General features: G+C 73.9%; 70 protein-coding genes. 17 read left to right on the forward strand and 53 right to left on the reverse strand.

Annotation, left to right across the window (positions count from 1 at the left end; translation table 11 throughout):
• Positions 1–229: 229 nt before the first annotated feature.
• A complete protein-coding gene (locus ACFC1T_RS17330; protein ID WP_375889314.1) occupies positions 230–1,543 on the forward strand; it encodes an alpha/beta fold hydrolase in 1,314 nt (437 codons plus the stop codon).
• A 31-nt stretch (positions 1,544–1,574) separates the two neighbouring features.
• Here ACFC1T_RS17330 and ACFC1T_RS17335 read toward each other — a convergent pair whose 3' ends face one another.
• Positions 1,575–3,116 (reverse strand): DUF4192 domain-containing protein, encoded by a 1,542-nt coding sequence (locus ACFC1T_RS17335; protein WP_375889315.1) that lies wholly within the window; start codon positions 3,114–3,116, stop codon positions 1,575–1,577.
• Positions 3,117–3,345: 229 nt separating this feature from the next.
• Between ACFC1T_RS17335 and ACFC1T_RS17340 the strand changes: the two genes are divergently transcribed.
• Both ACFC1T_RS17340 and ACFC1T_RS17345 read left to right on the forward strand, forming a co-directional pair.
• Positions 3,346–5,541: a RecQ family ATP-dependent DNA helicase gene (locus tag ACFC1T_RS17340; RefSeq protein WP_375889318.1), complete on the forward strand. Its 2,196-nt coding sequence runs from the start codon at positions 3,346–3,348 to the stop codon at positions 5,539–5,541.
• Positions 5,542–5,908: 367 nt separating this feature from the next.
• Entirely contained in the window at positions 5,909–6,628 is a 720-nt protein-coding gene (locus tag ACFC1T_RS17345) for a hypothetical protein (protein ID WP_375889320.1), read from the forward strand.
• A 185-nt stretch (positions 6,629–6,813) separates the two neighbouring features.
• On the opposite strand, the gene ACFC1T_RS17350 is transcribed toward ACFC1T_RS17345, so the two are convergent.
• From ACFC1T_RS17350 to ACFC1T_RS17360, 3 genes are all read right to left on the reverse strand, one after another.
• Complete coding sequence (locus ACFC1T_RS17350) at positions 6,814–7,260, reverse strand: hypothetical protein (RefSeq protein WP_375889322.1); 447 nt, start codon at positions 7,258–7,260, stop codon at positions 6,814–6,816.
• 389 nt (positions 7,261–7,649) lie between these two features.
• Positions 7,650–8,348 (reverse strand): ribonuclease HII, encoded by a 699-nt coding sequence (locus ACFC1T_RS17355; RefSeq protein ID WP_375889325.1) that lies wholly within the window; start codon positions 8,346–8,348, stop codon positions 7,650–7,652.
• A gap of 81 nt (positions 8,349–8,429) precedes the next feature.
• Complete coding sequence (locus tag ACFC1T_RS17360; protein WP_375889328.1) at positions 8,430–9,095, reverse strand: TetR/AcrR family transcriptional regulator; 666 nt, start codon at positions 9,093–9,095, stop codon at positions 8,430–8,432.
• Between the two features lie 494 nt (positions 9,096–9,589).
• Here ACFC1T_RS17360 and ACFC1T_RS17365 point away from each other — a divergent pair, with 494 nt between their 5' ends.
• Entirely contained in the window at positions 9,590–11,041 is a 1,452-nt protein-coding gene (locus tag ACFC1T_RS17365; protein ID WP_375889459.1) for an MFS transporter, read from the forward strand.
• Positions 11,042–11,210: 169 nt separating this feature from the next.
• Here the strand turns inward: ACFC1T_RS17365 and ACFC1T_RS17370 are convergent, their stop codons facing one another.
• The 16 genes from ACFC1T_RS17370 to nrdR all read right to left on the reverse strand — a co-directional run bounded on the left by ACFC1T_RS17370 (position 11,211) and on the right by nrdR (position 29,593).
• Complete coding sequence (locus tag ACFC1T_RS17370; RefSeq protein ID WP_375889330.1) at positions 11,211–12,956, reverse strand: DUF4153 domain-containing protein; 1,746 nt, start codon at positions 12,954–12,956, stop codon at positions 11,211–11,213.
• A gap of 232 nt (positions 12,957–13,188) precedes the next feature.
• Entirely contained in the window at positions 13,189–14,079 is an 891-nt protein-coding gene (locus tag ACFC1T_RS17375) for a carbohydrate ABC transporter permease (RefSeq protein WP_375889333.1), read from the reverse strand.
• 50 nt (positions 14,080–14,129) lie between these two features.
• Positions 14,130–15,152, reverse strand: coding sequence for a carbohydrate ABC transporter permease (locus tag ACFC1T_RS17380; protein ID WP_375889334.1), 1,023 nt, complete (start codon positions 15,150–15,152; stop codon positions 14,130–14,132).
• 249 nt (positions 15,153–15,401) lie between these two features.
• Positions 15,402–16,787 (reverse strand): ABC transporter substrate-binding protein, encoded by a 1,386-nt coding sequence (locus tag ACFC1T_RS17385; RefSeq protein ID WP_375889335.1) that lies wholly within the window; start codon positions 16,785–16,787, stop codon positions 15,402–15,404.
• Between the two features lie 294 nt (positions 16,788–17,081).
• Positions 17,082–18,302, reverse strand: coding sequence for a cytochrome P450 (locus ACFC1T_RS17390; protein WP_375889336.1), 1,221 nt, complete (start codon positions 18,300–18,302; stop codon positions 17,082–17,084).
• A 161-nt stretch (positions 18,303–18,463) separates the two neighbouring features.
• Positions 18,464–19,702 (reverse strand): cytochrome P450, encoded by a 1,239-nt coding sequence (locus tag ACFC1T_RS17395; RefSeq protein ID WP_375889338.1) that lies wholly within the window; start codon positions 19,700–19,702, stop codon positions 18,464–18,466.
• Positions 19,699–20,373, reverse strand: coding sequence for an ATP/GTP-binding protein (locus tag ACFC1T_RS17400; protein WP_375889339.1), 675 nt, complete (start codon positions 20,371–20,373; stop codon positions 19,699–19,701). The genes ACFC1T_RS17395 and ACFC1T_RS17400 overlap by 4 nt, the downstream gene beginning before the upstream one ends.
• The gene (locus tag ACFC1T_RS17405) at positions 20,354–20,722 is read right to left on the reverse strand and encodes a DUF742 domain-containing protein (protein WP_375889341.1); all 369 of its coding nucleotides are present in this window, start codon (positions 20,720–20,722) and stop codon (positions 20,354–20,356) included. The genes ACFC1T_RS17400 and ACFC1T_RS17405 overlap by 20 nt, the downstream gene beginning before the upstream one ends.
• The gene (locus tag ACFC1T_RS17410; protein WP_375889342.1) at positions 20,719–21,165 is read right to left on the reverse strand and encodes a roadblock/LC7 domain-containing protein; all 447 of its coding nucleotides are present in this window, start codon (positions 21,163–21,165) and stop codon (positions 20,719–20,721) included. Before ACFC1T_RS17410 ends, ACFC1T_RS17405 begins: the two co-directional genes overlap by 4 nt.
• The gene (locus tag ACFC1T_RS17415; protein WP_375889343.1) at positions 21,165–22,985 is read right to left on the reverse strand and encodes a sensor histidine kinase; all 1,821 of its coding nucleotides are present in this window, start codon (positions 22,983–22,985) and stop codon (positions 21,165–21,167) included. The genes ACFC1T_RS17410 and ACFC1T_RS17415 overlap by 1 nt, the downstream gene beginning before the upstream one ends.
• A 262-nt stretch (positions 22,986–23,247) precedes the next feature.
• On the reverse strand, positions 23,248–23,811 hold the full coding sequence (locus ACFC1T_RS17420) for a Clp protease N-terminal domain-containing protein (RefSeq protein WP_375889344.1): 564 nt from the start codon (positions 23,809–23,811) through the stop codon (positions 23,248–23,250).
• Positions 23,812–23,814: 3 nt separating this feature from the next.
• A complete protein-coding gene (locus tag ACFC1T_RS17425) occupies positions 23,815–24,051 on the reverse strand; it encodes an RNA polymerase subunit sigma-70 (protein ID WP_350513675.1) in 237 nt (78 codons plus the stop codon).
• Positions 24,052–24,136: 85 nt separating this feature from the next.
• A complete protein-coding gene (locus tag ACFC1T_RS17430) occupies positions 24,137–24,898 on the reverse strand; it encodes an SDR family oxidoreductase (RefSeq protein WP_375889346.1) in 762 nt (253 codons plus the stop codon).
• A 50-nt stretch (positions 24,899–24,948) separates the two neighbouring features.
• Positions 24,949–25,788, reverse strand: a complete 840-nt coding sequence (locus tag ACFC1T_RS17435) for a hypothetical protein (protein WP_375889347.1) — start codon at positions 25,786–25,788, stop codon at positions 24,949–24,951.
• 171 nt (positions 25,789–25,959) lie between these two features.
• The gene (locus tag ACFC1T_RS17440) at positions 25,960–28,857 is read right to left on the reverse strand and encodes a vitamin B12-dependent ribonucleotide reductase (protein ID WP_375889350.1); all 2,898 of its coding nucleotides are present in this window, start codon (positions 28,855–28,857) and stop codon (positions 25,960–25,962) included.
• A 238-nt stretch (positions 28,858–29,095) separates the two neighbouring features.
• Entirely contained in the window at positions 29,096–29,593 is a 498-nt protein-coding gene (gene nrdR / locus ACFC1T_RS17445) for a transcriptional regulator NrdR (protein ID WP_360237507.1), read from the reverse strand.
• Between the two features lie 529 nt (positions 29,594–30,122).
• Here nrdR and lexA point away from each other — a divergent pair.
• Positions 30,123–30,818 (forward strand): transcriptional repressor LexA, encoded by a 696-nt coding sequence (gene lexA, locus ACFC1T_RS17450; RefSeq protein ID WP_350507843.1) that lies wholly within the window; start codon positions 30,123–30,125, stop codon positions 30,816–30,818.
• A gap of 108 nt (positions 30,819–30,926) precedes the next feature.
• On the opposite strand, the gene ACFC1T_RS17455 is transcribed toward lexA, so the two are convergent.
• From ACFC1T_RS17455 to ACFC1T_RS17475, 5 genes are read right to left on the reverse strand one after another with little or no spacing between them, the layout of a single operon-like run.
• Positions 30,927–33,056, reverse strand: a complete 2,130-nt coding sequence (locus ACFC1T_RS17455; RefSeq protein WP_375889353.1) for an ATP-dependent DNA helicase — start codon at positions 33,054–33,056, stop codon at positions 30,927–30,929.
• Between the two features lie 12 nt (positions 33,057–33,068).
• The gene (locus ACFC1T_RS17460; protein WP_375889355.1) at positions 33,069–34,904 is read right to left on the reverse strand and encodes an IucA/IucC family protein; all 1,836 of its coding nucleotides are present in this window, start codon (positions 34,902–34,904) and stop codon (positions 33,069–33,071) included.
• Positions 34,882–36,300, reverse strand: a complete 1,419-nt coding sequence (locus ACFC1T_RS17465; RefSeq protein ID WP_375889357.1) for a lysine N(6)-hydroxylase/L-ornithine N(5)-oxygenase family protein — start codon at positions 36,298–36,300, stop codon at positions 34,882–34,884. Before ACFC1T_RS17465 ends, ACFC1T_RS17460 begins: the two co-directional genes overlap by 23 nt.
• Before the next feature lie 9 nt (positions 36,301–36,309).
• Positions 36,310–36,984, reverse strand: coding sequence for a GNAT family N-acetyltransferase (locus ACFC1T_RS17470; RefSeq protein WP_375889462.1), 675 nt, complete (start codon positions 36,982–36,984; stop codon positions 36,310–36,312).
• A complete protein-coding gene (locus ACFC1T_RS17475; RefSeq protein ID WP_375889465.1) occupies positions 36,876–38,786 on the reverse strand; it encodes an IucA/IucC family protein in 1,911 nt (636 codons plus the stop codon). Before ACFC1T_RS17475 ends, ACFC1T_RS17470 begins: the two co-directional genes overlap by 109 nt.
• A gap of 255 nt (positions 38,787–39,041) precedes the next feature.
• Here ACFC1T_RS17475 and ACFC1T_RS17480 point away from each other — a divergent pair, with 255 nt between their 5' ends.
• Positions 39,042–40,220, forward strand: a complete 1,179-nt coding sequence (locus ACFC1T_RS17480) for a trypsin-like serine peptidase (RefSeq protein WP_375889359.1) — start codon at positions 39,042–39,044, stop codon at positions 40,218–40,220.
• A 28-nt stretch (positions 40,221–40,248) separates the two neighbouring features.
• On the forward strand, positions 40,249–41,433 hold the full coding sequence (locus ACFC1T_RS17485) for a trypsin-like serine peptidase (protein WP_375889362.1): 1,185 nt from the start codon (positions 40,249–40,251) through the stop codon (positions 41,431–41,433).
• Between the two features lie 72 nt (positions 41,434–41,505).
• Here the strand turns inward: ACFC1T_RS17485 and hflX are convergent, their stop codons facing one another.
• The 5 genes from hflX to miaA form a co-directional block, all read right to left on the reverse strand.
• Positions 41,506–43,008, reverse strand: coding sequence for a GTPase HflX (hflX, locus tag ACFC1T_RS17490; protein ID WP_375889364.1), 1,503 nt, complete (start codon positions 43,006–43,008; stop codon positions 41,506–41,508).
• Entirely contained in the window at positions 43,005–45,347 is a 2,343-nt protein-coding gene (locus ACFC1T_RS17495) for a RelA/SpoT family protein (RefSeq protein ID WP_375889366.1), read from the reverse strand. Before ACFC1T_RS17495 ends, hflX begins: the two co-directional genes overlap by 4 nt.
• Positions 45,348–45,514: 167 nt before the next feature.
• Entirely contained in the window at positions 45,515–46,429 is a 915-nt protein-coding gene (gene dapF / locus ACFC1T_RS17500; RefSeq protein WP_375889369.1) for a diaminopimelate epimerase, read from the reverse strand.
• A gap of 47 nt (positions 46,430–46,476) precedes the next feature.
• Complete coding sequence (locus tag ACFC1T_RS17505; protein WP_375889370.1) at positions 46,477–46,989, reverse strand: hypothetical protein; 513 nt, start codon at positions 46,987–46,989, stop codon at positions 46,477–46,479.
• 239 nt (positions 46,990–47,228) lie between these two features.
• A complete protein-coding gene (gene miaA, locus ACFC1T_RS17510) occupies positions 47,229–48,164 on the reverse strand; it encodes a tRNA (adenosine(37)-N6)-dimethylallyltransferase MiaA (protein ID WP_375889372.1) in 936 nt (311 codons plus the stop codon).
• 179 nt (positions 48,165–48,343) lie between these two features.
• On the opposite strand from miaA, the gene ACFC1T_RS17515 reads away from it, so the two are divergent.
• Complete coding sequence (locus ACFC1T_RS17515) at positions 48,344–48,589, forward strand: antitoxin (protein ID WP_375889374.1); 246 nt, start codon at positions 48,344–48,346, stop codon at positions 48,587–48,589.
• A 24-nt stretch (positions 48,590–48,613) separates the two neighbouring features.
• Here the strand turns inward: ACFC1T_RS17515 and ACFC1T_RS17520 are convergent, their stop codons facing one another.
• Together ACFC1T_RS17520 and miaB are read right to left on the reverse strand one after the other, a co-directional pair.
• Complete coding sequence (locus tag ACFC1T_RS17520; RefSeq protein ID WP_375889376.1) at positions 48,614–49,312, reverse strand: hypothetical protein; 699 nt, start codon at positions 49,310–49,312, stop codon at positions 48,614–48,616.
• Between the two features lie 117 nt (positions 49,313–49,429).
• Positions 49,430–50,932 (reverse strand): tRNA (N6-isopentenyl adenosine(37)-C2)-methylthiotransferase MiaB, encoded by a 1,503-nt coding sequence (gene miaB, locus ACFC1T_RS17525; RefSeq protein WP_375889379.1) that lies wholly within the window; start codon positions 50,930–50,932, stop codon positions 49,430–49,432.
• 119 nt (positions 50,933–51,051) lie between these two features.
• Here miaB and ACFC1T_RS17530 point away from each other — a divergent pair, with 119 nt between their 5' ends.
• Positions 51,052–52,071 (forward strand): TAXI family TRAP transporter solute-binding subunit, encoded by a 1,020-nt coding sequence (locus ACFC1T_RS17530; protein WP_375889380.1) that lies wholly within the window; start codon positions 51,052–51,054, stop codon positions 52,069–52,071.
• A gap of 64 nt (positions 52,072–52,135) precedes the next feature.
• Here the strand turns inward: ACFC1T_RS17530 and ACFC1T_RS17535 are convergent, their stop codons facing one another.
• Positions 52,136–53,566: a sensor histidine kinase gene (locus ACFC1T_RS17535; protein WP_375889383.1), complete on the reverse strand. Its 1,431-nt coding sequence runs from the start codon at positions 53,564–53,566 to the stop codon at positions 52,136–52,138.
• A gap of 6 nt (positions 53,567–53,572) precedes the next feature.
• A complete protein-coding gene (locus tag ACFC1T_RS17540; protein WP_375889384.1) occupies positions 53,573–54,331 on the reverse strand; it encodes a response regulator transcription factor in 759 nt (252 codons plus the stop codon).
• A gap of 392 nt (positions 54,332–54,723) precedes the next feature.
• On the opposite strand from ACFC1T_RS17540, the gene ACFC1T_RS17545 reads away from it, so the two are divergent.
• From ACFC1T_RS17545 to ACFC1T_RS17565, 5 genes are all read left to right on the forward strand, one after another.
• Positions 54,724–55,497 (forward strand): amino acid ABC transporter ATP-binding protein, encoded by a 774-nt coding sequence (locus ACFC1T_RS17545; protein WP_360237471.1) that lies wholly within the window; start codon positions 54,724–54,726, stop codon positions 55,495–55,497.
• Between the two features lie 161 nt (positions 55,498–55,658).
• On the forward strand, positions 55,659–56,567 hold the full coding sequence (locus tag ACFC1T_RS17550) for a glutamate ABC transporter substrate-binding protein (protein ID WP_375889387.1): 909 nt from the start codon (positions 55,659–55,661) through the stop codon (positions 56,565–56,567).
• A gap of 47 nt (positions 56,568–56,614) precedes the next feature.
• Complete coding sequence (locus ACFC1T_RS17555; RefSeq protein ID WP_375889390.1) at positions 56,615–57,265, forward strand: amino acid ABC transporter permease; 651 nt, start codon at positions 56,615–56,617, stop codon at positions 57,263–57,265.
• Complete coding sequence (locus ACFC1T_RS17560; protein WP_375889392.1) at positions 57,262–58,110, forward strand: amino acid ABC transporter permease; 849 nt, start codon at positions 57,262–57,264, stop codon at positions 58,108–58,110. The genes ACFC1T_RS17555 and ACFC1T_RS17560 overlap by 4 nt, the downstream gene beginning before the upstream one ends.
• Before the next feature lie 122 nt (positions 58,111–58,232).
• A complete protein-coding gene (locus tag ACFC1T_RS17565; RefSeq protein ID WP_375889395.1) occupies positions 58,233–59,978 on the forward strand; it encodes an FAD-dependent monooxygenase in 1,746 nt (581 codons plus the stop codon).
• A 3-nt stretch (positions 59,979–59,981) separates the two neighbouring features.
• On the opposite strand, the gene rny is transcribed toward ACFC1T_RS17565, so the two are convergent.
• The 6 genes from rny to ACFC1T_RS17595 form a co-directional block, all read right to left on the reverse strand.
• Entirely contained in the window at positions 59,982–61,418 is a 1,437-nt protein-coding gene (gene rny / locus ACFC1T_RS17570) for a ribonuclease Y (protein WP_375889398.1), read from the reverse strand.
• 77 nt (positions 61,419–61,495) lie between these two features.
• The gene (locus ACFC1T_RS17575) at positions 61,496–62,500 is read right to left on the reverse strand and encodes a regulatory protein RecX (protein WP_375889399.1); all 1,005 of its coding nucleotides are present in this window, start codon (positions 62,498–62,500) and stop codon (positions 61,496–61,498) included.
• Between the two features lie 7 nt (positions 62,501–62,507).
• On the reverse strand, positions 62,508–63,632 hold the full coding sequence (gene recA / locus ACFC1T_RS17580; RefSeq protein WP_375889400.1) for a recombinase RecA: 1,125 nt from the start codon (positions 63,630–63,632) through the stop codon (positions 62,508–62,510).
• A 242-nt stretch (positions 63,633–63,874) separates the two neighbouring features.
• Positions 63,875–65,083, reverse strand: a complete 1,209-nt coding sequence (locus tag ACFC1T_RS17585) for an AI-2E family transporter (RefSeq protein ID WP_375889403.1) — start codon at positions 65,081–65,083, stop codon at positions 63,875–63,877.
• 24 nt (positions 65,084–65,107) lie between these two features.
• Positions 65,108–65,302: a DUF3046 domain-containing protein gene (locus tag ACFC1T_RS17590; protein WP_375889406.1), complete on the reverse strand. Its 195-nt coding sequence runs from the start codon at positions 65,300–65,302 to the stop codon at positions 65,108–65,110.
• A 93-nt stretch (positions 65,303–65,395) separates the two neighbouring features.
• Positions 65,396–66,886: a S8 family serine peptidase gene (locus ACFC1T_RS17595; RefSeq protein ID WP_375889408.1), complete on the reverse strand. Its 1,491-nt coding sequence runs from the start codon at positions 66,884–66,886 to the stop codon at positions 65,396–65,398.
• Positions 66,887–67,183: 297 nt separating this feature from the next.
• Here ACFC1T_RS17595 and ACFC1T_RS17600 point away from each other — a divergent pair, with 297 nt between their 5' ends.
• The gene (locus tag ACFC1T_RS17600) at positions 67,184–71,938 is read left to right on the forward strand and encodes an ATP-dependent helicase (RefSeq protein ID WP_375889410.1); all 4,755 of its coding nucleotides are present in this window, start codon (positions 67,184–67,186) and stop codon (positions 71,936–71,938) included.
• Between the two features lie 64 nt (positions 71,939–72,002).
• Here the strand turns inward: ACFC1T_RS17600 and ACFC1T_RS17605 are convergent, their stop codons facing one another.
• The 13 genes from ACFC1T_RS17605 to ACFC1T_RS17665 all read right to left on the reverse strand — a co-directional run bounded on the left by ACFC1T_RS17605 (position 72,003) and on the right by ACFC1T_RS17665 (position 86,264).
• Entirely contained in the window at positions 72,003–72,269 is a 267-nt protein-coding gene (locus ACFC1T_RS17605; protein ID WP_375889412.1) for a hypothetical protein, read from the reverse strand.
• A gap of 102 nt (positions 72,270–72,371) precedes the next feature.
• A complete protein-coding gene (locus tag ACFC1T_RS17610) occupies positions 72,372–72,740 on the reverse strand; it encodes a helix-turn-helix domain-containing protein (RefSeq protein ID WP_030290911.1) in 369 nt (122 codons plus the stop codon).
• Positions 72,741–73,056: 316 nt separating this feature from the next.
• Positions 73,057–73,542 carry a CinA family protein gene (locus ACFC1T_RS17615; protein ID WP_375889416.1) on the reverse strand — a complete coding sequence of 162 codons (486 nt, stop codon included), beginning with the start codon at positions 73,540–73,542 and terminating at the stop codon, positions 73,057–73,059.
• Between the two features lie 18 nt (positions 73,543–73,560).
• Positions 73,561–74,199, reverse strand: coding sequence for a CDP-diacylglycerol--glycerol-3-phosphate 3-phosphatidyltransferase (pgsA, locus tag ACFC1T_RS17620; RefSeq protein ID WP_375889418.1), 639 nt, complete (start codon positions 74,197–74,199; stop codon positions 73,561–73,563).
• Positions 74,196–75,701 carry a 30S ribosomal protein S12 methylthiotransferase RimO gene (gene rimO / locus ACFC1T_RS17625; protein WP_375889420.1) on the reverse strand — a complete coding sequence of 502 codons (1,506 nt, stop codon included), beginning with the start codon at positions 75,699–75,701 and terminating at the stop codon, positions 74,196–74,198. The genes pgsA and rimO overlap by 4 nt, the downstream gene beginning before the upstream one ends.
• 97 nt (positions 75,702–75,798) lie before the next feature.
• The gene (locus ACFC1T_RS17630) at positions 75,799–76,659 is read right to left on the reverse strand and encodes a helix-turn-helix domain-containing protein (RefSeq protein WP_375889423.1); all 861 of its coding nucleotides are present in this window, start codon (positions 76,657–76,659) and stop codon (positions 75,799–75,801) included.
• 318 nt (positions 76,660–76,977) lie between these two features.
• Complete coding sequence (locus ACFC1T_RS17635) at positions 76,978–79,677, reverse strand: DNA translocase FtsK (protein WP_375889426.1); 2,700 nt, start codon at positions 79,675–79,677, stop codon at positions 76,978–76,980.
• Between the two features lie 148 nt (positions 79,678–79,825).
• Positions 79,826–80,461, reverse strand: a complete 636-nt coding sequence (locus ACFC1T_RS17640) for a response regulator (protein ID WP_375889428.1) — start codon at positions 80,459–80,461, stop codon at positions 79,826–79,828.
• A 204-nt stretch (positions 80,462–80,665) separates the two neighbouring features.
• The gene (locus tag ACFC1T_RS17645) at positions 80,666–81,835 is read right to left on the reverse strand and encodes a VanZ family protein (protein ID WP_375889430.1); all 1,170 of its coding nucleotides are present in this window, start codon (positions 81,833–81,835) and stop codon (positions 80,666–80,668) included.
• A 75-nt stretch (positions 81,836–81,910) separates the two neighbouring features.
• Positions 81,911–82,318: a hypothetical protein gene (locus tag ACFC1T_RS17650; RefSeq protein WP_375889433.1), complete on the reverse strand. Its 408-nt coding sequence runs from the start codon at positions 82,316–82,318 to the stop codon at positions 81,911–81,913.
• 253 nt (positions 82,319–82,571) lie between these two features.
• Complete coding sequence (locus tag ACFC1T_RS17655) at positions 82,572–82,961, reverse strand: hypothetical protein (RefSeq protein ID WP_375889434.1); 390 nt, start codon at positions 82,959–82,961, stop codon at positions 82,572–82,574.
• A gap of 183 nt (positions 82,962–83,144) precedes the next feature.
• Entirely contained in the window at positions 83,145–84,746 is a 1,602-nt protein-coding gene (locus ACFC1T_RS17660; RefSeq protein WP_375889437.1) for an ABC-F family ATP-binding cassette domain-containing protein, read from the reverse strand.
• 165 nt (positions 84,747–84,911) lie between these two features.
• Positions 84,912–86,264, reverse strand: coding sequence for an NAD(P)/FAD-dependent oxidoreductase (locus ACFC1T_RS17665; RefSeq protein ID WP_375889439.1), 1,353 nt, complete (start codon positions 86,262–86,264; stop codon positions 84,912–84,914).
• 455 nt (positions 86,265–86,719) lie between these two features.
• Between ACFC1T_RS17665 and ACFC1T_RS17670 the strand changes: the two genes are divergently transcribed.
• Positions 86,720–87,889, forward strand: a complete 1,170-nt coding sequence (locus tag ACFC1T_RS17670) for a magnesium and cobalt transport protein CorA (protein ID WP_375889442.1) — start codon at positions 86,720–86,722, stop codon at positions 87,887–87,889.
• Positions 87,890–88,124: 235 nt separating this feature from the next.
• The gene (locus ACFC1T_RS17675) at positions 88,125–89,696 is read left to right on the forward strand and encodes a hypothetical protein (RefSeq protein WP_375889444.1); all 1,572 of its coding nucleotides are present in this window, start codon (positions 88,125–88,127) and stop codon (positions 89,694–89,696) included.
• Positions 89,697–89,840 lie beyond the last annotated feature (144 nt).

An 89,840-nucleotide genomic window follows, 5' to 3' on the forward strand; every position in this document is an offset into this window, starting at 1 on the left:
CGCTCCTGCCGGGCCGTCACCGGAGGCCTGCCCGGAGGCTCGGAGCCGCCCCTGACCCGGGCCGCACTCCGGGGCCGGGGCGCTGCCGGCCGCCCGGTCCGCTGGGCGGAGGCGGTCGAACCGGTGCTCGACCGCGGTCAGGATACGGTGCGGGGGTCGCGGCGCCCGTACCCGGTGACCCCGTGAACCGCGACGCAACCGCTGTGACCAGCAGAGACCGAGGAGTTGCATGTCCACCGTCAGCCGGCTGCCCGGGATTGTCACGACCGACCACGTCTTCCAGGTCCCGCTCGACCACGCCTCCCCGGAGGGCGAGCAGATCGAGGTCTACGCCCGCGAGGTGGTGGCCTCCGGCCGCGAGCGCGGCGACCTGCCCTGGTTGCTGTTCCTCCAGGGCGGCCCCGGCGGCAAGGCCGCCCGCCCGCTCGGCCGGGACGCCTGGCTGGAGCGCGCCCTGGACGACTACCGGGTGCTGCTGCTCGACCAGCGCGGTACCGGCCGGTCCACCCCCGCGACCCGGCAGACCCTCGCCCGTCGCGGTGGCCCGCAGGAGCAGGCGGACTACCTCGCCCACTTCCGCGCGGACGCCATCGTCCGGGACGCCGAGCTGATCCGCCACCGGCTGCTCGGCGCCGACCGGCGCTGGAGCGTGCTCGGCCAGAGCTTCGGCGGCTTCTGCACCCTCACCTACCTCTCCTTCGCTCCCGAAGGCCTGACGGAGGCCTTCATCACCGGTGGCCTCTCCGGCCTCGGCAGTTCGGCGGACGACGTCTACCGCGCCGCCTACCCGCGCGTCGTCCGCAAGAACGAGGACCACTACGCCCGCTTCCCGCAGGACGTCGAGGCCGTCCGGCGGATCGCCGCCCACCTGGCCGACTCCCCCGCCACGCTGCCCGACGGCGGACTGCTCACCGTCGAGGCCTTCCAGGTGCTCGGGATGATGCTCGGCGGGGGCAGCGGCTCCGGCTCCCTGCACTACCTCCTGGAGGAGGCCTGGGTGGAGGGCCCGGCCGGGGCCGAGCTCTCCGACACCTTCCTGGCCGGCGTCCAGGCCCGGCTCTCCTTCGCCGAGGGCCCGCTGTACGCCGTGCTGCACGAGTCGATCTACGGTCAGCGCTCGGTGGACCAGGGCGGCACCGCCTGGTCGGCGGAGCGCGTCCGCAAGGAGTTCCCGCAGTTCGACGCCCGGGCCGCGCTGGAGGGCGACGCCCCGGTGCTGTTCACCGGGGAGATGATCTACCCCTGGATGTTCGACACCGACCCGGCACTGCGCCCGATCAAGGAGACGGCGGACCTGCTCGCCGCCCGCACCGACTGGCCCGACCTCTACGACCCGGCGCGGCTGGCCGCCAACACCGTGCCCGTCGTGGCGGCGGTGTACCACGACGACATGTACGTGGACACCGCCGACTCGCTGGAGACCGCCCGCGCGGTGCGCGGGCTGCGGACCTGGATCACCAACGAGTGGGAGCACGACGGCCTGCGGACGAGCGGCGGCAAGGTGCTGGACCGGCTGATCAAGATGGCGCACGGGGAGGCGTAGCACCCTGCCGACCGGTGGGGCGGCGGGCGGTTCAGTGCGCACGGTGGGCTCCTCCCGCCCCCTGTCGGGCACCGCGGCCCCGGTGCAGGCCGGCGCCGGACCGGACGGCGGCCGAGGCGCAGGCCGCCGCCCGGCCGAGGCGCACACCCCGGGTGGGCCGTGCCCCGGCCGCCGGCCCACAACCCGGGGCCGGGAGCAGGGCGACCGAGCCCCGGGGTCGACCAGCCGGCCCCGGCTCACCGGGGTGGTCGGGACCGCCCTGGCGCTGATCCTCCGGAGCCGGAGCCGGAGCCGGAGTCGGCGTCGCGGTCGGCGTCGGGGCCGCGGAACCGCCCTTCCGGCGCCCGCCCCGGTGCCGTCGGCGCGCCTTGCCCGGCGAGCCTGAGCGCGGCCCGGGTTCGCCGCCCGGGGCCCGCTCGGCACCCGGCGGCGCCCCCGGCCCGTCCTCGGCCGCGGGCTCGGAAGCGCGCCGCACCGCCGCCGCGCGCTCCTCGCGGCGCCGCCGCTGGGCCTCGACGGCGGACAGCAGCGCCCCGGGCGTCATGCCGTCGTTCATCGACTCGTACAACAGCTCCGCCAGCAGGTAGCCCGGCGAGAGCCGCAGGACGTGGCCGAGCACCACCCGGGCGGTGGCCGTGTCCCCCGCGACCCAGGACGCCCAGGCCAACAGGGTGAGCGGGGCCACCGCGCAGCCCTCGTACGGCGGGACGGCCCGCCGTACGAGGAAGCGCCAGAGCCGCTCGGCGGGCGCGAGCTCGGCCGGCCGGACGAACTCGACGCCGCGGTCCCGGGTGAGGCGGTCGCGCAGGGCGAACAGCAGCCGGGCCGTCCGCTCCTCGTCGAGCTCCCGGGCACCGGCCGCGAACTCGGCGAAGGCCTGCTCCAGCAGTTCGAGGCCCTGCTCCCGGGAGACCGACCCGGCGAGCGGCTCGGCACGGGCGAGCGCCTCGCGCTGCGCGGCGTCCGCCGGCGGGCCGACCGGGGCCAGCGCACCGACGATCGCCTTCCGGCTGCCGCGCGGCACGAGGCCGGCCACCGTCGCGGCGGCGGCCGCCGGGCCCGGATCGGGCCCGCGCCGCACCGGGTTGCCCGCCGGATCGCAGCAGCCCTCCCGGCGGCAGAGGAAGGACCACCAGCGGCCGTCCGAGACGCACAGCGACTCCTTGACCGCCACTCCCCTGCGCCCGAAGGCCGCGCGCAGCTGGTCGGCCAGCGGCCGCAGTTCGTCCACCGCGGGCGGGGCGTGCGCCGTGACCGGATCCTGGCAGAGGTAGAGGAGCACTTCGAGCGGCCGGCCGCCGTGCCGCTCGGAGAGGGCGACCAGCAGGGCGGCCGTCTCCTCCGCCGCCGCCGGCCAGTCCGCGGACGAGAGCGGGAGATCCGCCCGGATGACCCCGCCCTGGTGGAGGTCGGGGCCCTGGAGACCCACCGCGACGATGCTGTCGTCGGGGTAGAACCCCAGGAGATAGGGCAACAGCTCGGCCATATCGGCCGGACCGCGCATGACGACGGGCCGCTGCTCGGAAGCAGGACCCAGGGACAGGGTGACGTGTTCGTTGTTCATCGCGTTCATGGCCGCAAGCGTGGGCGCAATGCGCGAACGACTCCGGCACTTTCTTTTTTCCTGTGGATAACTCGGCCCCCGAATTTTCCTTCGCTCGATCGGAGCACAGAACGGCCACTCCGGAGAGTGAATTTTGGCGGCCGTTCAGCGGATCAGCGGATGAAATACACCCGGCCTTCCACTCCACCACCCCACCCGCATTCGCCCCTTGTCGGCGGCATGGGGTTACATCGACGCCATGCAGCAGCCCGACATCCACACCACCGCCACCGCCGACCGCGCCGAGGTCCGGGCGCGGGCCGAGGCCGTCCTGCGCGAGCTGGCCGGCCCCGCCGCCAGCCTGCGCGAGGACCAGTGGACGGCGATCGAGGCCCTCGTGGTCGACCACCGCCGCGCACTGGTCGTCCAGCGCACCGGCTGGGGGAAGTCCGCGGTCTACTTCATCTCCACCGCCCTGCTCCGGGCCCGCGGCGCCGGGCCGACGGTGATCGTCTCCCCGCTGCTCGCCCTGATGCGCAACCAGGTCGAGTCGGCGGCCCGGGCCGGGATCCACGCCCGCACCATCAACTCGGCCAACACCGACGAGTGGGACGAGGTCCAGGCCGAGGTCGCCGCCGGGAAGGTCGACGTCCTGCTGGTCAGCCCCGAGCGGCTGAACAACCCGGACTTCCGCGACCAGGTGCTGCCGAAGCTCGCCGCCTCCACCGGCCTGCTGGTGGTCGACGAGGCCCACTGCATCTCCGACTGGGGCCACGACTTCCGCCCGGACTACCGCCGGCTGCGCACCATGCTGGCCGACCTGCCGCCCGGCGTCCCGGTGCTGGCCACCACCGCCACCGCCAACGCCCGGGTCACCGCCGACGTCGCCGAGCAGCTCGGCACCGGCAGCACCGACGAGCACGCCCTGGTGCTGCGCGGACCGCTCGACCGGGAGAGCCTCACCCTGGGCGTGCTCGCGCTGCCCGACCCGGCGCACCGGCTCGCCTGGCTGGCCGACCACCTCGACCGGCTCCCCGGCTCGGGCATCGTCTACACCCTGACGGTGGCCGCCGCCGAGGAGGTGACGGCCTTCCTGCGCGAGCGCGGCTTCCCGGTGGCCTCCTACTCCGGCCGCACCGAGGACGCCGAACGCCGCACCGCCGAGGCCGACCTGCTGGCCAACCGGGTCAAGGCGCTGGTCGCCACCTCCGCGCTCGGCATGGGCTTCGACAAGCCCGACCTCGGCTTCGTCGTCCACCTGGGCTCACCCAGCTCCCCGATCGCCTACTACCAACAGGTCGGCCGGGCCGGCCGCGGGGTGGACCGGGCCGAGGTGCTGCTGCTGCCCGGGCGCGAGGACGAGGCGATCTGGCGCTACTTCGCCTCGCTCGCCTTCCCGCCGGAGGAGCAGGTGCGGCGCACCATCGACGCGCTCGCCGAGGCCGGCCGCCCGCTCTCCACCGCCGCCCTGGAGCCCCGGGTGGACCTGCGCCGCGCCCGGCTGGAGACCATGCTCAAGGTGCTGGACGTGGACGGCGCCGTCCGCCGGGTCAAGGGCGGCTGGACGGCCACCGGGCAGAGCTGGGCCTACGACGCCGCCCGCTACGCCAAGGTCGCCGCCTCCCGGGAGGCGGAACAGCGGGCGATGCGCGAGTATGCGGCGACCACCGGCTGCCGGATGGAGTTCCTGCGCCGCCAACTGGACGACGAGCAGGCCGTGCCGTGCGGGCGGTGCGACAACTGCGCGGGGCCGCTGCACACCCCGGAGGTCTCCGCGGAGGCACTGGCCGCCGCCCGGGCCGCACTCGGCCGCCCGGGCGTGAGCTTCGAACCGCGCCGGCTCTGGCCGACCGGGATGGACTCGCTCGGGGTGCCGCTGAAGGGCCGGATCCCGGCGGGCGAACAGGCGGAGACCGGCCGGGCGCTCGGCCGGCTGTCCGACATCGGCTGGGGCACCCGGCTGCGCACCCTGCTCGCCGACCAGGCGCCGGACGTGCCGGTGCCCGGCGAGGCGGTGGACGCCCTGGTGGCGGTGCTCGCCGACTGGGCCCGCGGCCCCGGCGGCTGGGCCGGACCCGCGACGGCGGAGGGCACCCGGCTGGAGCGGCCGGTCGGTGTGGTGACCATGGCCTCCTCGACCCGCCCGCAGCTGGTCGGCAGCCTCGGCGCGCGGATCGCCGAGGTCGGACGGCTGCCGCTGCTCGGCCGGATCGAGTACGCCGGCGGGCTGCCGCCGCACGGGGCCCGCAGCAACAGCGCCCAGCGGCTGCACTCACTGGCCGGATCGCTGGTGCTGCCGCCGGAGCTGGAGCAGGCGGTGGCGGCCGCCGGCGGACCGGTGCTGCTGGTGGACGACCTCGTGGACTCGGGGTGGACAGTCACCGTGGCCGCCCGGCTGCTGCGCCGCGCGGGGGCCGGCGCGGTGCTGCCGCTGGTCCTGGGGGTGCAGGGGTGAGCGGGCGGCGGGCGGCCGCCGCTCCCGAGGCCGTCATCACTCGAATGGCCTAACGGAAAGGAGTTGCCAGGGCGATTTCGATCACACCGGAGATCCGACCCGGGATAAGGAGGGCCCAGCGTGCCGACAACGGTTCGACATGCCCTTCGCGTGGTGTGGATCAAGGTCGGGCGTCACCCGAACCCCACTCGGGCCGACGTGGAACATATCCGGCAGAACATGGGCTATCGGGTGGCGTTCATCATTTCATCGTTGCCGCTCCGGCCCCGTTGCCCTGAGAATTGGGAGGTACCCGAAATCCGGTCCGCTGGGCCCGCCCTTCGGCGTACCCAGGCACCCGCCTGCCCACGGGCCAGGAAGGAGGATCGTGATCAACGGTATCGGCCGAGGTCAGCATCCCCTCTCCGGAGGTTCGGCGCCCAGACGGCTGCTGGACCTGGAGACCTGGACCGCCTCGGGGATCCCGTTGCTGCGCGATCCGCGCGAGTTCGTCCTGGAACTGCACCAGCGTCACCTGCCCCAGCCGGGCACGGTCGTGGTGGCGGTCCTGGACGCGCTCCACCACCTGGCCGCCTCGGCCTCGTTCACGCCCTGGCCGCACGACACCGACGGCTGGCAGCACCGGAACGCCCTGCTGACGCACCTGCGCCGGGTCACCCCGCACGACCTGCGCCAGCCCGAGCCGACCCGGACGGCCGTGCTGCTGCGCTGCCGCGACGGTGCGCCCGGCTGGACGGAACAGGACGGCGCCTGGATGTGGGCACTTCGGGACGCGGCCGGGCTGCACGGGCTGCGCTGCGGCTCGTACATCGGGCTCACCGCGACGGGCTGGCAGATCCTCGGCGACGGGCGGGGCGGGCGCAACCCCCACGCGGGTTCGTGGGCGGACGGACCGCTGCACATCGTGACGGAGCTGCCGCCGCGGTCGGTACTCGACGACGCCCCGCGCAGCCAGCGGGCCCGGCAGCAGGCCGCCGAGCAGGCCAAACGGGTCGACGCCCCGCAGCGCTCCGCCCAGGCCGAGCCGCCCTGGATCCCGGCGCGGGTCACGGCCGTGGAACCGGGCCGTCGCACCGGGACGCGCTGATCGGTCCTCAGCGCCCGGCCCTCAGCACCCGGCCCTCAGCGCTCGGCCCTCACCGCTCGCTCCTCGGCGCCTGACCCTCAGCACTCGGTCCGGGCCTCGGCCACGGGCCGCCGGCCGTGCGGACGGGCCCGGGCCCGGCACCGTAGGCACCGGACCCGGAGCGAGGACGACGGTCGGAGTTCCGGTCAGGCCTTGACCGGACGCGCGGGTGCGGTTGCGGACGCCGCCGTGGCGGCCGGACCGGCCTCCCCGCACACGAGCAGCAGGGCGTTGGCCCGGCCGAGCGCGTCGGCGTACGCCTCGGCGGCCCGGGCGGGCGGACCGCCGTTGACCACCAGGACGACCACGTCGCGGCGGACCGGCCTGGCCGGCGCCGCGTCCGCGTAGAACACGTCGCCGCCCTCGGCGAGTTGCGCCCAGTAGCGCTCCTCGCCGAAGGACAGCTCGTGCTGCTGCCAGGGGTGGGCGTCGCCGACGGTCAGCACCAGGATCTCGCCCGGGTTGCGGCCCGAGTCCAGGAGCAGGTCGACCGCGTCGTCGGCGCGTTCCAGCGCCTGCGCCGGGGTGGCGGCGATGCGCTGGACCTCGACCTGCGACGTGGTCGGGGCCGACGACGTGGCCTGGGCCGGCAACGTGGCCGACGACGCGACCGGGGCCGGGGCAGGGGCCGGGCGGCGCGGTGCCGGACCGGGCTTGGGGATCAGGCGCGACGGTCCCGGGCGGTCGGCACGCGGCGGTGCCGGACGGGGCGCCGGTCGCGGGCCGGGCACCGGGAGCGGCGCGGCGGTGGTGGGTGCGGTGGCGGGTGCGCCGCCGGTGGCAGGCGCGTGGAGGGCTTGTGCGTCCGACTCGCGGGGGAAGGGAACGCCGGGGCCCGGGAGGCTCTCGTGAATCTCCGGCTCCTCGGGGAAGACAGGCATACCCGGATATCTATCAAATGCCGGTCGAACGCGCACGGGCGCCCCACCCATTGGGCACGGGACTTCCGTCACCCCCACCCCGGGCAATTCCAGACGGACCGTCAGAAACCGAGCGTCAACTGTTCGTCGGCGGATCCCTGACCGGCGCCGAAGGCGTCCCGACCGCGCTTCAGATGGCGCCACTTGGGCAGTGCGTCCAAGTACGCCCAGGAGAGCCGGTGGTGGTCGGTGGGGCCGAACTCCTCCAGTGCGGAACGGTGCACCGGGGACGGATAGCCGGCGTTGTCCGCGAAGCCGTACTCCGGGCAGGTCTCGCCGAGTTCGGCCATCAGCCCGTCACGGTGGACCTTGGCGAGCACCGAGGCGGCGGAGACGCAGATGCAGGACTGGTCGCCCTTGATCACCGTGCGCACCCGCCAGGGGCCGCCGAGGTAGTCGTGCTTGCCGTCCAGGATCACCGCGTCGGGTTCGACCGGCAGCGCCTCCAGCGCGCGGACCGCGGCCAGCCGCAGCGCCGCCGTCATGCCGAGTTCGTCGCACTCCTGCGGCGAGGCGTGACCGAGCGCGTACGCGGTGACCCAGTCGGCGAGCACCGGCGCGAGGGCCTCGCGGCGCAGCTCGGTGAGCAGCTTGGAGTCGGTGAGCCCCTCCGGCGGCTTGCGCAGGCCGGTGACGGCGGCCCCGACGGTGACCGGTCCGGCCCAGGCGCCGCGCCCCACCTCGTCCAGCCCGACCACGACCTTGGCGCCGGCCCGGCGGAGCGAGCGTTCGACGGAGTGCGTCGGCGGGACGATGGGCATCACGGACTCCGTTCGGCAGTGCGGCCCCCCTGCGGTGGGGCGCTCTCCAGCCTAAGCCCGCCCGCACGGGCCCCGGACCGGCTACGTCCGCCGGACCATCGGGACCAGCACGTCGTCCACCAGCCGGACCGCGAAGTCGGGGGCCAGGTCGCGTTCGGCGACCTTCACCTGGAACATCAGCATCGCGGGGACGACGTCGGCGACCAGTGGGGTGACCGCGTCGGGGCGCACGTCGCCGCGCTCGACGCCGCGGCGCAGGATGTCCAGGATGCTGTCCTTGGTCGGCCCGATCACCCGCTGCACGATGAAGTCCTTGAACACCTCGGCCTGTTGCTGGGAGAGCTCGGCCATCAGCGCGTGCAGGGCGGCGCCCGCCCGGGAGCAGATCGCGTCCGTGAACAGCTCGATGAGCTGCAGCAACTCGGCCCGGGCGGACCCGAGGTCGGGGATGCCGTAGGGGCGTGGCAGAGTGGCGTCCAGGGCGTCGATGACGAGTTCGTCCTTGGACGCCCAGCGCCGGTAGAGCGCGGCCTTCCCGGTCCGCGCCGCGCCGGCGACGCCTTCCATCGTCAGCCGCGCGAATCCGCCGGAGGTGAGCTGGTCGAGCGCGGCCTCGAAGATCGCGTTCTCCAACTCCTTCCCCCGCCGCCGCACCGGCCGGGCCAACGCCTCCCGGACGGCCTGCACCGGGCAGCAGTGCTCGGCCCCCTCCCCCGGCACACCCGACACCGCCGATACCGCCGACACCGCCGACCCTCCCGACAACCCGGGCGTTGCCGGGAGTCCGCCGGACGGCAGCGGCACGGCGGTCCCCCCGGGCGCCCGGTCCGCCGCCGGTCGCCGTATCAACCGATCCATTGCCACCATCCTTAAGGAACGCTTGCGTTCACTATCGAGCCCAAGCTATCGTCCAGATTAGTGAACGGCATCGTTCCTTCCCAGCCTGCGCCGACGCGCAGCGGCGCGTTCGGGCCGGCGGATCCGCCGCGGCCCCGAACACGCGAAGCACCACCGATGCACCGCTGACGCACCACCGACACACCACTGACGCACCGCAGTTCCCGCGCACCGAGCGCACCACCACACCCACCACACCCATCGCACCCACCGCACCGCGCGCGTAGCCAGCAGGGGGCACATTCGTGGCTATCTCCGACACGCTCAGCAAGAACCCACCACCGAAGACCGGCCAGGGCCGGGGGAAGAACATCACCCTGGCCGTCATCGCGGCCACCCAGCTCATGGTGGTGCTCGACGCGACCATCGTGAACATCGCGCTGCCGCACATCAAGGACGCGCTGAACTTCTCGACCACCGACCTGTCCTGGGTCATCAACGCCTACACGCTGACCTTCGGCGGCCTGCTGCTGCTCGGTGGCCGGGCGGGCGACATCCTCGGCCGCCGCCGGGTGTTCATCTTCGGCACGCTGCTGTTCGGCCTGGCCTCGCTGCTGGGCGGCTTCGCCCAGGACAGCACGCTGCTGCTGGCCGCCCGCGCGCTCCAGGGCATCGGTGGCGCGATCTGCTCGCCCACCGCCTTCGCCCTGATCGCCACCAACTTCGAGGAGGGGCCGGAACGCAACAAGGCGTTCGGCGTCTTCTCCGCGGTGGCCGGCTCGGGAGCGGCGATCGGCCTGCTGGCCGGCGGCCTGCTGACCGAGTACCTGGACTGGCGCTGGGTGTTCTTCGTCAACGTGCCGATCGCCGCGCTGATCGCGATCGCCGCGCCGCGCTACATCGCCGAGTCCGAGCGCCACCCGGGCCGCTTCGACCTGCCCGGCGCCTTCACCTCGACCCTCGGCCTGGTCGGCCTCGTCTACGGCTTCATCCGGGCCGCCTCGGACGGCTGGTCGGACCCCCTGACGCTCGGCTCCTTCGCCGCCGGTGCTGTCCTGCTGGCCGCCTTCGTCGTGATCGAGCGGCGCACCGACCAGCCGATCACCCCGCTGCACCTGTTCGCCGACCGCAACCGCACCGGCGGCCTGGTGATGATGCTCTGCCTGGCCGCGGCCATGTTCGGCATCTTCTTCTACGTCGTCCTGTTCGTGCAGGGACCGCTCGGGTACAGCCCGCTCAAGGCCGGTGTCTCGTTCCTGCCGATCAGCGTGGCGATCATCATCGCCGCGCAGCTCGCCTCGACCTTCCAGGCCAAGTACGGCCCGAAGCCGTTCATGGCGGGCGGTGCGCTGCTGGTCACCGTCGGCCTCACCTGGCTGACCCAGATGGGCAAGGACAGCGGCTACCTCGACGGTGTCCTCGGCCCCACGGTGATCTTCGGCTTCGGCATGGGCCTGATCTTCGTCCCGGTGATGCTGCTCTCGGTCGCGGGCGTCCCGGGCGAGGAGACCGGCGCCGCCTCCGGTCTGCTCAACTCGATGCAGCAGATCGGCGGTTCGCTCGGCCTCTCGATCCTGACCACGGTCTTCGCGCACTACGCGACCGCCGAGGGCAAGCTCCAGATGCCGGCGTTCCTGCAGAACGGCAGTCCGGCGGAGCACAGTTACTTCGAACAGCACCACGAGTTCCTCCCGGGCTCCGACGCCGCCAACTCGGTGCTCGCCCAGGGGATCTCGCACGGCTTCATCGTCGGCGCGGTGCTCGCCGGGATCGCGCTGCTGATCGCGGTCTTCGTCGTCAAGGCGAAGGCGAGCGACCTGCCGAGCGGCGACAGCGCCGGCATCGCGATGCACTGATCCGCACCGGGCCCCGGCGAGGCACCGGAACCGCCGCAGGGGACCGGAACCGCCGAGGGGCATCGGAACCGCCGCAGGGCACGGAACCGCCGAGGGCCGGCCGGGAGCAGCACGCTCCCGGCCGGCCCTGCGGCATTCCCAGCCGCCCCCGGCCCGGCCCCGGCGGCCGCTACCAGCCCCGCTCGGGCGCCAGCCCGGCCCACTCGCAGGGCCCCCGCCCCGACCGCGGCCCCTCCACCAACGGCCGTTCGGCCAGCACCTGCCGCGCCCCGGTGACCGAGCCGCCGGCCGCGTACCAGGGCCGGGTGTCCCGGTCGAGGTCGCGTCGGATCAGTTGCAGCGCGCAGGACCGCTGCGGCTCGGGCAGCCGGTCCAGGGCGGGCACCGCGTCGGCCGAGAGGTCGCGGACGTTGCGCAGGTCGATCTGCTGCGACCGCTCGTACCGGGCCACGTTCTGCTCCGCGACGATCGCGTCCGGCCCCATCAGCCCGTAGGCGGCGACGGTGAGCATCCCGCTGAGGACGACGGCGCGCGGCAGCCAGCCCCCGCCCCGGCGGGTGAGCCCGGCGGCCAGCAGCAGCAGGAACACGGCGCCCAGCCAGATCTCGACCACCAGCACCCACAGCCGCAGCGTGGTCAGCCCGGAGGCGTCCACGTAGAACCACATCCGGCCGAGCGCCGAGGCGACCACGGCCAGCGCGAGCAGGCAGAGCAGTCCGAGCAGGATCCGGGCCAGCCGGCGGTCACTCGGGGTGGTGCGCGGCGCCCAGCGCTTGGCGACGGCCACCACGACCAGGGTCAGCACGGTGATCACGCTCAGCTGCCAGAAGCCCTGCCGGGCGTACGCGGAGCGGCTCATCCCGGTGTTGGCCAGCACGGCGTCCGCGCCGCCGAGCACCATGACCGCCTGGATCACCGCGAAGGCGCCGAACAGCAGGTCGAGCGCGACCAGCGGCAGCGCCCACTCCAGCCGCCGCCGTTCGCGGCCCGGGCGGACCTCCAGCCGGTCCCAGCGGCGCGGCCCGGCGGCGATGTGCGCGAAGCCGAGGGCGGTGAGCGTGCCGAGCCCGAACAGGGTGCCGCGCCCCGGCAGCTGGTGGACGTCGAAGCTGGGGACCAGGCCGGCCAGCAGGTCCGCCATGGCGGCGTCGGCGCCGGCGAACAGCAGGCCGAAGACGGTCAGCAGGACGGCGGCGACGGCGAGCGCCTTGAGCACCGGGACGAGCCGTCCGGCTCCCGGCAGCGGGCGGCCCTCCAGGCTGTCCCAGATCCAGCTCAGCCCCGGGATCAGCTGCCAGACCAGGGCGGGCAGGGCGAGCAGCACCCCCGGCCAGCGGCGCCCGCCGTGCAGGGCGAGCGAGGCCAGTCCCAGCGCACAGCCGGAGGCGAGCAGGGCGGGCCAGCCCGCGTCCCAGCGGGCCGGGACGGCGAGCAGGGCGAGGGCCAGCAGGCTCCAGGCGAGCGTCCAGGGCCGGATCCGGCGGCCGGCGGTTCGGGCGACCAGGCCGGCGACGCCGGCCGTGGCGGCGCCGCAGATCAGCAGGTTGGCGCCGATCCCGTCGTACAGCAGCCAGGCCGTCAGCAGTCCGGCGAGCACGGCGAGCAGGAGGACCCGGGGGGTGGCGGCCGCGTGCCGCTCGGGGTCGGTGGCGCGCAGCCGACCGGGCTGCGGGGGCACGGGGGCGTCCGGCGCGCGGTGCGGGGCGCCGGGCCGGTACATGTCGAACGGCAAGTCCGGGGCGGCTTGCGCGTCCGGCTCGGCCGACGGGCCGAACTCGGCCGACAGGCTGTGCTCGACCGACGGGCTGTGGCCGGCCGACAGGCTGCGGCCGGCCGACAGGCTGTGGCCGGCCGACGGGCCGTGCTCGGCTCCGGGCTGCGGATCGGTCGGGGCAGGCGTGGACGGGCCTGGCATGAGTCCCCCTCGGTGGTCGGCGGGCATGCGGAAGCCGTCCTCCGGGCGGTCCGCGGGGCGGGCGTACTCGACGCCTCCCGCAGCCGACTGTAGACGATTCTGAACAAGTTCAAAAGTTGGTTCTGAACGCGTTCAGAAGAGCCCGGAGGCCGCCACCCCGGCGCCCGCCACAGCCGGAGCCGAAGCCGGGTCCAAGCCGGACCCGAGCCGGACCCGAGCCGGGCCGTCCGCCCTACCCCTTGACCGAACCCGCCAGCAGTCCGCGGACGAAGTACCGCTGGAGGGCGAAGAAGACGATCAGCGGCACGATGATCGACAGGAACGCCCCCGCCGTGAGCAGCTCCCAACGCCCGCCCAGCGACCCGGACAGCTGTGCCAGCCGGACCGTCATCGGCGCCACCTCCGGTGTGCCGCCGGCGAAGGTGAGCGCGACCAGCAGGTCGTTCCAGACCCAGAGGAACTGGAAGATCGCGAACGAGGCCAGCGCCGGGGCGCACAGTGGCAGCACGATCGAACGGAAGATCTTGAAGTGCGAGGCGCCGTCCACCACCGCCGCCTCCATCAGGTCGCGCGGCAGCTGGGCGATGAAGTTGTGCAGCAGGAACACCGCCAGCGGCATCGCGAACATGGTGTGCGCCAGCCAGACCGGCGCGTAGCTGCCCTTGAGGTCCACCGCCGGTATCAGCGTCAGCGCCCCCAGGTGCGCACCGCCGGAGAACAGCCGCAGCAGCGGGATCAGCGCCATCTGGAGCGGCACCACCTGGAGCGCGAACACCGTGAAGAACACCGCGTCGCTCCCCCGGAACCGCACCCACGCCAGCGCGTACGCCGCCATCGCCGCGAGCACCAGCGGGAAGAAGGTGGCCGGGATGCTGATCGCCAGCGAGTTCACCAGGAAGGGCAGCAGGCCGGTGGAGCCGCCGGAGCCGCCCTCGAACAGCACCGTGTGGTAGTTGCCGAGGCCGAAGTCCGGGTGGAGCAGGGCGTTCCACCAGCCGTCCTTCGTCACGTCCTGCTTGGGGCGCAGCGAGGTCACCAGCAGGCCGAGGGTCGGGACCGTCCAGAGCACCGTCACGGCGATCACGAACAGCGAGGCCAGGGGGCTGCTGAAAGCCTTCCGCACGGGGCTCCCCCCGGCCGGACGGCGGCTGACGGCTTTCGCCTCAGGAATGCTCACCGCACCTCACGCTCCCTCCGCAGCTGGACGATGTTGTAGGCCACCAGCGGCAGCACCGCGAGGAACAGCAGGACCGCGAGGGCGCCGCCCCGCCCGTCGTCGAACTGCGCGAAGGACTGCGTGTACATCTCGTTGGCCAGCACCTGGGTGCCGAAGTTGCCGCCGGTCATGGTGCGGACGATGTCGAAGGCCTTCAAGGTGATGATCATGACCGTGGTCAGGACGACCATCACCGTGGTGCGGATCATCGGCACGGTGACGTGCCAGAACAGCCTCACCCCGGTCGCACCGTCGAGCCGGGCCGCCTCCACCACCTCGTCCGGGATCGCCTTGATCGCCGCCGAGAGCACCACCATCGCGAAGCCGGTCTGCACCCAGACCATCACCGCCATCAGCAGGAAGGTGTTCAGCGGCTGGCTGAGCAGCCAGTTCGGCGGGTCCGACCAGCCCACCGCGTGGGCGAGCTGGCTGAGCAGGCCGATCTGCGGCTGGTCCTTGCCGCGCGCCTCGTAGACGAACTTGAAGATGATCGAGGCGCCCACCAGTGAGATCGCCATCGGCATGAAGATCAGCGACTTGTAGACCGACTGGCCGCGCATCCGGTCCACCAGCAGGGCCAGCACCAGGCCCAGACCGGTCGCCACCAGCGGCGCGACCACCAGCCACAACAGGGTGTTGAGCAGCACCTTCCGCACCGATTCGGTGGTGAACGCCCAGCCGAAGTTCTCACCGCCGACGAAGGTGCTGCCGTCCGGGCCGTGCAGGCTCAGGTAGACCGTGCGGATCAGCGGCACCACCAGGCCGACCGCCAGCAGCAGCACCGCCGGGCCGAGGAGGACCAGGACGGCCAGCGGGCGGGCCAGCCGGCCCCGGGCGCGCCCGGCGACCAGGAAGACCACCAGCAGGACGCCGAGGAAGCCCGCGATCGCGCCGAAGCTGTTGCCGAACTTGATCGCCGCGTCGCCCCAGGCGCCGACGGCCAGGGAGCCGGCGGCCGGCGGGGAGCCGGTTACGGGCATGGCTGCACGTCCCTTCGGTTCGTCCAGCGGGAAGGGGAAGCGGGTCGGGAAGCAGGGTCGGGGAGCAGGTCAGGGGAGCAGGTGAGAGAGGAGGGGCGGGCGGTGCGGGTGGGTGGCCCCGCACCGCCCTCGGCGGGTGGTCCCGGACGCCGGCCGGGCGGGCTGCTCCGGCGGCCGCTCGGTCGGCTGCCCTGCCAGCTGCTCAGTCAGCTGTTCCGTCAGCTGCTCGGTCGGCGGCCGCGCGGGCGGCTACTTCGGCCAGGCGGCGTCGATGTCGGCGGCGACCTTCTGGATCGACTGCCCCTCGGCGAACCAGGCGGTCAGCGACGTCCACTCCTGCCCGGAGCCGATGGCCGCCGGCATCATGTCGGAGGCGTCGAAGCGGAAGGTGGCGCTCGGGTCGGTCAGCGCCTCCGCGGAGAGCTTGTCGATCGGGTCGGTGTAGAGGCTCTTGTCCACGCCCTGGTTGGCCGAGACCCAGCCGGTCGCGGTCCTCACCCGGCTGCTCGCCCAGTCCGCACTGGACAGGTAGTTCTGCACCGCCTGCGCCTCGGGCTTGCTGGAGAAGGCGGCCAGGAACTCGCCGCCGCCCTCGACCGGGTTGGCGATCGACGGGTTGACGGCGGGCAGGTGGAAGGCGAAGACGTCGCCGTCCGGGGCGACCTTGGTGCCCTTGGGCCACTGCGCCTCGTAGAAGGAGGCCTGCTGGAGCATCGCGCACTTGCCGGTGAGGATCGGCGCGCCCGCGTCCTGGAACGTGGTGGTGGCGATCGACTTGACGCCGCCGTAGCCGCCGTTGACCCAGGCCGGGTTCTGCATCCAGTCGGCGACCGTCCGCATCGCCGTGGCGATCTTCTCGTCGGAGAACTTCACCTGGTGGCCGACCCACTGGTCGTACACCTCACCGCCGTACGTGCCCAGCACCACCTCCTCCAGCCAGTCGGTGGCCGGCCAGCCGGTGGCCGTGCCGGAGGCGATGCCCCCGCACCAGGGCTTGGGACCGCCCGCCTTGGCGATCCGGTCGCTGAGCGCCATGAGGTCCGCCCAGGTCTTCGGCACCTCGTAGCCGGCCGCCTTGAAGGTCTTCGGCGAGTACCAGACCAGGGACTTCATGTTGGCGCTCATCGGCGCCGCGTAGAAGGTGCCGTCGACCGAGCCGTAGGTCTTCCAGACCGGGCTCCACTTGCCCTGGTTGGCGACGGTCTCAGCGGGCGGCTTGACCACCTTGCCGCTCTTCACCATCTGCGCCAGCAGGCCCGGCTGGGGGATGATCGCGAAGTCCGGGGCGTTGCCGCCGGCCACCCGGACCGGCAGCTGGGACTCGAAGTCGTTGGACCCCTCGTAGCTGATCTTGATCCCGGTGCACGAGCTGAACTCGGCCCAGGACTTCTCCAGGTTGTCCGACTCCGGGCTGAGGATCGAGGCGAACATCGTCACCGTGGTGCCCGAATGCCCGGCGTACGGCTGGTACTTGGCGCAGTCACCGGTCAGCGTCCGGGCCGCCCCGTCGCCGCCGCCCGAACCGCCGGAGCTGTTCGAGCAGGCCGCGGTCAGGGCCAGCGCCGCCAGCAGGGCGGATACGGCCAGCGGTCGACGGCGCGAACTCGCGGACGGCGCGGTCGGGTTGAAGGTCAATGCGGTCCTCCTCGCCAGGGCATGCTGCCTCGGGTGGGCTGAACGACATTGCGCTGTACCGGAGATGGGCGTGCAGGGATCGCTGGGCGAGCGGGCGGCCGAACCGATTCGACGACGTTAACGCAGCCTTCCGCCGCCGCCAAGGTCCATGGTCGACCTTCCCCACACCGGTGCCCCGATCATCACGTCCGAAACCGGCGAACGCCCGCGGCCCCGCCCGGAATCCGCACGGGGCCGCTCATCTGATGTACTGTCAACACGCTTCGGCCAGGCCGGTCGGGACGGTCGGGCCGGTCACCAGAGCCGGACGGGCAGCTCCCGCAGGCTGTTCACCACCAGCGACGGGCTCGGCCGCAGCTCGCCGTCCGGCACCGCCGGCGCCAGCCCGGGGAAGCGCTCGAAGAGCGCCGGCAGCGCGACCGCCGCCTCCAGCCGGGCCAGCGGCGAGCCGGGGCAGACGTGCGGACCGTGGCCGAAGGACAGGTGCCGGGTCGGGTCCCGGGTGATGTCGAACAGCTCCGCCGTCACCCCGTGCTGCAACGGGTCCCGGCCGATCGCGTTGTACGAGACCAGCACCGGGTCGCCCGCCGGGATCACCAGCTCGCCGACCTCGATCGGCTCGGCGGCGAAGCGGAACAGGAAGTTGCTGGTCGGCGGGGTCCAGCGGAGCGACTCCTCGACCACCGCGTCCCAGGAGACCTCGCCCGCGCGCACCAGCGCCAGCTGGTCCGGGTGCGCCAGCAGCGCCCGCACCGCGTTGCCGATCAGGTTGACGGTGGTCTCGTGGCCGGCCGCGATGATCACTCGCAGGGTGGCCGCCGCCTCCGCGTCGGTGAGCGCCCCGCCCTCGGTGTCCGCCGCCAGCAGCACGCTCGCCAGGTCCTCGCCCGGCGCCGAACGGCGCTGCGCCACCAGGCCGTTGACGAAGGCGTTCAGCCCGGCGACGGTCGCCTGGATGCCCTCCGGGTCGGGCTTGACCCCGAAGAACCGCTCGTACAGGTCGCGCAGCAGGCCGTGGTCCGACTCCGGGACGCCCAGCAGCGAGCAGATCACCGTCATCGGCAGCGGGAAGGCGAAGGCCGACTTGAGGTCGACCAGCGGCTCCCCGGCCGCCAGGGCGTCCAGCAGCGCGTGGGTGATCTCCTCCACCCGCGGGCGCATCAGCTCGACCCGGCGCGGGGTGAAGGCCTGGGCGACCAGCGCCCGCAGCCGGCGGTGCTCGGCACCGTCCGTGGTCACCATGCTCGGGCCCGGCACCGCCAGGCCGATCAGCGGCCAGGTCTTCGGCACCTCACCGCGCTGGTAGGCCGCCCAGTGCCGGGCGTCCTTGACCAACCGGGCGTCGGTCAGCAGGTCGCGCGCGGCCGCGTGCCGGGTCACCGCCCAGGCGGCGACCCCGCCGGGCAGCACGACCGGCACCGCCGGACCGGCGGCCCGCAGCAGGGCACCCTCGGCGGCGTTGTCGCGGGCCAACGGGTCGAGGGCGATCGGGGCCGGGGCCGGGGCAGCGGTCATCGGCGGCAACTCTCCTTGACGTAAAGGTTCTTCGAACGGTTGTGCACGTCCTGTGGATCCTGACCCGCCCGACCAAGATCCGCAAGGCCTCGCCGGGACCCGTCCTCGAACGCCCCGCGGGCGGGAGTCGGAAGACGGGCCCTCGGCATGTCGGACGGAACCTAGTACCCCGGGCTGAACGAGACCGGCAGCGCGACCAGTCCGCGCACCCAGGCCGAGGGCCGCCACACCAGGGCGTGCTCGGCCACCGCCAGCCGCAGGTCCGGCAGCCGGTCCAGCAGCACCTCGATCGCGGTGGTGGCGATCACCTCGGCCGCCTCCTGGGCCGGGAACGGGCAGCCGTGCTCGCCGTACGAGTAGCTCATGTGCGCCCGGTTCCCCTCGGCCGGACGGCCGTCGGGCCGGCGCACCGACGGATCCGCGTTGGCCCCGGCGAAACCCAGCAGCAGCATGTCGCCCTCGGCGATCCGCTGGCCGCCGAGCTGGGTGTCCCGCACCGCCCAGCGGCCGGCGAAGATCTGGGTCGGGGTGTCCTCCCAGAGCGCCTCGTTGAGGGCCTGGCTGATGCTGCGCCGGCCACCGGCCAGCGAGGCCGCGAAACGCTCGTCGGTGAGCATCAGCCGCAAGGTGTTGGAGATCCAGTACGAACTGGGCTGGTGACCGGCGATCAGCAGCACCCGCAGGTCGCGCATCACCTCGTCGTGGGTCAGCCCCGCCGGGTGCTCCAGCATCCGCGAGGCCACGTCGGCCCCCGGGTGCTCGGACTTCTCCTCCACCAGCGCGAGCATCAGCTCCAGCAGCCGCTGGGCGCCGGCCGGGGCGTCCGCACCGCCGTCCAGCATGGCCAGCAGCGCCGCGATCAGCTGCGGCGCCTGCTCCTCGTCCAGGCCGAGGACCCGGCACAGCACCAGCAGCGGCATCCGGTGCGCGTACTCGGCGACCAGGTCGGCCTCGCCGCGCCCGGCGAACTCGTCGATCAGCCCGTCGGCGATCTCCTCGGCGTGCTTGCGCAGCTCGTACGGGTCGATCCCGGCCAGCGCGTCGGTGACCGCCCGGGAGCGCCGGACGTGCTCCTCGCCCTCCGCGTACAGGATCGACGGCACCGGGGCCATCATCGGCTTCAACGGCCAGTCCGCGGGCAGCGTCCGCCACGCGTGCCAGCGGCTGGAGTCCCGGCCGAACAACTGCGGCTGGCCGGTGACCTGCTGGAGCTCCCGGTAGCCGATGACCAGCCACGCGGGCACGCCGCCGGCCAGCTCGACCGGGGCGACCGGGCCGTGCGCGGCGCGCAGCTCGCGGTAGAGCTGGGCCGGGTCGGTCTGGAAGCGCGGCCCGTACAGCGGCGTGGCGCCGGCGTGCGCCGGGCAGCCCGGGGGCGGGGTGACGGCGGGCTCGGTCACGGGGTGCTCTCCTCGTAGATCGCGTCGGGTGCTCCGGGTCCGGCCAGCGCGGCCGCGTCCGCCCCGGCGAGGGCGGCCAGGTGGTGGACCAGCTCGATCAGCACCTGCTTGCCGGACTCCCGGTCACGGGCGTCGCAGTCCACCAGCGGAACCTCCGGCGGCAGGTCCAGCGCCTCCCGGACCTGCTCCAGGGTGTGGCCGGGCTCGCCGAAGTTGTTGCGGGCCACGACGAACGGCGTGCCGTGGTGCTCCAGCCGGTCGATCGCGTACCAGGAGTCCTCCAGCCGCCGGGTGTCCACCAGCACGACCGCCCCCAGCGCACCGCTGAACAGCCGGTCCCAGAGGAACCAGAAGCGCTCCTGCCCGGGCGCGCCGAACAGGTACAGCACCTGGCGCTCCGACAGGGTGATCCGGCCGAAGTCGAAGGCGACGGTGGTGGAGCGCTTGCCCCAGCTGCCCGCCGGGTCGATGCCCTCCCCCGCCCGGGTCATCACCTCCTCGGTGTTCAGCGGGCGGATCTCGCTGACCGAGCCGACCAACGTGGTCTTGCCCACCCCGAACCCGCCGACCACGACGATCTTCAACGCGTTGTCGGCGGTCGCCCGCAGCGGAGTGCGCCCCACGGGCCGGACATCCTGGAGGTCCTGGAGGTCAGAGCCGTTGGAGGCCATGCAGCACCTGCTTCAACGTGTCGAGATCGGGCAGCCGGGCCTTGTTCGGCGCGAACCTGGGGTGCCGGGCGGTGACCGCCCCGGCCTCCAGCAGGTCGCCGAGCAGGATCTTCACCACCGAGACCGGCAGCTGCAGCTCCGCCGCCACCTCCACCACGGCGGTCGGGGCCTCGCACATCCGCAGGATCCGGACGTGCTCCGACTGCATCCCCGGCGCCGGCTGCCGCTCCGCGACGATCAGGGTGACCAGGTCGAAGGCGACCGAAGGGGCGCGGCTGCGGCCCCCGGTGATGGTGTAGAGGCGGTCCGGGTCGTCGTCCCGACCCGGCAGCACGGGCCCGGCGTTCATATCCCGGCGCTCTCGCCCGCGGCGTCCGCGCCGGGTTCCGCGTCCGCCTCCCGGGCGGGCGCGCTGAGGTGGACGCCGATCTGCTCGATCAGGCCGTGCATGTTGTGGCCGACCACGCCCACGTCCGCCTCGTCGTCCGTGACCACCGCGAGGTGCGCGCCCTCACCGGCCGCCACGATGCACAGGATGCCGCCGTGGAACTCGGTCATCGACTGCCGCACGCCGCCGCTGCCGTCCCCGAACTCGATCGAGGCGCCGTGCGCCAGGCTCTGCAGTCCGGAGGCGATCGCCGACAGCTGGTCGGCCTGGTCGGCGCTCAGCCCGGCGGTGTGGCAGAGCTTGAGGCCGTCGGCGGACAGCACCAGGGCGTGCCGGCTGCCGGGGGTGGCCGCCAGCAGGTTTTCCAACAGCCAGTCGAGGTCGCGGTCGGTGGCGCTGCTCATCAGGAGTCCTTCTCGGTGACGGGGGAAGCGTCGGGCGTGGTCTCGGTGTCGGTGTCCGCGGTCGGCGCCGCCCCAGGGGCGGGCAGCGCCGGCTGGGCGGCCCGGCGGAAGGCCCCGAACCGGGCGGCGGCGCGCACCGCGTCGGTCCGTACGGGCTTCGCGGCCGGGGCCGCCGCCGGGGTGGTGGTGGCCATCGTCTGGCCGCGGCGGCGCTGCGGCAGGCCGCTGTCGGTCATCCGGGTCGGCCCGGACGGGGTCTGGGCGGGGGCGGCAGCCGCCGGGACGGCGTGTGCTGCGACGGCGTGGGCCGGGACAGCAGGTGCCGGGACGACAGGTACCGGGACGGCCACGGCGGGCGGGGTCGAGGCAGTCGGGTTCGAGGCGGTCGGGGCCGAGGCGAGCGGCAGCGAGGCGGGCGCCGGGCGGGCGGGGGTGAGCGCCGGGCGCACGGACTCCACGACCGGCGCGGACGCCGTCACGGGCGCGGCCACCGGGGCGGGCGCCGGAACCAGGTGGGTGACCACCTGCTGCGGGATCAGCATCACCACCCCGGTACCGCCGCGGGCCGACGGCCGGAAGGAGATCTGCAGCCCGTGCTTGCGCGCCAGCACGCCGACCACCGCGAGGCCCAGCCGGGTACCGGCGGACAGCGTGGCGAGGTCCAGCGGCTCGGCGGAGACCGCCCGTTCGGCCCGGCGCAGCCAACTGTCGCTCAGGCCCAGCCCGCTGTCCTCGACGGTCACCGCCAGACCGGCCGGCACCTCCTCGACGTAGACGTGCACCTCGGCCGGCGGAGCGGAGAAGTTGGTGGCGTTGTCCAGCAGTTCGGCCAGCGCGTGCATCACGCCTTCGGCCGCGAAGCCGGCCACCGCGGCGGTGCTGGCGTTGTGCAGCCGCACCCGCTGGTAGGCACCGATCCGGCCGAGCGCACCGCGCAGTACCGACTCCACCGCGATCGGCTTGGCCCAGCGGCGGCCGGAGCGGGCGCCGGTGAGCACCGCGATGCTGTCCGCCATCCGGCCCGCCTGGGCGGTCGAGTGGTCCAGCCGCAGCAGGTCGCCGAGGACCTCCTCGTCGTGCCGGTGCTGCATCTCGCGCAGTTCGGCGTGCATGCTCGTGGCCAGCGCCTGGACCCGGCCGGCGGCGGTCGCGCAGACCGCGAGCGCGGCGGCCCGCAGCCGCTCGCCGCGGCCGACCTCCTCGCCGACCGCGCGCAGCAGCGCGTACTGGGGGTGCTTACGGTGGGCGGCCAGCGCACTGTCCACGGACGCGCCCCCGCGCAGCTTCTCCACCACCTCGGGCAGGACGCCCTCGGGGATCCGCTCCAGTTCGGCCCGCTCGTCGGCGGCCCGCTCCCGCTCCGCCCCGGCCGCGGCGCGCTCGGCCTCCAGCCGGGCCCCCAGCCGGGCCAGTTCGGCGTGCGCGGCGGTGAGGTCCGCCTCGACCCGGGCGTGCTCGGCGCGGGCGGCGTCCCGTTCGGCGAACGCGGCGGCGGCCCGGTCCTGGGCGGCCGTCTCGGCCTGCCGGGCGGTGCCGGCGGCGACCAGCGCGGCCCGGGTCTCCCCGTGCTGGACGGCCAGGTCGTCGGTCAGCCGGCGGGCGCGCTCGGCGCCGCTCGCGGCCAGGCCGACCACGATCAGCCAGAGCACCGCCACGGCGGCCACCGCGAGCGCGGTGAGCGGTTGGTGCGCGCCCAGGGCCCGGCTGACGCCGACCGGCGCGGCGACCAGCGCCAGCAGCACGGCGGCCGCGGTCAGGGCGACGGTGCGCGGCGCGGAGCGGCGGCGCGGCCGACCGTCGGGGCTGGTGGCTTCTCTCATCGGGGCGGTCCTCGGCAACGTCGGCGGGCGGCGGCGCGGGCGGCGGGTCGGCGACGGTTGCGGCCGCCGACAGCTGGTCGGGCACATACCAGACCGCCCGGTGGCGTCGCGAAACGCCTCCGGGCGGCTGATCGGTTCACGCTTTCGGCCGATCATATCGATTCAGACATTGGCCTCAACCCGCTAGTTGACGGTCAATCTCCTTCATTCACGCCGAGTACACCGCACGGCGACACCTTCCACCCCTTCCCGGCACCGCCGCTCAGGCCAGTTCCGCCTCCACCGCCTGCCGCACGGCGGCCGTGTCCAGCCCGTGGTCGGCGACCACCAGCACCCCGAGCCCCTCCCCCTCGCGGAGCACCCCGAGCAGCAGGTGGCCCACCCCGATCTCCTTCGACCCCAGGCGCAGCGACTCCCGCAGGGAGAGCTCCAGCGCCTTCTTCGCCGGGGTCGAGAACCGGATGTGCCCGGCCGTCGAGCCACCGGAGCGGAACCGGCCCCAGCGCTTGCGCCCCTCCTCCGGCGGGGCGTCCAGCGCCCCCTCCCCGAAGGCCGCCTCGACCGCCTCCCGCACCGCGTCCAGGTCGACCCCGATCGTGGCCAGGACCTGCCGGTCCCCCTTCCCCCGCAGGCGCCGCACCGCCCGCCGCGCGGCCTCCTGGTCCAGGCCGGCCCCGATCAGGACGGACGCCGCCGGATCCTGCGACTGCTCCAGGACCCCCAGCAGGAGGTGCTCCGTCCCGACCCGGTCGTCCCGCAGCTGCCTCGCCTCCTCCTGGGCGACGACCACGACCCTCCGGGCCTCCTGGGTGAACCGTTCGAACATCGCTCAGCCTCCGTCCTCGCCCTTGCCGGGCCCCCGTCGTGCGTGCTTCTTGTGGACCGCCTGCCTGGTCACCCCGAGGCAGACCGCGATGTCCTGCCAGGACCAGCCCTGCGACCGGGCGTTGCCCACCTGGAGGGCCTCCAGACGGTCCGCCAGATCACGCAGGGCGCGGACCGCCCGGAGCCCCACGGCGGGGTCACGACTGCTCGCGGCGGCCGCGAGCTCTCCGCTCTCGCTCATGACGTCAACTCTGGTTGACACCCTCGGGAATGTCAACCCTGGTTGACAACTGCGCGGCGGGCCGGCCGAGCGGCGGGCCGGCGGCTCAGCCGAACCGCCGCGCCAACGCCTCCTCGAAGGTCCCCCGCCCCACCGCCCGCTCCGGCGTCGTCAGCCCACCCGCCCGCAGGGCCCGCCCCACCGCCCCCGGCACCCGCAGCGGCAGCACCGGCCGCCGCCGACCCGCCGCCCGCAGGTACGCCTCCGCCAGCTCCCGGTACGACCGCACCCGCGGCCCGCCCACCTCCGGCGCGAACCCGGCCGGCTCCCGCCCCACCAGCTCCACCAGCCGCTCCGCCACCTCCCGGACGTCCACCGGCTGCACCTCGGCACCGCTCACCACCGGGAACACCGGCAGCCGCGCGCTCAGGTCGAAGGCCTTGAACAGCAGGTCGTGGAACTGCGTCGCCCGCAGCACCGTCCACCCCAGCCCCGACTCCCGCACCACCCGCTCGCAGTCGAGTTTCGCCCGGTAGTACCCGAGCGGCACCCGGTCGATCCCCACGATCGACACGTACACCAGGTGCCGCACCCCGGCCCGCCGGGCCTCCGCCACCAGCCGCCCGACCCCCGCCACGTCCTTCCGCCCCTGAGTGGTCGCGCAGTCCAGCACCGTCTCCACCCCGGCCACGGCCGCCGCGATCCCGGCCCCGCCCACCAGGTCCCCGACCACCCACTCGACCCCGTCACCCGCCGCCCGCGCCCGACGGCTCAACCCCCGCACCGCCACCCCGCGCGCCACCAGCAGCCGCACCACCTCCCGCCCCAACGTCCCCGTCGCCCCGGTCACCAGCACCGTCCCCGTCACCGCACCACTCCTCTCACCGAACGCCGAGCACCCGCGCACCCGTACACCCCCTACGACCGACCACCACCCCCATCCGTGACATCGGCGCCCCGGGCGGCGACCCGAGGCGTCCGAGCCCGCCTGTCCGCTGTTCGGATCCGATGGCAGTTCGCGCACACGACTTCGCACTTGGCGATCTCCGCGGCGACCTCGGACCACGGCCGTCGCTCAACGATCAGCTGGGCGACGTTCGCGGCCTTCACGCCGCGCACGTGATCCCAGTCGAGCCCCCGTGCCCACTCGCTCCAGCCGCAGTCCGCGCAGCCCCGCGCCAGTTTGAGCCGGTCGTTCCGCGCCTGGAACTCGACGACCCGCGCCCAGGACGGCGGCAGAGGGCCGCCCGCCCGCGGCCGTTGCCGCATCGTCCGCGCCCGGTGACAGCGGGCGCACCGGACCTCGCACTTGGCCAACTCGGACAGCAATCGCTCCTTGGCGATGCACAGTTGCACCAGCCTGGATATCGTTCCCGCCTTCTGCTCCGGGTCGATGTGGTCCGGATCGAGCGCGCGCACATCCGCATAGCCGCAGTCGACGCACCCGCCGGCCTTCCACTCGGTCACCACCGCCTGCAGCCTGGCCCTCGACCGCCCGAGGTCGTGCCCCGCTCCGAGCCGCTCCCGGCGGCCGCGCTGCCGCTCCAGCGCGGCCGCGCGCACCTCCGGCCGCTTCCACTTCTCGCGTCTGGCCCGGTTCACGGCCTCCCGGGCCCGCGGTGCCGCCGCCCTCTCCCGGACGGCACGCCGGCATTCGCCCTGCAGGCCGCTCGGCTTGCTCACGTTCTTCGGGAACTCGGCGGCCGGGTGGTGCGCACGGCACGCCGGACACCAGATCGGGGTCTCCGGGGTGATCATCGCCGCCGGTGGCCGCCGCGGCGACCGCCTCCTGCCCCCGGTCGTCTCTCCTGTCGTCATACGCGCAGCCAAGCAACGCCCACCGACAAAAAAGGCGGGGCGAGGACGTTGAAGTCCTCGCCCCGCCTCAGGTTTTCACCTCATCGGGTGAAACCGGGGTCAGCGCTGCGGTCAGCTGCAGCCGCTGGTGGAGCCGCAGCCCTCGCAGAGGTAGCAGCTGCCGGCGCGGCGCATCTTGGTGCCGCAGGAGAAGCAGAGCGGCGCGTCGGCGTTGAGGCCGAGCTGGATCTCCATCAGCTCCGTGGAGTTGTGGGCCTGCTTCGGGGCCGCCTTGGGCGCCTCGACGGCCGGGGCGGGGGCCGGGGCCGGCTTGGCCGCGGCGACCGGGGCGGACTGGGCGAGGGACTCGGTGTCGAGCTCCTCGGCCTCCAGCGGCTCGTAGGAGCCGGTCTCCAGGTGGCGGGTGCGCTCCTCGACGGAGTGGATCCCCAGCGCCGAGCGGGTCTCGAACGGCAGGAAGTCCAGCGCCAGGCGGCGGAAGATGTAGTCGACGATCGACTGGGCCATCCGCACGTCCGGGTCGTCGGTCAGGCCGGCCGGCTCGAAGCGCATGTTGGTGAACTTCGAGACGTAGGTCTCCAGCGGCACGCCGTACTGGAGGCCGACCGAGACGGCGATGGAGAAGGCGTCCATCATGCCCGCGAGGGTCGAACCCTGCTTGGACATCTTCAGGAAGACCTCGCCGAGGCCGTCGTCCGGGTAGGAGTTGGCGGTCATGTAGCCCTCGGCGCCACCGACCGTGAAGGAGGTGGTGATGCCCGGGCGGCCCTTGGGCAGGCGCTTGCGGACGGGGCGGTACTCGACGACCTTCTCGACCACGGCGGCGGGGGCGGGGGCCTCCTCCGCCTTGGCCTCGGTCTCGGAGTCCTTCTTCTTGGCCGAGAGCGGCTGGCCGACCTTCGAGTTTTCGCGGTAGATGGCGAGCGCCTTGACGCCCATCTTCCACGCCTCGAAGTAGATCTCCTCGACGTCCTCGACGGTCGCCGTGGCGGGCATGTTCACGGTCTTGGAGATGGCGCCGGAGATCCACGGCTGGATCGCCGACATCATCCGCACGTGGCCCATCGGGGAGATGGAGCGCTCGCCCATCGCGCAGTCGAACACCTCGTAGTGCTCGGTCTTGAGGCCCGGCGCGTCCACCACGTTGCCGTGCTCGGCGATGTGGGCGACGACCGCCTCGATCTGCTCGTCCTGGTAGCCGAGGCGCTTGAGGGCGCGCGGGACGGTGCCGTTGACGATCTGCATCGAGCCGCCGCCGACGAGCTTCTTGAACTTGACCAGGGCGAGGTCGGGCTCGACGCCGGTGGTGTCGCAGTCCATCATCAGGCCGATGGTGCCGGTCGGGGCGAGGACCGAGGCCTGGGCGTTGCGGAAGCCGTTCTGCGCGCCGATGCGCAGCACGTCCTGCCAGGACTTGTTGGCCCGGAGCCAGACCGGGGCGTCCAGGTCGTCGAAGGACACGGCGTCCAGGGAGGCGTCGGCGTGCTGCTTCATGACCCGCTGGTGGGCGGTGGCGTTGCGGGCGTAGCCGTCGTACGGGCCGACGACGCCGGCGAGTTCGGCGCCGCGGCGGTAGGCGGTGCCGGTCATCAGCGAGGTGATGGCGCCGGCCAGGGCGCGGCCGCCGTCGCTGTCGTAGGCGTGGCCGGTGGCCATCAGCAGGGCGCCGAGGTTGGCGTAGCCGATGCCGAGCTGGCGGTAGGCGCGGGTGGTCTCGCCGATCTTCTCGGTGGGGAAGTCGGCGAAGCAGATGGAGATGTCCATCGCGGTGATGACCAGCTCGACGACCTTGGCGAACCGCTCCGCGTCGAACGAGTCGTCGTCGCGCAGGAACTTCATCAGGTTCAGCGAGGCCAGGTTGCAGCTGGAGTTGTCCAGGTGCATGTACTCCGAGCACGGGTTGGAGGCGTTGATGCGTCCGGACTCGGGGCAGGTGTGCCACTGGTTGATGGTGGAGTCGTACTGGATGCCGGGGTCGGCGCAGGCCCAGGCGGCCTCGGCCATCTTGCGGAACAGCTTCTTGGCGTCGACGGTCTCGATGACCTCGCCGGTCATCCGGGCGCGCAGGCCGAATTCGGTGCCGTTCTCGACGGCGGTCATGAATTCGTCGTTGACGCGGACCGAGTTGTTGGCGTTCTGGTACTGGACGGACGTGATGTCGTCGCCGCCGAGGTCCATGTCGAAGCCCGCGTCGCGCAGGGCGCGGATCTTCTCCTCCTCCTTCACCTTGGTCTCGATGAAGGCCTCGACGTCCGGGTGGTCGACGTCCAGCACGACCATCTTGGCCGCGCGCCGGGTGGCGCCGCCGGACTTGATGGTGCCGGCGGAGGCGTCGGCGCCGCGCATGAAGGAGACCGGGCCGGAGGCGTTGCCGCCGGAGGAGAGCAGCTCCTTGGAGGAGCGGATCCGGGAGAGGTTGAGGCCGGCGCCGGAGCCGCCCTTGAAGATCATGCCCTCTTCCTTGTACCAGTCGAGGATCGACTCCATGGAGTCGTCGACGGACAGGATGAAGCAGGCGCTGACCTGCTGGGGCTGCTTGGTGCCGACGTTGAACCAGACCGGCGAGTTGAAGCTGAACACCTGGTGGAGGAGGGCGTGGGTCAGCTCGTGCTCGAAGGTCTCGGCGTCGTCCTTGGTGGCGAAGTAGCCGTGCTTCTCGCCGGCCGCGCGGTAGGTGAGCACCACGCGGTCGATGATCTGCTTGAGGCTCCACTCGCGCTGGGGGGTGCCGACGGCGCCGCGGAAGTACTTGGACGTGACGATGTTGACGGCGTTGACCGACCAGAAGTCGGGGAACTCGACGCCGCGCTGCTCGAAGTTGATAGAGCCGTCACGCCAGTTGGTCATGACGACGTCGCGCCGCTCCCAGCTGACCTCGTCGTACGGGTGCACGCCAGGGGTGGTGTGGATGCGCTCGATCCGGAGACCGCCCTTCGGGGCCTTGGCACCCTTGGTCACGGCCTTCTCGGACTTCGACCCGCGTGCGGAACCGCTCGTGGTGTCTGTCACTTCTCGCTCCTCCTCCTGGGCAAACGCCCGAAGTGCCCCGAAAAATCCGGGCACCGCTGGTTCGTTCTTCCGGTGTGCGGGCAGACGGGACCCCGTCCGCTCACGCACGGTTTGTAGTGTTCTGTGCCCCGTTTTCGGGCACGCGTGGGCCCACGCGGGGCCGGTGTGGTGCTACCGGCCCACGGGGGCCGCATGGTGGTGGCTCCTGGGCGGGCCCGCGTGGGGCCCGGCGCGCCTCCTAGGGCGCGGCGGCGGGAACGGGCACGCAGGTGCCGTCCGCCTCGGGGGCGGGCCGCTCGGCGCGGATCTCCGCGATGGCGGCCTCGAAGTCCTCGAGTCCGTCGTACGCCTGGTACACGCTGGCGAAGCGCAGGTAGGCGACCACGTCGAGGTCCCGCAGCGGGCCGAGTATGGCCAGCCCGACGTCGTGGGTGGTCAGCTCGGCGCTGCCGCTGGCCCGCACGCACTCCTCGACCCGCTGGCCGAGCTGGGCGAGGGCGTCCTCGGTGACCGGGCGGCCCTGGCAGGCCTTGCGGACTCCGGTGATGACCTTCTGCCGGGAGAACGGCTCGGTGACGCCACTGCGCTTGATGACCATCAGCGCGGCCGTCTCCACGGTGGTGAAACGGCGACCGCAGTCCGGGCACTGTCGACGACGGCGAATGCAGCTGCCGTCCTCGGTGGTCCGACTGTCGACGACGCGGCTGTCGGAGTGCCGGCAGAAGGGGCAGTGCACCTGGGGATCCCTCCCTGGCAGGACGTGCGGACCGGTTGAGTCTATGCGATGCGCCCCCGCCTTCGGCAAGCTGATCATGCGGCGCGACCACTAGTACTGGGCACGGAGAGGACTCTAGCCACTACATCTAGGTCTCGGGGGGAGGTGACACCCCTGGCGTGTCGGCGCCGATTAGACTTCCGGAGTCGACATCCGGTCGAACATTTACTCGATGTACAACAAAGCCTTGATCGAGTCAGTCAACTCCCGAATAATTCACTCGAACGTGTGTTTGGCGCAACCTTTCGATAGGAGGCGCGTTGGGTTGGAAAAGGGGAGAGGACAGCCGTCGAGAGGGGCCGCCGTGAACACCGTCGAAACCAACACCATCCCGGTGCAGGAACACTCCCAGTTCAAGGTGGGGCAGCGCACCACGAATCAGCAGAGCGTGGACATCAGCATGGACCGCAGCGAAGACCACCGCCTCTCCGGCCCGGCCGTTTCCACCACGGGCCGCGTCCCCGACCAGCCGATCGAGCACTCCCCCACCATGGACGACACCCATCCCTCCCCGGCCCGCTCGATGCCCGGCCGCCCCCCCGGCATCCGCACCGACGAGGCCGGGCTCACCGAGCGCCAGCGCCGGGTGATCGAGGTCATCCGCGACTCCGTCCAGCGCCGCGGCTACCCGCCGTCCATGCGCGAGATCGGCCAGGCCGTCGGCCTGTCCAGCACCTCCTCGGTCGCCCACCAGCTGATGGCCCTGGAGCGCAAGGGCTTCCTGCGCCGCGACCCGCACCGCCCGCGCGCCTACGAGGTCCGCGGCGTCGAGGTGGCCCGCCCCAACACCGCCGAGACGGCCGGGCGGCCCTCCACCTCCTACGTGCCGCTGGTCGGCCGGATCGCGGCCGGTGGTCCGATCCTGGCCGAGCAGACGGTCGAGGACGTCTTCCCGCTGCCCCGCCAGCTGGTCGGCGAGGGCGAGCTGTTCGCCCTCACCGTGCGCGGCGACTCGATGATCGAGGCGGCCATCTGCGACGGCGACTGGGTCACGGTGCGCCGCCAGCCGGTCGCCGAGAACGGCGACATCGTGGCCGCCATGATCGACGGCGAGGCCACCGTCAAGCGGCTCAAGCGCGAGGACGGCCGGATCTGGCTGATGCCGCACAACCCGGCCTACGAGCCGATCAACGGCGACAACGCCACCATCCTGGGCAAGGTGGTCGCGGTCCTGCGCCGCCTCTGACGGCGGCACCCGGCCGCCACCGCGAGCGGCCGGCACGACGACGGGAAGGGGCTCCACCGCGTCAGCGGGGAGCCCCTCCGTCCGTCCTGCGCCACGCGCCGGGGCCGCTCAGCCCCGCTTCACCACCGGCCGCACCGGCGCCGCCGAGGCGTCGATCGCCGCCAGCGAGCGCCGCACCTGGTTGCGGTCCGTGGTGTACCAGAACTCCGGCATCGAGGACCGGAAGAAACCCCCGTACCGCTTGGTCTCCACCCGCGGGTCGAGCACCGCGACCACGCCCCGGTCCTCCGCCGCGCGCACCAGCCGGCCCGCGCCCTGTGCCATCAGCAGCGCCGCGTGGGTCGCCGCGACCGCCATGAAGCCGTTCCCGCCGTGCTGTTCGACGTCCTTCTGGCGGGCGCTCATCAGCGGGTCGTCCGGCCGGGGGAAGGGGATCCGGTCCATCACGACCAGCTGGCAGGCCGAGCCGGGCACGTCCACGCCCTGCCAGAGCGAGAGGGTGCCGAACAGGCAGGTGGTGGCGTCCGAGGCGAACTCGCGGATCAACTCGCCGAGGGTGTCCTCCCCCTGGAGCAGGATCCGGTGGTCGAGCCGCTCCCGCATCGCCTCGGCGGCGGCCTGGGCGCCGCGCATCGAGGAGAACAGGCCCAGGGTGCGCCCGCCGGCCGCTTCGACCAGCTCGGCCAACTCGTCCAACATGTCGGGCCGTTCGGGGTCCCGCCCGGGGTCCGCGAGGTGCTTGGCCACGTACAGGATGCCCTGCTTGGGGTACTTGAACGGCGAGCCGACGTCGATGCCCCGCCAGTGCGGGACGGCGTCCTCGCCGAAGCCGGAGCCGGCCTCCGGGTTGTCACCGGGCGTGCGCCGGTCCGGCAGCCTGGTCTCCTTGGGCAGGCCGAGCGAGCCGGCCACGCCGTTGAAGTCCCCGCCGAGCTTGAGGGTCGCCGAGGTCAGGACGACCGAGCGCTCCTTGTACAGGCCCTCGCGCAGCAGGCCGGACACGCTCAGCGGCGCGACCCGCAGCGAGGCGGTGCCCAGCCCGTAGCGGTCGCTGCGCTCGATCCAGACCACGTCGTACTCGGAGCCCTCCAGCAGCCGGTCGGCGGTCTCGTGCAGGGTCTCGGCCGAGGCCATCGCCTGCTTGCGGACGGCGTCCTCGTCGCTGAGGCCCTTGTCCCGGGTCTCGCCGAGCGAGGTGATCACCTGCCGGGAGGCGTCCCGGATCGCGGTGACGGCGTAGGCCAGGTACTCGGGCAGTTCCTCGACCCGGCCGGGCTGGGCGGTCTCCATCAGGCCGTGGTAGTTCTCGGCGGCGGCCTGCAGCGCGTCCACGGCCTTCTCGTTGGCCAGCCGGGCGGCCCGCTTGACCGCCCGGTTGACGGCGCCGACGGTCAGCTCGGCGGTGGCCGCGCCGGTGACCCGGTTGACCAGCTCGTGCGCCTCGTCGACGATCAGCAGCCCGTGCTCGGGCAGCACCGGCGCGCCCTCGATCGCGTCGATCGCGAGCATCGCGTGGTTGGTGACCACGACGTCCGCGAGCTTGGCCCGCTCCCGGGCCTTCTCCGCGAAGCACTCCTGCCCGTACGCGCAGCGGGTCGCGCCCAGGCACTCCTTGGAGGTGACGGAGAGCTGCGCCCAGGCCTTGTCCGAGACGCCGGGGCTCATGTCGTCCCGGTCGCCGGTCTCGGTCTCGTCGGCCCAGTCGCGCAGCCGGAGCACGTCCTGGCCGAGCTTGCCGGTGGGGCCGCCGAGCGCGTCGACCGGGTCGAACAGGCCCTCGCCCTCCTCGCTCGGGGTGCCCTCGTTGGCCCGGTGCAGGCACAGGTAGTTGGAGCGGCCCTTGAGCATCGCGTACAGCGGGCGGCGGCGCAGCACCGGGTGCAGCGCCTCGACCGTGCGCGGCAAGTCCCGTTCCACCAGCTGGCGTTGCAGGGCCAGGGTGGCGGTGGCGACCACCACCCGGTCGCCGTGGGCGAGGGCCGGCACCAGGTAGGCGAGGGACTTGCCGGTGCCGGTGCCGGCCTGGACGAGCAGGTGCTCGGAGTGGTCGACGGCGTCGGCGACGGCCTCGGCCATCCGCATCTGGCCGGGGCGCTCCACACCGCCGACGGCCTCGACCGCGGCGTGCAGGAGCTCGGGAATCCGCGAGCGCGGGACGGCGACGGCTTCCTCGGCCGCGTCGCCGAGGTCCGTCGCCCGCTGGGATTCGGAGTCGTGGGATTCGGAGTCGTTCGTCATGACCCTTCCACCCTACGGGGCGGGGGTGACAATCCGGTCCCGTTGTCCGGGGCGGGGGCCGGGCGGCCGCACCTCCACGCCGACCAGGGCGTTCGGCACGGTGCCGTGCCGGACGGCGTGCGGGCGGTGCGGGCGGTCCTGGTAGCCGTCCATGAGCAGCCGGTTGCGGTTGAGGCAGAGCCGGTCGATCCGGGGCCGGAACAGGTCGAACAGGTCGAAGCGCTCGCGCAGCTCGGGGAAGCGGGCCTGGTAGCGGTGGATCTCCGCGCGCAGCAGGCCCCAGAACTCGGTCTCGGCGAGGCCGGCCTGCGCCTCCAGCAGCGGGGCGAGGTAGCGGAAGACGCCGATGAACAGCCCGGAGTGGATGAACTGGCACAGCCCCTGGGGGTTCTCCCGCAGCAGCACCTCGTCGACCTCGGGGGGCAGCGCGCGCAGCTCGGGGAGGTCCTGGTCGCTGAGGTTGACGTCGTCGACGAAGTCCTTGACCGCGAGCCGGGTCGGGGTGCCGCGGTCGTCGAAGACCACGACGGCGTTCTCGCCGTGCGGGGAGAAGACCAGTCCGTAGCGGTAGAGGAAGTGCAGCAGCGGCGGCAGCAGCGCGGCGAACAGCCGGGCGGTCCACCCGGCGGGGGTGAGGCCGGAGCGGGCGATCAGTTCGACGGCGAGGGCGCGCCCGTCGGAGCCGCTCTGCAGCAGGGCGGCGAGGGTGCGGGCGCGCTCGTCGCCGGCCAGGAAGGGGCCGAGCGGTTCGCGCCAGATCGCGCCGAGCAGTTCCTTGTACTGGTACGGGGAGTCGGGCATCTCCCGGTAGAGCGGGTGGTCGACGGTGACGGAGGCGATCTCGCCGAGCAGGATCACCCGGCACTCGTCCCGCAGGTACGGGTCGGCGTCGCGCAGCCCGTGCAGCCAGGCGGTGACGGCGGGCGCGGCGAGGGTGCGTTCGACCGGCAGCCCGCGCCAGACCAGGGTGTTGAGGATGGACAGCGGCAGCTTGACGGTGCAGCGCTCGGGGTGGGCGGTGTTGAAGAAGGAGCGGATGGACTGCTGGGGCAGCCGTGGGTCGCCGTCCGAGGCCAGCGGGACGATCTCGCCGGAGGCGATCCAGGGCGCGAACAGCGGCAGGACCGTCTCGTCCCACTGCCAGGGGTGGACGGGCAGCAGCAGGTAGTCGTCGGCGTCGGCGCCGAGCGGGGCGCGCAGGGCGGCCTCGTCGTCCAGTTCGCGGGCGTACAGCTGCTCGGGGCGTTCCAGGCCGGGCACGCCGCGGTACTCGGCGAGCCGGCGGTGGACGGCGATCCAGGGCAGCGGCCGGGGGCTGCGGGCCTCCGGGGCCCAGCGGGCGGCGTCGGTGCCGGAGAAGCCGATCCGGCCCTTGCTGGGGACGATCCACGGGTGGCCGCCCTGCCGGCCCTCCAGGGCGGGGTGGTCGAGGTCGGCGAGCTCGGCGGCGGTGAGCGCGGTGGCGAGCTGGCGGGCGTCGGCGGTCAGCGTGGCGGACAGCTCGCGGACCAGGTGGGCGGTGGTGTCGCCGCGCATTCCGAGCGCGTCCCGGGCGTACGGGAGGAAGCGCAGCGGGTCCAGGCCGTCCGGGCGGGAGCAGCGGATCGACCCGGGGTCGACCTGCCAGCTGTCGTAGGCGCCGCGCCGGGCGGCGAAGCGGTACTCGGCCTCGGGGAGCTTCAGCAGGTACTCGCCGTCGAGGGGGCCCGGGACGGGCTTGAGCAGGTCCTCGTAGGCGAACTCGCCGAGCATCTTGGCCAGCAGGGCGCGGCCGGCCCGCTGCCAGTGCCCGGCGGTGAGGTGCGGGGGCAGGTAGAGCGGCGGTTCAGCGGCCGACGGTTGCGGCACGGGTCAGCTCCTGGGGGTGGGGGACGACGGGGGTCTGCTCGATCGGAGCGCCTACGGGCCCGGCCGCGGCCGGCGCCCCGGGCGGCGCGAAGCCGGTCCAGGCGGTGCGGTCGGGCAGCCGGTGGACGGTCCGGCCGGTGACGGCGTTGAGGATGACGGCGGCCCGGTGGGCGCCGAGGCCGAGGTCGGGGGCGCCGACCCCGTGGGTGTGGAGTTCGGCGTTCTGGACGTAGAGGCCGCCGGTGAGCTCGGGCCGGGTGGCGACCCGGTGGTCGAGGTCGACCCGGTAGCGCCCGGTCTCGTCCCAGTCGATCAGGTGGGCGAGCGGTTCGAGCGCGGCCGGGCGGGCGGCGCGGTAGCCGGTGGCGAGCACCACGGCGTCGGTGCGCAGCACGTGTTCGGCGCCGGAGTCGGTGTGCCGGCAGTCCAGTTCGAGTCCGCCGCAGGGCCCGGGCCGGGCCGCGGTGACGGCGGTGCCGGGGGTGATCTCGACCGGGGCGGTGTCGATCGGGCGGCCGATGGTGCGCTCGTAGAGGTGGTCGTGGATCTCGGCGAGGGTCTCCGCGCTGGCGGCCTTGTGCAGCTGCCACTGGGCGGTGACCAGGGCGTCCCGGACCGGGCCGGGCAGGCCGTGGAAGTAGCGGGTGTAGTCGGGGGTGAAGTGTTCCAGGCCGAGCTTGGAGTACTCCATGGGGGCGAGCGCCCGGGTGCGGGTGAGCCAGCGCAGCCGGACGCCGTCGTCCTGGTGGCGGCGGAGCAGGTCGAGGAAGACCTCGGCGCCGGACTGTCCGCTGCCGACCACGGTGATGTCGCGGGCGTCCGCGAGCTCGGCCCGGCGGTCCAGGTACTCGGCGGAGTGGAAGGCCCGCGGGCGGTCGGCCAGGGCGGCGAAGGCCTCGGGGAGCACCGGCCGGGTGCCGACGCCGAGCGCGAGGTTGCGGGCCCGTACGGCGGTGCGCCGGCCGGTCGCGGTGTCGGTCAGCTCGGCCCGGAACAGCGGGCCGTCCCGGTGCAGGGCGGTGACCTCGGTGCCGAAGCGGCAGTTGGGCAGCCGGTCGGCGGCCCAGCGGCAGTAGTGGTCGTACTCGCGGCGGGGCAGCTGGAAGCGTTCGGCGAAGTAGAACGGGAACAGCCGGTCCTGGGCGCGCAGGTAGTTGAGGAAGGACCACGGGTTGGTCGGGTCGACGAGTGAGACGAGGTCGGCCAGGAAGGGCACCTGCATCCGGGCGCCGTCCACCAGCATGCCGTGGTGCCAGCGGAATTCGGGGCGCTGGTCGCAGAAGAGCGTGCGCAGCCCGGGTACCGGCTCGGCGAGGGCGGCGAGCGAGAGGTTGAACGGGCCGATGCCGACGCCGAGCAGGTCGTAGGGGGGTTCGTGGGGTGTCGAGGTGTCCACAGGGGTGTCCTAGGCGGGGAGTGGCGCTTCGCGGTCGCGCACCATCAGCGCGGCGCGCTTGTCGGGCAGGTCGAGTTCGGCGGCGGCCCGGAATCCGGCCCGTTCGAAGGCCCGGACCGAGCGCCGGTTGCGGACGTCCGGTTCGGCCACCACCCGTTGGCAGTCGGGCCGGTGGCGCAGCACGAGGGCGGCGACGGCGGCCAGCAGCTGGGCGCCGAGGCCGCGGCCGCGGCTGGCGGCCGGGCCGAGCAGCAGGTGCACGCCGGTGTCGTGCGGGCGGGCCGGGTAGTGCCCGGCGAGCGGGTCGAGGTCGGCGCGGTAGACCTCCCAGTAGCTCATCGGGGTGCCGTCGAGCAGTCCGAGGCAGGGCAGGCTGCGTCCGTCGCCGTCCAGTTGGGCCCGGACGTGCCGTTCGGTGACGGCGGGCGGCCCGGCGAGCTCCCAGAAGGCGTCGACCTCGGGGTCGTTCATCCATCCGGTGAGCAGCTCCAGGTGGTCGGGCAGCCGGACCGGGCGGAGCCGGAACCGGCCGGCCGGGGTGGGGACTTCGCCCCACCCGGGCAGCTCGTCGGGCATCAGGCGCCCGCCACCGGGTTGGGGATGTCCACGTACACGGACTGGGTGGCGACCGGGCCGACCAGTTCGTCGAGGCCGTTGATCCGGGTGAGCAGGTTGGCCTTGCAGGGCAGGGTGGGCGCGTCCAGCAGCAGGGCGGGCAGGGCGGAGCCGGTGGCGGCGGCCCGCGGGCCGGCCAGGAACCGGCGCAGCCCGGCCAGCAGCACCGTCTCCTCGGCGAGGCCCTGGGAGCCGAAGGCGCCGATCAGGCCGAGCACGTGGTTGATGCCGAGGTAGTAGGCGAAGTGGTGGTCGATGACGTCGTCCGGCAGGAAGGTGTCGCTCTGCTCGCCGAGTCCGGGCAGCCGGGCGGTGAGCCGCTCGGCGGCGCTCTCCCGGTAGTAGTAGCCCTGGTTGTCGCGGTAGCGGCCGCCGCGGGGCCAGCCCTCGGCGTCCAGCAGGACGATGCTGTTCTGCTGGTGGGCCTCCAGGGCGATGCCGCCGTGGCCGTCCAGCCAGAGCACGGGCAGCACGACGGCGTCCAGGTAGCGCAGGAACCATTCGGCGGCCACGGTGCGCAGCGGGCGGCCGGTGCGGGCGGCGAGCGCGCGCAGGGTGTCGCCGAGGGCGGACGGCACGGTGGCGCCGGTGCCGCGCGGCTGTTCGGCGACGAACCCGGCGACGCAGAGGGCGCGTTCGGCCGGTCCGAAGGGCTGGGCGCGCAGCACGGTGTCCAGCCCGCCGGGGTCGCCGAGGTCGGGGTGGTCGACGCCGATCCAGGCGGGGTCGCGGACGATGTCGAAGCCGGGGTGGGCGGCCCGCCACTCGGCGGCGAGGCCGCTCTCCAGCAGCCGGTGCACCTCCAGGCCTCGGTGGAGTTCCTTGCGCAGGTTCTCCCGGCGGGAGTTGGTGATCCGCAGGCCGAGCGAGAGCTTGAGCATCCACGGGGTGCCGGGCCGGTAGACGGTGCGCACCGAGGAGGTGGGGTACCAGGGTTCGCCGGCCGGGCCGAGGTCGTGCAGCAGCCCGTCGGCGAGCAGCGCGGCGACGGTCGGGCGGTGGGCGAGCTCGCGGGCCTGCCAGGGGTGCAGCGGCAGGGCGGCGGTGCCGGGCGGCAGGGTCGCGTGGCCGCCGAGGAGGGCGGCGGTGATCCGGTCGGCGCTCTCGGCGACGGCGGAGCCGGCCGCGAGCAGGCCGCGGTCGACGGCGTACCAGTGGACCTGGAAGGAGCCGTGGAGTTCGGGCGAGTAGGCGGCGCTCTGGGCCGGTCCGAGGCCGTCGCGGCTCTTCGGGGTGGGGTGCAGGGGGTGGCCGAGCAGCAGGGCCTGTTCGGCGGCGAGGAAGGCGGAGCGTTCCGGCCCGCCGGGTTCGGCGGCGGTGCGGCGGTGGGCGAGGATCTCGGCGGTGCGCACCACCGAGTCGGCGACCCGGGCGGCGAGGTCGGCGACCTGTCCGGGGTCGGGCCGTTCGGCGGCCGCGGCGGCGAGCAGGGCGGCGGCGGTGACGGCGTCCACCGGGGCCGCGGCGCCGTCTCCCGCCGGGGCGCCGTCCCCGGCCGAGAGGGTGGCCGGGCCGAAGCGGTGCCAGCCGCCGGGCGACCAGTGCCGGACGGCGGCGGTGAGCCGGGCGGCCCCGCCGAGGACGTCGATCCGCAGTCGGCCGTCCGGCCCGGGGCGGGCCCCGGTCTCCCGGGCCCAGCAGCGCAACAGGGCTTCCAGGGCCGCCTGTTCGGCGGCGACGGCGGGGTCGGGGTGCAGCAGCGGGTCGGGTCCGGAGGCGGCCCGCTGCACAGTGGGCGGCGGTACGGGCGGGGCTCCGGTGAGGGCGGTGCTCAAGGCTGCTCCTTGGTGCGCGTGGGGGTGCGGACGCGCGCGGGTGGTGGAGAGGGTCGGCGGGCGCTCGCACCGTCGCGTCAGGTAAGGGTTACCTATCCCTGACGGGTGATCACAAGGACGGCTCACTCGTCCGGGTGAAGATCGGGGATAGTGCGTCACCGGGCGGGGCGGCCCTGCTGTGCCAACGACGGGGCCGGTTCCGCGTCACGGATCGGTGACCTCCGGGCGGTCGCGGAACCCGGGGGGCGGCCGCCGCCGTCCTCCACGGCGATGGAAGACTCCAGGGCGGCGGGCCGCCGCACCGAGGACCGACCCGACACCGTCCGACCGAGTACAGGGGGAAGCCCACCGATGCCACCGATCCACCGGTCAGCCCTGGCCGCCGCGCTGGTCGCCGGAACGCTGCTGGCCGTCAGCGCCTGCGGACCGGACGGCCCGGCGGGCGCCGACCGGACCGTCGCCGCACCGCCGCCCAGCACGGACGCGAGCGGCTCCGCCGCCCCCGGCGGCGTCATCGGCGGGATCACCCTGCCGTCCGGCCTGCCGACCAGCCTGCTGGAGGGCCTGCCGAAGACCTGGGACGACCTCAAGAAGTGGAAGTACGACGACTGGGACAAGTGGGCGTCCAAGCACGTCTTCAACAACCCGGTGGTGAAGGACTTCTGGAACCCGGACAAGATGGGCGACGCCAAGCCCGCCGACCCGGCGCCGCCGACCGCCAAGCCGGCCGCCGCCGACGGCGTGACCGACCCGGAGCCGCCGGTGGTCAAGGCCGTCCAGGTGCCCCGCCCGTACCTCAAGCAGCCCTCCGGGAAGGTGTTCTTCTCCGCCCAGGGCGGCCGGGGCAACTGCTCGGCGACGGTGATCGCCGACCCCCAGCACCCGGGCAGGAGCAATCTGGTCTGGACGGCGGCCCACTGCGTGCACGAGGGCAAGGGCGGCGACTTCTACAAGAACCTGGTCTTCGTCCCCGCCTACAACAACTCGGGCGCCTCCAGCGGCGGCAAGAAGGCCCCGCTGTCCGACCTCGCCCCGCTGGGCACCTGGTGGGCCGACCAGATCGTCACCTCCCCGCAGTGGATGGTCGAGGGCGGGCAGACCGGTGACGCCGCCAACCAGTACGACTTCGCCGTGATGCGCGTGCACAACCAGAACGACACCGGCAAGTCCCTGGAGGAGACGGTCGGTTCGGCCGTCCCGGTGTGGTTCGACGCGCCCCGCGACCAGCTCAAGGTCTCGGCCACCGGCTACCCGCTGGTCAAGCCGTTCGACGGCCAGGAGCTGTACAAGTGCGACGGCGGCAAGCCCGTCCGGCTGTCCTTCGACCCCAAGCGCCCGTCCATGCTGACCATCGGCTGCAACATGACCCAGGGCGCCAGCGGCGGCGGCTGGTTCGCCACCATGCCGGACGGGCGGACCGCCCTGGTCAGCAACACCTCGATCGGCACCCAGGAGCACACCTCGCTGAGCGGCCCGTACCTGGAGACGGTCGCCAAGCAGGCCCTGGACTGGATCTCCAGGAAGCAGTGACCGGCACCACCACGGGGGACTCCTCAGCTTGCGCACCATCAGCACCACCCGCACCACCGGCACCACTGACTCCACCGGCACCACCCGTACCACCCGCCGCACCCCCCGCACCGGGGGGCGGCGGGCCGCCGCGGCCGGCGCCGCACTGCTCGCCGCCCTGACGCTCACCGCGGCCGCCTGCGCGCCGGACGGCCCCGCCGCCCCCGCCACCCCGCCCGCGGCACTGCCCAAGGCCGCGCCCACCAGCCTGGGCGACCTGAGCGGCTGGAAGCTGGAGGACTGGGCCCGCTACGTCGCCGACAGCGGCTTCGCCAACCAGGTGCCCCCGGGCTACTGGACGGCGGCCCGGACGGAGGCCGCCAGGGCCCGGCCCACCCCCGAGTACGCCCCGACCGCCGCCGCACCCCCCGGCGTCGACCGCGACGCCCCGCCCGCGGTCGTCCAGGCCCGGCCGCAGCCGCACCCGTACGGCCCGGACTCCGCCGTGGTCGGCAGGCTGCTGATGACCACGCCGCAGGGCGACGCGGCCTGCTCCGGCACGGTGGTCGCCGACCCGCTCAACCCGGGCCGCAGCAACCTGGTCCTCACCGCCGCGCACTGCCTGCACGACGGCAGGGGCGGCGGCTGGGTGAAGAACCTGGTCTTCGTCCCCGCCTTCAACCGGGACGGCCGGGCGGCCCGCGGCAAGCCGTACGACGAGCAGCAGGCCGCCCCGTACGGCCGGTGGACGGCGGTGCGCGCCATGGTGTCGCCGACCTGGCTCCAGGAGAGCGGGGTCGGCGCCCACGACCAGTACGACTACGGGATCGTCCGGGTGCGCGGCGAGTCCGCGGCCGGCCCGTCCCTGGAGGAGGCGGTCGGCGGTTCCGTCCCGGTCTGGTTCAACGCCCCGCGCGAGCAGATCACCGCGGCGGTGGTCTTCGGCTACCCGGTGGAGCGGCCCTTCGACGGCATGGAGCTGGAGCGCTGCGACTCCCCCGCCCCGCCGGGCCGGCTGTCCTTCGACCGGTCCCGCCCGCCGATGTACGCGATCGGCTGCTCCATGGGCGGCGGCGCGGGCGGCGGCGGCTGGTTCATCACCAGGGACGGCCGGCCCAACCTGGTCAGCGTCAGCTCGCTCGGCAGCCGCGGCCCGGCGGGCTACCGGGCCGGGCCGTCCCTCCAGGACCAGGCCAAGCAGGCCTTCGACTACTTCGCCAAGAACGTGAAGTAGCCCCCGGACGCGGTACGTCCGGGGGCCACCCCGACGAGCGGGGACGAGCGGGAACGAGCAGGAACGCGCCGATCAGCCCTGCAGGGCCACCGCGAAGTACTCCAGCTCGGCGGCCAGCTCGGCCGGCACCTTGGCGTGCACCAGCGTGCCGTCGGCCGTGTGCTCGGTGGCGATCAGCTCGCCCTCCTTGTGCACCCGGGAGACCAGCGCGCCCTGGGTGTAGGGCACCAGGGCCCGCACCTCGACGGCCGGTCGCGGCAGCTCGTCGTCGATGAGCCTGAGCAGCTCCTCGATGCCGGCCCCGCTGCGGGCCGACACCACGATGGCGTGCGGCTCGCGGCGCAGCAGGCGCTGCAGCACGTGCGGGTCGGCGGCGTCGGCCTTGTTGATCACCACGATCTCCGGCACGTTCTGCGCGTCGACCGAGACGATGACCTCGCGGACGGCGGCCAGCTGCGTCTCCGGCTCGGGGTGCGAGCCGTCGACCACGTGCAGGATGAGGTCCGCGTCGGCGACCTCCTCCATGGTCGAGCGGAAGGCCTCGACCAGGTGGTGCGGCAGGTGCCGGACGAAGCCGACGGTGTCCGCCAGGGTGTAGAGCCGCCCGCTCGGGGTCTCGGCCCGGCGCACGGTCGGGTCCAGGGTGGCGAACAGCGAGTTCTCCACCAGCACGCCCGCGCCGGTGAGCCGGTTGAGCAGGGAGGACTTGCCGGCGTTGGTGTAGCCGGCGATGGCCACGGACGGCACCTGGTGGCGCTTGCGCTCCTGGCGCTTGGTGTCGCGGCCCTTCTTCATGTCGGCGATCTCCTTGCGGAGCTTCGCCATCTTCTCGCGGATCCGGCGCCGGTCGGTCTCGATCTTGGTCTCACCGGGGCCACGGGTGGCCATGCCGCCGCCCGAGGAGCCGGAGCCACCGCCACCCATCTGCCGGGACAGCGACTGACCCCAGCCGCGCAGGCGCGGCAGCATGTACTGCATCTGCGCGAGCGAGACCTGCGCCTTGCCCTCCCGGGACTTGGCGTGCTGGGCGAAGATGTCCAGGATCAGGGCCGTCCGGTCGACGACCTTGACCTTGACCACGTCCTCCAGCTGGATCAGCTGGCCGGGGGTGAGCTCACCGTCGCAGACCACGGTGTCGGCGCCGCTGGAAGCGACGATGTCGCGCAGCTCCTTGGCCTTGCCGGAGCCGATGTAGGTGGCCGCGTCGGGCTTGTCGCGGCGCTGGATGACGCCGTCCAGCACCTCGGAACCGGCGGTCTCGGCGAGCGCGGCGAGCTCGGCCATCGAGTTCTCCGCCTCCTCCAGGGTGCCGTCGGTCCAGACACCGACGAGCACCACGCGCTCCAGGCGGAGCTGGCGGTACTCGACCTCGGTGACGTCTTCGAGTTCGGTGGAGAGGCCGGCGACACGGCGCAGGGCGGCGCGCTCACTGCGGTCGTACTGGTCGCCGTCGTAGTTGTGGCCGAGGTCCTCGTCGATGGCCGCGAGGTCCTCGTCCATGAGGGCTTCCGCTCGCAGACCGTCGAGGCGGCGCGGGGCGTCGGCGTGGTCGCGGGCTTCGAACGTGGAGGTCATTCTGTCCTTTGGTCGCTGGATGGCTTCGGCGTGGTCCCTTGGATCCCACCGGGGCTCCTGTGCCCTGAGAACGCCGTGGACCGGCCGTGAATTCCCCACGATGGTCGCACGCCCGGTGCGGGCCGGTCACCCCCATTTCCACCGGAGTGGCGGGTCTGCGTCCCCTCGGGGGCGTGCGGGCGGCTGACGTCGTACACCCCGGAAACCTTGAGCATCGCCCGCATCAGGGCGGGCAGCGCGCCCGGCTCGGGCAGCTCGACGGTGTAGGTGTGCCGGACCCGCAGTTCCTGCGGCGGTTCGACCTCGGCGGAGACGATGCCGACGCCCTCGGCGGAGATCGCCGCGGTGAGGTCGGCGAGCAGCCGGGGCCGGTTCAGCGCCTCGGCCCGCAGGGTCACCCGGTGGCCGGCCGCCGGGGCGTCCCCGGGCTGCCAGCGGACCTCCAGTTCGGCCCGCCCGTCGGCGCGCAGCCGCTGCCCGGCGGGGCAGGCGGTGCGGTGCACGGCCACCGCGCCGCCGCGGATCGGGTAGCCGGCCACCGCGTCCGGGGGCACGGGCGTGCAGCAGCGGGCCAGCCGCACCTGCGCCCCGGGCCGGCCGGCCACCACGACGGGGGCGGCGCGGCGCTCGCCGGGCCGGTGCGCGGGCGGGGCGGGCTGGCCGCCGGCCGGGCCGGTGCGCACCACCGGCAGCCGGGCCGGGTGGTCGGCCAGCCAGCGCTCGATGGCCAGCCGGGCGGCGGGGGTGCGGGCGTGCGCCAGCCACTCCGGGGACGGCCCGGACGGCTGGGCCCCGCCGCCGGGCGGGAGGCTCTCCGTGAGCACCGCCAGGACGTCCCCGTCCTGCAACGGGGTGGACAGCGCGGTGAGCCGGCCGTTGACCCGGGCGCCGATACATCGGTGGCCGGTCTCCTCGCCGAGCAGGTAGGCGGCGTCCACGCAGCTGGCCCCGGCCCTCAGCTGAAGCGTTTCACCGCTCTCCGTCACCACGGTGATCTCGCGGTCCCCGGCCAGGTCGGCGGTGAGCGCGGACCAGAAGGCGTCCGGGTCGGGGGTCTCCTGCTGCCACTCCAGCAGCCGGCTGAGCCAGCCGGGCCGGGCCGGGTCGGTGCGGTCCAGTTCGTCGGTGTCCTGGGCCGGACCGGCCGGGGTCGGGTCGCCGAGCGCGACCACCCCGGTCTCGGCCACCTCGTGCATCCGCCTGGTCCGCACCAGCACCTCGACCACCGCGCCGCCGTCCAGCGCGACGGCGGTGTGCAGCGACTGGTAGAGGTTGAACTTGGGGGCGGCGACGAAGTCCTTGAACTCCCCGGGCAACGGCGTCCAGCAGGTGTGCAGCTCGCCGAGCACCGCGTAGCAGTCGGCGTTCTCCTCGACCACCACCAGCAACCGCCCGAAGTCGGCCGGCTGCGGCTCCTGCGGCCGGCCGTCCCGCCCGGGCGCGGCGGCCCGCTTGATCAGCACCCGGTGCAGCGAGACGCAGTGCCGGGGCCGTACCGTCACCTCGGCGGCGACCCCGGTCTCGGCGAGCTGGCGGGCCAGCCGGCGGGCGAAGGGCTCCAGCAGGGCGTCCGGCTCGGCCTCGTGACCGGCCATCAGGCCCCGGGTGCGGGCGTGCTCCTCGGGGTGCAGGGTGGCGAAGACGATGTCCTCCAGCTCCGCCTTGAGCACCTGGATGCCGAGCCGCTCGGCCAGCGGGATCAGCACGTCCCGGGTGACCTTGGCGATCCGCACCTGGCTGGCCGGCTTCATGTGCCGGATGGTGCGCATGTTGTGCAGCCGGTCGGCGAGCTTGATCACCATCACCCGGACGTCGTCCCCGGTGGCGACCAGCATCTTGCGGAAGGTCTCGGCCTCGGCGGCGGCGCCGAAGTCGACCTTCTCCAGTTTGGTCACCCCGTCGACCAGGTAGGCGACTTCGGGCCCGAACCCGGCGCCCACCTGCTCCAGCGTCAACTCGGTGTCCTCGACGGTGTCGTGGAGCAGCGAGGCGACCAAGGTGGTCGTCCCGGCACCGAGTTGGGCCAGGATCATGGTGACGGCCAGCGGATGGGTGATGTACGGCTCACCGCTCTTGCGCTTCTGGCCGCGGTGGCTGGCCTCGGCCAGCCGGTACGCCCGGGCCAGCAGGGCGAGGTCCGCCTGCGGGTGGTGCCGCCGGTGCACCTGGACCAGTGGTTCCAGGGCGTCCGGCACGGGCGGGCGGCCGGTGGCCAGCAGGGCGGCCCGCCCGGCCCGGCCGAGCGCGGCCCGGCCGAGCTCCCCCAGGGGCCTCCTGGCCCCGGCCTGCCGTGCGGTCGTCGGCTGCCCCGTGAGGGACTGCCCGGCTTCGATGGTCATCGGCACCTCCGGCAACGTCGCCGGGTGCGGCCCCTCCCCGTGGGGTGACCCGGTGGTCCATGCTACCGAGCAGAGCACGTTCCGCGACGCCGTGATTCCCGTCCGCGACCGGTATCACCCGATCGGGGGGATTCGTCACCGTACGAAGTGGGCAAACCGGGCCATCGCTACGAGGCCCGGGCGATCGACTCCCACCAGCGCGGGTCGATCCGCCCCTCCGCCACGATCACCGCCGGACCGGTCATCTCCACCCGGCCGTCCGGGTGCTCGGTGATGACCAGCCGGCCGCCCAGCACGTCCACCGTGTAGGCGACCGCCTCGCCGGTGACCGCCGGGTCCGCGCCGTCCCGGCGGATGGCCGCCACCGCGACGGCGCAGGCGCCGGTGCCGCAGGAGCGGGTCTCGCCCGAGCCGCGCTCGTGCACCCGCATCGCCACGTGCCGCGGGCCGCGGTCCACCACGAACTCGACGTTGACGCCCTCCGGGTAGGCGCCCGCGGGGCTGGTGAGCGGGGCGGTGAAGAGGTCCCCGGCGTGGTCCAGGCTCGCCACGAAGGCCACCGCGTGCGGGTTGCCCATGTTGACGTTCAGGGCGGGCCAGCGCCGCTCGCCGACCGCGACCTCGATGCCGTCCGGCCCGGGCAGCCTCGCCCGGCCCATGTCGACGGTGACCTCGCCGGGCGTGCCGTCCGCGGCGTCCTCGGCGACCGTCGCGGTGAGCACCCCGGAGCGGGTGGCGATCGCCAGCCCGCCGGGCTTCGCCAGGCCGGCCTCGACCAGGAAGCGGGCGAACACCCGCAGGCCGTTGCCGCACATCTCGGCGATGCTGCCGTCGGAGTTGCGGTAGTCCATGAACCACTCGGCCCGGTCGGCCTGGTCCGCGGCGGCCGGGTCGGCGGCCGCGCGCACCACGCGCAGCAGCCCGTCGCCGCCGATGCCGGCCCGGCGGTCGCACAGCGCGGCGACGGCCTCCGGGCCGATCTCCAGCACGCCGTCCGGGTCGGGCACGATCACGAAGTCGTTCTGGGTGCCGTGCCCCTTGAAGAAGGGGAGGCCGGCCCGCGGGGAAGAGGATGCGCTCACCCCACCGATGGTACTGAGGGCGGCGGTGGGGCAGGCCGGGGCCCGGCTCAGCGCAGGTAGGCGACCCGCCACACCGCGAGCGCGCAGGCGGCCAGGGCGATCAGGGTGTAGACCGCGATGGCCTTCCAGCCGGCCCGCTGCGCGGAGCCCCGGCGCGGCAGCCCCGGCCACTTGTAGCCGGCGTGCCGGGCGGCCATCGCGCCCCAGCCGAACGAGGCGGCGGTGAACAGCAGCCCGAGCATCCCGACCATGGTGGCCCGCGCCCCGGCCGAGCCGAAGGCGAGCGGGAAGGCGAACATCAGCGAGCCGAGGGTGCCGAGCAGGGCGATCGGCAGGGTCTGCCACCAGCGGAGCCGGCGCAGCGGCCGGATCTCCCGCTCGTGCACGGCGGCGTCCGGCGGGGTGCGGGTGTCCAGTGCGGGCACCGCGGCCGCGTACGAGGTCGGCGCCTCCAGGCCGGTCAGCACGGGGAGGTCGCCCCTGGTCGACTCGTCGAACTCCTCGGCCGGTGCGGTGACACTCCCGCTCTGGCCGGATTCGGGGCCGGTACCCGTCGACACGCGGCCTCCCCTGACAGTTCGACACGAGCGGACTCGCGGCCGGGCACGGTCGGCCCGCGCGGGCCGACCCTTACGGCATCGATGATGGCATGTCCAGAGGGGACGTTCGGGGCCTGACGGGGTCCTCGGGTGATCCGTGGCCATCACGTGATCGGGCCGTGACCCCCGGTTCGTCCTGCACGGTCGCCTGCGCGCGCAGCTGCACCGCCGAATTGGCCGGAACGGACCCCAGGGCCCGACTACGCGACCGGAACCCCCTGATGGCCGATCAGTTCCAGCGAGCGTTCCAGCAGCTCGACCGGGTCGGTCCCGGCCGGGCGGGAGAGCCAGTGGATGCGGTCGTCCCGACGGAACCAGGACTCCTGCCGGCGGGCGAAGCGCTTGGTGGCCCGGACCGTCTCGGCCCGCGCCTCGTCCTCGGTGCACTCCCCGGCGAAGTGGTCGAGCACCTGCTGGTAGCCGAGCGCCCGGGAGGCGGTCCGGCCCTCCCGCAGCCCGACCCGCTCCAGCGCGCGCACCTCGTCCAGCAGTCCGGCCTCCCACATCCGGTCGACCCGCAGGGTGATCCGCTCGTCCAGTTCGGGGCGCGACACCGCGACGCCGATCTGCACCGCCTCGTAGACCGCGGTGTTGCTCGGCAGGTTGGCGGTGAACGGCTGCCCGGTGATCTCGATGACCTCCAGGGCACGGACGATCCGGCGCCCGTTGCCGGTCAGGATCGCCTCGGCGGCCGCCGGGTCCAGCCCGGCCAGCCGCCGGTGCAGCGCGTACGGGCCGTCCTGCTCCAGTTCGGCCTCCAGCCGGGCGCGGACCTGCGGGTCGGTGCCGGGGAACTCCATCTCGTCGATCGCGGCCCGGACGTACAGCCCGGAGCCGCCGACCAGGACGGGGGTGCGCCCGGCGGCGAGCAGCCGGTCGATCTCGGCCCGGGCCAGCCGCTGGTACTCGGCGACGCTGGCGGCCTCGGTGACGTCCCAGACGTCCAGCAGGTGGTGCGGCACTCCCCCGCGCTCCGCCACGGTCAGCTTGGCCGTGCCGATGTCCATGCCCCGGTACAGCTGCATCGAGTCGGTGTTGATCACCTCGCCGCCGAGGCTGCGGGCGATGGCGACGGCCAGGTCGGACTTTCCGGCGGCGGTCGCGCCGACGATGCTGATCACACGGGAGCTGCTCACCGCTCCAGTCTCCCAAACCGTCGCGGCACCCGGGGCCGGGCTGCCGCCCGCCGCCGACTGCGCGAGGATGTGACTGTTCCCCGGACTGCCTCCGGCCTGCCCCGCACCCCGGCCCGGCTTTGCGAACTCTTGACCGGTCACGTGCGTTGTGCAGGAGACAGGGAACGAAGGAGATCACCATGGGCCTGATGGACAACCTCAAGGGCAAGGCCGAGGAGCTCAAGGAGAAGGCCAGCGAGCTCGCGGGCAAGCACAGCGACCAGATCGACCAGATGGTCGACAAGGCCGGCGGCGCGATCGACAAGGCGACCAAGGGCAAGTACAGCGACAAGATCGAGCACGGCGCCGACAAGGCCAAGGGCGCGGTGGGCGACTTCGCCCACAAGCCGAAGCCGGACGACGGGGGACAGCCCCCGCAGTCCTGACCGGCCGGGGCCCGGAGACGGGCCCTACGCCCAGGACGCCACGAAGTACCCGACCCCGTACGGCGCGTCCTGGTAGCCCAGCCGCGCGGTGAGGCCGGCGCCCTCGGCGGCGCCGGCCAGCACCTGCCAGGGCGCCCGGCCCTCGGCCTTGAGCTCGGCTGCCAGCGCCGGGTCCAGGGCCGCCAGGGCGGGCAGGTCGGCCGAGCCCAGGGCGGCGGCCAACCCGGCGTCGAAGCCCTCGGCCCGCTCGTCCAGGTAGCCGGGGGCCTTCAGCGAGCGGCAGGCGCTGCCGTCGCCGAGCACCAGCAGGGCGACCTTGTCGGCCAGCCCGGCCAGGCCCTGGCCGAGGCCGAGCATCCGGTCGACGGGGGCGTCCGCGGGCACCGCGCAGGCGTGCGTCGGCACGGTCACCCCGGCGCGCTCCAGCAGCCAGGCCCCGACGGTCAGCGAGGGCGCCAGCTCCGGCCCCTCGACCCGCCCGCCGGGCAGCTTGGCGACCAGCGGCACCCCGTAGCGGTGGAAGGACCCGGCCCCGCCCTCGGTCCACACCTCGGCCTCCGGCCCGGCGCCCACCACCACGACCAGCTCCGGCCCGGCCGCGACCAGCGCCGCCAGCGCCTCGTCACAGGCGGCGCGCAGCCCGTCCAGCTCGGGCGCGGCCCCGGCGGCGACCTCGGGAACGAGCAGCGGCGGACAGGGGCACACGGCGGCGGCTACCAGCATGCGGATCACCTTAGGGCCTGTCCGGCCCTAGCCGGAAAGCCGAACGGCCCGGCCGGAGCTCCGAGCCGCGACTCGCGCGCTCGCTCCGGCCGGGCCGTTCGGCCTCCGTCACACGGGTCAGTCGCCGCAGCAGGCGCCGCCCGCCGGGGCGGCCGACGGCAGCTCGGCCGGGGCGCCGATCTTCGGCAGGCCGAGCATGACGCCCGCCGGCTTGTCGGCCGGCCTGGCCTGGCGCTTCTCCCAGGCGTCGCCGGCCCGGGTGCGGCGCACCCCGAGGGTCGGGCCCTCGGCCAGCAGGTGGTGCGGGGCGGCGTAGGTGATCTCGACGGTCACCACGTCGCCGGGGCGCACCGGCTCGTCCGGCCTGGTGAAGTGGACCAGCCGGTTGTCGGGGGCGCGGCCGGACAGGCGCTGGGTCCTGTCGTCCTTCTTGCCCTCGCCCTCGGCGACCAGGATCTCCAGGGTGCGGCCGACCTGCTTCTTGTTCTCGTCCCAGGAGATCTCCTCCTGGAGCGCGATCAGCCGGTCGTAGCGGGCCTGGACGACCTCCTTGGGCACCTGGTCGGCCATCTCCGCGGCGGGGGTGCCGGGGCGCTTGGAGTACTGGAAGGTGAAGGCGTTGGTGAAGCGGGCCTCGCGGACGACGTGCATCGTCTGCTCGAAGTCCTCCTCGGTCTCGCCGGGGAAGCCGACGATGATGTCGGTGGAGATCGCCGCGTCCGGCATCGCCTCGCGGACCTTGCGGATGATCCCGAGGAAACGGTCCTGCCGGTACGAGCGGCGCATCGCCTTGAGGACCTGGTCCGAGCCGGACTGCAGCGGCATGTGCAGCTGGTGCATCACGCTCGGCGTCTCGGCCATCGCGGCGATCACGTCGTCGGTGAAGTCGCGCGGGTGCGGCGAGGTGAAGCGGATCCGCTCCAGGCCCTCGATCTGCCCGGCGGCGCGCAGCAGCTTGGAGAAGGCCTCGCGGTCGCCCAGGTCGGAACCGTAGGCGTTGACGTTCTGGCCGAGCAGGGTCACCTCGATGACGCCCTCGTCGACCAGCGCCTCGATCTCGGCGAGGACGTCGCCGGGGCGGCGGTCCTCCTCCTTGCCGCGCAGCGCCGGGACGATGCAGAAGGTGCAGGTGTTGTTGCAGCCGACCGAGATCGCGACCCAGGCCGCGTACGCCGACTCGCGGCGGGTGGGCAGCGTGGAGGGGAAGGTCTCCAGCGACTCCAGGATCTCGACCTGGGCCTTGCGCTCGACCGCGGCCCGCTCCAGCAGCGCCGGCAGGTGCCCGATGTTGTGGGTGCCGAACACCACGTCGACCCAGGGGGCGCGCTTGACGATGGACTCGCGGTCCTTCTGGGCCAGGCAGCCGCCGACGGCGATCTGCATGCCCTGGTGGCGGCCCTTGACCGGCGCGAGCTGCCCGAGGTTGCCGTACAGCTTGTTGTCGGCGTTCTCGCGCACCGCGCAGGTGTTGAACACGACCAGGTCCGGGTCGCCCTCGGCACCGGCCTTGACGTACCCCGCGTCCTCCAGCAGGCCGGACAGCCGCTCGGAGTCGTGGACGTTCATCTGGCAGCCGTGCGTGACGACCTTGTAGCTCTTCAATCCGCTCTCACCGCTCACCAGACCAGGGTACGGGCAGCCGCGGACCGCCTTTCCCCGGATCTTCGCGGAACGGCTCCCCGAGCTTTCCACCGGTCGTTCCCCTCCCGTTCGGCCCGGGCGCCTGGCACTATCCCTGCATGACCCCCACCGATCCGTCACGACTCGGCGCCGCCGTCCGCCGCGCGGCCCGCAGCCCGCTGTGGCGGACCGTGCTGGTCCTGGTGCTGCTGGTGGCCGGGTTCGGCGGCTGGTGGCTGTCCGCGGGCCGCTCGCCCGGCTACCCGCGCGGGGAGACCCGCTTCGCGACCGGCGTCCCGCGCGGCGTCTACGACCGGTACGGGCAGCTGCTGCAGAGCCACGTCTCGCAGACCATGCCGGGGGTGCGGCTGGCCCTGGACAGTTCCGAGGGCTCGGTGGACAACCTCCGCCGGGTGATCGACGGCAAGGACACCTTCGCGATCGCCACCGCCGACGCGGTCGCCGCCTACCAGGGCCAGGGCAAGGACCGGCTCCGGGCGATCGCCCGGCTGTACGACGACTACCTGCAGCTGATCGTCCCGGCGGACTCCCCGGTGCACCGCACCGCCGACCTCAAGGGCCTGCGGGTGGGGGTCGGCCTGCCGCAGTCCGGGGTGAACCTGGTCACCAGGCGGCTGCTGACCGCGGCCGGCCTGGACCCGGACCACGACATCACCCCCGTCCCCGGGGGCGTCAGCGACGGCTCGGACGAGCTGCGCGACCACAAGATCGACGCCTTCTTCTGGTCCGGCGGCCTGCCGACCAGCGCGCTCACCGACCTCTCCGACCACATGCGGATCCGGGTCGTCCCGCTGGGCGACCTGTCCGAGGCCCTGCACAAGGCCGAGGGCGACGGCGTCGACGCCTACCGGGCGGCCACCATGCCCAAGGGCACCTACCCGAACGCCGAGCCCAAGGACGCCGTCGCCACCATGGCCGTGCCCAACCTGCTGGTCACCCGGGACGACGTGGACCCGGGGCTGGTGGAGGGGATGACCCGGGCGGTGATCGACAGCCGGGACCAGATCGGCGCCCAGGTGCACGCCGCCCAGCTGGTCGACCTGCGCACCGCCGTCTACACCGACCCGCTCCCGCTGCACACGGGCGCCGCGCGCTACTACCGCTCGGTGAAACCCTAGGAACCGCAGGAACCGCAGGAGCCGCAGGAGCCGCGGCAGGCCGTGGCGGCCCCGGGTGCTACGGCTACGGCCGTCCCGGCCGCGGCACCGCCAGCGTCACCGCGAGCCCGGTCGGCCGGACCGGGGCGAAACCGAGCGAGCCGCCGCCCGCCGCCAGCAGGGTGCGGGCGATGGACAGGCCCAGTCCGGAGCCGTCCACGTTCTGGTGCCGCGCGCTGCGCCAGAACCGGTCCCCGGCCCGGGCGAGCTCGTCCTCGGTCAGCCCTGGCCCGGTGTCGCTGACGGTCACCGCGACCTCGTCCCGGAACACCGAGACCCGCAACAGCACCTGGCTGCCGGCCGGGCCGAACTTGAGCGCGTTGTCCAGGACGGCGTCCAGCGCGGAGCCGAAGCCGATCGGGTCGGCCATCCCGATCGCCAGCGCCGGGCCGTCCCAGCGCAGCTCGATCCCGCGCTGCTCGGCGACCGGCCGCCAGCCGTCCACCCGGGCGAGCGTCAGCCGGGCGAGGTCGGTCTGCTCGGGTTCGGGGCGGGCGTGCTCGGCGGTGGCCAGCCCGAGCAGGTCGTCCAGCACCCGGGCCAGCCGGGTGCCCTCCTCCCGGACGCCGCTGAGCTCCTCCTCGTGCCCCTCGGGCAGCTCCAGGCCGAGCACCTCGACCCGCAGCAGCAGGGCCGAGAGCGGGTTGCGCAGCTGGTGCGAGGCGTCCGCGACGAAGGCCTTCTGCTGGTCCATGGCGTGCACCACGTGGTCCGCCATCTCGTTGAACGAGCGTGCCAGCCGCTGGAGTTCGGGCGGCCCGCCGCCGGGGGCGACCCGGGCGGCCATCCGGCCGGTGGCGATGTCGTGGGTGGCCCGGTCGAGGGTGCGGACGGGGCGCAGCACCCACTCGGTGAGCCGGACGGCCAGCAGCACGGCGACGGCCATCGCGGCCGCCTCGCCGCCGGCCAGCACCAGCCACTTGTGCAGCACCCGGGCCCGCAGCGCCCCGGTCGGCGACTCGCTCAGCACCACCGCGACCACGTCGCCGTCGCGCACCACGGGGGCGGCGACGGTGATCGTCCGGTCCTCGGTCCACGGCCAGACCTGCGGCGGGTTGTGGCTGCGCCGCCCGTCCAACGCCTCCTGGAAGGCCTGGGCGCCCCAGCCGACGGCGGGCACCCCCCAGTCGCGGGGGGCGACCGCTATCGACGTGCCGTCGCGCTGGAAGATGCCGAGGCGGACGCCGTACAGGTCGTAGTAGCGCTGGACCTCGGTGGCGATCGCGTGCCGCCGGCTGAGGTCGCCGGGGGCGGGCTCCGGGTCGCCCTTGCGGGCGGAGTCCAGGGTGGCGCCGGAGGTGGGCAGGTCCTGGGCGAAGCGGGCGGCGTCGTCGAGCCGGTCGACCACCACCCTGCTCTGCTCGGCCGCCGCGAACGCCGCCGCGAGCGGCAGCCCCAGGGCGGCCAGGACGCAGAGCATGAGGGCGATCAGGATGCCGAGCAGGCGGGTGCGCACGTGCGGTCAGTGCTCCGCGGGGGCGGGCGGGGTCCGGTCGGACCCGGGGGAGGCCGGGGAGTCGGGGATCAGCCGGTAGCCGACGCCGCGCACGGCCTCGACCAGGCCGGGCAGCGCCAGCTTGTTGCGCAGCGAGCCGATGTGCACCTCCAGGGTGCGGCCGTTGCCCTCCCAGCCGCTGCGCCAGACCTCGCTGAAGATCTGCTCGCGCCGGTAGACCACGCCGGGGCTCTGGGCGAGCAGCGCCAGCAGGTCGAACTCCTTGCGGGTGAGCGGCACGTCACGGCCGTCCACGCTGACCCGGCGGCGCTCGCGGTCGATCCGGATGCCGCGGGACTCCAGCGGGCCGCGCTGCTGCGGCACGGCGTCGGGCGCGGGCACCGCGACCGAGGACGGCTGGGCGCCGCGGCGGGCGACGGCGTGGATGCGGGCGAGCAGTTCGCCCATGTCGTACGGCTTGGTGACGTAGTCGTCGGCGCCCAGGTTGAGACCGTGGATCCGGGAGCGGATGTCGGCGCGGGCGGTCACCATGATCACCGGGACTCCGCTGCCGGCCCGGATCCGGCTGCACACCTCGAAGCCGTCGCGGTCGGGCAGCCCGAGGTCGAGCAGCACGACGCGGTACGGGTCGTTGCCGTCCGGCACCAGGGCGTCCAGCGCCTCGTGCCCGCTGCGGGCGTGCCGCACCTGGAAGCCGTGCCGGCCGAGCACCGCGACCAGTGCCGCGGCCACGCGTTCGTCGTCCTCGACGAGCAGCAGTCGCATCCTGTTCTCCTCCTTCCCCCTTGTGATCACCGGACCGATCGGTCCGGGACCGGTCCTGCGCAGTATGGGCCAGCGGGCGGCCCGGCGCCAGGTTCGCCCGCGGACCGGGCTCGCGGGGGACGGCGAGCACCGGCACGGATCCCCGCTGTGACATGCCCCGTCGACGCACTCGCGAACAGTACGTACGGATCGCGTGGCCGTTTCGTGATCCTCAAGTTCCGCTCAGATCGGCTGACGGGGCACCGTCACCGCTCCTATGGTCGCCCCACCGGGGGCTGCGGCTCCGCCGGTCGCGGCTCCCGGATTTCTTATCACCATTGCCGCCCAAGGGAGTTGGAACTTCCCGGGCAGGCAGGGTTCACCCCAGTTCGACACAGTAGGGAGCAGGCGCGATGTCCGAGAGCCCGGTCGAGGACTCCACCCCCGCAGCCGCCCCGCTGGTCGTGCTGAACAAGGTCAACAAGCACTACGGCGCGCTGCACGTGCTCCAGGACATCGACCTGGAGATCCGCCAGGGCGAGGTCGTGGTGCTGATCGGCCCCTCCGGGTCGGGCAAGTCCACGCTCTGCCGGACGATCAACCGGCTGGAGACCATCGACTCCGGGGAGATCACCCTGTCCGGCCGCCCGCTGCCCGCCGAGGGCCGGGAGCTGGCGCGGCTGCGCGCCGAGGTCGGCATGGTCTTCCAGAGCTTCAACCTCTTCGCGCACAAGACCGTGCTGGAGAACGTCGTCCTGGCGCAGGTCAAGGTGCGCAAGGTGCTCCGCGGGCACGCCGAGAAGACCGCCCGCGAGCTGCTCGACCGGGTCGGTGTCGGGGCCCAGGCGGACAAGTTCCCGGCCCAGCTCTCCGGCGGCCAGCAGCAGCGCGTGGCGATCGCCCGGGCGCTGGCGATGAAGCCGAAGGTGATGCTCTTCGACGAGCCGACCTCGGCGCTCGACCCGGAGATGGTCAACGAGGTGCTGGAGGTCATGCGCCAGCTGGCCGCCGACGGCATGACCATGGTCGTGGTCACCCACGAGATGGGCTTCGCCCGCTCCGCCGCCAACCGGGTGCTGTTCATGGCCGACGGGAAGATCGTCGAGCAGAACACCCCGGACGCCTTCTTCACCGCGCCGCGCTCCGACCGCGCCAAGGACTTCCTCTCCAAGATCCTCCACCACTGACGCCCGGGGCCGGCCGCAACCGGCCGGGACCGTTCAGGACCGCCCCCCCAGACCACCGGGGCCGCCGCCGGCAAGGACGCCGGCCGACCCCGCACGTGTACCGACTTCCAGACGCCAGAGCCCGGTCGACACCGTGGCCCAGCCCCAGGAGACCAACCCTCATGAGGACTTCCCGCACCCTCGCCGTGGCGCTCTGTGCCGTCGCGCTCACCGCCACCGCCGCCTGCGGCAAGGACGGCACCCCCGCCGCCTCCAACAACGCGGCGAGCGCCAGCAACGCCCCGGCGCTGCCGACCTACACGGTCAAGACCGACGTCAAGATCGACTCCGCGGTGCTGGCCGAGGCCAAGAAGCGCGGCCAGCTGATCATCGGCGCCAAGGCCGACCAGCCGAACCTCGGCTGGGAGGACGTCGCCAGCGGCGACCGCAGCGGCTTCGACATCGAGATCGCCAAGATGGTCGCCGCCGACCTCGGCTTCACCCCGCAGCAGATCAAGTGGCAGACCCTGGTCTCCTCGCAGCGCGAGCCGGCCATCGCCAAGGGCCAGATCGACTTCTACGTCGGCACCTACAGCATCAACGACGAGCGCAAGAAGACGGTCTCCTTCGCCGGCCCGTACTACATCGCCGGCCAGGACTTCCTGGTGAAGAAGGACAACACCTCGATCACCGGCCCGGAGAGCATCAGCGGCAAGAACGTCTGCACCGCCACCGGCTCGACCTCGATCAAGAACATCCAGCAGTACAACCCGAAGATCACCCAGTTCGACACCTACTCGGCCTGCGTCGAGAAGCTGCTCTCCGGCGAGGTCGACGCGGTCACCACCGACGACGCGATCCTCAACGGCTACGCCTCCAAGTACGCCCCCAAGCTCAGGGTCGTCGGCAAGCCCTTCACCAAGGAGAACTACGGCGTCGGCCTCAACAAGGACGACAAGGCGCTGCGGGACGCGATCAGCGACGCCCTCAAGGCCCACGAGGACAACGGCGACTGGAAGAAGGCCTACGACGCCACCCTCGGCGCGTCCGGCTCGGCCGCCCCGGCGGTCCCGACCCTCGACCGCTACTGATCCGCACACTGTCCGCCCCTGACCATCTGTGAGAGGAGGGCCGCCGGATGGGGTTCCTGTTCGAGCAGGACAACTTCGCGTTGTTCCGCGACGGCTTCCTGCAGACGATCGAGCTGAGCGCGCTCAGCGCCCTGCTCGCCCTGCTGCTGGGCACCCTACTGGCGGCCTTCCGGGTCTCCCCGGTGCCGGTCCTGCGCGCCTTCGGCACGACCTGGGTGACGCTGTTCCGCAACACCCCGCTGACCCTGCTGTTCTTCGCCGTCACCTTCGGCCTGCCACCGCTGGGCGTGCACTTCAGCCACCTCGTCTTCGCGGTGCTGGCGCTCGGCGGGTACACCGCCTCGTTCGTCTGCGAGGTGATCCGCTCCGGCATCAACACCGTGCCGCTCGGCCAGGCGGAGGCCGCCCGCAGCCTCGGCATGAACTTCTTCCAGACCCTCACCCTGGTCGTGCTGCCGCAGGCCACCCGGACGGTGCTGGCCCCGATGAGCAGCGTGTTCATCGCGCTGCCGAGGAACTCGGCGATCGCCGGCGCGTTCAGCGTCGGCGAGCTGTACAGCGCCCAGCAGACCTTCTCCGAACGCGGCTACTCGATCTTCGCGATCTTCTTCTGGGTGGCCTGCGCCTACCTGCTGATCAGCGCGACGGTCGCCTCGTTCTTCCGTTTCCTGGAATCCCGACTGGCGGTGGCCCGATGAGTGTTTTCCAGCGCCAGGCCTCGGCGAGCGTCCTCTACGACACCCCCGGCCCCCGGGCCCGGGCCCGCTACCGCCTGTTCGGCGTCCTCGGGGCGATCGGCATCGCGGGCCTGCTCTGGTACGTCGTCTCCGCGCTCGCCGACAACGGCCAGTTCGACGCCGACCTGTGGGACCCGTTCCAGTACACCTTCGTCCAGCAGATGATCGTGGACGGCCTGCTGTCCACCCTCAAGGCCTTCGGCCTGGCGGCCGCCCTCTCGCTCACCCTGGGCGCGCTGCTGGCCGCCGGACAGCTGTCCGACCACAAGCCGGTCCGCTGGACCTGCACCTCGGTCGTCCAGTTCTTCCGGGCGATGCCGCTGCTGATCCTGATCGTCGCGCTCTACTACGCGTTCTTCGCCAAGGACCCGATGTGGGCGCTGGTGCTCGGCCTCACCCTGTACAACGGCGCGGTCCAGGCGGAGATCATCCGCAGCGGCGTCAACGCCGTGCCGCGCGGCCAGGGCGAGGCGGCGTACGCCCTCGGGATGCGCAAGACCCAGGTGATGTCCGGCATCCTGGTGCCGCAGGCCGTCCGCTCGATGCTGCCGACGATGATCGGCCAGCTGGTCGTCACCCTCAAGGACACCTCGCTGGGCTACATCATCACGTACAACGAGCTGCTGTTCATGGGCAAGAAGATCGCCAGCCAGCCGTTGAACGCCGCGGGCTTCCCCTACATCCCCGTGGTCCTGGTGATCGCCCCGATCTACATCGTCCTGTGCCTCCTGTTGACCGCGCTCGCGCGGTGGATCGAAGCACGTGGCCGTCGCGGCGCGAACCGGCGCACTTCATCTGCTGCTTGACGGACACCCAGGCGAACTGTTGCATTGCTCTTCGTGACACCTCCCGGGAGCATCCACGCGGCATATGCGGCAGCGGTAACTGACGCCGGCCCATGGGCCGGTTCGTCCCCGGAGGTCCCCGCATGGATCCGGTGATCGTGGTCGGGGCCGGACCGGTCGGTCTGGCCCTGGCCCTCGCGCTGGCCCGGCACGAGGTCCCGACCGTCGTCCTGGACGAGGGCTCCGGGCTCTGCCCGGAGGGCCCCCGCAGCGTCGTCCTCGGCGCCGACACCACCGCCTTCCTGACCCGGATCGGCTACTCCCGGGCCGTCTCCGACTCGGCCCTGTGGGACACCTTCGAGGTCTGGCGCCGCCGTCAGGAGGTGCTGAAGATCGACCTCACCGACTCGCCCACCTTCCACCTCCCCCAGCACCGCCTCCAGCGCGGACTGCGGGACGCCCTGACCGGCACCCCGCTGGTCCGGCTGGTCCCGCTGAACCGGGTGGTCGAACTCGAACAGGACCGCGACGGGGTCAGCGTCCGCACCCACGGCACCCAGGACGGCTCCAGCACCTGGTGGCGCGGCAGCCACCTGGTCGGCTGCGACGGCGCCCGTTCCGCCGTCCGCAAGCTGTTGAAGATCCGCTTCCCCGGCCGCCCCGCGGTCGACCGCAACGCCATCGCCACCGTCCGGGTCGACCTGCCCTTCGACGGCGCCCGGCTGCACCGCGAACCCCCGTGGCGCGGCGACCGCGAGGCCACCGCCCGCCCACTGCCCGACGGCGTCTGGCGGATCGACTGGCGCTTGCCCCCCGGCCGCCCGGCCCCCACCGAACAGGTCGACCCGCACGCCACCTGGCCCGGCGTCGTCACCGGCGACACCCTGCTCACCCGGGTCACCGCCACCCTCACCGGCTGGTGCGGCGAACTCCCCCGCTACGAGCTGCTCGCGGCCGCCGACCACACCGCCCAGCAGCGCCTCGCCGCCCGCTTCCGCAACGGCCGCTGCTTCCTCGCCGGCGACGCCGCCCACCTGCACGGCGCCCTCGGCATGCAGAACCTCGCCGACGGGCTGCGCGACGCCGACAACCTCGCCTGGCGGCTCGCCCTCGCCTGGCACCTCCACTCCGGCGGCCCCCAGCCCGGCGGCTCGCTGCTGGACGGCTACGAGGCCGAGCGGCGCGGCGCGGTCGGCGCCCGGCTGCGCGCCGTCGACCAGTCGATGCCGCTGCTGCGCCCGCTGCGCGGCTGGCAGCAGACCCGCCGCTCACTGCTGGTCGGCGGCTTCCGCAAGCACGCCCCGATGCTCGCCGACGGCCAGCTGGGCAGCGGACGCTTCGGCGGCGCGCCCGCCTACCCGGCGGCGCCCTCCGGCGTCCCCGGCCGGGTCCCGGTCCAGCGCGGCGCCCGCGGCACCACCTCGCTCAGCGAACTGCTGCCCGCCACCGCCCCCGGCGTACTCGTCCCGGACCTCCCGGTGCTCGCCGCCGACGGCACCCCGGACCACCTGCACGCCCGGCTGGGCGCCACCTTCCTGCTGCTGCTGGTCGCCCCCGGCACCGCGGTCTGGTCGGCCGAGCACTGGCTGGGCGCCGGCCTGATGCCCCGGCTCGCCGAGGTCTGCGCCGCGCTGCCGGTGCCCGCCGAGGTGCTGGTCACCGAGGAGTACCCGGGCGCCGGGCCGCACACCGTCCTGCTGATCCGGCCGGACGGGCACCTGGTCGGCGTCACCCAGGGCGCCGCCGCCGAGGACCTCCTGGCCCTCGCCGACCACGCCCGCGGCGGCCCGGCCCCGATCGCCGGCCCGCCCGGGCCGGAACCCGAGCCCGAGCCCGGGACCGCGCCGGAACCCGAACCCCAGCAGGTCGACTCGGCGAGCCAGAGCTAAGGCCTAACCCGCCACCGCCGTGGCCCGGCTCTCCCGCACCACCGTCACCCGGATCTGGCCCGGGTAGGTCAGCTCCGCCGAGACCTGCCGGGCCACCTCCCGGGCGATCAGCTCCGCCCCGAGGTCGTCCACCGTGTCCGGCCGGACCATCACCCGCACCTCGCGCCCGGCCTGCATCGCGTACACCTCGGCCACCCCGTCGTGCGAACGGGCGATCTCCTCCAGCCGGGCCAGCCGCCGCACGTGCAGCTCCAGCGACTCCTTGCGCGCCCCCGGCCGCCCGCCCGAGCAGGCGTCCGCGGCCTGGGTCAGCACGGCCGTCACCGTCCGGGGCTCCACCTCGCCGTGGTGGGCGGCGATCGCGTGCACCACCTCGGGGGACTCCCCGTGCCGCCGGGCGAAGTCCGCGCCGACCGCCGCGTGGCTGCCCTCGACCTCGTGGGTGAGCGCCTTGCCGATGTCGTGCAGCAGCGCCGCCCGGCGCACCGGCTCCGGGTCCACCCCCAGTTCGGCGGCCATCATCCCGGCCAGGTGCGCGGACTCCAGCAGGTGGCCGAGCACGTTCTGCCCGTAGGAGGCGCGGTAGCGCAGGGAGCCCAGGGTACGGACGAGTTCGGGGTGCAGCCCGCCGATCCGGGCGTCCAGCAGGGCGTCCTCGCCGGCCCGGACGCAGCGCTGCTCGACCTCGGCCCGGCTGCGCTCGTGGACCTGCTCGATCCGGCTCGGCTGGATCCGGCCGTCCTCGACCAGTTGCTCCAGGGTGAGCCGGGCGGCCTCCCGGCGGACCGGGTCGAAGCAGGAGAGCTGCACCGAGGCCGGGGTGTCGTCGATGATCAGGTTGACGCCGGTGACCGCCTCGAAGGCGCGGATGTTGCGGCCCTCGCGGCCGATGATCCGGCCCTTCATCTCCTCGCCCGGCAGCCGGAAGACGGTGACGGCGGTCTCCGCGGTCTGCTCCGAGGCCAGCCGCTGGATCGCCCCGGCCAGGATGGACCGGGCCCGGCTCTCGCCCTCCTCCTTGGCCCCGCGCTCGATCTCCCGGACCGTGACGGCCGCCTCCCGCCGGGCCGACTCCTCGGCCTCGCGCAGCAGTTGGGCGTGCGCCTGCTCGGCGGAGAGCCCGGCGGCGTGCTCCAGGGCCGCCACCCGGCGGGCCGCGAGCGCCTCGACCTCGCCCCGGGAGTGCTCCAACTCGGCCGAGCGCGCGGCCAGTTCGTCCTCGCGCTGGCGCAGCCGGCGGAGCTCCTCGGCCAAGTCCTCCTCGCGCCGCGCGAGTTCGTCCTGCCGGCGGCCGGCCTCGGCCAGCGCCTGCCGCCGGGCGGCCCGTGAGCGCCTGAACACCAGCACGACCAGCACCGCGATCACCAGCAGGACGGCGACGGCCGACCCGACGATCGGCACCAGGGAGCCACCGGTAGCGGTGCCCGCCGAGATCCTCATGCGTGCGAGGCTAGGTGCGGGTCACGAAAGGGTCAAGACTCGGCCTGGTCCGGACCAAGAAAGCCACCGAACTGCCGCTACTCCCCCGCGCGTCCCGACGGGTCCGCGGCCGCTTCCTCCTCCAGCGCGGCGCGCACCACCCGGAAGGCCAGGCCCTCGGAGTAGCCGCGCCGGGCCAGCACGCCGACCAGCCGCCGGGTGCGGACCTGCGGGTCCAAGCCGCGGGTGGACCGCATCTTGCGCTCGACCAGCGCCCGGGCCGCGTCCGTCTCGTCGTCGTGGTCGACCTGGACGAGGGCCTGCTCGACCAGGTCGGCGGCGACGCCCTTGGTGCGCAGCTCCTGGGCCAGCGCCCGCCGGGACAGGCCCCGGACGGCGTGCCGGGACTCCACCCAGGCCGCGGCGAAGGCCGCGTCGTCGATCAGCCCGACCTCTTCCAGCCGGGTGAGCACCTGCTCGGCGACGTCCTCCGGGATCTCCCGCTTGCGCAGCGCGTCGGCGAGTTGCTTGCGGCTCTTGGCGGTGCCGGTGAGCAGCCGCAGACAGATGTCCCGGGCCCGGGTCTCCGGGTCGGCCTGCTCCTCGGCCCGCTTGCGGGAGCCGCGGGCGGTGCCCTTCTCCTCCACCGGCAGGCCCTCGTCGGAGCGTTCGCCGCGCCGGGCCCGGCGCGGGCGGGCGGGCGGGGCGGCCGCACCCCCGTGACCGGCCGCCCCGGCCTCGCGCCGCCGGCCGACGGCATCCGGCTCCTCGGCCGCCAGCGCCGAGCGGCGCCGGCGCCGGCCGGTGGGCAGCTCGGAGGCGGCGACCAGGCCGAGCGCCTCGACCGAGGTCTCCGCCGGCTCCGGGCCGGACGCCGCGCCGCGCACCGCCCGGACCGGAGCCCGGTCGAACTCCGGCTCGGGGCCGGATGTCCACTGTTCGGTGGCCGCGCGCGCCCGCGACCGGGTCGCCGACGGTCGCTGCTCGGGCTCCGGCGCCGGTTCGGGCTCCGGTTCCTCGGCGACCGCGGCGAACCAGTCCGGCGGGCCGTAGTCGTCGTCCTCGGGGCCCGCCGGGCCGCCGCCCACCATGTCGTACTGCATCAACGGCTCAGGCCTTGGCAGCCGCCGTCTTCTTCGCCGCGGCCGTCTTGGCGGCGGTCGCGGCGGTCGCGGTGACCGGCTTGGCCGCGCCGTCGGCAGCGGCGGCCTCCGGCTCGCCCTCGGCCGGCTCCTCGGTCTTCGGACCGATGCCGAGCTTGCCCTTGATCTTCCGCTCGATCTCGTCGGCGAGCTGCGGGTTGTCCCGCAGGAAGTTGCGGGCGTTCTCCTTGCCCTGGCCGAGCTGGTCGCCCTCGTAGGTGTACCAGGCGCCGGACTTGCGGATGAAGCCGTGCTCGACGCCCATGTCGATCAGGCCGCCCTCGCGGCTGATGCCGATGCCGTAGAGGATGTCGAACTCGGCCTGCTTGAACGGCGCGGCGACCTTGTTCTTGACGACCTTGACGCGGGTGCGGTTGCCGACCGCCTCGGTGCCGTCCTTGAGGGTCTCGATGCGGCGGATGTCCAGCCGGACCGAGGCGTAGAACTTCAGCGCCCGGCCACCGGTCGTGGTCTCCGGCGAGCCGAACATGACGCCGATCTTCTCGCGCAGCTGGTTGATGAAGACGGCGGTGGTGTTCGACTGGTTCAGCGCACCGGCGATCTTGCGCAGCGCCTGGCTCATCAGACGGGCCTGCAGGCCGACGTGCGAGTCACCCATCTCGCCCTCGATCTCGGCGCGCGGGACGAGCGCCGCGACCGAGTCGATGATCACCAGGTCGACCGCGCCGGAGCGGATCAGCATGTCGGTGATCTCCAGGGCCTGCTCACCGGTGTCCGGCTGGCTGACCAGCAGGGCGTCGGTGTCCACGCCGAGCTTCTTGGCGTACTCGGGGTCGAGCGCGTGCTCCGCGTCGACGAAGGCGACCGTGCCGCCGGCCCGCTGGGCGTTGGCGGCCAGGTGCAGCGTCAGGGTGGTCTTACCGGAGGACTCGGGGCCGTAGATCTCGACCACCCGGCCGCGCGGGATGCCGCCGACCCCGAGGGCGACGTCCAGGGCGGTCGACCCGGTGGAGATCACCTCGATCGGCTCGTTCGCCTTCTCGCCGAGGCGCATCACCGAGCCCTTGCCGAACTGTCGCTCGATCTGGGCGAGCGCGGCCTCGAGGGCCTTCTCCTTGTCCGTACCTGCCATGGCTTTTTCCCTCGGGTTCTGTGCTGTGCGCTTCATCGTCCTCGACGCTAGCGCGTCCCACTGACAAACGAGCCCCACCCGGCTCGCCCTGTGGAAAACTCCACGCCGGAGAGTACAAAAGAACATCTGTTCGATTCAAGCCCCGCACTCACCCGAACACGCCGCGGGGCGGGCGGCCGGATCCCTCCCGACCACCCGCCCCGCCGACCGCCACCCCGTCGAGCGTCACTCCCCGCCGACCGTCATCCCCCGTCGCCGCCGACCATCCGCCGCAGCCGCCGCGCCGCCTCCCGGCGCAGCTCCCGCCGGGCCCGCCGCTGCTCCCCCCGGTCGATCCGCGGGTCGGTGGCCACCTCGTACCGCCGCACGTACGTCCCGACGAAGCCCTGCAGGGTCGCCGCCGCCGGGATCGCGATCAGCGCGCCCACCGCACCCAGCAGCGCCGCCCCCGCGATCACCGCCCCGAAGGCCACCGCCGGGTGCACGTCCACCGTCCGGGCGGTGATCCTCGGGTGCAGCACGTAGTTCTCGACCTGCTGGTAGACCACCGTGAAGACCAGCACCCACAGCGCGTCCACCGGCTCCAGGGTGAGTGCCACCAGCACCGGCAGCGCACCCGCCAGGTACGTCCCGATGGTCGGCACGAACTGGGACATGACGCCCACCCAGATCGCCAGCGCCGCCGAGTACGGCAGGTCGATCAGCGCGAACATCACCCAGTGCCCGGCCGCCGACACCACCGCCAGCACCGCCCGCGAGTACAGGTAGCCGCCGGTCTTGGCCAGCGCGATCTCCCAGGCCCGCAGCACCTCGCCCTGCTTGGCCGGCGGCAGCAGCGAACAGACCGTCCGGCGGACCCGGGGGCCCTCGGCGGTGAAGTAGAACGTGAACAGCCCCACCGTGAAGGTCTGGAACAGCCCCCCGAGCAGGGTGGAGGACACCCCCCAGACGTTGTCGGCGGCCTGCTGGACGTAGGTCTCCAGCGTCCCCGAGTCCTTCAACAGCCGTTTCTGCAGCTCCCCCAGCGACAGCTCCTGGTGGAACGTCCGGTTGACCCAGCCGATCAGGTTGTCCACCAGGTGCGGCAGGTCCCCCGCGATCTTCGCCACCTGATCCACCAACAGGGTGCCCAGCGCCGCCAGGAAGCCCACCACCGCGACCCCGACCGCGACGAACACCAGGAAGGTCCCCACCCCCCGGCGCACCCCCCGCGCCGCCATCCGGTCCACCGCCGGCTCCAGCGCCAGCGACAGGAAGAACGCCACCAGCAGCATCACGAACAGGTCGATCAACTGCCGGAACGCCCAGTCCGCGAGCTGGAACAGCCCCACCAGCACCAGGAACAGCACCATCGCGCGCGGCAACCAGGGCGGCATCCCGCCCCACGACCGCTCCCCCTCGACACCCCGCACCGGCTCGCCCCGGCGCTTCTGCTCTCCGCTCGTAGTCACCCGGACAGTCTGTCCCACCACCCGTCAGCGCAACTGCGCCGAAACCCCCTGGGTCTCACACACCACCCGCCACACGTCCTTGGCCTCCCACCCCGCCTCCAACGCCTGGTGCACCGTCCGCCCGCCCAACTCACTCATCACGTGATCGGACGCGAACGACTCCGCGTACCCCTCCCCGAAGTGCGCGTACATCCGTCGCCAGAACTCGGTCAGCCTCATGCCCCCAAGTATCCCGAACCCCCCACGCCCCCACCCACCCCCACGCACCGACCCAGCGCACCGGCCCAGCGCACCGGCCCCGCGCAGCGGCCCTCACCCCGGCACGACCACCACCCCCACCCCGACGTACTGCCGGTCGCCGCACCCCCGGGCCCCCACCGGACACCCTCCGGCCGCCGCCCCGGCCGCCGCCGCCCCCACCACCACGCCCGCCAGCTCCCCCGACCCGGCCCCCGGGTGCAGCGCCGCCGCCACTGCCACCGCCCCCGTCACGTGCGCCGCCGCCATCGAGGTCCCCGCCAGCGCCGCGTACTGCCCGCCGGGCCAGTCCGAGACGATCGCCCCCTGCGGCCCCCCGTCCGGGTCGCCCCCCGGGGCCGCCAGCGAGACCCTGCCCCGCCCGTAGTTGGTGTAGGAGGACGGCCGCCCGTCCCGGTTGACGGCCGTGACGGTCAGGACCCCGGGCAGCTCGCCGGGAAGGCGGATGCACTCGGTGCCCAGGTGGCGGGTGAGGGGCGGCCCGGAGACCCGGTCGTTGGGGCTGCGCCCGTCGGTCCGGGCGGCGCCGAGGTCCTGTCCGTCGTTGCCCGCCGAGGCCACCACCACGACCCCCTTGCGCTGGGCGTACGCGACGGCCCGCCCGACGGCCGCGATCAGGGCCGCCTGGTCCCGGTCCTCGGGGCAGTTGTACTTCCACGGGTCGGCGAAGTAGCTGTCGTTGACGGCCTTGGCCCCGTGGTCGGCCGCCCAGAGCATCCCGCAGACGATGTTCTCCGCGTAGTACTGCCCGAGCGGCCCGAGCAGCCGCACGGCGGCGATCCGCACCCCGGGGGCGACCCCGGTGACGCCCTGCCCGTCGCGGGCCGCGCCGATGATCCCGGCGACGTGGGTGCCGTGCCCGCTCTCCGCCACTCCGGGGTCGGGCCGCCAGGCGCCGGTGCGGGCGTCGGGGCGTCCGTCGGCGCAGGAGGCCGAGGCCTTGGGGTCGACGGCGGCCCGCAGGTCCGGGTGGGTGTCGTCGACGCCCGAGTCCAGGACGGCGACCAGCACCTTGCGCATCGCCTCGGCCCCCGGCGCACCGCCTCCGGCGGCGTCCCCGGTCCGCCCCGGCTCCGCGTGCACCATGCTCAGGTTCCACGCCCCGCCCTCTCCCGGGTCCGGAAGGGTCGCGGTCCCGCCGTCCCGTCCCTCCGACCCCCGGACACCCCACCCGCCGCCTCCGGCGCTCCCGCTCCCGACGGCCCCGGCAGTGCCGCCCACGGCATCCCCCGCCGCGAAGTCCCCCGCCCCGTCGACCGCCCGCGGCGGCCCCACCACCGGCGCCGTCCGGGTGGCCCCGACCGCCGCGATCCCGGGCCGGGCCCGCACCCGGTCCGCGAAGCCGCCGGTCGCGTACGCCAGCACCGCCCCGATCTGCGGGTACTCCTGCACCACCTGCCCGCCCGCCGCCCGGCTCTGCGCCCCGGCCAGGGCGGCGCCCGCCGCGTCGTCCTGCCGGGCCAGCACCAGATAGCTGAGGTACGCACGCCCGGGCCCGGAGGCGTACGGCACGGCGCCGCCGAGCACCAGCGCCGTGAGCAGCATCGCGAGCAGCACCCAGGTGGGCCCGCAGACCCTGCGCCGACGGCCCCCCGGGCACCGACCCCCGTGAACGGCCCCGGACCGGTGCGCCTGCGCCATCCCACGCCCTCCGCTTCTCGCTCCGGTCTCGGTCACGGTCACGGATGGATCACGCGCCCGATTCATCACGATATGAGCGGATCATCATTCCCGCTCCCGCAACTGCACCCGCCCCCACCTCCGGCACCCCGACCCCGACCACTCACCCCGTCACTCCCCACCACCACCCCACGTGTCAGTCCCACCCGGCACCATGGGGGCATGGCGCCCCCGCACCCGACCCCGCCCGGCGACCTCACCGGCCCCGGCGACCCCACCGACCCGCTGGCCGGCTTCGCCCCCGCCACCCGGGCCTGGTTCACCGGCGCCTTCTCCGCCCCCACCGCCGCCCAGTCCCAGGCCTGGCAGGCCATCCAGCAGCAGACCGACGTCCTGGTGGTCGCCCCCACCGGCTCCGGCAAGACGCTCGCCGCCTTCCTCGCCGCCCTCGACCGGCTGAGCAGCACCCCGCCCCCCGCCGAGCCCGAGCGCCGCTGCCGGGTGCTCTACGTCTCCCCGCTCAAGGCCCTCGCGGTGGACGTCGAGCGGAACCTGCGCGCCCCGCTGACCGGCCTGCGCCAGGCCGCCGTCCGGCTGGGCCTGCCCGAGCCCGAGGTCCAGGTCGCGATCCGCTCCGGCGACACCCCGGCCGCCGACCGCCGCCGCTTCGCCACCCACCCGCCGGACATCCTGATCACCACCCCCGAGTCGCTGTTCCTGCTGCTCACCTCGGCCTCCCGGGAGGCCCTGCGCGGGGTGGACACGGTGATCCTGGACGAGGTGCACGCGGTCGCCGGCACCAAGCGCGGCGCCCACCTGGCCCTCACCCTGGAGCGGCTGGACGAGCTGCTGGACCGCCCGGCCCGCCGGATCGGCCTGTCCGCGACCGTGCGCCCGGTCGAGGAGGTGGCCCGCTTCCTGAGCCCCCAGCGCGGCGCCGTCGTGGTCCAGCCGCCCTCCACCAAGGAGTTCGCCCTCTCGGTGGTCGTCCCGGTCCCCGACCTGGACGACCTGCCCGCCGCCCCGGCCACCGGCGGCGCCGCCGACTCCGACCCGCAGCGCCAGTCCTCGATCTGGCCGCACGTCGAGGAGCGGATCGTCGACCTGGTCGAGGCGCACCGCTCGACCATCGTCTTCGCCAACTCCCGCCGCCTGGCCGAGCGCCTGTGCAACCGGCTGAACGAGATCGCGTACGAGCGCGCCACTGGCGCCGCCGCCCCCGAGGCGCACGCCCCGGCCGCGCTGATGGGCGGCTCGGGCGCCGCCAGGGGCGTGCCCCCGGTCATCGCCCGGGCCCACCACGGCTCGGTCTCCAAGGAGCAGCGCTCCCTGGTCGAGGAGGAGTTGAAGGCCGGCCGGCTGCCGGCCGTGGTCGCCACCTCCAGCCTGGAGCTGGGCATCGACATGGGCGCGGTGGAACTCGTCGTCCAGGTCGAGTCCCCGCCCTCGGTCGCCTCCGGCCTGCAGCGGGTCGGCCGGGCCGGGCACCAGGTCGGCGCCGTCTCCACCGGCGTCTTCTTCCCCAAGTACCGGGGCGACCTGGTGCAGTCCGCCGTGGTCACCGAGCGGATGCGGGAGGGCCGGATCGAGGCGCTGCGGATCCCGCGCAACCCGCTGGACGTGCTGGCCCAGCAGCTGGTCGCGATGACGGCCCTGGACACCTGGCCGGTGGACGAGCTGCTCACCGTGGTCCGCCGCGCCGCGCCCTTCGCCACCCTCCCGCAGTCCGCCTTCGACGCCGTGCTGGACATGCTGGCCGGCCGCTACCCGTCGGACGCCTTCGCCGAGCTGCGCCCCCGCCTGGTCTGGGACCGCGTCGCCGGCACCGTCACCGGCCGTCCCGGCGCCCAACGCCTGGCCGTCACCTCCGGCGGCACCATCCCCGACCGCGGCCTGTTCGGCGTCTTCATCGCCGGCTCGGCGGCGTCCGGTTCGACGACGGAGAAGAAGAAGGGCGGCGGCGGTCGGGTCGGGGAGCTCGACGAGGAGATGGTCTACGAGTCCCGGGTCGGCGACGTCTTCACCCTCGGCACCACCTCCTGGCGGATCGAGGAGATCACCCACGACAAGGTGCTGGTCACCCCCGCCCCCGGCGTCCCCGGCCGGCTCCCGTTCTGGAAGGGCGACACCCTCGGCCGCCCGCTCGAACTCGGCCGCGCCCTGGGCGCGTTCACCCGCGAGCTGGGCGCCCTCGCGCCCGAGGCCGCCACCGCGCGCCTCCGGCGGGCCGGCCTGGACGACTGGGCGGCCGCCAACCTGCTGGACTACCTCGCCGAGCAGCGGAAGGCCTGCGGCCAGCTCCCCGACGACCGCACCATCGTGGTCGAGCGCTTCCGGGACGAACTGGGCGACTGGCGGATCGTCATCCACTCCCCCTTCGGCGCCCAGGTGCACGCCCCCTGGGCGCTCGCCCTCGGCGCCCGGCTGCGCGAGAAGCACGGCCTGGACCCGCAGGTCATGCACGCCGACGACGGCATCGTGCTCCGCCTGCCCGACGCGGACCTCCTCGCCCCCGACTTCGATTTCAGCAGCCCCCCGGACCAGGCCGGCTCCGACGAGGCCCCGGTCGGCGCCGACGCCGCCCTGTTCGAGCCCGACGAGATCGAGCAGCTGGTCACCGAGCAGGTCGGCGGCTCCGCCCTGTTCGCCTCCCGCTTCCGCGAGTGCGCCGGCCGCGCCCTGCTGCTCCCCCGCCGCAGCCCGGGCCGCCGCACCCCGCTGTGGCAGCAGCGCCAACGCGCCGCCCAACTGCTCGAAGTCGCCTCCGAGTACGGCTCGTTCCCGATCGTCCTGGAAGCCGTCCGGGAGTGCCTCCAGGACGTCTTCGACGTCCCCGGGCTGGTCGAGCTGATGGCGGACCTCGAATCCCGCGCCGTCCGCCTGGTCGAGGTCACCACCGCCGAGCCCTCCCCCTTCGCCCGCTCCCTGCTGTTCGGCTACGTCGCCCAGTTCCTCTACGAGGGCGACTCCCCGCTCGCCGAACGCCGGGCCGCCGCCCTGTCGTTGGACTCCCGGCTGCTGTCGGAGCTGCTCGGCCAGGCCGAGCTGAGCGAGCTGCTCGACCCGCAGGTGCTCGCCGAGCTGGAGGCCGAGCTCCAACGCCTCACCCCCGAGCGCCGGATCAGGGACGCCGAGGGCGTCGCCGACGCGCTGCGCCTGCTCGGCCCGCTCTCCGAGGCCGAGTTGACGGCGCGCGGCGCCGAGCCGCTCTGGCCCCTGGAGCTGGAGGCCGCCCGCCGGGTGATCCAGGTCCGGATCGCCGGCGAGCAGCGCTGGGCCGCGGTCGAGGACGCCGGGCGGCTGCGCGACGCCCTGGGCACCCCGCTGCCGGTGGGCGTCCCCGAGGCCTTCACCGAGCCGGTCAAGGACCCGCTGGGCGACCTGCTGGCCCGGCACGCCCGCACCCACGGCCCGTTCACCGCCGCCGAGGCCGGCGCCCGCTACGGCCTCGGCACCGCCGTCGTCACCGGCACCCTGCAACGGCTGACCGCCGCCGGCCGCCTGGTCCAGGGCGCCTTCCGGCCCGCCGAGAGCCAGATCCTCCCCGAGCGGCACACCGCGACCGCCGAGTGGTGCGACGCCGAGGTGCTGCGCCGGCTGCGCCGCCGTTCACTGGCCGCGCTGCGCCAGGAGGTGGAGCCCGTCCCGCCGCGCGCCCTGGCCGCCTTCCTCCCGCAGTGGCAGCACCTGGCCGGCCACCGGCTGCGCGGCCCGGACGGCCTGCTCCGGGTGGTCGAACAGCTCCAGGGCACCGCCCTGCCCGCCTCCGCCCTGGAGAAGCTGATCCTCCCGGCCCGGCTCGCCGACTACTCCCCCGGCCTGCTGGACGAGCTGACGGCGGCCGGAGAGATCGGCTGGTGCGGCGCCGGCGCGCTGCCCGGCAAGGACGGCTGGCTCAGCCTGCACCTGGCCGAGAACGCCCACCTGCTGCGCCCGGAGCCCGTCCCGCCCGCCCTCACCCCGCTGCACAGCGCCCTCCTCCAGGCCCTCGCGGGCGGCTACGGCCTGTTCTTCCGCCAGCTCGTCCAGCAGCTCCCGGAGGACACCCCGGAGCCCGAGGTCGTGACGGCCCTCTGGGACCTGGTCTGGGCCGGTTACGTCAGCAACGACACCCTGGCCCCGCTGCGCGCCCTGCTCGGCTCCGGCCGGACGGCGGGCGCCACCGCCCACCGCGCCCCCCGGGCGACCCCGCGCGGCCGGTACGGCGGCGCGGGCCGCGCCTTCGGCCGGGAGGGCGGGGCACTGCGCAGCGGCCCGCCGACGGTGGCCGGGCGCTGGTCGCTGCTGCCCGCCTTCGCCACCGATCCGACCGTCCGGGCGACGGCCAGGGCGCAGAGCCTGCTGGACCGGCACGGTCTGCTGACCCGCGGCACGGTGGCCGCCGAACGGGTGCCCGGCGGCTTCGCCGGGGTGTACCGGGTGCTCTCCGCGATGGAGGAGCGCGGCCGGGCCCGCCGGGGCTACTTCGTCGAGGGCCTGGGCGGTGCCCAGTTCGCCATGGAGGGCGCCGCCGACCGGCTGCGCTCGGTCAACGGCCGGCTGGAGCGGGCCCGGGCCACCGAGTGGCCGGCCGCCCCGGCCGCCGAGCCGCCACAGCTGCTGGTGCTGGCCGCCGCCGATCCGGCGAACGCCTACGGCGCCGCGCTGCCCTGGCCCGAACCGCCCGCCGCCGCGGGTGCCGCGGACGCCAAGGCGCACCGCCCGGGCCGCAAGGCGGGCGCCCTGGTGGTCCTGGTGGACGGTGAACTCGCGCTGTACGTGGAGCGGGGCGGCAAGTCCCTGCTGGCCTGGCCGGAGGACGACGCGACCCTGGCCCTGGCCACCGGGGCGCTCGCGGGGGCGGTCCGCGCGGGCGCGCTCGGCAGCGTCACGGTCGAGCGGGCGAACGGCGGGCCGGCCCTGGGCTCCGAGCTCGGCCGCGCCCTGGAGGAGGCCGGCTTCCACGCCACCCCCCGCGGGCTCCGGCTGCGCCCCTGAGGAGTGCCGGAAGAGCGCCGGAGGCCGCGGAGTCAACGACCCCGCGGCCTCCGGCCACGTCGATTCACCCGATCGGCGGAGGCTGCGCCTCCACCCGGCCCACGGCCTCCTCGTGCCCCTGCGGGCGCCGGGCCGGTCCGGTCGCGTTCCGGTCGGCATGGACCGGGATCAGACCGAGTCCCCAGCCGCCGGCCGCCAGCAGGCCGAGCACCGCGCCGTCGGCGAGCTGTCCCCGGACGGCCACCAGCCACCAGGCGAGCCCGCCCGCGAGTGCCAGCAGGACCCAACGGGCCGGCCAGGGCATCAGACGCCGCAGCCGTATTCGGGCCACCGCGCACACCGTCGCGAGTCTCCGCACGACCGCCCTCCTCCGCTCGCCCCGGGGTTCCTCGGGCCCGTCGTGGGACGGGCACCCGGGAGGTGCGAGGCCGGGTCAGGCAGCGACCACGTCCATCGCGGCGGCCTTGGGCGACATGTTCGCCCGGTCGGCGCCGGGGGCGGGCAGCGGAACCGGTTCGAGCACCGGCCTCAGCAGATCACCTTCGGAGAGGGTGGCCATCGCCGCAAGTTCGGCGAGCGACAGTTCGTCGCTGACCTCGCGCATGACCTCGGACATCCGGACGTCGAGTGCGTCGCAGATGGCGGAGAGCAGCTCCGAAGAGGCCTCCTTCTGTCCCCGCTCGACCTCGGAGAGGTACCCGAGCGAAACCCTGGCGGCCGCCGACACCTCGCGGAGTGTGCGGCCCTGGCGCTGGCGCTGCCGACGCAGTACATCGCCCAGTAGGCGACGGAGCAGGATCATCGGTGCCTCCCTCCTCGGACTGCGGATCGAGATGTCACGCCCCCACCGTACCGCCTTGCCCGCTTCGCGTGCGGGGACCCTGGTCGTGTTCACTGTGGGCTGCAAGGCCGTCCCCCTCCTCGTGCCGGTGTCGTACCCGGGTTCGCGGGCCCCTCGTGGTACCCGACTCGGCCCGCCCCGCCACCGTCACGCAACTCGTTCGCCACCTGGTTTCTGCCCAACCAGGCCGTTGGATGTAACACGATCCTCCAGCTGTGTCATACCCCGTGCGCGGGTTCGGCAGATCTCGGTTCGGTGGAGATCCGCCCGCGGGCCGTCATCGAGCGAGCCGGCCGACGAGCAGCTCCAGTGCGGCGGTCACCGCTCCGTGACGGATTGTGGCACGGGCGCCCGACAGCAGGGGCGAACTGACCAGAGTTCCCCCCGGACCGGCGACCGCCAGGTGTACCGTGCCCACCGGCTGCCCGTCCTGCGGCTCCGGACCGGCCACGCCGGTCGTCGCGAGCCCGTACGTGGCCCCCAGCAACCCGCGCACGCCTTCGGCCATCTGTCGGGCCACCACCGGGTGCACGGGACCGTACACGTCCAACAGGCCCTCGTCCACACCGAGTACCGAGGCCTTCACCTCGGTCGCGTACGCGGTGACCGACCCGCGGAAGGTCGCGGACGCCCCCGGGACGTCCACCAGGGCGGCGGCCAGCAGCCCGCCGGTCAGCGACTCGGCGACGGCGAGCGTGCCGCCCTCGGCCCGCAGCGCCGCGTGCGCCCGCTCGGCCAGCCCGTACAGCTCGTGGTCCGTCACCCCGGCCCCCTCCGTCCGTCAGCGGTCCGCGCGCTCCGCGGCCGTGCCCTCGCGGCGCAGGCGCAGCGCCTGGCCGATGTAGTCCAGCGCGGTGGCGACGGTCAGCAGCACCGCCGCGGCCATCAGGACCGCCCGCCCGGTGGCCAGCCAGCCGGTCAGCGGCAGCACGTACATGCCGACCGCCGTGCCCTGGGTCAGCGTCTTGAGCTTGCCGCCGCGGCTGGCCGGGATGACGCCGTAGCGGATCACCCAGAAGCGCATCAGGGTGATGCCGAGCTCGCGGGCCAGGATCACCACGGTGACCCACCAGGCCAGGTCGCCGAGGACGGAGAGGCCGATCAGCGCCGAGCCCATGATCGCCTTGTCGGCGATCGGGTCGGCGATCTTGCCGAAGTCGGTGACCAGGCCCTTGCGGCGGGCGATCTCGCCGTCGAACAGGTCGGTGATCATCGCGATCGCGAACGCCGCCCAGGCGACCGCGCGCCACTTGGGGTTGTGCCCGTCGTCGGCGAACAGCAGGGCCACGAAGACCGGGACGAGCAGCACCCGGACCATGGTGAGCACGTTGGCGATGTTCCAGACCCCCGGCGCCGGCGGAACCGCGGCCGCCGGTCTGCCCGGGTGGGCCGCGGCCGGGGCCCCGGGCCCCTTGGTCATTCCCCGGCTCCCGGAGCCTCGGCCCCCGACGTCGCGGGCCGGCGCACCTGTTCCAGCGCCTCGGCGATCAGGTCGACGCCCTCGCTGGCCACCACGGTGGCCCGCCAGAACTGCCCGATCCGCGGGTCCTCGACGCCGTGCAGGGTGGTCAGGCCGTCGGTCTCCGGGGCCTGGTGGGCGGAGCGGCCCTCGACCACGCCGTCCTCGATCGACTCGATCAGCACCTCGACCTCGGTGCCGATCCGCTGCTCGGCCCGCTGGGCGGTCATCTCCTCGGCGAGCCGGCTGAGCCGGGCCAGCCGGTCGGCGACGACGTCCTCGGGCAGCTTGCCGTCGTAGGTCGCCGCCTCGGTGCCGTCCTCGTCGGAGTAGCCGAAAACGCCGATCGCGTCCAGCCCGGCCTCGGTGACGAAGCGCTCCAGCTCGGCGAAGTCCTCCTCGGTCTCACCGGGGAAGCCGACGATGAAGTTGGACCGGGCGCCGGCCTGCGGGGCCTTGTCCCGGATGGTCCCGAGCAGCTGGAGGAACTGGTCGGTGGAGCCGAAGCGGCGCATCCGGCGCAGCACGGCCGGCGCCGAGTGCTGGAAGGACAGGTCGAAGTACGGCAGCACGTCGGCGGTGCCGGTCATCGCGTCGATCAGGCCGGGGCGCATCTCGGCCGGCTGGAGGTAGGAGACCCGCACCCGCTCGACGCCCTCGATCGCGGAGATCTCGCCGAGCAGGGTCTCCAGCAGCCGGATGTCGCCGAGGTCCTTGCCGTACGAGGTGTTGTTCTCGCTGACCAGGACGATCTCGCGGACGCCCTGCCCGGCCAGCCACTGGGCCTCCTGCAGCACGTCGGAGGGGCGGCGGGAGATGAAGGAGCCGCGGAAGGCGGGGATGGCGCAGAAGGAGCAGCGCCGGTCGCAGCCGGAGGCGAGCTTGACCGAGGCGACCGGGCTGTCGTCCAGCCGCTTGCGCAGGGTGCGCGGGCCGGAGGCCGGGGCGAGGCCGTCGGGCAGGTCGGTGATCGGCTCGGCGGCGGCCTCGGCGCCGTGGCCGGGCAGCGCGACGGCCTCGGCGGCGGACTGCCGCTCGGCCGGGCTGATCGGCAGCAGCTTGCGGCGGTCGCGCGGGATGTGCGGGGCGTGGTGGCCGCCGGAGAGGATGGTCTGCAGGCGGTCGGAGATGTCGGAGTAGTCGTCGAAGCCGAGCACCCCGTCGGCCTCCGGCAGCGCGTCGGCGAGCTCCTTGCCGTACCGCTCGGCCATGCAGCCGACCGCGACGACGGCCTGGGTGCGGCCGTGCCCCTTGAGGTCGTTGGCCTCCAGCAGGGCGTCGACGGAGTCCTTCTTGGCGGCCTCGACGAAGCCGCAGGTGTTGACGACGGCGACATCGGCCTCGGCGGCGTCGTCGACGAGCAACCAGCCGTCGGCTTCCAGTCGCCCGGCGAGTTCCTCGGAGTCCACCTCGTTGCGGGCGCATCCGAGCGTGACAAGGGCGACAGTGCGGCGTTCAGGCATAGGGCCAAGATTAACGCGCGGCCTCCGGTGCCGTTCGCCCCGGAGGCCGCGTGCCACGAATCAGCTGATCATCGACGGCCCTCGACGGGCCCTGTGGTCAGCCCGCCTGCGGGTCGCCGGGGGTGTACGTGACGTGCACCACCTGGCCGTCCTTGCCGAGGACGCCGAGGTCCTTGCCGTTGACGTACGCGTGCACGGCCCCGCCGTTGCCGAGCACCAGCTTGATCTGCTTGGGGTCGGTGAAGGTCTGGTCCTGGCCGTCGCTGATGTTGTTCTGGAACAGCGACTTGCCGCTGCCGTCCGTCGCGGAGACCCAGCTGGTGCCCTCGGCGACCAGCTTCACGGTGACCTTGTCGGCCGGGACGGCGGCGATCGCGGCGGCGCTCGGCGCGGGCGCCGGCGGCTGGACGGTCGGCGTGACCGGGGCGACCGAGCCGGTGCCGGAGCCACTGGGCAGCGGCGCGCTGGCCGAGCCGGTGGTGCCGTGGCCGCTCTTGCCGCTGACCAGGTTGAAGCCGATCAGCGCGACCACCGCGACGATCGCGGCGACCATGGCGGCCGCCCAGTTCGGCCGGCTGCGGCCGGGGACCTTGATCGGGCCGCTGTCCACCAGCTGGGTGGCGGGGCGCTTGGAGGCCGGTGAGCCGCCGTGCGCGGCGTCGTAGCGGGCGACCAGGGCCTCGCCGTCCGCGCCGACCGCCTGGGCGATCGCGCGGATGTGCCCGCGGGCGTAGAAGTCGCCGCCGCAGCGGTCGAAGTCGTCCTCCTCGATGGCATGGACGATCGGCACCCTGACACGGGTGGCGGTACTCACCTGGTCCACCGTGAGTCCCGCCTCGATCCGGGCGGCGGACAGCACCCGGCCGATGCTCGGGGCATCGGCCGCCTGCACCACGTCGTCGGTCGGCTCGACGGACGACGGGGCGTTCTCGCGGTCGGAGGACTTGCCGATGGTCACGGGGCACGCCTTTCGAGCGGATGGCCACCTGCTGGAGAACAGTCTAGGGGCGTGGGTGGATCGTTTCTCAAGCGGAACGGGCCCGAATGCGCGTACCCGCCCCGGCCGGGCGCCGGCCCCCCGCTGAACGGTCGTCAGCGAGGGCGCGCCGGGGAGGCCGGAGTGCGCTTCCCGGCCAGTGACGCCGCGTACGCACATTCGGTTCCCCGCACCGCGCCTACCCTCCTCCGAACGAGTGAATCCACCCGGAGGGCACGATCCGTCAGCCCTGCGGGGCCGGTGCCCGGCCCGCGGGCACGCCCGGCCCCACGGCCCCGCTCAGCCCCGCAGGATCACCAGCACGCCGTCCAGCTCGTCCGGCTTCACCAGCACGTCGCGGGCCTTGGAGCCCTCGCTCGGGCCGACGATCCCGCGCGACTCCATCAGGTCCATCAGCCGGCCCGCCTTGGCGAAGCCGACCCGGAGCTTGCGCTGGAGCATCGAGGTCGAGCCGAACTGGGTGGAGACCACCAGCTCGGCCGCCTGGATCAGCAGGTCCAGGTCGTCGCCGATCTCCTCGTCGATCTCCTTCCTGGGCCCGCCCCCGACCGTCACGTCGTCCCGGTAGACGGCGGTCAGCTGGTCCTTGCAGTGCTGCACCACCCGGGCGATCTCCGCCTCGGTGACGAACGCGCCCTGCATGCGGACCGGCTTGCTCGCGCCCATCGGGAGGAACAGCGCGTCGCCCTTGCCGATCAGCTTCTCGGCGCCGGGCTGGTCCAGGATGACCCGGGAGTCGGCCATCGCGGAGGTCGCGAAGGCCAGCCGGGACGGCACGTTGGCCTTGATCAGGCCGGTCACCACGTCCACCGAGGGCCGCTGGGTGGCGAGCACCAGGTGGATGCCGGCCGCCCGGGCCAGCTGGGTGATCCGGACCACCGAGTCCTCGACGTCGCGCGGCGCGACCATCATCAGGTCGGCCAGCTCGTCGACGATCACCAGCAGGTACGGGTACGGCCGCAGCTCCCGCTCGCTGCCCAGCGGCGGGGTGACCTTGCCGGCCTTCACCGCCGCGTTGAAGTCGTCCACGTGCCGGAAGCCGAAGGCCGCCAGGTCGTCGTAGCGCAGGTCCATCTCGCGCACCACCCACTGGAGGGCCTCGGCGGCCTTCTTGGGGTTGGTGATGATCGGCGTGATCAGGTGCGGGATGCCCTCGTACGCGGTCAGCTCGACCCGCTTGGGGTCGACCAGCACCATCCGCACCTCGTCCGGGGTGGCCCGGGCGAGGATCGAGGTGATCAGGCAGTTGATGCAGGAGGACTTGCCCGCACCGGTCGCGCCGGCCACCAGGATGTGCGGCATCTTGGCGAGGTTGGCCATCACGGTGTGGCCCTCGACGTCCTTGCCCATGCCGACGACCATCGGGTGGGTGTCCTCGGCGGCCGTGCGCGAGCGCAGCAGGTCGCCGAGGTTGACCATCTCGCGGTCCCGGTTGGGGATCTCGATGCCGACCGCGGACTTGCCCGGGATCGGGCTGATGATCCGCACGTCCGGGCTGGCCACCGCGTACGCGATGTTCTTGGCGAGCGCGGTGATCCGCTCCACCTTGACGGCCGGGCCGAGCTCGACCTCGTAGCGGGTGACCGTCGGGCCGCGGGTGAAGCCGGTGACCTTCGCGTCGACCTTGAACTCGGCGAAGGTGCCGGTGAGCTGGGCCACCACCTCGTCGTTGAGGGCGCTGCGGGCCTTGGCCGGGCCGCCGCGCTCCAGCAGGTCGAGCGAGGGCAGCGCGTAGGTGATCCCCTCGCCGAGCTGGAGCTGCTCCATCCGCACCGGTGCCGGGCCGTGCTCCGCGGGCGCCCCCGGGCCGCCGCTGCGGGCGGCCGGGACGGCGGGCTCCTCCGGCGCCGCGGTGAGGTCCTTGACCTGGTGCATCATGTCCGCCACGGCGGAGGAGGCGGGCACCCCGTAGACCAGGGCGCCGTCCAGGTCGGCGGCGGCGCCGGCGGCCAGGTCGCGGGTGGCGTACGGGTCCAGCGGCTCCTGGTCCGCCGGTTCCTTGTCCAGGGAGATGCGGCCGACGGCCTCCGGCTGCCCCTCGTCGTCCTCGGCGGACTGCTTGCGCCGACGGCGGCGCCGCCGGGCGGCCACCTCGTCGTGGGGGCCGTCACCGTCGGTGTCGACGGTGTAGGGCAGCGCCTCGGGGTCGGCGTCCTCCGGCGGCTCGGTGGACGGCTCGTACCCCGGCGTGCGCCCCCAGCGCAGCTCGTCCTCGGGCCCCGGCTCGACCACGCCGAGCCGTATCCCGAGCCCGCGCACCCGCTCGCCGATCCGGTTGACCGGGGTGGCGGTGACCACCAGCAAGCCGAAGAAGGCCAGCAGCAGGAGCAGCGGCACGGCCAGGACCGCGCCGGCGGCGGCCATCATCGGGGTGGAGGCGGCCCAGCCGATGATCCCGCCGGCCGCCCTTATCCGGGAGGCGCCGCTGCCCATGGTGGGCGCGCCGCAGCCGATGTGGACCAGGCCGAGGACGCCGATCAGCAGCGTGCTCAGCCCGATCACGATCCGGCCGTTGGCCTCCGGCAGCTCCGGGTGGCGCCAGAGCCGGATGGCGATCCCGGCCAGCAGGAACGGCACCAGCACGTCGAGCCGCCCGAACAGCCCGGACACCACGGCGGTGGCCGCCCCGTTCAGCCAGCCCTCCGAGCTGAACCAGGTGCCGGCCGCGACCACCAGCGCCAGGCCGAACAGCAGCAGGCCGATGCCGTCCTTGCGGTGGTCCGGGTGGAGGTTCTTGGCGCCGTCGCCGAAGCCGCGGAAGATCGCGGCGATCGGGCTGGCGAGGGCGTTGAGGGCGCCCATCACGAACCCCCGGCGCGGCGGGGGCGGCGGGGCCGGCTTGGCCGCCGTCCTCTTCGCGGGGGCCCGGCGGGCGGCCGCCTTCTTGGCGGGCGGCTTGCCCGGGGCCTTGGCCGCGGCCTTCTTGGACGGTCCCGGACTCGGTTTGCGTGCGGCGTTTCCGGGCGTACGAGTGGCCATGGGTCAGCAGCCTACCGGGGAGGGGGACCAGCGCCCACGCGGCCGAGCCCGGGCACCGGGCCGTGTCGCAGACACACCGTCACGCTGACCCGGTTTCACCCGGGTGCAGCAGCAAACCACCCGGACGGGTGAACGTCCGGCGGCCGACCTACGGCGTACCGGGGCGCATCGCGTCGAGGGCCCGGCGCAGTCCGGCGAGCTTGCGCTCCAGGTGCGCCGCGGTGGCGGCCACCCCGGCGTCCTCGGCCCCGTCCAGCTGCTTGCCCAGCGCCTCCGCCTGCTCCTCGACCGCCGCCAGCCGCGCGGACAGCTCGCCGAGCAGCGCCCCGCCCAGGGACGGCTCGCCGCCGCCCGCCTCCAGCTGCAGCCGCAGCAGCGCGGCCTGCTCCTTCAACTGGCAGTTCTTGACGTACAGGTCGACGAAGACCGAGACCTTGGCGCGCAGCACCCACGGGTCGAAGGGCTTGGAGATGTAGTCCACCGCGCCGGCCGCGTAGCCGCGGAAGGTGTGGTGCGGGCCGTGGTTGATCGCGGTCAGGAAGATGATCGGGATGTCCCGGGTGCGCTCGCGGCGCTTGATGTGGGCGGCCGTCTCGAAGCCGTCCATCCCGGGCATCTGGACGTCCAGCAGGATCACCGCGAAGTCGTCCGTCAGCAGCGCCTTGAGCGCCTCCTCGCCGGAGGCGGCGCGGACCAGCGTCTGGTCCAGGGCGGAGAGGATCGCCTCCAGCGCCAGCAGGTTCTCCGGCCGGTCGTCGACCAGGAGGATCTTCGCCTTCTGCATCGGGGCTCGCCCTCCTGTCGCCTGCCTGCCGCCCGGTGCGGGCACTCGCGTACTGCCCACCGCTACCCCGGTCATGCTAGCCGCACCCCCTCGCCCGGCACATCGCTCCGTCGGGACCCGATCCGGAGCGGCGCACAGCCGGTGCTCCGGCGCACGCTCAGCAGCGTGTCGCCGTCCGGTCACTGTTCGCAACGCTCGGTGACCCTACCGGGTTCCCGGGCCGCTCCGCCAGCAAACCGGCCGAGCGGCAGGCGCGAACCCCGGGGCGGGCCCCGGGGGGGGCGCCCGGGGCCGGGCCGCTTGGGGGGGGGGGGGGGGGTCGACGTGCCGGGCGGAGAACGAACTGACCCGGCCGTTGCCGGTGACGAGCAGGTCGAGCCGCATCGGCATGAGGACGCCGTCGACACGGGAACGCCACTGGACGGTCCTGGCGCCGCCGGAATTGGGCTGGGGGTCGGTGCTGGGGTAGCTGTCGGTGAGGGCCCAGGGGAAGTGGGTCCGGGCGAAGCGGGTGGCGGCGTCGACCGCGACGTCGTCGGTGACCTCGCCGGGTGCCTGGTCGGGGGTCGGCCCGACGAGCCCGGAGGCCGGTTCGCCGCCCGGCCACGCCAGTTCGAGGCTGCCCTGCCGGCCGGTGACGCTGACCGTCCCGGGGTGGCCGGAGGATCCTTCGACGTACTGGACGGACGCGATGTCGGCGGCCGACCCGAAGAACTCCCGGAACGCCTTGGTGGCGGCGGCCCGCTGGGCCGGTCCGGCCGCGGTGTTCTCCGTGGGGTCGGGTGCGACGACCGTCACGGAGGGCACCAGGACGGCCGCGATCACTGCGGCTCCGCCCACGAGGGCGACCGCCCCGCGCGCGAGCTCGCGCCTGGTGGTGCCCAGCGGCCGGTCGCCCGTCCGGCGGCTCCACAGGTACGCGAGGCCACAGCCGAGCACGGCCCCGAGCGCGTTGTCCCACAGGTCGGCGGAATCGCAGCTGCGGCCGATGCCGGGGGTCAGGGCCTGGGTCGCCTCGACGGCGGCGGAGAGCAGCGTAAGGGCGATGCCGGTGCTGACGGGCCGTCGAACGAGGCGGGAGGTGAAGAAGCCGGCCGGGACGAACAGGGCGATGTTCATCAGGCCCTGGGTGCCCGACATCGCACCCGTCAGGTCGAGCCCGGCGGTGCAGCGGAGCGGGGCCGGTGCGTCGGGGTGCACGGGGTAGAGGGTGGCGACGAGCACCAGGGCGGTGGACGCTCCGGCGAGCGCGGACAGCGGCCTCGGGGCCGAGCGCCGTCCGGCGACGGCCGCCGAGAGGGCGGCGGCGCCGATCAGAGCCGCCAGGACGGTCCAGAGCAGTCCCGGCTCGTGGTGGAGGATCGCGCGGATCATGCTGGTGGCACTCCAGTGGGCACGGCGATGGGCCCACGCCCTTGGGCGCGGGCCCATCGTGACGGCGGGAAGCTGCTAGCAGATGGTGACGGGCGCGTTGTAGAACGTGTTCTGGCCCTTGACGGCCATCCAGCCGATCACGTTCTGGCAGTCGTTGAACCCGAGGTCCCAGAACCACGCGTCCTTGGTCTGGTTGACGGACTGGTCGCTCCAGTCGCGGTTGTAGGAGTAGCCGTGGTAGTTGAACCCGAACTGTGCGGTGATGGTGCCGCCGCCGGTCTTCTCGTAGACGTCCTGCAGCTGCCAGAAGGCGGACCCGTCGGGCTGGGTCTTGTCCTCCTGGGAGATGGACGTGCTGAGGCGCCCGTTGGAGAGCGATGTCGACGCGTTGTACTTCGCTTGTGCCATGGCCTGGGATGCGCCTCCGACGGCCAGGAGGGCTCCGGCCAGGGCGGTTCCGATGACGCGCGTGCCGATTCGCATGATGCTCCTCTTGGTGAAGGGGTGTCAGGAACGGATCGGTCCTCCCGCACCGTTCATGGTTCCGGGTGGGCTCCCCGTGTGCTTTCCACGGTAGGACGGGGTTCCCGCCTTGGAATCAGCAATGCGTCTCGGGGACTCCGCAATGCGTCTCCAGACGCCCGCGGTCCGTCGGAGCGGACGGGCCGGAGCGCGGCCGGCTGTTGCGCGTGATCGGCAGGATCGCGCTCAGCGACCGGTGACGACGATCGGCCCTTCAGACCGTGAACCACTCCTTGGCCTCGGCGGAGCTGTACGCCCGGACGATGATGCCCGCGATCGCGATGCCGGCCAGCGAGATGATCGAGCCGGAGAAGAGCTGGATCACGCCGCTGACGATCGCGAGCCACTCGATCACCAGTACGGTCCTCCGGGTCCACCGGGCCCCACCCGGCGCCAGGGCCGCGCAGGTGCCGAGCAGGACGCCGATCAGGATCGAGAGGAAGGCGATGAACGTCACCATGGCGACGCCTTCACCGTGCTGGCCGTGGATCAGTGCGAGGAGGAAGATCCCAGCCGCGCTGTTGCCGACGGCGTGCAGCCAGACCCCCGCTACCACCCACTTGAGTGATGTCGGCATCCGCTCGTCCGCCAACTGGTTCGCCATCGGTGACCACCCCCGGATCGTCGGTGCGGCCGGGGCCGGCGGCCGGGCCGTAGGGGAGAGGATCCGGGTGGCCGGGTCCGCCGTCAATGGCCACGACCGCCTCCCTTTCTCCGGTCGGCCGAGGCGCGCAGGCCGTAGCGGCCCGCCGGGGACCGGCGGACCGCTACGGGCGGGGGTGGTGGCTCAGGCCTGGGTGACCAGGTCCAGGTACTCGTCGTGCCAGAGGTCCTCGTCGCCGTCCGGCAGCAGCAGCACCCGGTCCGGCCGGAGCGCCTCGATGGCACCGGGGTCGTGGGTGACCATCACGATCGCGCCCGGGTAGGTGCCGACCGAGGCCAGCACCTCGGCCCGGGAGGCCGGATCGAGGTTGTTGGTCGGCTCGTCCAGCAGCAGCACGTTGGCGCCGGAGTGGACCAGGGCGGCCAGCGCCAGCCTGGTCTTCTCGCCGCCGGACAGCACGCCGGCCGGCTTGTCGGCGTCGTCCCCGCGGAACAGGAACGCGCCGAGGACGGTCCGCAGTTCGCCGTCGGTCAGCTCGGGCGCGGCCGCGGCCAGGTTGTCGCGCACGCTGAGCGCGGGGTCCAGGGTGTCGTGCTCCTGGGCGAAGTAGCCGAGCCGCAGGCCGGTGCCGGCGACGACCCGGCCGGAGTCCGGGCGTTCCCGCCCCGCCAGGACGCGCAGCAGGGTGGTCTTGCCGGCGCCGTTGAGGCCGAGCACGACCGTCCGGCTGCCGCGCTCCACGGCGAGGTCCAGGCCGCTCAGCACCGTCCGGCCGCCGTAGGCCTTGGCCAGGCTCACGGCGCCGAGCGGGGTCCGGCCGCAGGGCGCGGGCTCGGGCAGCCGGATGCGCGCCGCGCGCTCGGTCTGCCGTACGGGTTCCAGCTCGGCGAGCATCCGGTCGGCGCGCCGGGCCATGCTGCGGGCGCTGGTCGCGGTGGCGACGTTGGACCGCATCCGGTCGGCCTGGGCGTGCAGGGCGGCGGCCTTGCGTTCGGCGTTGGCCCGTTCCCGGGTGCGGCGGCGCTCGTCTGCCGCACGCTGGGCCAGGTAGGCCCGCCAGCCGGTGTTGTGGACGTCGAGCGCGGCGCGCTGCTGGTCCAGGTGGAAGACCCGGTTGACGGTCTCCGCCAGCAGGTCGAGGTCGTGGCTGATCAGCACCAGTCCGCCCCGGTGGGTGGCGAGGAAGCCGCGCAGCCAGCCGACCGAGTCGGCGTCCAGGTGGTTGGTGGGCTCGTCCAGCAGCAGGGTGCCGTGGTCGGCGAACAGGATGCGGGCCAGTTCGACCCGGCGGCGCTGGCCGCCGGAGAGGGTGCCGACGGGGGCGTCCAGCATCCGGGCGGGCAGCCCGAGCCCGGCCGCGACCCGGGCGGCCTCGGCCTCGGCCGGGTAGCCGCCGCGGGACTGGAACGCGGCGTCGGCGCGCGCGTAGGCGTCCATCGCCCGGCGTTCCTCGGCGGCGGAGCCGGCCACGGCCATGGCCCGCTCGGCGTCGCGCAGCGCGCGGACGGCGGTGTCCAGGCCGCGGGCGGACAGGATGCGGTCGGTGACGGTGACGGCCGGGTCGGCGGCGCGGGAGTCCTGCGCGAGGTAGCCGACAGGTCCGGTGCGGGTGACCGTACCGGCGGCGGGGGGCAGGTGCCCGGCGAGGGTGGAGAGCAGGGTGGTCTTGCCGGCGCCGTTGCGGCCGACCAGGCCGATCCGGTCGCCGGGGGCGATGTGCAGGGTGACGTCGGACAGCAGCAGACGGGCGCCGACGCGCACGTCGACACCACGGGTGGTGATCATGGGGTAACGCTCCGAAACGACTAGCGGACAGACGGGTGGCGTGGAGGCGGTCCGTCAGCTAGGAGATGCGGGGCGTAGACATGTCGGCCAGGGTAACGGGCGGCCGGTCCGGACGCACCCGAATTAACGGGTGCGTCCGCTTGGCGGGTGCGTCCGCGCGGGCCGTCAGCCGCGCAGCACGGCGGCCACCACCGCCGGGTGGAACAGCCGGGTCGGTGGCGCGACCAGCGACAGCACCTCGTGGAAGGCCGCCGTGATCTCGGGGTTGTGGGTGGCGCCCCGGAGCACCTTGTCCAGGTAGCGGTGCTGGAGCCTGATCAGGGCGCCCGAGGGCCCGCCCGTGGTGGCGGCGAAGCGGACGTCCTCGGCGCTGGACATCATCCACGCGGTCTTGGACACCGCCGCGATCTCCCGGCGCGCGTCACGGGCGGTGGCGGGCCCGACGCCGCCGTGCCGGGCGGCCGTGCGGCGCAGCACCTGGGCGCAGAACAGCGACACGGTGATGCCCTGCCCGTACACCGGGTTGAAGGTGCTCGCGGCGTCGCCGACCGCCACCAGGCCGTCCGGGGCGCCGCGTTCGTAGTGCCGCCGTACGCCCGGGCCGGGCAGGAAGCCGCGCACCTCGCCCGCCGGTTCGGCGCCCCGCAGCATCTCCGCGAGGGCCGGGTCGCGCAGCCGGGACAGGTGCTCGGTGAAGCCCTCGGTGCCGGGCGCGGGCTCCGCGCCGCGCATCCCGGCCAGGCTCACGATCCAGCGGTCGCCCTCGACCGGCAGCAGGACGCCCATCCGGGGCTTGTCCGGGGCCTTGGTCTGGAGGTAGACGGCCTGGTGGCCGAGGTCGACGCCGGGCGGGCGGTGGAACAGCCGGGAGGCGTACGCGACGCCCGCGTCCACCCGCTCCTCCGGCACCGGGCGGCCCAGTTCGCCGAGCCACTTCGGCACCGAGGTCGAGCGGCCGGCCGCGTCGATCACCAACTCGGCCGGGATCTCCCGGACTTCGCCGCGCCCCTGGACGTCCCCGCGCTCCCGGCCGCGCTCGCGGACCTTCACCCCGGTGACCCGCTGCGCCGAGCCGAGCAGGCCGACCACGTCGGTGCCCTCCAGGAACTCGATCGACGGTTCGGTGCGGACCCGGTCCAGCACCACCTTGTCCAGTACCGGCCGGGTGCAGGAGAGGAAGGCCAGCCGGGCCGGGTAGTCGGCCATCCAGCCGGCGGAGCTGAGCCACCGGAGGTCGCCCGAGGTGGAGACCCGGTGCGCGCCCGCGTCGGTCAACTCCTGCTTGATGCCGGGCATCAGCTCCTCCAGCGCGCGGTGCCCCGCCTCCAGCACCAGGTGTGCGTGCCGGCCCTGCGGCACCCCGGCCCGGAACGCCGGCGTGTCCGGGTACCGGTCCCGCTCCACCACGACGATCCGCTCGGCGCGCCCCCGCAGCGCCCAGGCCGCCACCACGCCGGCCAGCCCGCCGCCGATCACCACCGCCGTGCCCCGCCCGGGGGCCGTCTCCGAAGAATTCATGCGACGTAGCGTAGTGGTGGCGGCGTCGGACCGTAATCGTTCCAGCTGGACGAACGGGCCGACGGCGTAAGTCCGTTGAGGCCCGGGCCGGACGGCCTCGGGGCCGCCGGTGGGTCCGGTCGGAAGGGTGGTGGAGAGGGGCGGTGGAGAGGGTCGGTCGTGCGGGTACTAACATCGGGTGGGGTTGCGTCGGCGTCCCCCGGGGCGCGCGGATTCGAGGAGGTGAGAGCCGTGGAGTGCAGTAGTACGGGTCGAAGTCGGCCCCGCCCCCGGTTGTCCCGCAGGATTCGCGGCCCCCGGCACTCCTCCTCCCGTACGGCTCCCGCGCAGGGCTGACCCCGCCACCGGCGGGGCGCGCTGCCGGTCGCGCCGTGCGCGTGGCGGCGGGCCGGGCGCCTCCGGCCCACCGTGCCGAGCACGGCGGTGGCCGGGCACCCACCGTGGAGGTTCCCCGCATGTCCGACTGGCGTGTGCGCGCCGTGCGCGCGAGCAGGCGTCCGTTCTCCCGTCCGACGGCCGAGCGCCGGCCCGTCGACCCCCGGTCCGCGCCCGAGCACTCGATGGACCCGCGCCCGGACCAGCCGGTCGAGCCGGGGGCGCTGGAGCGTTCCCTGGTGGACGCGGCGGTCTACCGCGACGGCCGCCGCACGGACGCGCCCGCCGACCTCGCCGCGATCTACCGCGAACTGCCCGACCGGCCCGGCACGATGGCCTGGATCGGGCTGTTCCGCCCGGCGGAGGCGCAGCTGCTGGAGGCCGCGGACCGGTTCAACCTGCACGAACTGGCCGTCGAGGACGCCATCGTGGCCCACCAGCGGCCGAAGCTGGAGCGCTACGGCGACACCCTGTTCGTGGTGCTGCGCGCCGCCCGCTACCTGGACGAGGCGGAGGAGGTGGACTTCGGCGAGATCCACCTGTTCGTCGGCCCCGAGTTCGTCATCACCGTGCGCCACTCGCAGGCCCCGGACCTCTCCGCGGTGCGCCGCCGCCTGGAGGACGACCCGGAGCTGCTTGCGCTCGGTCCGGAGGCGGTGCTGTACGGGGTGCTGGACGCCGTGGTGGACGGCTACGCGCCGGTGATCGCCGGGCTCCAGCACGACATCGACGAGATCGAGACCGAGGTGTTCGGCGGGGACCCGCACGTCTCCCGCCGGATCTACGAGCTGTCCCGCGAGGTGATCGAGCTCCAGCGGGCCACCCGGCCGCTGCTGGAGATCATGCGGAGCCTGGAGGCGGGCTTCGGCAAGTACGGCACCGACGAGGAGCTCCAGCGCCGCCTGCGGGACGTCGCCGACCACGCCACCTACGCGGCCGAGCGGGTGGACGGCTTCCGGCAGATGCTGCAGAACATCCTGACGGTGAACGCGACGCTGGTCTCGCAGCGGCAGAACGAGGAGATGAAGCAGCTCGCCGAGGCCGGGCACGCGCAGAACGACGAGATCAAGAAGATCTCCTCCTGGGCGGCCATCCTGTTCGCGCCGACCCTGATCGGCACGGTGTACGGGATGAACTTCGAGATCATGCCGGAGCTCAAGTGGGCCTTCGGCTATCCGTTCGCGGTCGGGTTGATGGCGCTGGTCTGCACCGGGCTGTACCTGGTGTTCAAGCGCCGCGACTGGCTCTGACGGCCCCGGGCCGGGCAGCTGCTGGGCGCCGCGCCGGGCCGTCCGGGTGCCACCGGCGACCCCCGTGCTAAGGAAGCGTCAAGATCCCCGTCCGCCGGTGTCAAGGAGCCGTCAGGGAGCGTCCCACCGCCGGTGGCGCGGCACTAGCGTCGCGCGGCGGAGAGAAACGGTTCTGTGTTCGGTTCCCACCGGGAGCCCCGGCGGACCGTGCCACGGGGGAAAGGGACGTGTGGTCATGACCACCTCGACAGCAGGCAGATCGGCCACCTCGGAGGAGGCGGCCGCCGGAGGGGACGACGGCCCGGAACCGGCCGGGAGCGGCGAACCCGCCGGGCCGCGGCCGCCGTCCGGACCGTGGCTGCCGCCCGGGCCGCTGGCCCGGCTCGGGCAGGGCCTGCGGACGGTCGGCAGCCGCTCCTACTGGACCACCCCGCGCCTGGTCCGCGCGCTCACCGCGCTGAGCCTGGCCGCCCTGATCGGCCTCGGCGCCACCGCCACCGCCGTGCTCGGCGGCGCCCGGGACGGCACCGACACCATCGGCCACCGGGCGGCCCCGCAGGCCACCCGCGCCGCCGACCTCTACTTCGCGCTCAGCGACATGGACGCCCAGGCCGCCAACCTGCTGCTGGTCGGCGACGACCAGGACTACGCCGCGCTGCGCAAGCAGACCCTGGACACCTACGAGCAGCGCCGCAACCAGGCCGACGACGACCTCCAGCAGGCCGCCCAGGCGGCCGCCGCCGACCCGGCCGGGCAGCGCGCCGTCCAACTGGTGCTCGGCCGGCTCGGCAGCTACGAGGCCCTGGTGGCCCGCTCCCAGCTGCTGGAGGAGCAGGCCAAGGCCCCGGCCGGCCAGCCCTCGCCCGCCGCCCTGGACGCCTACCGGCAGGCCTCCGACCTGCTGCGCAGCCAACTCCTGCCCGCCGCCGACCAGGTCACCGCCGCCAACGAGGCGACCGTCGACCGCGTCTACGGCGAGCAGCGCGACGCCCTGGGCACCGGCTGGTGGTGGCTGTTCGGCGCCGGACTGCTCGCCCTCGCCGCGCTGGTCGGGCTCCAGCGCGCGCTGCTCGTGCGCTACCACCGGGTGTTCAACCCGGCGCTGGCCGGCGTCACCCTGCTGACCGGCGTGGTGCTGGTGACCGGTCTGGCCCTGGTGGGCCGCACCTCGGACCACCTGGTGACGGCCAAGAGCGACGCCTACGACTCGGTGATCGCGCTCAGCCGCTCCCGGGCCGTCGCGTACGACATGAACGCCGACGAGAGCCGCTACCTGATCGACCCGAGCCGGGCGGCCGTGTGGGAGCAGGCCTACCTGGAGCAGAGCCAGGCGATCGTCCACCTCGACGGGGCGACCCTGGACACCTACGGCACCCGGCTGCAGACCGCCGTCGAACGCCACCACCAGGACCGCTCCACCGTCCCCTTCGGCGGGTACCTGGGCGCCGAGCTGAACAACATCACCTTCCCCGGCGAGCAGGCGGCCGCCGAGCGGGTCCTGAGCGCCTTCCAGGAGTACCAGGCGATCGACCACCGGATGCGCGTGCTGCGCGGCGCGGGGCAGCTCAAGGACGCGATCACGCTCAACACCGGCCTCGCCGAGGGGCAGTCCAACTACCAGTTCGGGCAGTTGGGCGCGGCCATGCAGGACACCATCGACGTCAACCAGAAGGCGATGGACTCGGCCCTCGCGGCGACCGACGGCGACCTCGACGGCACCACGGCGGCCCTGGGCGCGATCGTCCTGGCGGCGGCGGTGGCGCTCACCGCGCTGGGGGTGCGGCCCCGGCTGCGCGAGTACCGGTAGCGCGAGTGCCGGTGGCGCGCGTACCGGTGGCGCGAGTGCCGGTGGCGCGCGGCCCGACGACCGGGTGACGGGGGAGGACTGGAAGGCCGTGATCCGGGAAGCCGGAGGAGGGGGCCCGGTGGCGGTCGGCGGACCGCCACCGGG

This window comes from Kitasatospora sp. NPDC056076, assembly GCF_042266305.1.
Lineage (GTDB): Bacteria > Actinomycetota > Actinomycetes > Streptomycetales > Streptomycetaceae > Kitasatospora.

Bases quoted from the DNA above. Each gene is read 5' to 3' on its own strand.
- ACFC1T_RS17575 (WP_375889399.1), bottom strand. From the start codon at position 62,500: ATGCAGTACGACATGGTGGGCGGCGGCCCGGCGGGCCCCGAGGACGAC.
- ACFC1T_RS17655 (WP_375889434.1), bottom strand. From the start codon at position 82,961: ATGGCGAACCAGTTGGCGGACGAGCGGATGCCGACATCACTCAAGTGG.
- ACFC1T_RS17590 (WP_375889406.1), bottom strand. From the start codon at position 65,302: ATGAGGCTGACCGAGTTCTGGCGACGGATGTACGCGCACTTCGGGGAG.
- ACFC1T_RS17335 (WP_375889315.1), bottom strand. From the start codon at position 3,116: ATGAACGCGATGAACAACGAACACGTCACCCTGTCCCTGGGTCCTGCT.
- ACFC1T_RS17635 (WP_375889426.1), bottom strand. From the start codon at position 79,677: ATGGCCACTCGTACGCCCGGAAACGCCGCACGCAAACCGAGTCCGGGA.
- ACFC1T_RS17415 (WP_375889343.1), bottom strand. From the start codon at position 22,985: ATGAGAGAAGCCACCAGCCCCGACGGTCGGCCGCGCCGCCGCTCCGCG.
- ACFC1T_RS17435 (WP_375889347.1), bottom strand. From the start codon at position 25,788: ATGATCACCCCGGAGACCCCGATCTGGTGTCCGGCGTGCCGTGCGCAC.
- ACFC1T_RS17650 (WP_375889433.1), bottom strand. From the start codon at position 82,318: ATGCGAATCGGCACGCGCGTCATCGGAACCGCCCTGGCCGGAGCCCTC.
- ACFC1T_RS17455 (WP_375889353.1), bottom strand. From the start codon at position 33,056: ATGACGAACGACTCCGAATCCCACGACTCCGAATCCCAGCGGGCGACG.
- ACFC1T_RS17660 (WP_375889437.1), bottom strand. From the start codon at position 84,746: ATGATCACCACCCGTGGTGTCGACGTGCGCGTCGGCGCCCGTCTGCTG.
- hflX (WP_375889364.1), bottom strand. From the start codon at position 43,008: ATGACCTCCACGTTCGAAGCCCGCGACCACGCCGACGCCCCGCGCCGC.
- ACFC1T_RS17330 (WP_375889314.1), top strand. From the start codon at position 230: ATGTCCACCGTCAGCCGGCTGCCCGGGATTGTCACGACCGACCACGTC.
- ACFC1T_RS17610 (WP_030290911.1), bottom strand. From the start codon at position 72,740: ATGATCCTGCTCCGTCGCCTACTGGGCGATGTACTGCGTCGGCAGCGC.
- rimO (WP_375889420.1), bottom strand. From the start codon at position 75,701: ATGCCTGAACGCCGCACTGTCGCCCTTGTCACGCTCGGATGCGCCCGC.
- ACFC1T_RS17545 (WP_360237471.1), top strand. From the start codon at position 54,724: ATGTCCGAGAGCCCGGTCGAGGACTCCACCCCCGCAGCCGCCCCGCTG.
- ACFC1T_RS17425 (WP_350513675.1), bottom strand. From the start codon at position 24,051: ATGAGCGAGAGCGGAGAGCTCGCGGCCGCCGCGAGCAGTCGTGACCCC.
- lexA (WP_350507843.1), top strand. From the start codon at position 30,123: ATGGACGACACCCATCCCTCCCCGGCCCGCTCGATGCCCGGCCGCCCC.
- rny (WP_375889398.1), bottom strand. From the start codon at position 61,418: ATGAGGATCTCGGCGGGCACCGCTACCGGTGGCTCCCTGGTGCCGATC.
- ACFC1T_RS17670 (WP_375889442.1), top strand. From the start codon at position 86,720: ATGTCCGACTGGCGTGTGCGCGCCGTGCGCGCGAGCAGGCGTCCGTTC.
- ACFC1T_RS17550 (WP_375889387.1), top strand. From the start codon at position 55,659: ATGAGGACTTCCCGCACCCTCGCCGTGGCGCTCTGTGCCGTCGCGCTC.
- ACFC1T_RS17595 (WP_375889408.1), bottom strand. From the start codon at position 66,886: ATGCTGCTCACGGCGCTGGTGCTCGGCGGCGCCGTGCCGTACGCCTCC.
- ACFC1T_RS17400 (WP_375889339.1), bottom strand. From the start codon at position 20,373: ATGGCCTCCAACGGCTCTGACCTCCAGGACCTCCAGGATGTCCGGCCC.
- ACFC1T_RS17665 (WP_375889439.1), bottom strand. From the start codon at position 86,264: ATGAATTCTTCGGAGACGGCCCCCGGGCGGGGCACGGCGGTGGTGATC.
- ACFC1T_RS17530 (WP_375889380.1), top strand. From the start codon at position 51,052: ATGACCCCCACCGATCCGTCACGACTCGGCGCCGCCGTCCGCCGCGCG.
- ACFC1T_RS17560 (WP_375889392.1), top strand. From the start codon at position 57,262: ATGAGTGTTTTCCAGCGCCAGGCCTCGGCGAGCGTCCTCTACGACACC.
- pgsA (WP_375889418.1), bottom strand. From the start codon at position 74,199: ATGACCAAGGGGCCCGGGGCCCCGGCCGCGGCCCACCCGGGCAGACCG.
- ACFC1T_RS17600 (WP_375889410.1), top strand. From the start codon at position 67,184: ATGGCGCCCCCGCACCCGACCCCGCCCGGCGACCTCACCGGCCCCGGC.
- ACFC1T_RS17520 (WP_375889376.1), bottom strand. From the start codon at position 49,312: ATGCTGGTAGCCGCCGCCGTGTGCCCCTGTCCGCCGCTGCTCGTTCCC.
- ACFC1T_RS17515 (WP_375889374.1), top strand. From the start codon at position 48,344: ATGGGCCTGATGGACAACCTCAAGGGCAAGGCCGAGGAGCTCAAGGAG.
- ACFC1T_RS17645 (WP_375889430.1), bottom strand. From the start codon at position 81,835: ATGATCCGCGCGATCCTCCACCACGAGCCGGGACTGCTCTGGACCGTC.
- ACFC1T_RS17540 (WP_375889384.1), bottom strand. From the start codon at position 54,331: ATGCGACTGCTGCTCGTCGAGGACGACGAACGCGTGGCCGCGGCACTG.
- recA (WP_375889400.1), bottom strand. From the start codon at position 63,632: ATGGCAGGTACGGACAAGGAGAAGGCCCTCGAGGCCGCGCTCGCCCAG.
- ACFC1T_RS17495 (WP_375889366.1), bottom strand. From the start codon at position 45,347: ATGACCATCGAAGCCGGGCAGTCCCTCACGGGGCAGCCGACGACCGCA.
- ACFC1T_RS17355 (WP_375889325.1), bottom strand. From the start codon at position 8,348: ATGCCCATCGTCCCGCCGACGCACTCCGTCGAACGCTCGCTCCGCCGG.
- ACFC1T_RS17390 (WP_375889336.1), bottom strand. From the start codon at position 18,302: ATGACCGCTGCCCCGGCCCCGGCCCCGATCGCCCTCGACCCGTTGGCC.
- ACFC1T_RS17340 (WP_375889318.1), top strand. From the start codon at position 3,346: ATGCAGCAGCCCGACATCCACACCACCGCCACCGCCGACCGCGCCGAG.
- ACFC1T_RS17640 (WP_375889428.1), bottom strand. From the start codon at position 80,461: ATGCAGAAGGCGAAGATCCTCCTGGTCGACGACCGGCCGGAGAACCTG.
- ACFC1T_RS17370 (WP_375889330.1), bottom strand. From the start codon at position 12,956: ATGCCAGGCCCGTCCACGCCTGCCCCGACCGATCCGCAGCCCGGAGCC.
- ACFC1T_RS17675 (WP_375889444.1), top strand. From the start codon at position 88,125: ATGACCACCTCGACAGCAGGCAGATCGGCCACCTCGGAGGAGGCGGCC.
- ACFC1T_RS17410 (WP_375889342.1), bottom strand. From the start codon at position 21,165: ATGAGCAGCGCCACCGACCGCGACCTCGACTGGCTGTTGGAAAACCTG.
- ACFC1T_RS17565 (WP_375889395.1), top strand. From the start codon at position 58,233: ATGGATCCGGTGATCGTGGTCGGGGCCGGACCGGTCGGTCTGGCCCTG.
- ACFC1T_RS17365 (WP_375889459.1), top strand. From the start codon at position 9,590: ATGGTGGTGCTCGACGCGACCATCGTGAACATCGCGCTGCCGCACATC.
- ACFC1T_RS17555 (WP_375889390.1), top strand. From the start codon at position 56,615: ATGGGGTTCCTGTTCGAGCAGGACAACTTCGCGTTGTTCCGCGACGGC.
- ACFC1T_RS17480 (WP_375889359.1), top strand. From the start codon at position 39,042: ATGCCACCGATCCACCGGTCAGCCCTGGCCGCCGCGCTGGTCGCCGGA.
- ACFC1T_RS17405 (WP_375889341.1), bottom strand. From the start codon at position 20,722: ATGAACGCCGGGCCCGTGCTGCCGGGTCGGGACGACGACCCGGACCGC.
- ACFC1T_RS17380 (WP_375889334.1), bottom strand. From the start codon at position 15,152: ATGCCCGTAACCGGCTCCCCGCCGGCCGCCGGCTCCCTGGCCGTCGGC.
- ACFC1T_RS17420 (WP_375889344.1), bottom strand. From the start codon at position 23,811: ATGTTCGAACGGTTCACCCAGGAGGCCCGGAGGGTCGTGGTCGTCGCC.